Source organism: Mycetocola tolaasinivorans, from assembly GCF_003667565.1.
GTDB lineage: Bacteria > Actinomycetota > Actinomycetes > Actinomycetales > Microbacteriaceae > Mycetocola > Mycetocola tolaasinivorans.
Genome location: NZ_RCUX01000002.1, coordinates 56,415 through 169,756, shown reverse-complemented (window position 1 = coordinate 169,756; position 113,342 = coordinate 56,415). Strand labels below are relative to the sequence as shown.

At 65.8% G+C, this 113,342-nt stretch carries 107 protein-coding genes, 1 tRNA gene and 1 riboswitch (2 of these 109 cut by a window edge); of the genes, 32 read left to right on the top strand and 76 right to left on the bottom strand.

The features are described 5' to 3' along the window. Positions 1-51: the final stretch of a DUF7507 domain-containing protein gene (locus tag D9V32_RS02675; RefSeq protein WP_121647357.1), read on the top strand. It extends 1,182 nt beyond the left edge of the window; the window shows 51 of its 1,233 coding nt (coding positions 1,183-1,233); the start codon falls outside the window, past its left edge; it ends in the stop codon at positions 49-51. A 182-nt stretch (positions 52-233) separates the two neighbouring features. Further along, positions 234-638, top strand: coding sequence for an excalibur calcium-binding domain-containing protein (locus tag D9V32_RS02670; protein ID WP_121647356.1), 405 nt, complete (start codon positions 234-236; stop codon positions 636-638). 245 nt (positions 639-883) lie between these two features. On the opposite strand, the gene D9V32_RS02665 is transcribed toward D9V32_RS02670, so the two are convergent. Further along, a complete protein-coding gene (locus D9V32_RS02665) occupies positions 884-1,471 on the bottom strand; it encodes a DNA-directed RNA polymerase subunit beta (protein WP_121647355.1) in 588 nt (195 codons plus the stop codon). 215 nt (positions 1,472-1,686) lie between these two features. Here D9V32_RS02665 and D9V32_RS02660 point away from each other — a divergent pair. Beyond that, positions 1,687-1,759, top strand: a tRNA-Lys gene (locus D9V32_RS02660). 261 nt (positions 1,760-2,020) lie between these two features. Here the strand turns inward: D9V32_RS02660 and D9V32_RS02655 are convergent. The 4 genes from D9V32_RS02655 to D9V32_RS02640 form a co-directional block, all read right to left on the bottom strand. Beyond that, positions 2,021-2,875 (bottom strand): oxidoreductase, encoded by an 855-nt coding sequence (locus D9V32_RS02655; RefSeq protein ID WP_121647354.1) that lies wholly within the window; start codon positions 2,873-2,875, stop codon positions 2,021-2,023. A gap of 165 nt (positions 2,876-3,040) precedes the next feature. Next, positions 3,041-4,036, bottom strand: coding sequence for a type I glyceraldehyde-3-phosphate dehydrogenase (gene gap / locus D9V32_RS02650; protein WP_121647353.1), 996 nt, complete (start codon positions 4,034-4,036; stop codon positions 3,041-3,043). Positions 4,037-4,061: 25 nt separating this feature from the next. Continuing rightward, positions 4,062-4,637: a TetR/AcrR family transcriptional regulator gene (locus tag D9V32_RS02645; protein ID WP_121647352.1), complete on the bottom strand. Its 576-nt coding sequence runs from the start codon at positions 4,635-4,637 to the stop codon at positions 4,062-4,064. A gap of 47 nt (positions 4,638-4,684) precedes the next feature. After that, entirely contained in the window at positions 4,685-5,131 is a 447-nt protein-coding gene (locus D9V32_RS02640; RefSeq protein WP_245981964.1) for a DUF2000 domain-containing protein, read from the bottom strand. 133 nt (positions 5,132-5,264) lie between these two features. On the opposite strand from D9V32_RS02640, the gene D9V32_RS02635 reads away from it, so the two are divergent. The 3 genes from D9V32_RS02635 (at position 5,265) to D9V32_RS02625 (ending at position 6,504) form a co-directional block, all read left to right on the top strand. Continuing rightward, positions 5,265-5,738, top strand: a complete 474-nt coding sequence (locus D9V32_RS02635) for an Lrp/AsnC family transcriptional regulator (protein ID WP_183086143.1) — start codon at positions 5,265-5,267, stop codon at positions 5,736-5,738. 97 nt (positions 5,739-5,835) lie between these two features. Then, positions 5,836-6,069, top strand: coding sequence for a hypothetical protein (locus tag D9V32_RS02630; protein WP_121647351.1), 234 nt, complete (start codon positions 5,836-5,838; stop codon positions 6,067-6,069). Between the two features lie 48 nt (positions 6,070-6,117). Further along, positions 6,118-6,504 carry a DUF3054 domain-containing protein gene (locus D9V32_RS02625; protein WP_121647350.1) on the top strand — a complete coding sequence of 129 codons (387 nt, stop codon included), beginning with the start codon at positions 6,118-6,120 and terminating at the stop codon, positions 6,502-6,504. 66 nt (positions 6,505-6,570) lie between these two features. Here D9V32_RS02625 and D9V32_RS02620 read toward each other — a convergent pair whose 3' ends face one another. From D9V32_RS02620 to D9V32_RS02555, 15 genes are all read right to left on the bottom strand, one after another. Then, positions 6,571-6,765: a hypothetical protein gene (locus D9V32_RS02620; protein ID WP_121647349.1), complete on the bottom strand. Its 195-nt coding sequence runs from the start codon at positions 6,763-6,765 to the stop codon at positions 6,571-6,573. Between the two features lie 116 nt (positions 6,766-6,881). Then, complete coding sequence (locus D9V32_RS02615) at positions 6,882-7,133, bottom strand: hypothetical protein (RefSeq protein ID WP_121647348.1); 252 nt, start codon at positions 7,131-7,133, stop codon at positions 6,882-6,884. Positions 7,134-7,143: 10 nt separating this feature from the next. Then, the gene (locus D9V32_RS16175) at positions 7,144-7,302 is read right to left on the bottom strand and encodes a hypothetical protein (protein ID WP_183086142.1); all 159 of its coding nucleotides are present in this window, start codon (positions 7,300-7,302) and stop codon (positions 7,144-7,146) included. Between the two features lie 55 nt (positions 7,303-7,357). Continuing rightward, the gene (locus tag D9V32_RS02610; RefSeq protein WP_121647347.1) at positions 7,358-10,726 is read right to left on the bottom strand and encodes an error-prone DNA polymerase; all 3,369 of its coding nucleotides are present in this window, start codon (positions 10,724-10,726) and stop codon (positions 7,358-7,360) included. Between the two features lie 26 nt (positions 10,727-10,752). Then, positions 10,753-12,369: a Y-family DNA polymerase gene (locus D9V32_RS02605; RefSeq protein WP_121647346.1), complete on the bottom strand. Its 1,617-nt coding sequence runs from the start codon at positions 12,367-12,369 to the stop codon at positions 10,753-10,755. 30 nt (positions 12,370-12,399) lie between these two features. Then, a complete protein-coding gene (locus tag D9V32_RS02600; protein WP_121647345.1) occupies positions 12,400-13,143 on the bottom strand; it encodes a hypothetical protein in 744 nt (247 codons plus the stop codon). A gap of 155 nt (positions 13,144-13,298) precedes the next feature. Next, positions 13,299-14,549, bottom strand: a complete 1,251-nt coding sequence (locus D9V32_RS02595; RefSeq protein ID WP_121647344.1) for a four-carbon acid sugar kinase family protein — start codon at positions 14,547-14,549, stop codon at positions 13,299-13,301. A gap of 62 nt (positions 14,550-14,611) precedes the next feature. Then, positions 14,612-15,532 (bottom strand): amidohydrolase family protein, encoded by a 921-nt coding sequence (locus D9V32_RS02590; protein ID WP_121647343.1) that lies wholly within the window; start codon positions 15,530-15,532, stop codon positions 14,612-14,614. Position 15,533: 1 nt separating this feature from the next. Further along, positions 15,534-16,799, bottom strand: a complete 1,266-nt coding sequence (locus D9V32_RS02585) for an MFS transporter (protein WP_183086141.1) — start codon at positions 16,797-16,799, stop codon at positions 15,534-15,536. Between the two features lie 92 nt (positions 16,800-16,891). Continuing rightward, positions 16,892-17,881, bottom strand: coding sequence for a 4-hydroxythreonine-4-phosphate dehydrogenase PdxA (locus tag D9V32_RS02580; RefSeq protein WP_121647341.1), 990 nt, complete (start codon positions 17,879-17,881; stop codon positions 16,892-16,894). A gap of 182 nt (positions 17,882-18,063) precedes the next feature. Beyond that, positions 18,064-18,768, bottom strand: coding sequence for a GntR family transcriptional regulator (locus tag D9V32_RS02575; protein WP_121647340.1), 705 nt, complete (start codon positions 18,766-18,768; stop codon positions 18,064-18,066). A 37-nt stretch (positions 18,769-18,805) separates the two neighbouring features. Further along, complete coding sequence (locus D9V32_RS02570) at positions 18,806-19,732, bottom strand: aldose 1-epimerase family protein (RefSeq protein ID WP_121647339.1); 927 nt, start codon at positions 19,730-19,732, stop codon at positions 18,806-18,808. 110 nt (positions 19,733-19,842) lie between these two features. After that, positions 19,843-20,718 (bottom strand): bifunctional methylenetetrahydrofolate dehydrogenase/methenyltetrahydrofolate cyclohydrolase, encoded by an 876-nt coding sequence (locus D9V32_RS02565; RefSeq protein WP_121647338.1) that lies wholly within the window; start codon positions 20,716-20,718, stop codon positions 19,843-19,845. A 2-nt stretch (positions 20,719-20,720) separates the two neighbouring features. Further along, on the bottom strand, positions 20,721-21,986 hold the full coding sequence (glyA, locus tag D9V32_RS02560) for a serine hydroxymethyltransferase (protein WP_121647337.1): 1,266 nt from the start codon (positions 21,984-21,986) through the stop codon (positions 20,721-20,723). A 44-nt stretch (positions 21,987-22,030) separates the two neighbouring features. Next, positions 22,031-22,135, bottom strand: a riboswitch (ZMP/ZTP riboswitch). Between the two features lie 69 nt (positions 22,136-22,204). Further along, on the bottom strand, positions 22,205-22,891 hold the full coding sequence (locus D9V32_RS02555) for an Abi family protein (protein WP_121647336.1): 687 nt from the start codon (positions 22,889-22,891) through the stop codon (positions 22,205-22,207). Between the two features lie 276 nt (positions 22,892-23,167). Between D9V32_RS02555 and nagA the strand changes: the two genes are divergently transcribed. Next, a complete protein-coding gene (gene nagA, locus D9V32_RS02550; RefSeq protein ID WP_121647548.1) occupies positions 23,168-24,334 on the top strand; it encodes an N-acetylglucosamine-6-phosphate deacetylase in 1,167 nt (388 codons plus the stop codon). Positions 24,335-24,409: 75 nt separating this feature from the next. On the opposite strand, the gene D9V32_RS02545 is transcribed toward nagA, so the two are convergent. The 8 genes from D9V32_RS02545 to D9V32_RS02510 all read right to left on the bottom strand — a co-directional run bounded on the left by D9V32_RS02545 (position 24,410) and on the right by D9V32_RS02510 (position 33,254). Then, entirely contained in the window at positions 24,410-25,501 is a 1,092-nt protein-coding gene (locus tag D9V32_RS02545) for a DUF1266 domain-containing protein (RefSeq protein ID WP_183086139.1), read from the bottom strand. A gap of 40 nt (positions 25,502-25,541) precedes the next feature. Beyond that, positions 25,542-26,021, bottom strand: a complete 480-nt coding sequence (mnhG, locus tag D9V32_RS02540; RefSeq protein ID WP_121647334.1) for a monovalent cation/H(+) antiporter subunit G — start codon at positions 26,019-26,021, stop codon at positions 25,542-25,544. Beyond that, positions 26,018-26,281, bottom strand: a complete 264-nt coding sequence (locus D9V32_RS02535; RefSeq protein WP_121647333.1) for an MrpF/PhaF family protein — start codon at positions 26,279-26,281, stop codon at positions 26,018-26,020. Before D9V32_RS02535 ends, mnhG begins: the two co-directional genes overlap by 4 nt. Then, positions 26,278-26,859: a Na+/H+ antiporter subunit E gene (locus tag D9V32_RS02530; RefSeq protein WP_121647332.1), complete on the bottom strand. Its 582-nt coding sequence runs from the start codon at positions 26,857-26,859 to the stop codon at positions 26,278-26,280. Before D9V32_RS02530 ends, D9V32_RS02535 begins: the two co-directional genes overlap by 4 nt. Then, positions 26,859-28,418 carry a Na+/H+ antiporter subunit D gene (locus D9V32_RS02525; RefSeq protein ID WP_121647331.1) on the bottom strand — a complete coding sequence of 520 codons (1,560 nt, stop codon included), beginning with the start codon at positions 28,416-28,418 and terminating at the stop codon, positions 26,859-26,861. The genes D9V32_RS02530 and D9V32_RS02525 overlap by 1 nt, the downstream gene beginning before the upstream one ends. Next, positions 28,415-28,912: a sodium:proton antiporter gene (locus tag D9V32_RS02520; RefSeq protein WP_121647330.1), complete on the bottom strand. Its 498-nt coding sequence runs from the start codon at positions 28,910-28,912 to the stop codon at positions 28,415-28,417. Before D9V32_RS02520 ends, D9V32_RS02525 begins: the two co-directional genes overlap by 4 nt. Next, positions 28,909-31,905 (bottom strand): Na+/H+ antiporter subunit A, encoded by a 2,997-nt coding sequence (locus D9V32_RS02515; RefSeq protein ID WP_121647329.1) that lies wholly within the window; start codon positions 31,903-31,905, stop codon positions 28,909-28,911. Before D9V32_RS02515 ends, D9V32_RS02520 begins: the two co-directional genes overlap by 4 nt. 98 nt (positions 31,906-32,003) lie before the next feature. Further along, positions 32,004-33,254 (bottom strand): MFS transporter, encoded by a 1,251-nt coding sequence (locus tag D9V32_RS02510; protein ID WP_183086138.1) that lies wholly within the window; start codon positions 33,252-33,254, stop codon positions 32,004-32,006. A gap of 147 nt (positions 33,255-33,401) precedes the next feature. On the opposite strand from D9V32_RS02510, the gene purU reads away from it, so the two are divergent. The 5 genes from purU to D9V32_RS02485 all read left to right on the top strand — a co-directional run bounded on the left by purU (position 33,402) and on the right by D9V32_RS02485 (position 37,750). Further along, positions 33,402-34,301: a formyltetrahydrofolate deformylase gene (purU, locus tag D9V32_RS02505; RefSeq protein WP_121647327.1), complete on the top strand. Its 900-nt coding sequence runs from the start codon at positions 33,402-33,404 to the stop codon at positions 34,299-34,301. 172 nt (positions 34,302-34,473) lie between these two features. Next, positions 34,474-35,295 carry a polysaccharide lyase family 7 protein gene (locus D9V32_RS02500; RefSeq protein ID WP_121647326.1) on the top strand — a complete coding sequence of 274 codons (822 nt, stop codon included), beginning with the start codon at positions 34,474-34,476 and terminating at the stop codon, positions 35,293-35,295. Positions 35,296-35,342: 47 nt separating this feature from the next. Further along, on the top strand, positions 35,343-35,699 hold the full coding sequence (locus D9V32_RS02495; RefSeq protein ID WP_245981956.1) for a YrdB family protein: 357 nt from the start codon (positions 35,343-35,345) through the stop codon (positions 35,697-35,699). Positions 35,700-35,771: 72 nt separating this feature from the next. After that, positions 35,772-37,124, top strand: a complete 1,353-nt coding sequence (locus D9V32_RS02490) for an FAD-binding oxidoreductase (protein WP_121647324.1) — start codon at positions 35,772-35,774, stop codon at positions 37,122-37,124. Positions 37,125-37,216: 92 nt separating this feature from the next. After that, entirely contained in the window at positions 37,217-37,750 is a 534-nt protein-coding gene (locus D9V32_RS02485; protein WP_121647323.1) for a hypothetical protein, read from the top strand. Positions 37,751-37,822: 72 nt separating this feature from the next. Here D9V32_RS02485 and D9V32_RS02480 read toward each other — a convergent pair whose 3' ends face one another. Then, complete coding sequence (locus tag D9V32_RS02480; RefSeq protein WP_121647322.1) at positions 37,823-39,037, bottom strand: NADP-dependent isocitrate dehydrogenase; 1,215 nt, start codon at positions 39,035-39,037, stop codon at positions 37,823-37,825. A 194-nt stretch (positions 39,038-39,231) separates the two neighbouring features. Between D9V32_RS02480 and D9V32_RS02475 the strand changes: the two genes are divergently transcribed. The 3 genes from D9V32_RS02475 to D9V32_RS02465 all read left to right on the top strand — a co-directional run bounded on the left by D9V32_RS02475 (position 39,232) and on the right by D9V32_RS02465 (position 40,772). Then, entirely contained in the window at positions 39,232-39,684 is a 453-nt protein-coding gene (locus tag D9V32_RS02475; protein WP_121647321.1) for a GNAT family N-acetyltransferase, read from the top strand. 15 nt (positions 39,685-39,699) lie between these two features. After that, positions 39,700-40,179, top strand: a complete 480-nt coding sequence (locus tag D9V32_RS02470; protein WP_245981955.1) for an MGMT family protein — start codon at positions 39,700-39,702, stop codon at positions 40,177-40,179. 164 nt (positions 40,180-40,343) lie between these two features. Next, positions 40,344-40,772 (top strand): hypothetical protein, encoded by a 429-nt coding sequence (locus tag D9V32_RS02465; RefSeq protein WP_147440375.1) that lies wholly within the window; start codon positions 40,344-40,346, stop codon positions 40,770-40,772. Between the two features lie 73 nt (positions 40,773-40,845). Here the strand turns inward: D9V32_RS02465 and D9V32_RS02460 are convergent, their stop codons facing one another. Continuing rightward, positions 40,846-42,663: an ABC transporter ATP-binding protein gene (locus D9V32_RS02460; protein WP_121647319.1), complete on the bottom strand. Its 1,818-nt coding sequence runs from the start codon at positions 42,661-42,663 to the stop codon at positions 40,846-40,848. Then, complete coding sequence (locus D9V32_RS02455; protein ID WP_121647318.1) at positions 42,660-44,435, bottom strand: ABC transporter ATP-binding protein; 1,776 nt, start codon at positions 44,433-44,435, stop codon at positions 42,660-42,662. Before D9V32_RS02455 ends, D9V32_RS02460 begins: the two co-directional genes overlap by 4 nt. 237 nt (positions 44,436-44,672) lie before the next feature. Here D9V32_RS02455 and D9V32_RS02450 point away from each other — a divergent pair, with 237 nt between their 5' ends. Continuing rightward, positions 44,673-46,334 (top strand): beta-N-acetylhexosaminidase, encoded by a 1,662-nt coding sequence (locus D9V32_RS02450; RefSeq protein ID WP_220700638.1) that lies wholly within the window; start codon positions 44,673-44,675, stop codon positions 46,332-46,334. 432 nt (positions 46,335-46,766) lie between these two features. Here D9V32_RS02450 and purH read toward each other — a convergent pair whose 3' ends face one another. From purH to alr, 6 genes are all read right to left on the bottom strand, one after another. Continuing rightward, the gene (gene purH / locus D9V32_RS02445; protein ID WP_121647316.1) at positions 46,767-48,365 is read right to left on the bottom strand and encodes a bifunctional phosphoribosylaminoimidazolecarboxamide formyltransferase/IMP cyclohydrolase; all 1,599 of its coding nucleotides are present in this window, start codon (positions 48,363-48,365) and stop codon (positions 46,767-46,769) included. A 23-nt stretch (positions 48,366-48,388) separates the two neighbouring features. Beyond that, on the bottom strand, positions 48,389-48,970 hold the full coding sequence (gene purN / locus D9V32_RS02440; protein ID WP_121647315.1) for a phosphoribosylglycinamide formyltransferase: 582 nt from the start codon (positions 48,968-48,970) through the stop codon (positions 48,389-48,391). Positions 48,971-49,059: 89 nt separating this feature from the next. Beyond that, positions 49,060-50,304, bottom strand: a complete 1,245-nt coding sequence (locus D9V32_RS02435) for a cell division protein PerM (RefSeq protein WP_121647314.1) — start codon at positions 50,302-50,304, stop codon at positions 49,060-49,062. Between the two features lie 80 nt (positions 50,305-50,384). After that, positions 50,385-50,852 (bottom strand): hypothetical protein, encoded by a 468-nt coding sequence (locus D9V32_RS02430; protein ID WP_121647313.1) that lies wholly within the window; start codon positions 50,850-50,852, stop codon positions 50,385-50,387. Positions 50,853-51,030: 178 nt separating this feature from the next. Next, positions 51,031-52,050, bottom strand: coding sequence for a D-alanine--D-alanine ligase family protein (locus tag D9V32_RS02425; RefSeq protein WP_121647312.1), 1,020 nt, complete (start codon positions 52,048-52,050; stop codon positions 51,031-51,033). 14 nt (positions 52,051-52,064) lie between these two features. Continuing rightward, the gene (gene alr, locus D9V32_RS02420) at positions 52,065-53,252 is read right to left on the bottom strand and encodes an alanine racemase (RefSeq protein WP_121647311.1); all 1,188 of its coding nucleotides are present in this window, start codon (positions 53,250-53,252) and stop codon (positions 52,065-52,067) included. Positions 53,253-53,444: 192 nt separating this feature from the next. On the opposite strand from alr, the gene D9V32_RS02415 reads away from it, so the two are divergent. Beyond that, positions 53,445-53,792, top strand: a complete 348-nt coding sequence (locus D9V32_RS02415; RefSeq protein WP_121647310.1) for a hypothetical protein — start codon at positions 53,445-53,447, stop codon at positions 53,790-53,792. Between the two features lie 3 nt (positions 53,793-53,795). Here the strand turns inward: D9V32_RS02415 and D9V32_RS02410 are convergent, their stop codons facing one another. The 12 genes from D9V32_RS02410 to D9V32_RS02355 all read right to left on the bottom strand — a co-directional run bounded on the left by D9V32_RS02410 (position 53,796) and on the right by D9V32_RS02355 (position 65,852). Continuing rightward, positions 53,796-55,040, bottom strand: coding sequence for an ROK family transcriptional regulator (locus D9V32_RS02410; RefSeq protein WP_121647309.1), 1,245 nt, complete (start codon positions 55,038-55,040; stop codon positions 53,796-53,798). Between the two features lie 46 nt (positions 55,041-55,086). Further along, positions 55,087-56,292: a multiple monosaccharide ABC transporter permease gene (gene mmsB, locus D9V32_RS02405; protein WP_121647308.1), complete on the bottom strand. Its 1,206-nt coding sequence runs from the start codon at positions 56,290-56,292 to the stop codon at positions 55,087-55,089. A 70-nt stretch (positions 56,293-56,362) separates the two neighbouring features. Beyond that, the gene (gene mmsA / locus D9V32_RS02400; RefSeq protein WP_121647307.1) at positions 56,363-57,904 is read right to left on the bottom strand and encodes a multiple monosaccharide ABC transporter ATP-binding protein; all 1,542 of its coding nucleotides are present in this window, start codon (positions 57,902-57,904) and stop codon (positions 56,363-56,365) included. An 83-nt stretch (positions 57,905-57,987) separates the two neighbouring features. Then, positions 57,988-59,109, bottom strand: coding sequence for a multiple monosaccharide ABC transporter substrate-binding protein (gene chvE, locus D9V32_RS02395; RefSeq protein ID WP_121647306.1), 1,122 nt, complete (start codon positions 59,107-59,109; stop codon positions 57,988-57,990). Between the two features lie 546 nt (positions 59,110-59,655). After that, positions 59,656-60,543 carry a succinate--CoA ligase subunit alpha gene (gene sucD, locus D9V32_RS02390; protein ID WP_121647305.1) on the bottom strand — a complete coding sequence of 296 codons (888 nt, stop codon included), beginning with the start codon at positions 60,541-60,543 and terminating at the stop codon, positions 59,656-59,658. A 13-nt stretch (positions 60,544-60,556) separates the two neighbouring features. Continuing rightward, positions 60,557-61,720, bottom strand: coding sequence for an ADP-forming succinate--CoA ligase subunit beta (sucC, locus tag D9V32_RS02385; RefSeq protein ID WP_121647304.1), 1,164 nt, complete (start codon positions 61,718-61,720; stop codon positions 60,557-60,559). A 172-nt stretch (positions 61,721-61,892) separates the two neighbouring features. Further along, complete coding sequence (locus tag D9V32_RS02380) at positions 61,893-62,504, bottom strand: hypothetical protein (protein ID WP_147440374.1); 612 nt, start codon at positions 62,502-62,504, stop codon at positions 61,893-61,895. Next, the gene (locus D9V32_RS02375) at positions 62,407-62,946 is read right to left on the bottom strand and encodes a hypothetical protein (RefSeq protein ID WP_147440373.1); all 540 of its coding nucleotides are present in this window, start codon (positions 62,944-62,946) and stop codon (positions 62,407-62,409) included. Before D9V32_RS02375 ends, D9V32_RS02380 begins: the two co-directional genes overlap by 98 nt. A gap of 113 nt (positions 62,947-63,059) precedes the next feature. Beyond that, positions 63,060-63,662: an ATP-binding cassette domain-containing protein gene (locus D9V32_RS02370; protein ID WP_121647301.1), complete on the bottom strand. Its 603-nt coding sequence runs from the start codon at positions 63,660-63,662 to the stop codon at positions 63,060-63,062. Next, positions 63,653-64,729 carry a hypothetical protein gene (locus D9V32_RS02365; RefSeq protein WP_121647300.1) on the bottom strand — a complete coding sequence of 359 codons (1,077 nt, stop codon included), beginning with the start codon at positions 64,727-64,729 and terminating at the stop codon, positions 63,653-63,655. Before D9V32_RS02365 ends, D9V32_RS02370 begins: the two co-directional genes overlap by 10 nt. Continuing rightward, on the bottom strand, positions 64,729-65,340 hold the full coding sequence (locus D9V32_RS02360; RefSeq protein WP_121647299.1) for a hypothetical protein: 612 nt from the start codon (positions 65,338-65,340) through the stop codon (positions 64,729-64,731). Before D9V32_RS02360 ends, D9V32_RS02365 begins: the two co-directional genes overlap by 1 nt. Next, a complete protein-coding gene (locus tag D9V32_RS02355; protein ID WP_121647298.1) occupies positions 65,340-65,852 on the bottom strand; it encodes a hypothetical protein in 513 nt (170 codons plus the stop codon). The genes D9V32_RS02360 and D9V32_RS02355 overlap by 1 nt, the downstream gene beginning before the upstream one ends. A 1,038-nt stretch (positions 65,853-66,890) precedes the next feature. Here D9V32_RS02355 and D9V32_RS16425 point away from each other — a divergent pair. From D9V32_RS16425 to D9V32_RS02335, 4 genes are all read left to right on the top strand, one after another. After that, positions 66,891-67,379 (top strand): BNR-4 repeat-containing protein, encoded by a 489-nt coding sequence (locus D9V32_RS16425; protein ID WP_147440372.1) that lies wholly within the window; start codon positions 66,891-66,893, stop codon positions 67,377-67,379. Next, positions 67,270-67,803 (top strand): BNR-4 repeat-containing protein, encoded by a 534-nt coding sequence (locus D9V32_RS02345; protein ID WP_245982019.1) that lies wholly within the window; start codon positions 67,270-67,272, stop codon positions 67,801-67,803. The genes D9V32_RS16425 and D9V32_RS02345 overlap by 110 nt, the downstream gene beginning before the upstream one ends. Next, positions 67,755-68,306, top strand: coding sequence for a hypothetical protein (locus D9V32_RS02340; protein WP_121647295.1), 552 nt, complete (start codon positions 67,755-67,757; stop codon positions 68,304-68,306). The genes D9V32_RS02345 and D9V32_RS02340 overlap by 49 nt, the downstream gene beginning before the upstream one ends. A gap of 153 nt (positions 68,307-68,459) precedes the next feature. Then, positions 68,460-69,722, top strand: a complete 1,263-nt coding sequence (locus D9V32_RS02335) for a BNR-4 repeat-containing protein (protein ID WP_121647294.1) — start codon at positions 68,460-68,462, stop codon at positions 69,720-69,722. Positions 69,723-69,807: 85 nt separating this feature from the next. Here the strand turns inward: D9V32_RS02335 and D9V32_RS02330 are convergent, their stop codons facing one another. Both D9V32_RS02330 and D9V32_RS02325 read right to left on the bottom strand, forming a co-directional pair. Further along, a complete protein-coding gene (locus D9V32_RS02330) occupies positions 69,808-72,273 on the bottom strand; it encodes an ATP-dependent helicase (RefSeq protein ID WP_121647293.1) in 2,466 nt (821 codons plus the stop codon). A gap of 94 nt (positions 72,274-72,367) precedes the next feature. Beyond that, on the bottom strand, positions 72,368-73,378 hold the full coding sequence (locus D9V32_RS02325; protein ID WP_121647292.1) for a glycerophosphodiester phosphodiesterase family protein: 1,011 nt from the start codon (positions 73,376-73,378) through the stop codon (positions 72,368-72,370). A gap of 192 nt (positions 73,379-73,570) precedes the next feature. Between D9V32_RS02325 and D9V32_RS02320 the strand changes: the two genes are divergently transcribed. Next, entirely contained in the window at positions 73,571-74,380 is an 810-nt protein-coding gene (locus D9V32_RS02320; RefSeq protein WP_121647291.1) for a Bax inhibitor-1/YccA family protein, read from the top strand. Between the two features lie 84 nt (positions 74,381-74,464). On the opposite strand, the gene D9V32_RS02315 is transcribed toward D9V32_RS02320, so the two are convergent. From D9V32_RS02315 to D9V32_RS02250, 14 genes are all read right to left on the bottom strand, one after another. Further along, positions 74,465-74,881, bottom strand: coding sequence for a GNAT family acetyltransferase (locus D9V32_RS02315; protein ID WP_121647546.1), 417 nt, complete (start codon positions 74,879-74,881; stop codon positions 74,465-74,467). 359 nt (positions 74,882-75,240) lie between these two features. Beyond that, positions 75,241-77,349 (bottom strand): ParB-like protein, encoded by a 2,109-nt coding sequence (locus tag D9V32_RS16170; RefSeq protein WP_183086137.1) that lies wholly within the window; start codon positions 77,347-77,349, stop codon positions 75,241-75,243. A gap of 215 nt (positions 77,350-77,564) precedes the next feature. Then, complete coding sequence (guaA, locus tag D9V32_RS02305) at positions 77,565-79,145, bottom strand: glutamine-hydrolyzing GMP synthase (protein WP_121647545.1); 1,581 nt, start codon at positions 79,143-79,145, stop codon at positions 77,565-77,567. Further along, the gene (locus D9V32_RS02300) at positions 79,141-79,596 is read right to left on the bottom strand and encodes a DUF3817 domain-containing protein (RefSeq protein WP_121647290.1); all 456 of its coding nucleotides are present in this window, start codon (positions 79,594-79,596) and stop codon (positions 79,141-79,143) included. The genes guaA and D9V32_RS02300 overlap by 5 nt, the downstream gene beginning before the upstream one ends. Positions 79,597-79,655: 59 nt before the next feature. After that, the gene (locus D9V32_RS02295; protein ID WP_245981954.1) at positions 79,656-80,579 is read right to left on the bottom strand and encodes an SURF1 family protein; all 924 of its coding nucleotides are present in this window, start codon (positions 80,577-80,579) and stop codon (positions 79,656-79,658) included. Between the two features lie 178 nt (positions 80,580-80,757). Then, positions 80,758-81,243 (bottom strand): 2-oxo-4-hydroxy-4-carboxy-5-ureidoimidazoline decarboxylase, encoded by a 486-nt coding sequence (locus tag D9V32_RS02290; protein ID WP_121647289.1) that lies wholly within the window; start codon positions 81,241-81,243, stop codon positions 80,758-80,760. Further along, a complete protein-coding gene (locus D9V32_RS02285) occupies positions 81,240-81,989 on the bottom strand; it encodes an amino acid ABC transporter ATP-binding protein (protein WP_121647288.1) in 750 nt (249 codons plus the stop codon). Before D9V32_RS02285 ends, D9V32_RS02290 begins: the two co-directional genes overlap by 4 nt. 33 nt (positions 81,990-82,022) lie before the next feature. Then, the gene (locus D9V32_RS02280) at positions 82,023-82,694 is read right to left on the bottom strand and encodes an amino acid ABC transporter permease (protein ID WP_147440371.1); all 672 of its coding nucleotides are present in this window, start codon (positions 82,692-82,694) and stop codon (positions 82,023-82,025) included. An 81-nt stretch (positions 82,695-82,775) separates the two neighbouring features. Further along, positions 82,776-83,591: a transporter substrate-binding domain-containing protein gene (locus D9V32_RS02275; RefSeq protein ID WP_183086136.1), complete on the bottom strand. Its 816-nt coding sequence runs from the start codon at positions 83,589-83,591 to the stop codon at positions 82,776-82,778. Positions 83,592-83,843: 252 nt separating this feature from the next. After that, on the bottom strand, positions 83,844-84,500 hold the full coding sequence (locus D9V32_RS02270; protein ID WP_121647285.1) for a GntR family transcriptional regulator: 657 nt from the start codon (positions 84,498-84,500) through the stop codon (positions 83,844-83,846). 75 nt (positions 84,501-84,575) lie between these two features. After that, positions 84,576-85,619, bottom strand: a complete 1,044-nt coding sequence (locus tag D9V32_RS02265; protein WP_121647284.1) for a LacI family DNA-binding transcriptional regulator — start codon at positions 85,617-85,619, stop codon at positions 84,576-84,578. 59 nt (positions 85,620-85,678) lie between these two features. Further along, positions 85,679-86,593, bottom strand: a complete 915-nt coding sequence (locus D9V32_RS02260) for a sugar ABC transporter permease (RefSeq protein ID WP_121647283.1) — start codon at positions 86,591-86,593, stop codon at positions 85,679-85,681. Continuing rightward, positions 86,593-88,197 (bottom strand): maltose ABC transporter permease MalF, encoded by a 1,605-nt coding sequence (malF, locus tag D9V32_RS02255; protein ID WP_121647282.1) that lies wholly within the window; start codon positions 88,195-88,197, stop codon positions 86,593-86,595. Before malF ends, D9V32_RS02260 begins: the two co-directional genes overlap by 1 nt. Positions 88,198-88,232: 35 nt before the next feature. After that, positions 88,233-89,462: a sugar ABC transporter substrate-binding protein gene (locus tag D9V32_RS02250; protein WP_121647281.1), complete on the bottom strand. Its 1,230-nt coding sequence runs from the start codon at positions 89,460-89,462 to the stop codon at positions 88,233-88,235. A 192-nt stretch (positions 89,463-89,654) separates the two neighbouring features. Between D9V32_RS02250 and D9V32_RS02245 the strand changes: the two genes are divergently transcribed. Further along, positions 89,655-91,337, top strand: coding sequence for a glycoside hydrolase family 13 protein (locus tag D9V32_RS02245; RefSeq protein WP_121647280.1), 1,683 nt, complete (start codon positions 89,655-89,657; stop codon positions 91,335-91,337). A gap of 222 nt (positions 91,338-91,559) precedes the next feature. Here D9V32_RS02245 and D9V32_RS16000 read toward each other — a convergent pair whose 3' ends face one another. Next, positions 91,560-92,462, bottom strand: a complete 903-nt coding sequence (locus D9V32_RS16000) for an ApeA N-terminal domain 1-containing protein (protein ID WP_147440370.1) — start codon at positions 92,460-92,462, stop codon at positions 91,560-91,562. A gap of 1,373 nt (positions 92,463-93,835) precedes the next feature. On the opposite strand from D9V32_RS16000, the gene D9V32_RS15995 reads away from it, so the two are divergent. From D9V32_RS15995 to D9V32_RS02230, 4 genes are all read left to right on the top strand, one after another. Next, positions 93,836-94,942 (top strand): hypothetical protein, encoded by a 1,107-nt coding sequence (locus D9V32_RS15995; protein ID WP_147440369.1) that lies wholly within the window; start codon positions 93,836-93,838, stop codon positions 94,940-94,942. A 142-nt stretch (positions 94,943-95,084) separates the two neighbouring features. Then, on the top strand, positions 95,085-95,447 hold the full coding sequence (locus tag D9V32_RS02240; RefSeq protein ID WP_147440368.1) for a hypothetical protein: 363 nt from the start codon (positions 95,085-95,087) through the stop codon (positions 95,445-95,447). Positions 95,448-95,553: 106 nt separating this feature from the next. Next, entirely contained in the window at positions 95,554-95,958 is a 405-nt protein-coding gene (locus D9V32_RS02235; RefSeq protein WP_121647278.1) for a hypothetical protein, read from the top strand. Position 95,959: 1 nt separating this feature from the next. Next, positions 95,960-96,175, top strand: a complete 216-nt coding sequence (locus tag D9V32_RS02230; protein ID WP_425461994.1) for a helix-turn-helix transcriptional regulator — start codon at positions 95,960-95,962, stop codon at positions 96,173-96,175. 65 nt (positions 96,176-96,240) lie between these two features. Here D9V32_RS02230 and D9V32_RS02225 read toward each other — a convergent pair whose 3' ends face one another. The 3 genes from D9V32_RS02225 to ykgO all read right to left on the bottom strand — a co-directional run bounded on the left by D9V32_RS02225 (position 96,241) and on the right by ykgO (position 99,623). Next, positions 96,241-98,007, bottom strand: coding sequence for a glycerol-3-phosphate dehydrogenase/oxidase (locus tag D9V32_RS02225; protein ID WP_121647276.1), 1,767 nt, complete (start codon positions 98,005-98,007; stop codon positions 96,241-96,243). Positions 98,008-98,280: 273 nt separating this feature from the next. Further along, entirely contained in the window at positions 98,281-99,399 is a 1,119-nt protein-coding gene (locus D9V32_RS02220; protein ID WP_121647275.1) for a GuaB3 family IMP dehydrogenase-related protein, read from the bottom strand. Positions 99,400-99,500: 101 nt separating this feature from the next. After that, positions 99,501-99,623 carry a type B 50S ribosomal protein L36 gene (ykgO, locus tag D9V32_RS02215; protein WP_121647274.1) on the bottom strand — a complete coding sequence of 41 codons (123 nt, stop codon included), beginning with the start codon at positions 99,621-99,623 and terminating at the stop codon, positions 99,501-99,503. A gap of 81 nt (positions 99,624-99,704) precedes the next feature. Here ykgO and D9V32_RS02210 point away from each other — a divergent pair, with 81 nt between their 5' ends. Continuing rightward, positions 99,705-100,772 carry a GTP-binding protein gene (locus tag D9V32_RS02210; RefSeq protein WP_121647273.1) on the top strand — a complete coding sequence of 356 codons (1,068 nt, stop codon included), beginning with the start codon at positions 99,705-99,707 and terminating at the stop codon, positions 100,770-100,772. A 15-nt stretch (positions 100,773-100,787) separates the two neighbouring features. Here D9V32_RS02210 and D9V32_RS02205 read toward each other — a convergent pair whose 3' ends face one another. Next, the gene (locus D9V32_RS02205; protein ID WP_121647272.1) at positions 100,788-101,558 is read right to left on the bottom strand and encodes an IclR family transcriptional regulator; all 771 of its coding nucleotides are present in this window, start codon (positions 101,556-101,558) and stop codon (positions 100,788-100,790) included. Between the two features lie 78 nt (positions 101,559-101,636). Continuing rightward, positions 101,637-102,878: an adenosylhomocysteinase gene (locus D9V32_RS02200; protein ID WP_245981953.1), complete on the bottom strand. Its 1,242-nt coding sequence runs from the start codon at positions 102,876-102,878 to the stop codon at positions 101,637-101,639. Positions 102,879-103,028: 150 nt separating this feature from the next. On the opposite strand from D9V32_RS02200, the gene D9V32_RS02195 reads away from it, so the two are divergent. Both D9V32_RS02195 and D9V32_RS02190 read left to right on the top strand, forming a co-directional pair. Next, positions 103,029-103,274: a ribbon-helix-helix domain-containing protein gene (locus D9V32_RS02195; protein ID WP_121647271.1), complete on the top strand. Its 246-nt coding sequence runs from the start codon at positions 103,029-103,031 to the stop codon at positions 103,272-103,274. Then, positions 103,274-103,591, top strand: coding sequence for a type II toxin-antitoxin system RelE/ParE family toxin (locus D9V32_RS02190; protein WP_121647270.1), 318 nt, complete (start codon positions 103,274-103,276; stop codon positions 103,589-103,591). Before D9V32_RS02195 ends, D9V32_RS02190 begins: the two co-directional genes overlap by 1 nt. A 26-nt stretch (positions 103,592-103,617) precedes the next feature. Here D9V32_RS02190 and D9V32_RS02185 read toward each other — a convergent pair whose 3' ends face one another. Continuing rightward, positions 103,618-104,526, bottom strand: a complete 909-nt coding sequence (locus D9V32_RS02185) for a LysR family transcriptional regulator (protein WP_121647269.1) — start codon at positions 104,524-104,526, stop codon at positions 103,618-103,620. A 123-nt stretch (positions 104,527-104,649) separates the two neighbouring features. On the opposite strand from D9V32_RS02185, the gene D9V32_RS02180 reads away from it, so the two are divergent. After that, entirely contained in the window at positions 104,650-105,171 is a 522-nt protein-coding gene (locus D9V32_RS02180) for a CBU_0592 family membrane protein (protein WP_121647268.1), read from the top strand. A 31-nt stretch (positions 105,172-105,202) separates the two neighbouring features. On the opposite strand, the gene D9V32_RS02175 is transcribed toward D9V32_RS02180, so the two are convergent. After that, on the bottom strand, positions 105,203-105,634 hold the full coding sequence (locus D9V32_RS02175) for a hypothetical protein (protein ID WP_121647267.1): 432 nt from the start codon (positions 105,632-105,634) through the stop codon (positions 105,203-105,205). 54 nt (positions 105,635-105,688) lie between these two features. Then, the gene (locus D9V32_RS02170; RefSeq protein ID WP_121647266.1) at positions 105,689-108,112 is read right to left on the bottom strand and encodes a helix-turn-helix domain-containing protein; all 2,424 of its coding nucleotides are present in this window, start codon (positions 108,110-108,112) and stop codon (positions 105,689-105,691) included. A 187-nt stretch (positions 108,113-108,299) separates the two neighbouring features. Here D9V32_RS02170 and D9V32_RS02160 point away from each other — a divergent pair, with 187 nt between their 5' ends. Further along, positions 108,300-111,632: a beta strand repeat-containing protein gene (locus D9V32_RS02160; protein ID WP_147440367.1), complete on the top strand. Its 3,333-nt coding sequence runs from the start codon at positions 108,300-108,302 to the stop codon at positions 111,630-111,632. A gap of 100 nt (positions 111,633-111,732) precedes the next feature. Here D9V32_RS02160 and D9V32_RS02155 read toward each other — a convergent pair whose 3' ends face one another. After that, positions 111,733-112,614 (bottom strand): siderophore-interacting protein, encoded by an 882-nt coding sequence (locus D9V32_RS02155; RefSeq protein ID WP_121647263.1) that lies wholly within the window; start codon positions 112,612-112,614, stop codon positions 111,733-111,735. A 70-nt stretch (positions 112,615-112,684) separates the two neighbouring features. Then, positions 112,685-113,342, bottom strand: partial view of a FecCD family ABC transporter permease gene (locus tag D9V32_RS02150; RefSeq protein ID WP_245981952.1) — the 3' portion only. 368 nt of this gene lie beyond the right edge of the window; 658 of the gene's 1,026 nt are visible here — the last part of the coding sequence; its start codon lies beyond the right edge, outside the window; its stop codon occupies positions 112,685-112,687.

The window sequence follows — 113,342 nt, the reverse complement described above, 5'->3', positions numbered from 1 at the left end:
GTGGGCCTGCTCGGGCTGAAGCGCCGCCGCGCTTCGGTAGACGGGCTCTAGGCTCCGCCGAGAAACAGCGCATCGCACGCACATGCGCCGTCTCCTTCGGGAGGCGGCGCATATGCGTGTGTGAGGAGGCAATTTGTAGCGCGAACGTGGGGCTACTCGGCGGGCTCTCCGATCGGTAGTATCGGGAAGTCCCCCTCATTTTCTGCCGGGCCATCCGGTACAAGGAGTTTTGTATGTCCTCGACTCGTTCTTCCCGCCGGGTATCGCCGCTGCGCGCGCTCATCGTCGCCGCGCTGTTCGCACCGGCCGCGATCGGCGGTTCGGCGCTCCTGAGTGCGGCCCCCGCACAGGCCGCGACGCCGGCCTCGGTGTCGCACGTCGTCGCCGCGAAGAAGCCCGCGCCGAAGCCTGCGGTAAAGAAGCCCGCCGCGAAGAAGCCCGCGGCGAAGGCGAAGACCTACGCAAACTGTGCCGCGCTCAATAAGGTGTACCCGCACGGTGTGGGCCGCTCCGGTGCCGTGGACAGGGTTTCGGGCAAGTCGAAGCCGGTCACGAACTTTACCCGCAACACCGCCGTCTACAACGCCAACACCAAGCTCGACCGCGATAAGGACGGCGTTGCCTGCGAGAAGCGCTAACGCCGAGTAGGGCAACATCGAAAAGCGCCTTCCTTCGGCCTGTCTCACAGGTGGGGGAAGGCGCTTCTCGTTAAAAGTAGGTGCCAGGCCGCAGAAACGCCTCTCGGCGGAAGGCCGCTCGCAGCGGCAAAAACTGGAGCCCGGGGTTTTGCGGCCCGGCTAGATAAGTGTACCAAACTCGGTGCCGACGTGCGGCGACACGGACGAGTCGAGCGACTGGGCGCGCTACGGTTTGGCGCTACGGGCTAGTCGAGCGACTGGGCGCGCCACAGCTTGGCGCAGGAGGTGAGCTCCGCGCCCAGGGTGCTGTAGCGCAGACCGCGCCGAGTGAGTTCGGCGGCACGTTCGGGGTGGATCAGTTCCTCCTCGTTCGCAAACGAGACACAACCGGCGGCGTTAATACGGCAGTAGGCGGCGGCTCGGTCGAGCGCGATGCCGAAGTCTCCGGCAAAGATCCCGCGCAGGATCTCATCGGCCAGCGCGGTGATCTCCTCGACGTTGGTGGGCACGGCGGCACCGGCGATCACCGGGTCGATGGTGGGGATCACCTCGCTGCCGCGACGGAAAATCAGGCTCGCGGACTGCGGATCCTGCCGGATGAGCACCCGCAGCAGGTAGATGCGCCAGAGCGCACCGGGCAGGCTCCGCGCGGGCGCGGAGGACCACAGCTCGGCGATGGTTTCGATGCCGTGCTCGTCGGTGTAGGCGATCAGGCGGTCGAGGATATCGGCGTCGGGGTTTGCGCGCACCCGGGAGAGGAGCGCGTGCGCGGTCTCGTGCGAGATCCGGCTGGTCTCGGCGGGATCGCTGCCCCCGGCGAAGATGCTGAACATGTGCCCAGGAAACAGCGTGGGTTTACGGAAGTCGTTAACGGTCGTCTCCTTTCTGGCGTGACGGACACGCAGGACGGCTTCCAGAGTACTCGCCACCGCGCGCGAGTGGTGGCGGCGAACACTCGGTTTGATCCGATAGACTGATGTCGTTCGCCCCGCGTCTGCGCGGGCGATCTCCCCTCGTGAACACTCGCTCTGCGATGCCGCACGGGGTCGGGCCTGTAGCTCAGTTGGCAGAGCATCGGACTTTTAATCCGCGGGTCGTGGGTTCGAGCCCCACCGGGCCCACCCTTCAGTACCCGATCAGGACGCTTTTTTCGCGCGACGGGTTCACGTTGCACTGGTCTCATGGGACGTGCGTGGGGCACGTCAGGCCGGGCAAAATCGCTTGCTCTCTACTGTGCATCCAGAATACGCTGGATACATCGTCCGCTGGCGAACTCGGTCCTCTGTCCTGAAAAGGTTAGGCGACAAGCGGATTTTGAATTGGTTATGGCCCGTGAAAGCGGGCTATAACGCTTTAACGGGCCTGGGCTGGGGAGCGTGAATCTACGCCAGCCCCGTCATCCGCTCCGCCTCGGCCCAGATCCTGCGAGCGAGCTCGGGGTCGCGGCCGCGGCGGTTGACCTCGATGATCTTCGGGTAGCCGCGCACTCCGAAGGCGCCGTCGGGGCCGACGAAGGAGCCACCGGGGATGTCCTGGGTGGCCGCGTACAGGGTGGGGAGCGCACCGTGGGCGGCGTCATTGAGGAACCGGGGGAATCGGTAGATCACGCTCGAGCTGGTGCCCACCGCGAGGTTGGTGAGGGCGATACCGGGGTGCGCGAGCATCGAGCGCACCGGGCTTCCCTCGGCGTCGAGGCGTCGCTGCAGTTCCTTCCCCAGGTAGACGTCCGCAAGCTTTGAGTCGCTGTACGCGCCCATATCGCGGTAGGTGCGTCGCGTCCAGCCGAGGTCGGTGCCGTCCATCCGCGACATCCGGTGCATCACGGAGGACAGCGTAACGACGCGGTCGGTGATGCGCGGCAGGAGCAGGTTGGTCAGCAGGAACGGCCCCAGAAAGTTGGTGGCCAGCTGCAGCTCAAAACCATCCGCCGAAACCTGCTCAGGCACCTGCATAATGCCGGCGTTGTTGATCAGGGTGTCCACCGGGCCCTCCAGCGCCGCGACAAACGCACGTACGGAGGCGAGGCTACTCACATCAAGCTCGCGCACCTCGGTATCCCCGTCGATGTTTTCGGCCACCACCGCGCCCTTTTCCACGTTGCGCACCGCGAGAATGACGCGCGCCCCCACCCGGGCAAGCTCGCGGGCGGTCACCTCGCCGAGGCCACTACTCGCACCGGTCACGACGATCGTCTTACCGGTCAGGGAGGGGAGGTCTTCGGCGGTCCAGCGGGTCATATTTGGGTCCTTTGGGTGGTGGAGCGCACGGGAGGTTCTGCCCCGCAGTTTATCGCGACGCCACGACGGACTCGCTTGAAAACGGTAACCTCTCAGCCGGTGTTCCGCCCGCCAAACGCCTGCGGCCCGGCAGCCCCGAAGGGCTACCGGGCCGCGCGCGAGCAGCTACGCTCCGAGACGCTCGGAGAGCTCCACCAGGCGGTTGGTGAAGCCCCACTCGTTGTCGTACCAGCCGAAGACCTTTACCTGGTCGCCCACGACCTGGGTGAGCGGCGCGTCGAAGATCGTCGAGTGCGGGTTGCCCACGATATCGGCGGAGACGATCGGAGCCTCCGAGTACTCCAGGACGTGTGCCAGCGAGCCCGACGCGGCGGCCGCCGCAAACGCCGCGTTCACCTGTTCCACGGTGGCCGGACGGGTGAGCTTCACCGTGAGGTCGGTGATCGACCCCACCGGCACCGGCACGCGCAGCGCGAGGCCGGTGAGCTTACCGTCCAGCTCGGGAATGATCTTGCCGATCGTCTTGGCCGCGCCCGAGGAGGTCGGGATCGTCGACAGTGCGGCGGCGCGGGCACGACGCGGGTCGCTGTGCGGGGCATCCTGCAGGCGCTGATCGCTCGTGTAGGCGTGCACCGTGGTCATCAGGCCGTGCTCGATCCCAAACGCATCGTTCAGCACCTTCGCCAGCGGGGCGAGCGAGTTTGTGGTGCAGGAGCCGTTGGAGATCACCGTGGTCGACGCCTCGATCACCTCGTCATTCACGCCGAGCACCACCGAGGGTATGTCCCCCGAAGCCGGAGCCGAGATGATGACCTTTCGGGCACCACCCACGAGGTGGCGCCGTGCGCTCTCCTCGCTCGTGAAGAACCCGGTGGATTCCACCACCACGTCTACCCCGACCGACCCCCAGGGAATCCGGTCGGGCTCGCGCTCGGAGAACACCCGGATCCGGCGCTCCCCCACCACGATGAAGTCACCGTCAACCGAGACCCCGGCCAGACGGCCCGAGACGGAGTCCCATTCCAGCAGGTTGGCGAGGGTCTGTGCGCTCGTGATGTCGTTGATTGCGACCACCTCGACGTCGGCACCACTCGCGAGAGCGGCACGCAGGTAGCTGCGACCGATTCGGCCGAAACCGTTGATTCCAATGCGAACGGACATGGGGTTCTCCTTCTGTTATTACGGGCTAAATCTCGGGGCGCGGAGCGCCAGCTGCCTCCAGCAGCGCGAGGGCACCACGGATCGCGGCGTCCATTGACGCCTGATCATCGTGTGCCCGGGCAAGCACGTATCCGCCCTGGATAACGGCCACCAGCGTGTGCGCGAGGTCGGCGGGATCGATGCCCACGGGCAGCTCCCCAGCCTCGATTGCCGCAGAGAGCGCGCCTTGCCAACGCTCGATGATGAGGTCAAAACCGCCGGCCACAATCGCGATCATCTCGGCATCCTGCACCACCTGAGGGTCCTGGGTCATCCGCCCGATCCGGCAGCCGCGCGTACCCGGCCGCGGAAGCGTCAGGTACGCGCGGATGCGCTCCATCGGGCTGCCCTCGCCGGCGAGCAGCAGCGAACGCTCGGTGACACCGGGGACTGTTTCACGCAGCGTCTCGACCGCCAGCTCGTGCTTTCCGCTGAAGTGGTGGTACATGCTGCCCTGCCCAACCCCGGCACGCTCCAGAATGTCTCGCGGGCTCGTGGCCGCATATCCGCGCTCCCAGAGCAGATCGGACATGGCGGCGGTGAGCTTTTCGCGGGTCGTCATGCGTTAACTGTAACTACTAGTATGTACAAAAGCAACCCCGCCATCGCCTACCCCAACAGCGCTAGCCCACCCACCAGGCGGTCAATCCGCTTGCGCTCGCCCACCAGGCCGACCGCCGCATACGTCACCGCCGGGGGCTCCAGCCCCGAAAGCCCCTCGAGATACTCGGCGTACACCCGGGTCTCCTGCGCGAGCGTGGGCATATCCGCCACGTGAACGTCATCCCGAGCTGCCGCCCGGGCTCGGATCGATGCCAGCCTGTCCGCCGGGGCCACCACGATACTGCATCCAGCCCAGGGCAATCCCGCGTGCGGCGACCCCGAGGCATCCACAGCCGGCTCTCCAAGCATCCCGAAAACGTCGTCACCGGCGACCGCCGCTACGCAAGCCACGGCGTTTGCGATACGCCCCGCGGGGAGATCCGCGGAGACCACGATGACCCACTTCAGCCGCGCACTGCGCGTCGGCTCGCCCGGACGAATCTCCTCCGGCAAAAAACCAATGCGCGCTCCACTAACTCGGTTATCCCCAGGTTTGGTCGTATTTAACTCGTTCATATCGACGAAGTTTAGACACATGTGCATAAGTCTGTGGAAAACTCGTATTTTCTGCGGATAAGATGTGGATATGGCGCGTTTGGACGAATTAGATACGGCGATTCTGCGGGAATTGCAGCGCGATGCACGACGCACAAATCGTGACGTCGCCGCCGCGGTGGGCATCGCGCCCACCACCGCGCTCGATCGCACCCGCGCACTTCGCGACCGCGGGATCATTCGCGGCGCGCGCCTCGAACTCGACCTCGAGCAGATCGGCCGCCCCGTTCAGGCCATGGTGGCCGTGCGCGTGCGCCCGCCCACGCGCGCCAATATCGAGGGGTTTCGGGAGTGGGCCGCCGCCCTTCCCGAGGTCATCGGGGTGTTTGTCACCAGCGGCACCGAGGATTTTCTCCTCCACGTGGCCGTACCCGATAACGCACACCTGTACGCCTTTGTGATCGATCGTCTAACCGAAAAACCCGAGGTTGCGGACGTGCGCACCTCGATCGTTTACGAGCACCTGAGCAGCCCCGAGATAACACCCGTTATCGACGAGTACTAGCTCTCGCGCGGGGCTAACACCGCCTAAGCACTCGCTTTTCCACGGCGTGGACAAAACAGGTAGTTGCGTACGGCTCGGTGTCCCCTACGATGGTTACATGGCCACTCCCCGACGTCGCGCAACCCCCCTCGGTCTCATCGGTATGGGACTCATGGCAGCGGGTGTTATTGGGCTGATTCTTGGCCTCCTGCAGCCCTGGCGTACGTGCGCCGACGACACCGTCGCCGCGGCCTGCCCCGCCACGAGCCTCGAGCTCGGCCTCATGCTCGGCGCGATGGCGGTCGGCATCGCCGGCTTCGTAGTGATGTTCATCGCCCTGCGTCGCAGCTAGCGCCAGCTCCACCGCGATGGGCCCTCGGCGCGGCTCTAGACTGGGATCATGCGCTTTGGATCCTCCCCCGCCCGTTCGATTGTCTCGGCCGCGGCCCTCGATGCCCTGCTGATCATCGTCTTTGTAATGCTCGGCCGACGCAGCCACGCGGAGGGCAACGATCTGCTGGGGATCCTCGGCACCGCCTGGCCGTTCCTCGCGGGTGCCGCGATCGGCTGGCTGGTCACCCTGGCCTGGCGAAACCCCGTGGCCCTGCGCTGGACCGGCCCGCTGATTTGGCTCTCCACCGTGGTACTCGGCCTGCCGCTGCGGGTGCTCGCGGGCGGCGAGGCACCGCTATCATTTGTGCTCGTGACCGCCGGGGTGCTCGCCCTGTTCCTGATCGGCTGGCGTGCGCTCGCACTGCTCGTCATGATGCGCCGCGCACGCCGCTAGGCACCGTTAACGCACTCGTGGCGGGAGCACTCGGTGCCCCCGCCACGAAGAAATATCCGTGTGCGACTAGTCGCGCAGCTTTTCCTTGGCCTCGTTGCGGGCCCTGACCGACTCGGCCTCGGCTTCGGCCTTCTTGACCTCGGCATCGGCCTTGACCTCGTCGACCTTGTCCTTTGCCTGGTCTACCAGGTCGTGTGCGGCACGCGATACCTTTTCGGCACCGGCTTCGATGGTTTCCTTGGCGTCTTCGATGAATCCCATAATTCCTCCTCGAGCTAGTGAATAACCTGCGTTATCAGTCTTACCGATTCCACCTGAAAAACCAATGGATAAACAAAAATGACGACCGTTCCCGAGGGAATGATCGTCATTTGAGGTTATGCCCGGGCCGAACCCAGGGTGAATCCGTGTCGCAGCCTTAACACCACGCCCACCGCGTGCACCAGGATGGCCAGGGCAAGAACGCCCAGCCCCCAGAACGCACCACCGGCGTCGAGCCGATACGCGGCAAAAACGATGAGGGTGATCGCGGTCACAAACCCCAGGATCCCCGCCACCGAGCACACGCGTGACAGCACCGTGGCGTCCCCGGCAACCGCCTCGGAACGCCCGAACTTGAGAACGGTCACCGTTCTCCCGCTAGCGCCTCCGCAGCATGTGGAAGGGGATCGCGATGCTCAGCGAAATCGCGAGAATTCCGGAGAAGAAGACGAGCGCGTGGAAGTCCTCAACCTGGAAAGCCAGACCGAACAGGTAGATTCCACCAAGGAAAAGAACCAGTGCAATTACAAAGATCATGCTGACAGTCTACCGAGGGAGCGCCCAGAATCTCGATTCGAGGCCAATCACCCTGCTATTGGAAGTCTCTCGATCGGGTGCGAACCGCGAGATCCAGTGGCTCCGCGCCATCCGCAACCACGTTGATAATGCCCTCCGGGCTGCGCTCCAGAATGCCGCGAATCACCAGCGCGGGCGACTCCCGCAGCACCCGCCGGTAGCGATTCCACAGGCCCACGCTACAGATCACGTTGATCATGCCGTCCTCATCCTCGAGATTCACAAACGTGATGCCGGAGGCCGTGGCCGGCCGTTGGCGGTGCACCACGACCCCGGCCACGCGCACCCGGCGTCCAGACTCGGCATCACGCAGGGCCGCAGATCCGAGGATATCCCGCGCGCTCAGCGCACCGCGTAGCCCGGCGAGCGGGTGATCATCGGTCGAGATTCCGGTGGCCCAGAGGTCGGCGGCGAGGGTCTCCTGCGCATCCAGCATCGCAAACAGGGGCGGCTGTACCGTGACCGCGGATCCGGCCAGCTGATTCGGGCTCTCCCGCGAGGCCGGGCCCGCCTGCCAGAGCGCCTGCCGACGCGAGGTTCCCAGGCCATCGCAGGCCCCCGAGGTGGCGAGCGCTTCGAGCTGCGCGGAGGACAGCCCGGTGCGACGGCCGAGATCGTCCATGCCGGTGTACTCGCCCCCGCGCTCGCGCTCGGCCACGATCCGGGCGGCAGCCTCCGCCCCGATTCCGGTGATTCCGGCGAGGCCCAGCCGCACCGCGAATCCCGCATCGCGGCGATGCTCGTGGTCGAGGTTCGGCCCGGCCGGGTCGAATGGACCCGGGCTCTCGGCCGGGGTGTGCAGGCAGGCATCCATGCCGCTGTGCCGGGTATCCACGGTGGCGAGGGGTTCCAGACCGGCGTCCACCCCCGAGCGATGGAGATCCGGACGCAGGGTCTGCACGCCGTGCCGGGTCGCATCGGCCACGAGCGTGTGCGGGGCGTAAAACCCCATCGGCTGCGCGCGCAGCAGCGCGGCGAGGAACGCTCCCGGATAGTGCAGGCGCAGCCAGGCGCTCGCGTAGACGATCAGCGCGAAGCTGATCGAGTGGCTCTCGGCAAAACCGAAGTTTGAAAAGGCCTCGATGCGCTCGTAGATGTTGTCGGCCTCGGCCCCGACGATGCCGTTTTCCGCCATGCCCGCGTACAGCTTTTCGCGCAGGGTCGCGATCTTCTCCCGGCCGCGCTTGGAACCCATCGCGCGGCGCAGGAGGTCGGCGTCCTCGGCGTCGCAACCACCCACGGCCATCGCCATCTGCATGAGCTGCTCCTGAAACAGCGGGATGCCCAGGGTGCGTTCGAGCACCGGTTCGAGGCTCGGGTGCAGGTAGGTCACCGGTTCCTGCCCCATCCGGCGCCGAATATACGGGTGCACCGCGCCCCCCTGGATGGGCCCGGGACGCACCAGCGCCACCTCGATCACCAGGTCATAGAACGTGCGTGGACGCAGCCGCGGGAGCATCCCGAGCTGCGCGCGTGACTCCACCTGGAAGACCCCCACGGCGTCGGCCCGACACAGCTGGTCGTAGACCCCGGCCTCCTCCTTGGGGAGCGAGTGGAGATCCCAGTGCTCGCCGGTGTGCGCCTCCACCAGGTCGAAGCAGTGCTGGATGGCGGCGAGCATGCCGAGGCCCAGCAGGTCGAATTTGACCAGCCCCATCCAGGCGCAGTCGTCCTTGTCCCACTGCAGGACCGTGCGGCCGTCCATCCGGCCGTGTTCGATCGGGCAGACCTCCCCCACCGGGCGATCGGTCAGCACCATGCCACCCGAGTGGATGCCCAGGTGCCGGGGAAAGCCCAGCAGCTCGGTACTCAGCTCGCGGAGCGGTTCGGGGATCTCCGGATCCTCGGCGAGCGCGCTGCCGCGCTCGATCCGCTTGGACCAGGCATCCTGCTGCCCGGGCGTATACCCCAGTGCCTTGGCCATGTCTCGGATTGCCGCCTTGGGCCGGTAGGTGATGACGTTGGCCACCTGAGCCGCGTTGAATCGTCCGTAGCGCTCGTACACGTACTGGATGACCTCCTCTCGGCGGTCGGCGTCGAAGTCCACGTCGATGTCCGGCTCCTCGGCGCGCAGGCTGGAGAGGAAGCGCTCAAAGGGCAGGCCATAGGCGATGGAGTCGACCGCGGTGATCTCCAGCAGATAGCACACGGCCGAGTTGGCGGCCGATCCGCGCCCCTGACAGAGGATGCCGCGCGAGCGCGCAAACCGCACGATGTCGTGCACGATGAGGAAGTAGCCGGGGAAGTCCTTCTGTTCGATCACCGCGAGCTCGCGGGTGATGCGGTCGCGGTCGCTCTCGCTCATATTCGGGTACAGCTTCGCGGCTCCGCGCCAGGTGAGCTCGCGCAGCCAGCTCATCGGGGTGTGGCCCTCGGGCACCTCCTGCCGGGGCAGCCGGGGCCGGGCCGAGCGCAGCCGGAATCCGATCTCCTCGGCCACCGTCACGGTGTGTGCGGCGGCCCCCGGATACCGGGCGAAGCGCGCGTGCATCTCGGCCGGGGAGCGCAGGTACGCACCGCCCGCGGCGGGCAGCCAGCCGGCGTGGGCGTCAATGCTGGTGCGGGCGCGCACCGCGGCGAGTGCGCGGGCGAGGCGGCGGCGATCCGGCGCGGCCGCGTGGGCCGCGGTGGTGGCCACGATCGGCAGACCGCGCTCACGGGCGAGGCTCGCGAGGGCGTCATTGCGGGTGCTGTCGCGCGGATCGCCCAGGTCGGTGAGTTCCACCAGCACGTTCTCCGCTCCGAAGCGCTCCTCCAGCAGGATCAGCTCGGTCCGGGCGGCGTCCAGCCCCGCGGTCTCCAGGGCCGACCGCACCGGCCCCTTGCGGCAGCCGGTGAGCGCGATCACCCGGCCGCGCAGGCGGTCTGCGAGCACATCGGGATCGTAGCGGGGCGCGCCCTTTTCGGCCTCGGGAGCGAGCTGTCCACGGGTGATCGCCCCGGCGAGCGCGTGGTATCCCTCGATCCCCCGGGCGAGCAGCAGCAGGTGCTGGCCGGCCGGATCGGGCACCCCGTTCTGTGGGGCATCCAACCCCAGGGTCAGTTCGGCTCCAAACATCGTGCGCAGATCGGGGTGCTTCTCGGCGGCCTCGGCCAGCCGCACCGCACCGTAGAAGCCGTTGTGGTCGGTGAGCGCGAGACCGTGCAGGCCCAGCCGCACCGCCTCGGTGACGAGCTCGTCGGGGCCGGATGCGCCGTCCAGAAAGCTGAAGTTTGAGTGCGCGTGCAGCTCGGCGTATCCCGGGCCCTCCGCTTGCTCGGGGGTCTCCGCGTGCGTCTCGCGCGGTGCGTCCGGGCTCTCCGACGGCACGGTCTCGGCGGCACGACGGCCGCTGAGCCGACGCTCAAACTCCGACCACGGAATCGGCGGATTCGAGAATCCCATCTCGCGCTCCTTCCCTACTGTTTCGTCTAGTCATAGCGAGCCTCCGCCCACCACTCGCCCCGATCGCGACGCACCAGCCAGCCGTGGCCGCGTTCATCCAGCAGTTGGAAGCGATCCACCCGGTCGGCGGTGGTGCCGGTGATCACCGGCCAGGGGCCCGCCCATGCGCGCACCTCGGAGTCCACCCCGCCCGGGGCAATGCGCGGCAGCGGGGGGATCTGCAGGCGACGCGGCGGAGCGCTGAGCACGTCGCGGTCGCTAATGGCCACGCTCTCCCCCGCCGCATCGATCACCCGCGCCGGCATCGGTTCGGGCAGCACGGTCTGGGGTGGCGCTCCGGGCAGACTCCCGGGCCAGGGGCCGGCGGGGTCGGTGCGTGGATCGCGCTCTCCCCAGGGCACCAGGCTCTGGCGTTCGCGGGGTTCGCGACCCGCACCGATCCGCGCCGTCAGGACGCCATCGTGCCCCACCATGCCCTGTAACCGGGTAAGCCCGTTATACACGCGGGTGTCCGGGCCGCCGCCCCAGAGCCCGGGTTCCTGCGTACTCATCGCGGCGAGGGTTTCGGGAATCACCCGGATCAGCGCCACCGGTTCGGCCAGCGCCGCCTCGATGGCTCCGGCACCCTGCAGCTGCCAGCGCACGCGATCCACGACGTCGCCCGCATCGAGGTGTCGCGGGTGCAGCCAGCTGCGGGCGCTACGGCCCCCGCGATCACCGATAATCTCGATCCGCACCGCACTCACCACGAGTGCGTGCTCGGCGAGCCCCGCGAGGAAGCGATCGGCGGATGCACGGAACCCGAAGGCGGCCTGGTCGGCTCGCTCCAGCGGCGGATCGAACTCCCGCTCCACCGCGAGCTCGGCCGGCGGCACCCGGGGGCGCACCCGGCGTGGGTCCTCCCCGGAGGCGATCCGGTGCGCCTGCTCCCCGGCCGCGCCGAACCGATCGCGCACCGAGGCCGCGGGCAGCGCGGCCAGTTCGCCGAGCCGGTGCACGCCAAGGCGAGCCAGGACGCGGGAGAGTTCGGGCTCACCGAGCGTTGTCACGGGCATCGGGGCAAGGAAGCGGGCGGAGCACCCGGCCGGGATAAGGAGCAGGGCATCTGCTTCGGTGCCCGTCACAGAGGCGAGAAGCTCCGTAGATTCCGATTCCGGCATCTCCACGGGAACCGCCCGATACGCGGCCTGCTGCGCGGCAAAGACGCCGTCGGCCGCGCCGATCCGCACGGCGGAACCGGTCGGGATAACCTCCGCAGCGCGCAGTGCTCTCGTCAGTGCCTCGGCCGCCGCCGCCTCGCTCCCGTAGTACCGGGCGGGGCCGCGTCCGGGCACCAGGCAGAGCCCCGGCCGCACCTGCTGAATGCTCGGGACGATCCCCTCCAACACGCGAATCAGCGGCTCGAATCGGCGGTGATCCGCATCCTCCCGATACGGCACAAACACGGCGTTCGCCGCACGCTCCTGTGCCTCTCGAATCCTGAGCCCCCGCCGCACGCCCAGCGCCCGCGCTACCGCGTTCGCTGCGAACACCTCACCGCGCGCGGTGAGCACCACCGGCACGTCCGAGGCGATCCCCTCATCCTCGGCGGCGGTGAGCACGCCCCAGTCCGGCATCCACAGCGCCAACACCCGCTCACTCATCAGCGCACCCCTCACCCGTAAGTAGCACCATCAGCCAACTCCGGCCAGAGTGCGTTCGGGCCGGGGCACCGCGCGGATCCGCGGGGTCGGCGCCGTGAGGCCGCCGCTCTCGGCGAGGGTCAGTGATCCACGGCGCAGGCGTCCGGCACGATCGGTGGAGTCCACCCGCAGCTCGCGCGCCCCCAGATACCCAAATCCCGCCCCGATGCCGTCCCAGCTGCCCGCGGTACTGCGCAGCTCGGCGTCGCTCCCGGGCCAGGTTCCGAGCGTCACGAGCATCGCCGCGCGCTGATGCAGGCGGGCGGTGAGCCGGGCGCGATCCGAGGTACTCAGGTGCGGGGCAGGCCCGGTGATGATCACGGTCACCACATCGGCGAGCGCCGCCACCACCTCGAGCCAGTGCGCGCCGGGGGTCGGCACCACCACGAGCCGGTCGAGGTTGATCCCCACCCGTTCGGCGGCCTCAATTCCAAACGTGGGGAGGTCCACCACCGCGCTCCAGGAGCCGGCCCCGCTCGGTCCGGCGGCGAGCGCCATCGCCAGTACCGGCGCATCCGGCACCGCGTACACCCCGCCCGCGCGCAGCACTCCGCCGGGGAGCAGATCGACCAGAACGGGCAGCGTCGGTAGTGGCTGAGACTCTAGTTCGGTGCGCTGCATCCCCCGGATGCGCTCACGCAGCGCCGCCACGGTGCCAGCCCGTTCGGCGGCACCAGAATCGGCGCCGAGTCCCGAGGGCCCGGCGCCCACACGAGAGGAGAACGCGAGCGACATGCGTTAATATTCGAACATGTGTTCGATTAAGTCAATTACACTCGGCATGTCTTGTCAGACCATACATGCCCCGGTTTTTGACGCACAAAAACGCATGTGGGCCGCGAAAATCCAAAGATTTCCACGGCCCACACGAGCGGTTTGTAACTAGACGTCTAGTGCGCGGCGAGCGAATCCAAGACCCGCTTCAGGGTGTCCGCATCCCCCACGTTTCCCGGCACCACAACGTAGGGGCGCGAGCGGCCGTCCGCCCCCTCCAGCAGCCACACCGAAACCCCCGGCAGGATCTGCCCACTCACCAGCGCCGAGGTCGCACCAATACCGATCCGAGCGGTGTCGGCGGAGGTGATTCCACCCTTGGAGACGATCACATCGCTCTCCGGTAGCAGCGCTCGCACGGCCGTCGTCAGCGCGGCCATGACGCGTTCACCATGGTCGAGGGTGTTGTGTTCGGCGGAGCGCACGCGTTCGGTGGTCACCGCGGTAAACCCGCGATCCACGAGGCTTCCCCGGGCGGCATCCGCCGCAATCAGCCCGGCAGCACTCGGATCCTCCAGCGCGGTGGCGGTGGGAATCACCGTGGCCACACCGTATTCTCGCTCAACCTCGGCCAGCTGAGCCGTCGCGCCGATCGTGTGGGAGCCGCACACGAGCAGCACCCGTCCACGCTGCGCCAGCAGCGGGGTCGAGAGAAGGCCCGCGCTGTGCACCCCGGCCAGTTCGGCGGCCAGCGGCGCGGCCGAACGCACCACGACCCGGGCGGCACCCGCTCGGCGAGTAGCCTCCTCGATCGCCTCGGCGATGAGCACGATGTCCTCATTTGTCTCCACATCGGGCAGGATCACGCTGCGCGGCGCTGCGGTCAGGAGCACGTCGGCCAACTCCCCGGCACGGACCCGCTCGCTCGAAATACGGATCGCCGGCCGATCAGACTTCTCGGCCACGTACTCGGCAAGCACCGAGCTGCGAAACGGAAACACCGGATCGTTGGCAAACTCGGTCTCATGGGCCGGAACATCACGCCCGCCGATACGGACAAGATGCGTCCCCTCACGGGTTACCCGGCCACCGTCCGGGAACGCCGGGGCAAACAGCACCACCGAGTCCGGCTCACAAAACACCTCGGTTTCGGCGAACACGTGCCCGCGCAGGGTCGAATCGCCCCGCAGGACAAAGCGCACCTCCTCGCCCAGGCGAGCGGCCGCGGCCCGCGCTTCGGAACGAATCCGTTCGAGCAGCGCCACCGCGCTCTCCTCGTTAATCGCGCGGCTGTTTGTCAGCACGTAGACGCTGTTGGACTGACTCAGCGCCGCCTCCAACAGGTCCACACTCGTTTCCAGCAGCACCCGCACGTTGGTCGCGGACTGGGTGCCGGTCGGGTCGTCGTCGAGTACGACGGTCTTCATGATTCCTCCTGGAATAGCGGGGTTCCGGGATGCGTGCATCCCGGAACCCCGGACGTGTGGTGCTATGCGCCGAGATCGGCGGGCAGCCGATACGCACGGATCGCGTTGTCGATAAAGGCAGCGCGCTGTTCGTCCGCGGACCATCCGCGCGCGATCTCCGCAAAACCGGTGAATATCTCGTGATACCCGCCCACGAGCGAGTCGACCGGGAAATTACTGGCAAACATAATCCGGTCCGGCCCGAAGATATCGGCGGTGGTCTGCACCACCTCGCGATTATTTTCCGCGCTCCAGGGCACACCGGGGAGCCCGATTCCGGAGATCTTGATCAGTACGTTTTCGTGCCGAGCCATGAGTCGCAGTGCCTCAGCCCAGCCGCGCAGCCCCTCGGGGCTGCGATCAGAGGGAAGCCCGGTGTGATTGATCGTGATCTGGGTCTCCGGGAAGTCCGCGGCCAGCCGGGACGCCTCATGCATGTGCCACCAGGCCACCTGCAGCTCGAAGTCGAGGCCGTAGGTGTCGAGCAGGGCGAATCCTCGCCGCCACTGGGGGTCCTCCATCAGCGTCGGTTCGCTCGCCGCCAAGGCGGGGCTCGCCGCCTGGCCGGGCTTGTTCCGCACACCGCGCACAAACGGGCGACCACCGAGCTCTTCGAGGACCGCCTCGATTGCCGGATCCCGAAGCACGGCGTGTGCGATGGCGGCGGTGGGGAGCCCATATCGGCGGGCAATGTCCTCGGTGTAGTCCATCTCGCCGATCGGGTCATCCAGATCCCACTCGGTCTCCATGGTCACGGTGCCCACGAGGTTCAAGCCGGCAGCGTCCTCACGCAGTTGCGGCGGAAGATAGGTGCGCTTGATCGACTCATAGGAACCGTAGCGGAACGCAATGGCAGCCTCCGGAAGCAGCCAAGGCTGTCTGCCTAGCTCGGGCTCCCAGAAGTGGTGGTGGGCATCAACGATCGGCCCCTGATACAGCGCCATGCTAGGCCTCCACGGTCTGGCGCATCCGTGCCAGCGGACGGTTGAAGTTGATGGTCATCGATCCCAGCAGGTAGAGGGCCGCGGCCGCAGCGAGGAAGACAAACGCTCCGGTGTAGCTGCCACCACCGGCGAGAATCGCGTATCCCATGATGACCGGTGCCAGGCCACCGCCCGCGCTGGAGGCGATGTTCATCACGCTGCCCACCTTGCCCACCTGGGGCTTGGGAGCGAGCCAGGCCGGGAAGGCCCAGTAGACGCCACCGAACTGCACAAAGAAGACCGCGAGCCCGAGGGAGACCAGAGCCAGGTAGCCGTTGTCGATGAAGGGCAGGGTGAGGATCGAGGCCACGGTACCCAGACCGGAGATCGCGAGGATCGTCTTCATCACGCCGTTGTAGTTGGTGGTGCGGGCACGGAACTTATCGGTGGCCCAGCCGGCAATCAGCTGACCAAAGACTCCCATGCCATACACCGCGAAGGTGCCCCAGCCCAGGCCGGCGAGGTCGAAGCCCATCGCGCTGGAGAGGTAGGACGGGGTCCAGGAGATGATGCCCCACCACACGGTCGCCCAGCCCAGACGGCCAAGCCACAGACCCCAGAACGATGAGGAGCGGGCGTAATCGGCCAGGCGGGGCAGCACTCCACCCAGGGCCTTATCGGCCACGTCGACGTCACTGCGAATGTGTGCCAGCTCGGCTTCGTTGACCCCGGGGTGCTCCTCCGGGGTGTCGCGAAGATAGAAGTAGTAGGCCACGGCGACCAGGATCGTCAGGGCACCGGTGAGGATGAAGGCCATCCGCCAACCGCCGGTGAATCCGATCAGCGCGGTGACGATGATACCGCCGAGCGCGGAGCCGGCCGGGGTCGCCGCATCGATGAAGGTCGCGCCGCGGGCGCGCTCCTTGGAGGGTAGCCAACGGGAGTTCAGCTTGGCCGCGGCGGGGAATACCGGAGCCTCGGTGGCACCGAGTCCAAGGCGGGTTGCACCCAGGAAAATGCCGCTGGTGGCGAGACCGCCGAGGAGCTGGAATCCGCCCCAGACCGCGCCGGCCCAACCCACAACCTTGCGGGCACCGAAGCGGTCGAGCAGCCAGCCGCCGGGGATTTGGAACAGCAGGTAGGTCCAGAAGAACGACCCGAGCAGCCAGCCCTGCACGGCTGGAGTGAGCTCAAACTCCTCGCTGATCAGCGGCATCGCGATGGAGAGTGCCGCGCGGTCAATAAAGTTCAGCAGCACCAGGATCCAGAGGACCCCGAAGATCTTCAACCGAATTTTGGACTGTTTTGGGGGAATCGAATGGGACATCAAACCGACCTCATTGTCTTGGGTGTCTACGAAGGGGGAAGGGGGAGAAAAAACTAGTCGTTCAGGCGACGGGAGGCGACCGAAACCGCAATGTCGAAGGCGTGCTCGGTGGAGCGAGTGTTCGCGATTCCCTGGCCGACGATTTCGAAAGCGGTGCCGTGGGCCGGGGTGGTGATCGCGACCGGCAGTCCGCCGGAAATGGTGACGCCACCGTCAAAACCGATGAGCTTCATCGCGATCTGGCCCTGGTCGTGGTACATCGTGACCACGCCGTTGAAGTCGCCCCGCTTGGCGGCGAGGAAGATGGTGTCGGAGGGGAACGGTCCGCTGACGTTGATGCCGGTGGCGCGGGCGGCCTCGATTCCGGGGGCGATGTGGTCGATCTCCTCGCGGCCGAAATTGCCGTTTTCGCCGGCGTGCGGGTTGAGCGCGCACACGCCGATCTTCGGGGTGAGCCCGGCGTCTACAAGCACGGTGTTCAGCAGCTCGATCGCGGCCGTGACGTTCGGTGCGGTGATGCGTTCGGCAACCCCGCTCAGCGGAATGTGCGAGGTGACGCGGGCCGTCCACAGGCCGTCCAAGACGTTGAGCTCGGAGGTGGTGCCCTCGAATTCGAGGTGCTTTGCGAACCAGCGCAGCTCGTCGTCCTCGTGCATTCCGGCGAGGTGCAGGCTGGTCTTGTTGAGCGGGGTAAAGACGATGGCTCCCACGCGCCCCTCCTTAACCAGGGCGAGCGCGCGCTCCAGCTGGTGCATGGCGCGCGCACCGGCGGCGACGCTCACCTGGCCCACCGGGATCTCCTCGGCCGGAGCACTGTTGTCATCCAGCAGGATGGCGGCTCCGGGGGTGGGCTCATCGCTCAGCGGAACCAGTGGGAGGCGAGCGTCGGCGAAGGCGCGCTCAAGCTCGGCGCGATCGGCGAGAATGTACACCTCAACGGCGTCCAGGATGCCGGGGCGGGAGATAACCTTGGCGGCCAGCTCGGGGCCGATTCCGGCCGGGTCTCCGAGGGTGAGCGCGATGCGGGGGCGTGCGGTCGTCATGGGGCGAGACTCCTTTGTGTCTGAATCCCAGGGGTAAGCGGGTACGCGAGTACCCCGAGGATCCCTGGCCTATTTCCTATAGGATAGACGATAAAGAAGAATCGTGTCAAACCTCGTGTTTGGCCCTCACCCCGGGTTCCCGGGCCTCATTCCCGGCCCAGAGGAGGCCCGCACCGCACCCGCTAGTGGGTGTCGATCGCCTCACGGTCATGGTGGGCGCGAGACTTCACGCTCTCGATGTGCTCGGTCATGCGCTGCTGCGCGGCCTGAGCGTCGCCCCGCTGCAGCGCCTCCAGAATGTCTCGGTGCTCACGCGCGGCAAAGGCGGCATCCGTCGCCCCAAGCGCGCCAAAGAGACGGAATCGCTGCACGTGACCACCGAGGGACTCATAGGCCGTCTGCAGGAATCGGTTCTCCGACTGCTCCGCGATCAGGTTGTGGAAGTGCGCATCGGACTCCCAGTAGCGGTGCACCTCGGTATCGCGTCCGGACTCGGCGAAGGCTTCCAGCTCGGTAATCGTCGCGGCAAGCTCCGCCAGGAACTCCGGGGTTGTCCGACCGGCAGCAAAGCGGGCGGTGGCCGGTTCGACCACCGCGCGCGCATCCATCAGATCCGCGAGCTCCTGATCGGTAAAGAGCGGGGCCACCCGGTATCCGCGCAGCGCGGCCCGGGTCACGAGGCCGGTGGATTCCAGCCGGGCGAGGGCCTCCCGAATGGGCGTTTGCGAGACCGCGAGGTCCCGCGCCAACTCATCGATGTTGAGTGGGGCTCCGGCGGAGACCTCACCATCGATCAGTCGCGAGAGGATGATGTCGTAGACACCGTCCGCGAGGGACACCCGCACGGGCTTTGTACGTGCGGGAACGCGGCTGGATCGGGACGGCATTTAATTAGTATGGCACGCAGGCCCGGGCCCGCCGCCGCTACCGCGCGGTGAAGCCCTCCGCGCGAATGCCCCAGCTGACGCTCCAGGTGTCTCCCGGGGCGATCCATTCGAGGCCGATGCCGCTGTTCAGGGCGTTGGCGGGGGCGGTCATCGGCTCGATCGCCACGACGGCGTTTTCACCCGGGTAGCGGGTGGGGTTGAAGACCTGCCAGGTGCCGAAGCGCTCCTCGCCCCAGATGGAAACGGTGCGGCCGGCCGGGTCGGCGAGGGTGTGGGTACTCACGCCGTCCACGATGAGCGGGGCTGCGAAGCCGTGATCGAGCACCACCGAGTCCAGCGCGACGCCGTGGCGCAGATCGTTGCCCTCGCCCACGGGAACCTCGTTCTGCGGAATCTGGTGGTGATTGACCTCCCAGACCGTGTCGCAGGCCACGGTGAGGGTCAGGTCCGAGGCGGGCACGCCGCCGATGGTGAGGTACGGGTGCGACCCCACGCCGGCGGGTGCGGGAGTATCCGAGCGGTTGGTGAGGCGATGGGTGACGGTGAGGCCACGCTCGTCGAGCACGTAGTCCACCTCGGTATCGAGGTAGAACGGGTAGCCGTGCTGCGGGAAGACCGTCGCGGCCAGACGGATCGAGTTCGCGGTCTGTTCCAGCACCGTATACGGGGTGAAGCGCAGGAGACCGTGAATCGCGTTTGACTGCGCGGGCTCGGTCACATCCAGCTGCTGCACCTCGCCGTCGAGTACCCAGCGGGCGTCCTCGACACGGTTGGGCCAGGGGGCCAGCACGATACCCGAGGCCATCGGCCGGGGCTGGGTGACGTCGTAGGGGGCGAGCACGTCCACGCCGTTGGCGGTGAGCACCCGCAGGCCCGCGGCCACCTCGGTGATTTCGGCGTGCAGGGCGAGGCCATCCTGCTCATGGGCGAGCGTGAAGCTCTGACCGTTGGGGGCTGCGTGCATCGTGTTTCTAAACCTCCTCGACGGCGACCATATGCCGCCATTTCGACAATAGCGCCAAAGCAGACCGCCCCGCGATCCAAACGATCGCGGGGCGGTCAATGTGAGAGAAGTTACAGCCGCTCGGCCGCCTCCACCACGTTCTTCAGCAGCAGCGCACGGGTCATCGGGCCCACGCCGCCGGGGTTGGGCGACAGGAAACCGGCAACCTCGGCCACGGCCGGGTCGATGTCTCCGGAGAGCTTGGCCTTGCCAGACTCGGTGGTGCCCACGCGGGTCACACCCACGTCGAGCACCGCGGCACCGGGCTTGATCCACTCGGGCTTGACCAGGTGCGGCACACCCACTGCGGCCACCACGATGTCCGCCCGGGATACCTCGGACGCGAGGTCCGGGGTGCGCGAGTGGGTCAGGGTGACGGTTGCGTCGATGCCCTTGCGGGTCAGCAGGAGGCCCAGGGGACGACCCACGGTGATGCCGCGGCCGATCACGGCCACGTGCTTTCCGGGGATCGAGACACCGCTGCGCTCCAGCAGCTCGATGATGCCAGCCGGGGTGCAGGGCAGCGGCGAATCCAGTTCGCCGCCCACGCCGAGCACCAGCTTGCCGAGGTTGGTCGGGTGCAGGCCGTCGGCGTCCTTGGCGGGGTCGATCAGCTCGAGCATCTCGTTTTCGTTGATGCCCTTCGGCAGCGGCAGCTGCACGATGTACCCGGTGACGGCGGGGTTCTCGTTCAGGTCACGGATGGCCTGACGGATCTCCTCGGCGCTCGCGGTTTCGGGCAGATCCACACGGATCGACTCGATCCCAACCTCGGCGCAGTCGCGGTGCTTACCCGCCACATACGAGCGCGAGGCACCGTCTTCACCAACCAGCAGCGTGCCGAGCCCGGGAACGATGCCGCGCTCACGCAGGGCGTCGATCCGGGTACGCAGCTCATCCTTGATGGCACTCGCCGCGGCGAGACCATCAAGCTTCTGTGCGGTCATGCTTACAGGCCCGGGTAGAGGGGGAACGCCTCGGTGAGCTTGGCGACGCGTGCACGCAGGGCGGGCAGGTCGGCACCGGGGCGCAGGGCAAGGGCGATCACGTCGGCAACCTCGGTGAACTCGGCGTCGCCGAATCCGCGGGTTGCGAGCGCGGGGGTACCGATGCGCAGACCCGAGGTGACCATCGGCGGGCGCGGGTCGAACGGCACGGCGTTGCGGTTCACGGTGATGCCCACCGCGTGCAGCGCGTCCTCGGCCTGCTTGCCGTCGAGCTCGGAGTTGCGGAGGTCAACGAGCACCAGGTGCACGTCGGATCCACCGGTCAGGACGTCGATACCGGCGGCCTTGCTGTCCGGGGCGGTGAGGCGCTCGGCCACGATCTTCGCACCGGAGAGGGTGCGACGCTGACGGTCGGCGAACTCGGGGCTACCGGCGATCTTGAACGCGGTGGCCTTACCGGCGATCACGTGCATCAGGGGTCCACCCTGCTGGCCCGGGAACACGGCCGAGTTGATCTTCTTGGCGAGGTCAACATCGTTGGTGAGGATGAAGCCCGAGCGGGGTCCACCGATGGTCTTGTGCACGGTCGAGGAGACCACGTGCGCGTGGGGCACCGGCGAGGGGTGAACGCCCGCGGCAACCAGACCGGCGAAGTGAGCCATGTCGACCCAGAGCAGTGCGCCCACCTCGTCGGCGATGGCGCGGAACGCGGCGAAGTCCAGCTGACGCGGGTAGGCCGACCAGCCGGCGATGATGACCTGCGGCTTGTGCTCGAGGGCCTGGGCGCGCACGACGTCCATGTCCACGAGGAAGGTTTCGGGGTCAACACCGTAGGAGACGGCGTTGTAGAGCTTGCCGGAGAAGTTGAGCTTCATGCCGTGGGTCAGGTGACCACCGTGAGCCAGCTCGAGACCGAGGATGGTGTCTCCCGGCTTCGCGATAGCGGCCAGTACGGCGGCGTTTGCGGTGGCACCGGAGTGCGGCTGAACGTTCGCGTACTGGGCACCGAAGAGCTCCTTGACGCGGGAGATCGCGAGGTTCTCGGCGACGTCAACGGCCTCGCAGCCGCCGTAGTAACGGCGACCCGGGTAACCCTCGGCGTACTTGTTGGTGAGCACGCTACCCACGGATTCCAGCACCGACACGGGAACGAAGTTCTCGCTGGCGATCATCTCGAGGTAGTCACGCTGGCGAACCAGCTCCTGCTCCAGGACCGCGGCAATTTCCGGGTCAACCTCGGCAAGGGGGGCGTTAAATAGGTCGGTCAAAACTGGCTCCTCTGATGACAGCGGCGGACAAAACATCAATTTTCCGTATCGGCCCAGGCGTGCGGTCGAATCCGTGTCGGTCGCTCCCCGATGGTAACCATCTTGAGTGGTGCGATCCCGCTCCACCGACGCCAGTCGCGACGCGATTAGCCTAGCATCCCGGGGCGCGCTCGTGCGTGCTCGTTTCGCAATCCACGGACACACCGTGCCCCGTATTTTTAGCCACTGTCGTGGTCTATCCGCGCCATCGATTCCGTGCCCACGGGTCGCTGAGCCAGCAGATCCGGGATACGAGACTGAGCCTGGACCCAGTCCGCAAGATCAGGCGAAATCCATCGAAGCAGATCCATCGCCTGTGTGAAGTATTCGTCCAGAGGCCGATCAAATATTGGTTGATGATGCGCGATCCGGTTACGAAGGTTCTTCAAAACGAGCACGTTCTGCTTAACAACTGCACGCGTGAACCCTGCATTTCGGTAGGGAAAAGCATGAACGAGGTGTTTGCGGAAGAGCAGCTCATACGAACGCCCGAACATCGCGTCCCAGATTCCGAACGTCATCGAAGCCAGCATCCTGTCTCGTGAAGCAGGTTTCGTGCGGTCTACAAGGTGTCGTGAAGCAGTTCTGGAGAAAACAAGCTCAGATTCGCGGAGAAAGGTTGCACTCGCAAACCACCACCCACGGGCTTCCTCAACACGTGCCGAACTCGCCATCTCCAGCGGGGAGAGGATCCCATCCACGGCATTTCTTAACGCGACTTCAACGTGGCAGATGAGCTCGAAGAACGCACCTGAAACTGACACATTCCATTCATAAAGGACACGAGCATCTTCGGAATCATAGTGTGCCGCTGCAAGATACTCGTCAAATCTGCGCTGAGAAATCCAGTACGCCAATTCGACCATGATCCCCTAGCTTTGCTCATCCTCGAGCTTTATGATTGATAGAACGTTTCAGAACGGCCTCTGGTCCCTAGCAGATTACGCCGCTGAGACGTTTTTATTTGCCCCGATCCAGCTTTGCTGAGACGAAACGGGGTGGGGTGCTCGGCTACGCCCAAGCTATCATCGGCTCTCACCGCATTTGACACCTTTGAAGCACCGTCTTTGGCACCGTGTGAGTTCCGCCATCCTGCCGAAGAAGCATCCCGAAAAATTGCGCCCGGGACTATGCTCGTGCGTATGCGGAACCTCATTCACTCGGCCACCGTGGTTTCCGGTGGGCAGAGCATCAAGCACGCCTGGATCGAGTTCGACGCGGACGGCATCATCGCCCGCGGCACCGATGACACCTGGCGTGCCCGCGCGGCCGAGCATCCCGAGGCCACGGTGATCGACGGCACCGGCCGGGTCATCACCCCCGGGCTGATCGACCTGCACTGCCATGGCGGTGCCGCCGTCGCGTTCGAGCAGGGCCCCGAGGCGATTCGCACAGCGCTCGCGCTGCACCGCTCCCACGGCACCACCCGCGCGGTGGTTTCGTTCGTGAGTGGCGGTATCGATGACCTCGTCGAACGGCTCGGCGGCGTCGCCGACCTCGTCGAGACCGATCCGGGTGTGCTCGGCAGCCACCTGGAGGGCCCGTTCCTCGATCCCGGACACCGCGGTGCCCACGACCCCGAGGCCCTGCGCACCCCCGACATGCGCACGGTAGACCGCCTGATCGAAGCCGGTCAGGGAACGCTGCGTCAGATCACCATCGCGCCCGAGCTGGACGGCGCGGCCGAGGCGATCCGGGAGCTCACCGCCGCCGGCGTGATCGTCGCCGTGGGCCACACCGACGCCGACTACGCCGCTGCCCGCGCCGCCTTCGATGCCGGCGCAACCCTGCTGACCCACGCGTTCAACGCGATGCACCCGATCCATCACCGTGCCCCCGGCCCCGTCCTCGCCGCGGTCGACAGCCCCGGCGTGACCCTCGAGGTCATCAACGACGGCGTGCACGTGCATGAGAGCGTCGTGCGCCTGGCCTTTACCGAGGCACCCGGCCGCATCGCCCTCGTCACCGATGCGATGGCCGCCACCGGCGCGGCCGATGGCCTCTACAGCCTCGGCTCGCTCGAGGTCATGGTGACCGACGGAACCGCCCGCCTGGTCGAGGGCGGCGCGATCGCCGGCTCAACCCTCACCCTGGATGCCGCCCTGCACCGCGCGGTGCACGTGGTCGGCATCGCCCTGCCCGAGGCCGTGCGCGCCCTCACCGAAACCCCCGCCCGGGTGCTCGGCCGCGAGCGTGACCTCGGTTCCCTCGAACCCGGCTACCCCGCCGATGTCCTGCTCTGGAGCGACGACCTCACCCTGCAGCGGGTCTGGGCGGGCGGCACCGAATACCCCGCAGCCGGCGCATAAACCCACGCGCTTCGTACACTGAAACGGCTTCGCCCGGCGGGAAATCCCACCGGGCGACGCCGTTTCAGGTCTGCGCTAGTTTGCTTCCTCGCGCGGCAGCAGCACCTCGGGGGTGCGGATCTGGCCGGGCAGGGTGTCGAGCGAGGCGGTACCGAAGGTTGCCGTGGCCGCGGGCCAGCGGCTCGCACGTAGCTCACGCATCGTCTCGTCGAACGCCTGGACCGCCGCCACCTCGTCCGAGGCGAAGGCGGTCGCGATGCGCACGGCGCTCCAATAGTCGGCGGAGTCGGTGTACAGCGCGAAGGCGATGTTTCCCAGACGCTCGATCAGCGTCCACGCGGTCTGTTCGCTCACCTGACCGGCCACAAACGCGGTGCGGGTGATCGCGATCAACCGCTGCACGTCCCCGGCCCAGAGCAGCAGCGGCGGGCGTCCGGCCTGCGGCTCGGCCAACGCGCGCAGATCCCACTCCGACAGCCCGGTCAGGCCGGCGATGCGGGTGAGCATCCGCTCGGCGTCGGGGCCGTTTAGGATCGCCTGGAAGCGGGCGCTCATGCTGTGCTGCGCCAGGCCATCGGCCACATACAGTTCGAGGTCGCGTTCGGAGGCAATACGGGTGCGCTTATCGAGGTCGGCCTGCAGGTCACGCAGATCGTTCATCGGCAACGACACGATCGGGTAGCCCTTGGCCCCATCCGCATACTTCTTCCGCATCGACGCGGGCAGCTTCGACCACGCGGGCGAGTACTCGAGGCTCGAGTTCCACAGGCCCGAACGGAAGTCCGACTCGGCATCCAGCGCCAGCAGTGAGCGCTGCGCGGGGGTCGTCTCGGTGGCACCGCTCAGGCGGCGGTAACGGCGCTGGTCACGCCAGGGGCCGAAGCCATCCAGCGAAGACACCGCGAACGCCACCAGCGCAAACGCCAGCACCGCGGCCAGCACGGGAGCGAAGGTACCATCCGCGGTAAAGGGCAATACCTCGGCGATATCATGCCACTTGATCGAGACAAACGCGGCGACGGCAAAGGCAATCGCGAACGTCAACAGGGCCCGTCCCTGTGCGCGAACGGGCTTCTGCTCCCTCCTCAGCTGCTGATAGTTTCGCTGATGCCAGATGCGGGGTCGGACGGGATAAGCGCGTTCACCGAGATGGTTCTGAAGAGTCACCCAAACGAGTGTAATCCAGTTTGTATGCGCTTTCGCGCGCCTATCGTGCCGTGTCCCCCGGCGTCTGCTCGTGATTCGGCACCACCGGATCATGCTCGACCGAGGCCTCCTGCACAACCTGGGTTGCCGCGGTGTTGCCCGATACGTAGTCCTCGGGGTCCGGATAGTCGAGACCCAGCAGGTGGTTACGCCCGCGCAGTTCATCGCGAATCAGGACGTCGCTGCGGAACTTACCCGTGCGATACGCCGCCCGGCCCACCATGTGTGCCGAAATCGGCGCGGTCAGGGCCTGGAACAGGATGATCGAGAACCCGAGCGTGATCGTGCCGATCGTCGGCGTCGAGATAATGACGTCCGTCACCACCAGAATCACACCGAGCACCTGCGGCTTCGTGGCCGCGTGCAGGCGTGCCAGCACATCCGAGAATCGCAGCAGACCCACGCCCGCCGCCAGACACAGCAGCGCGGCGGCAAACACCAGCGCGATGGTCAGGGCGTCGCGCCACCACTCGCCGGTCACGCTTCGGCCTGATTCGACATGAAGCGAGCCACGCTCACCGAACCGACGATCGCAAACATCGCGAGCACCAGCATCACGGGCAGCGTATTGGTGTGGCGGTTGATCGCCATCTCGGCACCCATCGCGCACATCACGGTCGCGACCAGAACGTCGGAGGCAATCACTCGGTCAAGCAGCGAGGGGCCGCGCACGATCCGGTAGACGGCGCACAGCGCCGAGACACCAAACATGGCGATGATGATTCCCAGAATCACGGTCATCGGTCTTTCCTTCCGTGTGCGAGAGCGTGCTGTTCGTTGACGCGCACCACCTCGGCCTTCGAGCCGATCGCGAGCACCAGGCGACGCTCGGTGTCGAGCACCTCCTGAATGAAGCGCTGAATATCCTCCTCAGAGTGCACGTCGATCACGTGCACGTAGAGGATCGAACCACTGCGGTCGAGATCCACCACGATCGAACCCGGCACGATCGAGATTGCCGTGGAGGTCCACGACATGATGAGGTCGGATCGGGTGTTCAGCGGAATTCCCACGATGGCGTTCCCCGGCTTGAAGTTCGGGGCAAACGCGAGCCAGGAAATGTGAATCGAGGCGCGCAGGATGTCCCAGGCCAGCACGACGAAGAACACGATCACGCGCCAGGGATTGATCCGGCCGCTGAGCTCTACCCCGGGGAGGTAGAACGTGAACGAGACACCGATCGACACCAGGATGCCGGTGATGATGGTGAGCGGCGTGAAGCTGCCCCAGAGCAGGCACCAGAGCAGCAGCAGGCCGAGGGCCAGCAGGCCCTGGCTGAGGCCGGCGAGACGATGCTTATCGCGAGTCTGTTGTGGCATTAGGGCGATCCCTCCGGGAACACGGCGGAAATGTAGTTATCCGGGTTTTCCACCTGGGCGGCCGCACGCTCGGCGTAGCCGAAAATGGGGCCGGCGAACACGGTCAACAGCAGGGTCAGCGCAACCATGCCGGTGGTGGCACCCACCATCAGACCCGAGGTCTGCTTGGTTGCGACGGTACCCGAGTCCTCCGGGCTCTCGGCCAGGGATTCGAGCAGCGGAGACTGGTAGCCCTCGACCTCGCCGCGCGAGCGCCAGAACGCCATGTTCCAGACCCGAGCCAGCGCGTACAGGGTGAGCAGCGAGGTTGCGGCACCGGCGGCAATCAGCACGTAGGAGAGCCAGCTGCCCTCCTCCACACCGGCCTGGAACAGACCGATCTTGCCGAGGAAGCCGGAGAACGGCGGAATACCACCGAGGTTCAGCGCGCCGAGGAAGAACAGCACCGCCACAAACGGTGCGGCCTTGAGTAGCCCGCCGAGGCGCGAGATGGACGTACTGCCGCCCACCCGCTCGACCAGTCCGGTCGCGAGGAACAGCGTGGTTTGTACCACGATGTGGTGCACCACGTAGAAGATGGTCGCGGTGAGGGCGATATCGCCACCGATCGCAATACCAAAGATCATGTATCCGATGTGGCTGACCAGGGTGAACGAGAGCAGACGCTTGATATCGGCCTGCATCACCGCACCCATGATGCCCACGAGCAGCGTGAAGAACGCCACCACCATCAACGGTATTCGAAGCGGCACATCGACAAACAGGAGGGTATCGGTGCGGATGATCGCATACACGCCCACCTTGGTGAGCAGACCCGCGAACACCGCGGTGACCGGCGCGGGCGCCGTGGGGTAGGAGTCCGGCAGCCAGAACGACAGCGGGAACACGGCGGCCTTCACCGCGAAGCCCAGCAGCAGCGCCGCGCAGAGGATCGCCTGAACCCCCATCGGAAGCTCGCGCACTCGCTCGGAAATCAGCGCCATGGTCACGGTTCCGGTGGCACCATAGATCAGCGCAATCGCGCCCACGAACAGCAGCGAGCTCATCAGGCTGATCACGATGTACGTCACGCCCGCGCGGATGCGGGCACCGGTGCCGCCGAGGGTCAGCAGCACGTAGCTCGCGGCCAGCAGCATCTCGAAGCCGACGTACATGTTGAAGAGGTCACCAGCGACGAAGGCGTCAAACAGACCGGCCGACAGCACCAGGTAGGCGGGGTGGAAGATCGAGACCGGGGTCTCGTTATCGTCGTCCACGATGCCCTGCCCGATCGCGAAGATCAGCACGCCGAGCAGCATCAGGGCAGACACCAGCAGCATGATGGCCGACAGGCGATCCACCACCAGGACGATGCCCCAGGGCGGTGCCCAGCCACCGACGTTGACGGTCACGGTGCCGGTCTGGTCTACCGCCACCAGGAGCACCGCGGCAATCGCGGTGACCAGGGTGAGCGAGACCAGCGAGACGAAGATCTGCACGCGCGGGCGCTGACCGAAGATCAGCGCGATCGCGGCACCCAGCAGCGGGATCGTGACGACGAGGGGAACCAGGGCGTTCATCGTCCCACCTCCGTGTCTCGTGCTGTCTGAACCGGGTCGGGTTCGGGGTCGTCTTCGTGTTCGTTGGAGGCGTCGAGCACCCGTTGGATGGCCTCATCGTCCTCATCCACCTGGCGGAACACCTCCTCGGCGTCCTCCTCGGTGTCGTGGGCGTGGTCATCCGGCAGGGTGTCACCCTCATCGCCGAGCTGCGCGAGCCACCAGGTGCGGTAGATCAGGGCGAGCACAAAGGCGGTGATACCGAAGTTGATCACGATCGCGGTGAGGATCAGGATCTGCGGCAGCGGATCCACCATGTCGGCATCCTCCGGACCGCCGGTCCACAGCGGCGCGTTACCGTTGGGGCCGCTCATCAGGAAGATCAGAATATTGGTGGCGTTACCCACCAGCAGGAAGCCGATGAGGAAGCGGGTCAGGCTGCGCTCGAGCATGACGTAGATGCCGACCGCGTACATCAGCGACATCAGCAGGACAAGGGTGAGGGATGCGCTCATCGGCCGTCCTCCCGGGGATCGGTGGCGGGCGTCGGATCCGGCACAATGGGCACGCGCTGCGTGGCCCACAGGTCGGTGTTCGGCACCTGCTGGCGCGGGCTGAACTCGTCGGTGCTCTCCTCGGCGATGTCGGCCTCGTCCTGCTGGCGGTCGACCTCACCACCGAGCGAGCGCAGAATGTCGAGCACGAGGCCCACGACCACGAGGTAAACCCCGATATCGAAGATGGTGGTGGTGCCGATTGAGATGTATCCCAGTACGGGAATATCGGCGGAGAGGTAGGCGGAGGAGAGGATCTCGGCACCCACGAAGAGCGAACCGATCGCCGATCCGACGGAGAGTACGAGACCCGCGCCGAGGAGCTTTCCGGCATCGATCGGCACGGCCTCACGCAGCTCGTAACGGCCACCCGCGAGGTAGCGGAACACCAGGGCGAGACCCGCGAGGAGCCCACCGGCGAAGCCTCCACCGGGCGAATTGTGACCGACGAAGAGCAGGAAGATCGAGACCACGATGGCCGGGTGGAACATCAGTCGCACCAGCACCTCGAGCAGGATCGAACGGTTGGCGCTGGCGATCTTTCCGCCACTCACCAGCCAGGACTGACGTGCACCCGGGGTCGCGGGCTGGATATCCGGATCGGAGAGCACGGTGCGGCGCCCGAGCGCGGTGGCGGGGCGGCGCAGGCCGCGACGGCCCTTTTTATCCGCACGACCGGAGACAAACAGGAGGCTGGCGATACCGGTGGCGACCACGACGAGCACGGAGATCTCGCCCATGGTGTCCCAGGCACGAATATCGACCAGTGCCACGTTGACCACGTTCTTACCGTGGCCCTCGTAGTACGCCATTTCCGGCAGGCGGTTCGAAATCGGCTCGGTGATCCGGGAACCCAGCGCGATCAGCGCGATCGCGCCCATCACCGCGCCGGTACCGATCGCGATCACCGCACGGCGACCGCGGTGCACCCGCTTGGTGAGCTTCTGGCTGTTGCCCGGCAGGCGGCGCAGCACGAGCACAAACGCGACGATGGTGATGGTTTCGACCAGGGCCTGGGTGAGCGCGAGGTCGGGGGCACCGTGGAACGCGAACAGCGCGACCATACCAAAACCGGTGACACCCACGAGGAGTACCGCGGCCATGCGCTTGCTGGTCCAGGCGGCACCGAGCGTCGCGAGGGCCATGACCAGCGCGATCACGACCTGCTGCGGGTAGTCGTAGAGGCGGAAGGTGGTGGGCCAGACGTTGCCGATGGCGGCCAGGGTGCCGAGCACCAGCACAAAGACCACGAGGATCGTCGAGAGGTACTGCGGCAGACCGCCGCGCTGGCCGAAGATCGTCACCTTCGCGGAGATCTTGTCTACCGCGCGGGTGACGCTCCAGTAGCCACGGGAAGAGTCGACCAGCGGGGGCAGGGCCTCCTGCAGGCGCGCCACGTGGGTCTTCTTCCAGAACAGCCCGGCGCCGAGAATCAGGATCGCGGCCGAGATAAACAGGGCGGGCTCGAAGCCATGCCAGAGCGCCAGGTGGCCCTCGAGGTGACCGTCGAAGCTCTCCGGGTAGGGGTCAAGCCAGGTGTTGAGCGCGGGCGAGAAGATGCCGAGCAGCACCGAGGCCACCGCGAGAATGCCCGGGCCGATCAGGATCGTTGCCGGCGGCTTGTGCCACTCGGTCGAGACGCAGGCGGCGTTGCGGGTGGCGAACGCCCCCCAGAAGAAGCGGGCCGAGTAGGCCACGGTGAGGACCGAACCGATGGCGGTACCGATCAGGGCGATCCAGCCGTAGGGGTCGCCGGCCTCGGCAGCCTGCAGGAATGCCCCGAAGATCGACTCCTTGGCAACGAACCCCAAGAGCGGCGGAATACCCGCCATCGAGGCGATCGCGAGCCCGGTAATGACGGCAAGGACGGGCATCTTGCGGCCGAGCCCGGAGAGCTGACGCCAGTCTCGCGTGCCCGCCGCATGGTCGATGATGCCCACCACCAGGAACAGCGTGGACTTGTAGATGGCGTGGGCGAGCAGCAGGGCGGCACCGGCGAGGGCGGCATCCGGCGTACCGAAGCCCACGATGACCATGAGGAAACCGAGCTGGCTGACGGTGCCGTAGGCGAGGACCAGCTTGAGGTCGTACTGACGCAGCGAACGCCACGCACCCACCAGCATCGTCCAGACTCCGAGGCCGATCAGTACGAGCTTCCACCCGGGAAGGTCGGCGTAGCCGGGGGCCAGGCGTGCGATCAGGTAGATACCGGCCTTGACCATCGCGGCGGCGTGCAGATACGCGGAAACCGGGGTCGGTGCAGCCATGGCGGCCGGCAGCCAGAAGTGGAAGGGCACGATCGCGGACTTCGAAATGGCACCCACGATGATGAGCAGGATCGCCGTCACGGCCATCGGCCCGGTCACGCCGGCCGCCACGATCGCGCTGAGCGAGGTGCTGCCCACCTGCACCGAGATCATGATCACGCCCACGAGCATCACGAGGCCACCAAACGTGGTGACCAGCAGCGCCTGGAGCGCGGCACCGCGGCTCTCCTTCTTGCCGGTGTAGTGCCCGATCAGCAGGTAGGAGAGCACGCTGGTGATCTCCCAGAACATGAACATCAGGATGATGTCATCCGCGGTCACGAGCCCGAACATGGTGCCCGCAAAGGCGAACAGGAACGCGGCAAAGCGGCCGAGCCCGGGCTCACGCTTGGTGAAGTACTGGGTGCAGTAGAGGAGCACCACGGTGCCCACGCCGGTCACGACCAGCGCGAGGAGCCACGCGAGGGTGTCCATGCGGAAGGCGAGGGCGAGGTCGAGCTGGGGAACCCAGCGGATGGTCTCTGTTATCTCGCCGTGCGTGCGGATCTGTTCGCCCTGCAGCAACGTCCAAATAAATGCCCCAGCGGGCACGAGCGCCACAACGGTGAAAACATGGTTCTTGAGGAACCTGGCAAGAAATGGAGTCGCGACGGAGACAATCAGGAAGATGGTCAAAATCGTCGCCATGAGGTCTCCGTAAGGTAGGTGGCCTGTAGCTTCTAACCTATCAAAACCGGGAAGCTTCTTCGTAACCGAACGGGGTATTTGACCGGATAATTCCCCATTTACGCCGAAATTTTCTCCGATTCCACGCTCGGGGAGTGCCGCTCAACCGCCGCGGAGACGCGCCCTCGGGCGAACAGGAAGAGAACCAGACCTGCGCCGGTCAGCACGGCAGACAGGATCGGCAGCGCACCCAAACCATATGCCGAAAGCAGAATGCCTCCGATCAGCGCGCCCCCACCAATACCGATGTTGAACGCGGTGGTGTAGAAGGCACCCGCGGTATCGCGGTGCTCGGGCGCCGCCGCGCGCAGCATCAGGGTCTGGGCGAGGGGCGGGATCAGACCGAAGCAGAATCCCCATACCGCCATCGCGGCGGCCGCGAGAATGGGCGAACCCGCGGTCATCGCGATGAGACTCACCGCGGTGGCACAGCCCACCAGGCCGATCGTGAGGCCGGGCAACGGAAGGCGAGAGAAAATGCCGCCGGTGAAGAACAGGGAAATCGCACCGAACGCGCCAAAGCCCAGCAGCGCGACGCTCACGAGTTCGGGCGGCACCCCCACCCAGCCGGTGAAGAACGGGGTGATGTAGGTGAAGAACGCGTAGTAGCCGGTCATGGTGAGGGCCACCATGATGCAGATCAGCGCCACGGGCAGGGCAGAGCCCGGCTCCTTCACGCCGCCGTTCTGGCTGCGCTCACGCTTCGGGGTGATCGGGTCCTGCGCCACCTTCGGCAGGAAGAAGTAGACCGCGACGGCACCGAGCGCGAGGGCGATGGCCACCGCGCCAAACGCGGTGCGCCAGCCCACGGCGTGGCCGAGGGCGGTGCCCAGTGGAACGCCGAGGATCATGGCGAAGGTTCCGCCGGTCAGGGCGATGGTGATCGCGCGACCGATCAGGTGCGGTGCGACCAGGCGCGAGGCGTAGGCGGGGGTCATCGACCAGAACATGCCGTGGGCGACGCCACCCAGGATGCGGGCGAAGACGATCGCCTCGTAGCTGGGCAGCAGCGCGGTGAGCACGTTACAGAGCGCCAGGGTCAGCAGGATCGCGACCATCAGCGTGTGCCGCGGCAGGCGCATGGTCACCCGAATCATGCCCGTACTGGTGAGCACAACGGTGAACGCGAAGATGGTCACGAGCAGGCCTACCTGGGACTCGCTCACGCCGAGGTCGGCGCTCATCTCGGGCAGCAGCCCGGTGGGCATCATCTCGCTGGTAATGGACAGGAATACGGAGATCGACAGGGCGATCAGTCCGAGCATCGGCAGGGCGTTTGAGCGCACGGGTGCCGCGGTGGAGGAGGTCATCTGGAAAATTCCGGAATGGCGTTCACTCGGGCCGAGGAAGTGCCTCGAGGCATCGAGTTCGTCTGCGCGCTGATGTGCGCGCCCAGGGCTCTCGGGGACTGCCGGAACCATATACCAGGATACAGTGTGCGCCCGGAATACGCATCTATGGGTTTCAGGCAATACTCTAGAGCGGTGACCAACAACACCTCCCCCGCAGAACTGAACCACTGGGTAATCACCCTCGTGTGCGCCGACCAGCCCGGAATCGTGCACGACGTGAGTGGTGCCATCGTGGCCGCACGCGGCAACATCACCGAGAGCCAGCAGTTCTCGAGCGCCGACACCGGCCGCTTCTTTATGCGTCTCCAGGTCGAGGCCACCGCGAGCTACGACGAGTTCGCCGCGGCCCTCGCACCCATCGCCGAGCGCTTCGACGCCACCTGGACCCTCGATCGCGTCGGCCGCCCGCTGCGCACCCTGGTACTCGCCAGCAAGGCCGGCCACTGCGTCAACGACCTGCTGTTCCGCCAGCGCGCGGGCCAGCTTCCGGTGGAGATTCCGCTGGTGCTCGCGAACCACGACGTGCTGGGCGACCTCGCCGAGTTCTATGGCGTGCCCTTTGAATCGCACGCCGTCACCGGCCCCGAGAGCAAGGCCGCTTTTGAGGCGCGCGTGCTTGAGGCCGTGGAGGAGCACAACATTGAGCTCGTGGTGCTGGCGCGCTACATGCAGATCCTCTCCCCCGAGCTCTGCGCCGCCCTCGCGGGCAAGGCCATCAACATTCACCACTCGTTCCTGCCCGGCTTCAAGGGGGCAAACCCCTACCGTCAGGCACACGCTCGCGGCGTGAAGCTCATCGGTGCCACCGCGCACTTCGTGACCAGCGACCTCGACGAGGGCCCGATCATCGAGCAGAACGTGGTGCGCGTGGATCACTCCCGCACCCCCGAGCAGCTCATCTCGATCGGTCAGGACGAGGAGAGCCGCACCCTCACCCAGGCCGTGCGCTGGTTTGCCGAGGACCGCATCCTGCTCGACGGGGATCGCACGATCATCTTCCGCTAGGCTCCCGCCTCTCGCCGCAGCGCGCCGCCCCTCGGGGTGGCGCGCTGCGGCGTTTCAGGAGGGCGGGCATTTCCCATCAAAACATCAGCCAGTTTGAAGGCCGACTTCCTAGGTTTGCGAGTGGGCGCCGGGCACGCAGGTCTGGCCCGGGCTCGAGAAATGGGATGTTCAGATGAGAACGCGCACCGCGCTGTTGACCCTGGGTGGGGCGGCGGTGATTATCGCGGGGGCGGCCTGTGCCCTGCCGCAGATCGCGCCGCCGATCACGAAACACCACGCCCAGGCGCAGGAACGCGCCACGTCGACGTTGCCCGTTTCGAATGCCGCGGCACCGGGCGGCCGATTCGACCTCTCCGACTGGGAGCTGCAGCTGCCCACCGGGTCACCGGGCTCCCCCACCACGATTTCGCCCGCGCGTCTCGTGGGCACCGGCGGCTACGCGAATGCCCGGTACTTCTCGCTGGGCGACAACGGAGCGATGACCTTCTGGGCGCCAGAAAAGGGTGTGACCACCCCGCACTCGGACTATGCGCGCAGCGAGCTGCGGCAGATGAATCCGGACGGCTCCCTGGCCGAGTGGAGGATCACCGAGAACCACACGCTCTCCGCGACCGTCGCCATTCCGAACGTCACCAAGCGCGTGTGCGTGGGACAGGTGCACCTGGGCACCGGCGGCCCCTCCACGAAGGTGCTGACCGAGCTCTACTACGGTGCCGACGGGCAGATCATGCTGGGCGTCGCGAAGTCACCCGACGGCGGGCAGGTCGAGCACCCGCTCGGCCGGGTGCCGCTCGGGCAGCGCTGGACATACTCGATCACCGTGGACGACCAGGTCCTCCGGGTGAGCATCAACGGCCAGACCTCGACCTATCCGATCCCGCACTCCTTCGACCCCTACAGCGTGTACTTCAAGGCGGGCTCATACAACCAGTCGTCCTCGGAGAACAGTACGCGCGGGGCGCGGGTGGAGTTTTTTGCGCTCGGGCTGTCCTAGCGGGCACCGATGCCGGACCGGGTGCCCAGATCACGTAGACTATCGGGGTGTCAGACGTAACCCCTCGCCCCGTATTTGCTCCCAACGATATTCTTCGACTCTTCCTGGAGCTCGCAGCGGTGGTTATCGTCGCGATTTGGGGGTTCACCTCCTGGCCGTTCCCCTGGAACATCGGCATCGGTATCGCCGCCCCCGCGCTCGTCGTCCTGATCTGGGCACTGTTCCAGTCGCCGCGCGCCGTGGTCAACTTCGATGTCTTCGGCCGCGCCCTGATCGAGATCATCGTAATGTTCGGTGCATCGCTCGCGCTGTGGCACCTCGGAAGCTGGATCGGCGCCGTTATCCTCGCGGTCATCTCGACCGTCTCGGGTCTCGTGCACGGCCTCCGCTCGATGAACCGCTAGGTTCCCCTCCACACCGGTAACGCGGCGACGCTGAAACACGCCCGCGGGCGGGGTACTCGGTAGGATTCCGATATGCTCCCCGAACTGCAGGCCGTACTCGGCGACCGCCTCGATGTATCCCCCGCCACACTCGAATCCGTACGGAGCGACCGCTCGGGCTACGCGTCCGCGGGCACGCCGCTCGGCGTGGTGCACGCCGAGACGGTCGCGGACGTGCAGGCCACCCTGCGCTGGGCGAGCACCCACGGCGTGCCCGTGGTCACCCGCGGCGCGGGAACCGGGCTCGCTGGGGCCGCGACCGCCGGACCGGGCGAGATCGTGCTCTCCACGGCGCGGATGACGCGCGTGCTGGAGATCAACGACACCGACCTGCTCGCGGTGGTCGAACCGGGCATCATCAACGCCGACCTCAACGATATTCTCGCCGAGCACGGGCTCTGGTTTGCGCCGGACCCGGCCTCCCGCGCGATCTCCACCGTGGGCGGCAACATCGCGACCAACGCCGGCGGACTGCTGTGCGCGAAGTACGGTGTGACCCGCGAGGCCGTGCTGGCCCTCGACGTGGTGCTCGCCGATGGCTCGCTCATCTCCCTCGGGCATCGCAGCATCAAGGGCGTCACCGGCCTCGATCTCACCGCCCTGATGGTGGGTTCCGAGGGGCTACTCGGCGTAATCGTGGGGGCCACGGTGCGTCTGCGCCGCAGCGTTCCCGGTGAGCTGCACACCATCGCCGCCTACTTCCCGAGCGTGACCGCGGCCGCCGAGGCCTCGGTGGCGATCGGCCGCGCCGGACTCACCCCGGCGATCATGGAGCTGCTGGACGCAACCTGCCTCGCGACCGTGCACGCCCACCTCGGCCGCCCCACCCCGCCGCTCGGGCAGAGCCAGCTGGTGCTGCGCACCGACGGCCCCGATGCCCGCGAGGCCGCGGAGCGCGCCCTGGTCATCCTGCGCGAGCACGGCGGTATCGCCGAGCTCGCGGCCACCGCGCAGGAGGGCGAGGACCTCCTGGTGGTGCGCCGGGCGATGCACCCCTCGCTCGAAACCCTCGGCTATCCGCTGATCGAGGATGTGAGCGTGCCGCGCTCCCGCCTGGCGGAGATGTTTGTGGCGATCGAGGAGGTCTCAGCCCGCTTCGGCATCCCGATTCCGACCCTCGCGCACGCCGGAGACGGCAACCTGCACCCGAACCTCATCGTGGACGGTCCCGAGGTGCCCGAGCGCGTCTGGGAGGCCGCGCACGCGCTATTCCAGGCCTGCCTCGCCCTCGGCGGCACGCTCTCCGGGGAGCACGGCATCGGCGTGCTCAAGCAGCGCTGGCTGGCCGAGGAGCTGGGTGACACCCAGCACGAGCTGCAGCGGCGGATCAAGCTCGCGTTTGACCCGCAGAGCATCCTGAACCCGGGCAAGGTGTTCTCGCGCTAGGCGGTGTTCGCGGCCCGGCGCTGCCCGCGCACGCACGCGCGGGGCACAGCCCGGTCTGCTACGCTCGCCGAGCACCCGATCGGAAAGCTGTTATGTATTCTTTTGCCCCGCGCCGCCTCATCCTCGTTCCCGCCCTGCTCGCCGGGGTGATCGGGCTCGCCGGTTGCACGGCCGCGGAAACCCCGGCCGCCCCGTCCTCCTCGGCACCCGCGGTGGCGGCACCGTCGCCGTTCCCGTCCCCCACCACGTCGCCGACCGGTGCCCCGGTAGACCTGGAGACGGCCTGCGCGGCGGCGAATGAGGCCCTGAACGTGGCGTATCCGGCGAACTCCACCACGGATCCCACCACCGATCCGGCCGGTGCTTTCGCGACGCTGCGCGCCACAAACATCGAGCTTTCAAACGCCTTCAACGCGATCAACAACGATGAGGTGCGCACGGCCGGCCTCGCGCTCACCACCACCGCGGCCGCGATGGCCGATGTCCTCCAGACCGGGCAGAGCGACCCCAGCAAGGTCGACCTCGACAAGCTCGCCACCGCGGAAAAGGCGGCGAAGGACGCCGATGCCGCGTTCCTGAAGGTGTGCCCGAGCCCGGCCACCCCGACGCCCACCCCTACGAACTAGCGGGATACGAAAACGACCCCGCCGGATCGGATGATCCGGCGGGGTCGTTTTGTGTGGCTACTGCCCAGTCGACTAGCCCAGTCGAGCCTGGAGGTTCGCGGTGATCGACGCGAGGAATTCCTCGGTGGTCTGGTAGGCCTGGTCCGGGCCGACGAGGAGCGCGAGGTCCTTGGTCATCTTGCCGGACTCAACGGTCTTGATGACGACGTCCTCGAGGGTGTTCGCGAAGTCGATCAGCTCCTGGTTGTTATCCAGCTTGCCACGGTGGGCGAAGCCACGGGTCCAGGCGAAGATCGAGGCGATCGGGTTGGTCGAGGTGGGCTTGCCGGCCTGGTGCTGACGGTAGTGACGGGTCACGGTACCGTGGGCGGCCTCGGCCTCCACAACCTTGCCGTCCGGAGTCGACAGGACCGAGGTCATCAGGCCCAGCGAGCCGAAGCCCTGTGCCACGGTGTCGGACTGCACGTCACCGTCGTAGTTCTTGCAGGCCCAGACGTAACCGCCCTCCCACTTCATTGCCGAGGCCACCATGTCATCGATCAGGCGGTGCTCGTAGGTGAGGCCCGCGGCGTCGAAGTCGGCCTTGAACTCGGCCTCGAAGATCTCCTGGAAGATGTCCTTGAAGCGACCGTCGTAAGCCTTCAGGATGGTGTTCTTGGTCGAGAGGTAGACCGGGTAGTTGCGGCTCAGGCCGTAGTTCAGCGAGGCGCGAGCGAAGTCGCGGATCGAGGAGTCGAGGTTGTACTGAACCTGGGCAATACCGTCGCTGGGTGCCTGGTAAACCTCGAACTTCTGGGGCTCGCCACCGTCATTGGGGGTGAACTCAACGGTCAGGGTGCCCTCGCCCTTGAAGAGGAAGTCGGTGGCGCGGTACTGGTCGCCGAAGGCGTGACGGCCGATGATGATCGGCTTGTTCCAGCCCGGAACCAGACGGGGGATGTTGGAGATGATGATGGGCTCGCGGAAGATCACGCCGCCGAGGATGTTGCGGATGGTGCCATTGGGGCTCTTCCACATCTTCTTCAGGCCGAACTCCTCAACCCGGGCCTCGTCCGGGGTGATGGTGGCACACTTGACGCCGACGCCGTGCTTCTGAATCGCGTGAGCGGCATCGATGGTGATCTGGTCGTCGGTCGCGTCGCGCGACTCGATGCCCAGGTCGTAGTACTCCAGGTTCACGTCCACGTAGGGGTGAATCAGGGTGTCCTTGATGGACTGCCAGATGATGCGGGTCATCTCGTCGCCGTCGAGCTCGACAACGGTTCCCTCAACCTTGATTTTGCTCATAAGAGTGCTCCTCAGAAACGGGCCTGTTCCGGCCACCAGCAAGCTTACCGGAGCGCGCGAATTATCTCGACATCGAGAGAGATTCTCATCGGAGTGGATTTTGATCGGCGACGCTCGACGCGCCAAACCTGGGCAAACGTGTGTATTCGGGCACTGGGCTACCCATGCCGGGAGGGTGGGGCTACCCTAGGGATATGACCGACCTACGCCTTGAGGAACTTTCGGCCACGACCATCGTCGCGGTAAACGCCCTGACCCTGAAGCCCGGGCAGGAGCAGTTCATCGCGCCCGTGTCCTACTCCGTCGCCGCCGCCGTGACCGACCCCTCCACCACCTGGCAGCGCGTCGTGCTGCGCGATGACAAGGTGGTGGGTTTTGTACAGGCCAGCTTCGACGAGAACTCCCCCAGCGAGGAGTTCCGCAGCATCCTGTGGCGCATCAACGTCGACGCCGGCGCCCAGGGCGGCGGTGTAGGCACCTTCGCCGTGGACGCCCTGACCGAGGAGGCCCGCAAGCGCGGCTTCGACCACGTCACCGTGATCTACGAGCCCGGCGATCTCGGCCCCGATGTCTTCTTCCGCCAGGTCGGCTTCGTCGCCGTCGGCGAAACCGCCTACGGCGAGGTTCTCGCCCGCCGCACCATCTAGGTGCCCGAGGCCTAGGTGCCCGAGGCATCTCCCGAAACGACGGCGCGCAGGGCGCCTGCCGGTGCTGGTGACACCGGCGCGGCCGCGCACTTCGCCTCGCTCCCGATCCCGGAGATCACCGACGCCGAGGCGTTCCTGGAGGGCGTGTACGTGGTGGCACTCGCGATCCCCGCGGGCCGCGTCATGAGCTACGGCGGAATCGCCGCGGCCCTCGGCACGCGCGCCGCTCGGCAGGTTGGCAAGATACTTGCGAGCCAGGGCGACGACCTACCCTGGTGGCGGGTGGTGCGCGCGGATGGCACGCTCCCCGCCGAGCTGCAAGCCAGGGCCCGGTCGCACTGGCTCAGCGAGGGTACCCCGGTGCGCGGAACCGGTGCCGATACGCGACCCGCCGCGGCCGCGTTTCTGCGGCCTCAGAAAAATGCCCTCCGACCGGGCGACAGGCCTGTCGAATCCGGTCCCCCAAATGGGGAACATGGGAACCCCCTTCGGTAAATCATTACCGAATCGTTGCAATTGGATTGAGGGCACCCGCAACGCGCGAATCCCGCTTGTTCCCGCGGTTTTTGGTGATGTTCACCGCGATGTCATCCCCGAGGGTGACCGCTCTCACGCCACGGAGCGATGTTGCACACAGGAAACAGCGTTGTAATGGAATCATGCAACATGTTTGGTCTCCAGCACGTATTCTTCCCCTTGCCGCGCTCGTCGTGGCAGGGATCACCGGCCTGACCGGATGCGGCGCGATCGGAGGACTCGTCTCCTCACCAACCTCCGCGATCTACCCCACCTATAAGGACTTCGCCGCCGAGGCCGCGAAGCTCGCCGACACCAGCTGGATTCCCGACGATGCCACCGACATCCGGATTAAGTATCACCAGTCTCGGCCGGGAACGCTCCTGACGTTCCACACCGAGAAGGGCCTGGCCGAGGGCGCCTGCACCACCGGTCCGCGCCCCACGCCGCCGGATCTGAACGACACCTGGTGGCCCACCGAGGTTCCCAAGGATGTTTTCCTCTGCAAGGACTGGTCGGTTTTCCAGGCGTTCGGTAACTACTACGGCGAGACACAGATCGCTCCCCGGTAGTCAACAGCACACTTAGAGGGGGTGTTCCCCGCGGATTTCCGCGGGGAACACCCCCTCGTCATTTCGACCCGGGCTAGACCAGGGAGTCCCGCCAGGCCTCGTGCAGCTTGGCGAAGCGCCCGGTCCCACCAATGAGTTCATCGGGGGTGCCATCCTCCACGATCCGGCCCTGTTCCATCACGAGCACGCGGTCGGCGATCGCGACCGTCGACAGGCGGTGCGCGATGATCACGGCCGTCCGCGAGGCGAGCAGCGTCTGCAGGGCGTTCTGAACCGCACGCTCACCCGGGATGTCGAGCGAGGCCGTGGCCTCATCCAGCAGCAGTACCGCGGGATCGGCGAGGAACGCACGCGCGAACGACACCAGCTGGCGCTGCCCGGCCGACAGCCGGCCACCGCGCTTGTTGACGTCGGTATCGAAACCGGCGGGCATCGCCTCGATGAAGGCATCCGCACCCACCGCCCGTGCCGCCGCGATGATCTGTTCGCGGGTGGCATCGGGGTTTCCGAGCGCAATGTTGTCGGCAATGGTGCCCGAGAACAGGTACGCCTCCTGGGTGACCATCACCACCGCCCCGCGCAGGTGCACGTCGTCGAGGTCGCGCAGATCCACGCCGTCGAGGGTGACCTCGCCGGAGGTGGGGTCGTAGAACCGGGACATCAGCTTGGCCAGCGTGGTTTTGCCCGCACCGGTCGCTCCCACCAGGGCGATGGTCTGCCCGGCCGGGATGTCCAGGCTGAACTTCGGCAGGATCTCGACGCCGTTTCCGTAGCCGAACGTGGTTTCGCGGAACTCCAGGTGACCGCGCGCGGCGGTCAGGCTCACCGGTGTGGACGGAGCGGGAACACCGGGCTCCTCCTCCAGCACACCGGAGATCTTCTCGAGCGCGGCCGCGGCCGACTGGTACGAGTTGTAGAACATCGCCATGTCCTCGACCGGGTCGAAGAATCGCTTCGCGTAGAGCACCGCGGCGAGCAGCGTTCCGATCGCAATCGTGTCGCTGGCCACGCGCAGGCCGCCGACGAGCACGATGACCGCCACCGAGACGTTGGCGATCAGGATCAGGCCCGGATCGAAGATTCCGAACAGTCCGATAACCTTCGCGTTGATGCCGCGCAGCTTTTCGACCTTGCCGCCGAAGTCGGCCTCGTTACGGCGACGCGCACGGAACGCCTTCACCGCGCGAATGCCGGTCATGGTCTCGACGAACTTCACGATGGTCTGGGCCGAGGCCACCCGCTGCTGCCGGAACAGCACCTGCGAGCGCCGCTGGAACCAGCGACCGAGCAGGAACAGCGGGATCAGCGCGATGCCGATCACGAGCGCGCTGGTGGGGTCGAGCAGCACGAGCGCAACCGCGGTGAACGACATGTAGAGCACGCCGGACACCAGCTGGTTGATGCCGGAGTCCAGGAGCTCCCGGATGGCGTCGAGGTCACTGGTCTGGCGCGAGATGATGCGGCCCGAGGTGTAGCTCTCGTGGAAGTCGAGGCTGAGGTCCTGGGTGTGCGCGAACACGCGCAGGCGCAGATCCAGCAGGATCGCCTGGCTCACCCGGGCACTCAGAATCGTGTACCAGGAGATCAGCACCGCGCCGATGACACCGGACGCCAGGAGCGCACCCACCGCGAGGTAGGCGGGCATCCAGTCGGCCCGATCGAGCACCGCGGGGAGCGCGGTGTTTAGCCCGTAGGCGATCAGGGCGGGGCCGGCCACCTGGGCGGCGGTCGACAGGATCACGACCACCATGGTCAGGATGACCCGCGCCCGCACCGGGCGCACGAGCTCCCCCAGGAGCCTCAGGGATCGTTTGCGGATACGTGCGGATTCCTCGGCGGTCAGCGTCGAGCGTTCCTCGCCGCTGACCCCCTGCACGCTGTTGTCGCTCATCGGGTGTTCTCCTCGTCCAGGCTGGACAGTACAAATCGGTATTCGGCGCTGCGTTCCAGCAGCTCTCGGTGTGTTCCGGTGTCGTGGATGCGACCCTCGTGAAGCAGGACAACCCGGTCAGCGGTCTGCACGGTGGAGGGGCGGTGGGCCACGATCAGGGTCGAGGTTTGGCCGTAGTCGCGGCGCATCCCCTCCTCCACGCGGGCCTCGGTGTTGACGTCCAGCGCCGAGAGCGGGTCATCCAGCACCAGCAGTTTGGGGTCGGTCGCGAGGGCGCGGGCGAGGGCTACGCGCTGACGCTGGCCACCGGAGAGGCTCATGCCTTCCTCCCCGACCACGGTTTCGACACCCTCGGGCAGGCGGTGCACGAAGTCGGCCTGGGCCACGTTGAGGGCCCGGTCGAGCGCGCGCTGCGCGGCCTCCGGATCCGTTTCGGTATCGTCTCTACCGAGCAGGATGTTGTCGCGGATCGAGGCGCTGAAGAGCGTGGGCTCCTCAAACGCGACCGCCTGATACGTGTATACCTCGTCCCGGGTGAGGTCGCGGAGGTCCACCCCGTCGAGGCGGATGGATCCGCCGGTCACCTCGTAGAGGCGGGAGGCGAGCGCCGTCATGGTGGACTTGCCCGAACCGGTCAGGCCCACGACGGCCACGGTCTGGCCGGGTTCGACCACGAAGGACACCCCGTCCAGGAGATCCGCGGTGTCTGCGGGGGCGTCCGGGAATCGGAAGTGAACGTCGTCGAACTCCAGGCGTCCGCGCGGTACCTCGATCGACTTCGGCTCGGCCGGGTCGGCGAGCGCGATCGGTTCGTCCATGACCTCGAAGAAGCGGTCGGTTGCGGCGCGCGCGTCGAGGGTCATCGCCAGCAGGAATCCGATGGATTCCAGCGGGAAGCGCAGGATCGTCGCGGTGGCGAAGAACGCGAACAGCTCGCCCACGGTGATCTGGCCCTGGCTGGCGAGCCAGATTCCGCCGAGGAGGCACAGCGCGAAGCCGATGTCGGGCAGCAGCACGAGCCACAGCCAGATACCGGCGAGTGCCTTCGCCTTGTTGATCTCGGTGCCGCGCAGCGCCTCGGCCTGGCGGGTGAATCCGCGCAGGGCGTGGCGGCCGCGGCCGAAGGCCTTGAGCACGCGGATACCGTGTACGGACTCTTCGACGGCGGTCGCGAGGTCACCGGTCTGGTCCTGACTCAGGCGGGCAACCACGGCGTAGCGCTTTTCAAACGCAAAGCCGTAGATCCAGATCGGGACGGAGATCAGCAGGAAGATTCCGCCGAGCATCGGGTGCCAGGTGAACAGCACCGCGGTACCGGCGATGATCGTGACCACGTTCACGAAGAGCAGGATCAGGCCGAAGGCGAGCCAGCGGCGAATCAGGCCGAGGTCGGTGCCCTGGCGGGAGAGCAGCTGGCCGGACTGCCAGCGGTCGTGGAAGGACACCGGGAGGTCCTGCAGACGCTCGTACATGGCGTTGCGCATGGCGGCTTCGACGTGCGTTCCCGGGGTGAGCACGAGCCAGCGGCGCACGGCGATGGTGGCGGCCTCGGCCACACCGAGGCCGAGCACCACGCCGGCGGCACCGATGATGAGGGCGGTGTCGCGCGAGGCGAGCGGGCCGTCCACGAGCTCGCGCAGCACCAGCGGGATGGCGAGCGCGAGGAGCCCGGCGAATAGCCCGGCAACGCCGCCGAGCGCCAGGCGCGGTAGTGCGGGCCGTGCGTATTCACGCAGGCGCCACAGGGAGGAAATAACAGAACGTTCAGACATGCGTACCCGTAAAGGTCGAAAACGGCGTCGCCACGTGGAAGGGTCACGCGTGGTCGAAGGTGACGCCGGGGTCCCGGCGAGCAGCCTTACAGGATATCGTCAGGTTTCGTTTTATTTCAAGCCCCGAATGCGCGCTGTCCGGCGTGTCCGCAACTCGGGGGACGCTCTGGGGATCGTGTTCGGCCATTTTCACCCAAACACTCGAAGTCCACCGGTCCGATGTGGTTGGCTACCGTCATGACCGCTCTGCTCCCCCAGCCTCGTTCAATCAGCCAGCCGGACGCCGGGAGCTACACGCTCACCGATTCGACCCGCATTGCCGCGGATCCCGCGCTGAGGGATGCGGCGCGCTGGCTGCAGCAGGTGCTCCGCCCAGCGACCGGCCTGGATCTGGACTCGGCCGACGCGAACGGCAGCGCTGACTCTTCGGATCACGGAGTTGTGTTCCGTCACGACACCGCGCTGGGGGCCGAGGCGTATCGTCTGCGGGTGTCCGATTCGGGGGTGGCGATCGACGCGGGGGGCCCGGCCGGCGCGTTCTATGGCGCACAGGTGCTGCGTCAGCTGCTCCCGGTGGCCGCCTACCGTACCGCGGTCATTGCGCCGGACACCGAGTGGCTGCTGCCCGCGGTAAGCATCGAGGACGCCCCCACGTTCGGCTGGCGCGGGGTGATGCTGGATGTGGCCCGTCACTTTATGCCCAAGGCCGATGTGCTGCGGTTCATCGATCTGATGGCGCTGCACCGGCTCAACGTGCTGCACCTGCACCTCACCGAGGATCAGGGCTGGCGGATCGAGATTCGCCGCTACCCGAAGCTCACCGAGGTGGGGGCGTGGCGGCGCGAGTCGCAGCGGGGCCCGGTTCGGGATGCCCCGGGAGATGGCCGCCCGCACGGCGGCTTTTACACGCAGGATGATATCCGTGAGATTGTGGCCTACGCGGATGCCCGGCACATCAGCGTGGTTCCGGAAATCGACCTTCCCGGGCACTCCCAGGCGGCGATCGCCGCGTATCCGGAGCTCGGTATCGGGGTGGACGCCTCCGGCCGCGGCGGCCCGGACCTGGAGGTCTTCACCCGCTGGGGCATCAACCCCAATGTGCTCAACACCGAGGATTCCACCGTCGAGTTTTTCCGCAACGTGCTCGACGAGGTGATGGATCTCTTCCCCAGCAGCCACATCGGCATCGGTGGCGATGAGTGCCCCACCGAGCAGTGGGAGGCCGACGCACGCACCCATGAGCTCGTGCGTGAGCGTGGGCTGCCCGACGTGCACGCGCTTCACGGTTGGTTCTTGAACGCGCTCTCGACCCACATCGTTGCCCGCGGTCGGCGACCGTTCGGGTGGGATGAGCTGCTCGAGGGCGACCCGCATCCGGACTCGGTGATTGCCTCCTGGCGCGGAATGACCGGTGCCCGCACCGCGATCCGCCGCGGCTTCCCGGTGGTCTCCTGCCCGGATGAGCAGGTGTACCTGGACTACCGGCAGTCAGAGATGCCCGAGGAGCCCATCCAGGTGGGCGTGCCGCTGAGCGTCGCCGACGTCTACGCGTTCTCCCCCGTACCGCCGGAGGCCACCCCGGAGCAGGCCGCGCTGATCCTCGGCGGGCAGGCCAACATCTGGACCGAGCATCTGTCGTCCACCCGCGCGGTCGACTATGCGGCATTCCCCCGCCTGTGCGCCCTGGCCGAAACCCTCTGGGGTACCGGCGGCGACCTGACGGAGTTCGAGGGCCGCCTGCGCGAGCATCTCGCGCGCCTGGATGCCCTCGGCGTGGAGTACCGCCCCGAATCCGGCCCCCTGCCGTGGCAGCAGCGCCCGGACGTCCCAGGCCGGCCGAGCACCCGCGCCGAGCGTGCGGCCCACGTCGCCAGCCTGGTGGCAAACATCATGGAGTAGCGGCAGCGTTTATCGAGACCGTCTGAGTTGGCACCTCACGACGAGCTCAGCGAATCACGTCCGGTAAGAACGCTCTCGTTGGGAGTAACCCGAACCTATTTCTTGCTCTTGGTGAAAAAGCCAACGCTAATCAGCACAACCACACCGATAACTGCAATCCAAATGAACGTAGTGGAATCCAAATTTTCTCTCCCTTAGTGAGTGGTGGTGAGCAGATCATTTCTTCACCCGCAATTGACCGTATATAGACTCGTCCTCCAATCACCGCGCACAGCAGGATGGCCGACAGCGGCAAACGCTAAGCCAGTCACAATCGGAGCTGATTCGAGTATGCCGGCTGCAACCCGCATCTCACAACACGGAAAAGCGCACAAAACAGCGGCTGGCAACGATACTCACATCGTTGCCAGCCGCTCATTTCACGCCACGTGCTTAGTGGAAGAAGTGACGCTCTCCGGTGAAGTACATGGTGACGCCGGCGGCCTTCGCGGCGGCGATGACCTCCTCATCCCGGACCGAACCACCGGGCTGAACGACGGCGCGCACGCCGGCCTTCAGCAGCACCTCGAGGCCGTCGGCGAAGGGGAAGAAGGCGTCGGAGGCGGCGACGGATCCGACCGCACGCTCACCGGCACGGTCGACGGCGAGGTGGCAGGAGTCCACGCGGTTGACCTGACCCATGCCCACGCCCACCGAGGCACCGGCGTGAGCGAGCAGGATACCGTTGGACTTCACCGCGCGGCAGGCCTTCCAGGCGAAGCGGAGGTCGGCGAGGGTGTCCTCATCGGCGGGCTCGCCGGTGACGAGGGTCCAGGTGGCGTCCACATCATCGGCACCGAAGCGGTCGGCTTCCTGCACGAGCAGGCCGCCGGAGATCTGCTTGAACTCGCTGGTCTCCGGGGTGAAACCCTCGGGCAGGCGCAGCAGGCGCAGGTTCTTCTTCGTCTTCAGCACCTCGAGGGCCTCGGGCTCGAAGTCAGGAGCAACGAGAACCTCGGTGAAGATCTCCTTGACGGTCTCGGCCATCTTCAGGGTGACCGTGCGGTTGGCGGCGATCACACCACCGAAGGCGGACACCGGGTCGCACTCGTGGGCGCGCTGGTGGGCGCTGGCGATGGCGTCGGGAGCCTTGGGGTTAGCAACCGCGATACCGCAGGGGTTGGCGTGCTTGATGATCGCGACGGCCGGGTTGACGAAGTCGTAGGCGGCGCGCACGGCGGCGTCAGCGTCCACGAAGTTGTTGTAGCTCATCTCCTTGCCGTGCAGCTGCTCGGCCTGGGCGATGCCGTGCCCGCCGGCACGCGAGTAGAGGGCTGCAGCCTGGTGGCTGTTCTCGCCGTAGCGCAGCACACCCTGGCGCTCGGCCTGGATGGTCAGCGTCTCGGCAAACGCGGCCGCGTCATCCGCGTTCGCGGCGAACCAGCCGGCAACGGCGGTGTCATAGGCGGCGGTGTGGGCGAAGGCCTGGGCGGCCAGCTCGCGGCGCAGCGCGAGATCGGTGCCACCGGCGGTGACGGCTTCGATCACGCGGGCGTAGGAGTCCGGGGAGACCACGATTGCGACGTTGGCGTGGTTCTTCGCGGAGGCGCGCACCATCGCGGGTCCACCGATATCGATCTGCTCGACCACGTCATCGCCCACGGCACCGGAGGCCACGGTCTCAACGAACGGGTAGAGGTTGACCACGACGAGCTCAAACGGAGCAACGTTCATTTCGGCGAGCTGCGCCTCGTGGGATTCCAGGCGCAGGTCGGCGAGCAGGCCGGCGTGCACGGCGGGGTGCAGGGTCTTGACGCGGCCGTCGAGGGCTTCGGGGAATCCGGTGACGGCGGCAACGTCGGTCACGGTGTGGCCGGCATCACGGATGGTCTGAGCGGTGGAACCGGTCGAGACGATCTCCACGTTCTGGGCCGCGAGCGCCGCGGCGAGCTCCAGCAGGCCGGTCTTGTCACTGACCGAGATCAGTGCGCGGCGGACGGGGACGTGATCGCGGTTTCGGTACAGGTGTGCATCGTGACGGGGGCCGGCCATGGGTGCTCCTAGTGTTTGGTTGTCTATCGTGCGGATAAATCCAGACCGTCGGCGATGCGCCGAACGGTGTCCACGAGCAGCCGGCGTTCCACCGGTTTGATGCGCTCGTGCAGGCTTTCTTCGGTGTCATCGGCGAGGATCGCGACGCGCTCCTGCACGATGATCGATCCGGTGTCCACGCCGTTATCCACCACGATGATCGACGCCCCGGTCTGGTCGGCACCGGAGGCCAACGCATCGCGCACACCGTGCGCACCGGGGAACTCGGGCAGATAGGCGGGATGCGTGTTGATCAGGTTCGGGGACAGCGCGGAAACCACGTTGTCAGGCACCAGGCGCATCAGGCCGCTGAGGACCACGAGATCCGGGGTGTGCTCACAAATCGCGGCCAGCAGCGCGGTGCCCCACTCCTCGCGCGAGGCGTACTCGCGAAACGGCACCGTGAAGGTGGGGATATCAAACTCGCGGGCGTGCTCCAGACCACTGGCGTCGCGGTCGGCACCGACGGCGATCACGCGCGCCGGATATCCGGGTTCGCGAGTTGCCTCAAGCAGCGCCCGAAGGTTCGAGCCGGTCCCGGAAATCAGCACAACGAGTGAGAGCACCCGATGAGTCTACCGCCACGAAACGCGGGGCAAAAACCACCCGGGGTGCGGGTGCACGCCCGTGCAGCGTTGCGAAAACGCGGTGGCGGTTAGCGGGTGCCGATCCGGTCGGCAAAACCGCTGGTCTGCGCGTTTTCCACGGCGGTGACGGCGCGACCCGAGACGAGACCGGCCAACCCGCCGAGCAGAATCTCGCCCGCAAAAACCAGGCCGACGATCCAGGCGGTGGGCCCCATCTCCGCGAGGCGGCCCGGACCGAATGCCCCAGCCGCAAACCAGGCGAGCAGGCCGAGAATGATTCCGGAAACCACCGCGGATCCGGCCACGGTGATCGCGCCCTCGCCGAGCGAGAGCTCTCCGCTCTCGACCCGGCTACGACGGATCCACAGCCCCGCGAGGAAACCGCAGAGCAGCGGCACGATCAACAGGATCCAGGTGAGCGGGCTCGACGAGGAGGGCAGAATACCGAGCACCGGTACCGCGGGCAGCGGTCCGGCGATGGTGCCGAGCGGCGAAAACACGCTGCCGGCCCCCACAGCGAAGCCCGGGCCGATCAGCCAGGCCGCGGCCCACAGCACGAGCGTGGGCAGGTAGAGCAGCTGCGCGAGGGTGATCACGACACCGCCACCCACCCCGAGTTCGGTGCTCTCGTAGAGGCCGATGATCAGCGGGTAGTTGACGAGCAGCAGGATCGCGACCAGCACCCCGGCCGCGCCGATCAGTGCCCCCGAGGCCAGCGCCCCGGCGCGCAGGGCCGCAAACACCATGGTGTGGCGGGGTTCGCCGAGGCGCTCGGGCAGGGTGTCGAAGGGGATGCGCTCCCCCGCGCGGTAGCGGGCAACCACGAGGCCCAGCGCCATTGACGCGGCAAACACCAGCGGCGGGAAGATGAGCCCGGTCACGCGATCGGTGCTGATGAGTTCGCTGCCCGAGGTGAAGACCACGCCGCAGGAGAGCAGCGCGTAGGTCACGGTACCGGCGATCAGGGCGGTGATCGGATGCCCGGAATCCGCCGAGCGGGTGCCGCTGCGGAACGCCAGCCAGATCACCAGGGCGGTAATCGCGATGGGAGCCAGTGACAGCACAAACGGCGCGCTCGCCCCGGGCAGCCCGAAGGGTGCGACGGTCTCCGGGGAGAGCGTCACGTTCAGGTGAACGCCGTGCCCGAGCAGCCAGAAGTCCACCGAGGTGCGCCAGAACAGCGCCCAAAACTCGGAGAAACCGGTGCCGATGGCCCAGATCAGGGTGGCCGGAACCACGAGGACGCCCACGCTGATGGCGAGGGCGATGAGGGCTTCGAGAGCGGCGAGGAGTGCGACCGGGGTGCGTTTCATGACCCCCTCAGACTAACCCCCTCGCCCGCTCCCGCGCCGAAGGCGAGCCGCGGAAATGCGGAGTACTGCCCGTCTCGCGCCTACCCGATGTAGACGGTGAGGAGGTAGGCGACCCCGCGGGGCACATCCACGGTGATGTCGGCGGTATTCGCTCGGGAGGGCACGTAGACGCTCATGCCGTCTCCCGTGTCCTCGAGGGCGACGGTCTTATCGGCAACCAGGAGGGGGCTGCGGAACAGGGTATCGCCCGACGCGCAGTCCTTCCCTTCCGACCGTGCCGACGGAGATGACTCACCCGAATACCTGAGGGTGATCGAGTATGCGGCGCTGCGCATACACTCGATCTTCCAGGACACGTGCTCATAGTTGAGAGACCCAAACGAGAAGTTCTGCTTTCCCGTCTGCTGCACCTGGAGCAGTACCTCGCCGCCCACCGGGGGAACATAGCCATCGTCCTCGTCGGTGTTCTCGGTGTTGATACCGAGCTCGGATTCAGCGACGGAGGGGAAACGAGCGTTGTGCGCCTCGATCCGGGCCGCCTCACTCATCGCGCATCCGCCGAGGCCAAGCGTAAGAAAACCCAGTGTGAGCGCGCTCAGCGCCCGAAATATCGGTGTTGCACGTTGCTGGTGAATCGACATTGATTACTGCCCCCGAGTCTGGGCACTCTGCCCGCGCTCAGCATAACGTTAGTTATGTACTCGCCGAGGAATGCCCCTCTCGCGGCTAGCCCTCCGCGAGTGCGCGCTCGACGAGGACGCGAACGATCTCCGGGTAGCTGCGGCCGGTCGCCGCCCACATCCGCGGGTACTGCGACTGCGCGGTGAGCCCGGGCAGGGTGTTGATCTCGTTGAAGATCGGACCGTTTTCGTCGAGGAAGAAGTCGATGCGGGCGAGGCCGCGACCACCGAGCACGCGGAAGATGCGGCGGGCCTGATCGGCGAGATCGGCGGCCACCTCCTCGGGCAGGTGCGCGGGCACCGTGAAGTTGGTGCCGCCGCTGGTGTACTTCGCGGCGTAGTCGAAGAAGGGCTGGTTGGGGTCGGCGTCGATCTCCAGCGCCGGCGCTACCTCGAGGGTGCCGTCGGCGTGCTCGAGCAGGCCGAGGTCGATCTCGCGACCCACGATCTCGGTTTCGATCAGCACGGCGTCGCCGCCCTCGGTCGCGAGGGCCAGGGCCTCCGGCAGCTGGGCGGCATCGGTAACCCGGGTGCCCCCGATCGAGGAGCCGCCACGGTTGGGCTTGACGAAGACCGGCAGGGCGATGCCGCGCTCGGCCAGGCGGGCGAGCAGGGCGTCGGTGTCGTCGATCGCCGCGGGCACGTCGGTGGGGTCGAGGCGCAGGCCCGGGGCGATACGAATACCCGCATCGGCCACGACGGTCTTCGCCCACCACTTGTCCATCGCGATGGCGCTCGCGCCCACACCGGCACCCACGTAGCGGATGCCCGCGGTTTCGAGCAGGCCCTGGACGGTGCCGTCCTCACCGCCGACGCCGTGGAAGGCGGGGATCACAACGTCAACATCGCGCAGCAGCGCGAGCACGTCGATCAGGCCGTACACCTCACCGGCGACCCACTCGCCCTCGCGGGTGACGAGCACACTCAGCACCTCGGCACCGAGTTCTTCGAGTGCCGCCACGAGACCGCCGCCGCTCTTCAGCGACACCTCGTGTTCGCCGCTAATGCCGCCCATCAGGACCGCTACGCGGTGGGGGAACGCGGGGTTTTCTGCGGGGGTACTCATGCTGGTGGTGCTCCTCAGTTGATGTAGCGGCGTTTGATGCGGGCGCCAATCCCGCAGTAAATCTCGTGTTCCAGGGTACCCGCCCAGGCGGCCCACTCGGATACCGTGGGTTCGCCCTGGCTACCCGGCCCGAACAGGATCGCGGTGTCGCCCTCAACGACCGCGTCGTCTCCGAGATCCACCATAATCTGGTCCATCGAGATACGCCCGGCCACGCGCCGACGTTTTCCTCCGAGCCACACCTCGGCCTTGCCCGCGGCCGCCCAGGGCAGGCCATCGGCGTAGCCCACGGCGATGAGCGCGAGCGTGGTGTCGCGCTCCAGCGTGTAGGTGTGGGAGTAGGAGACTCCCTCACCCGCGAACGCACGCTTGACCTGCATGACGCGGGCGGTGAGGGTCATCGCGTGGCGCAGGCCAATGCCGGCCTCGTCGATGCCGTAGACCCCGGCGCCGAGGCGCACCATGTTGTAGAGGGCGGGATCGATCAGGCTCACGCCGCTGGAGTTTGCAAGGTGGGTGAACTCGGGGTTGAGCCCCGCGGCCCGCGCGATCGCGATGGCCTCCTGGAGACGATCGGACTGCGCCCGCGTGCGCTCGGCGTCGAGATCGCCGGCGTGCGAGAGGTGCGACCAGATGCCGCGAATCTGCAGGGCACCCTCGGCTTCGAAGCGCGCGGCCTCGGCCACCAGAACGGCCCACTCGGCGGCGACGGTTCCGCCGCGGTTGAGGCCGGTTTCGACCTCGAGGTGTACGTTGACGCCGGTGTCTTCGGCGGCCACCGCGCGCAGGTTTTCCAGGCCCGAAACGCTGATGTCAATGTCGTGGGCGCGGGCGTGCCGGGCGAAGTCCGGCACGTCGTTCAGCCAGGCAAACATCGGGGCTTCCTCGCCGGTGGCGCGCAGCTGCAGTGCCTCGCTCAGCCGGGCAAACCCGAGCAGATCGGCACCGCCCTCGAGCGCGGCCTTCGCCGAGGCCGGGGCACCGTGTCCAAAGGCGTCCGCTTTGACCGCGGCCATGATCTTGCCCTGCGGATAGTGCGCGCGGAACGTCCGGATGTTGTGCCGGATGGCCTCGAGATCCACGATGGCCTCGGCCGCGTACACGGTCGGGATCGCGCGCGCGAAGGCGAGGGTGGGGTCCGCGCCGCCGCCATCCGCATGGGGATGGGTTTCGGCTGCCGCGGGGGAATCGTACGCACTCACCCCCTAAGCGTACGGGGCGTCCATCAGAATCCCCGCATCAACGGCCCGGGACCCCGATTTATCGTCCCCGGGGATGAGGGCGTCGCGGCGTCGGCTCAGATCGGCACCACCCTAGAATCCGTTCGGAGGCGAAGCTAAACTGACGTGAATTGAGGGGTCGGTTTGGTTGCGGGCCCGGAAGGTGAGTCGCAGATGAGTATCTCGCTGTACTACAGCATCACACGGGCGCATCCGATCACCGCGGTGGAGAACGCCGCGATTGAGGAGATCGTGACCCGGCAAAACCTCGAGTTCCCGTTTGACCACGAACTCATCGACTTTGAACCAGACACCCCGCCCACGATCTTCTCCGGCTCCACCGCTCTGCCACTCGACGCCCCAGAGTCCACCACCGCGGCGCTCGCCCACTGGCTGCACGCCTTTACCGAACTCCGCCGTGCCCTCCCGGATGCCGACTGGCAGCTCGAAATGGACGACCTCGACATCCCCTGGAATGACGTTGAGGGCTACTCGCTGCCCGGCCTGTTCGACGGGGAGTAGCGCCTAGCGCGGTGCCGCGTGGCCCGCGGGGTCGGCGAGGATCGGTGCGAACGCGACCTCGGCCGCACCCACCATTGGGAGGCGCGAGCGCAGCTCGGCCCGTTCGATCCGTACCTGGCGGGCGCGGCTGCTCATCGAGCGCACCCGGATCGACTCGGTCAGGCGCTCACGGCCCACGGTGAGGAGCGAGCCGAGGAACCCCGAGAGCACCACCATCTCCGGGTTGAAGAGGTTTACAAAGTTGGAGATGGCCTCGGAGAGGCTGTCGATCTGGCGACGCACCTCGGCGTGCACCGCGGGGTCGCGCGAAATACCCAGCGCCACGTCCAGCTCGTCCTGATCGGCTCGGCGAAGGCCCAGCACCTTCAGCAGACGCGGCAGGTTCACCTCGGTTTCGAGGCAGCCGATCCGCCCACAGTGGCACTGAATACCCGCGCTATTGACCAGCGTATGCCCGAGCTCCCCCGCGTAGCCATCCGTGCCGCGCACCGCGGTGCCGTCGATGATGAGGCCCCCGCCGATTCCCCGCGCACTTCCGTTGAGATACACGAGGTTCTGCACACCGCGGGCGGCACCAAAGTGGGTTTCGGCGAGCGCGCCGAGGCTCGCATCGTTGCCCGCATACACGGGATAGCCGAGCGCGCGCTGCAGCGGCTCGGTGAGGTTTTGGTCGTGCCAGTTCAGCTGCGGGGCGAGGAGCACCCGACCGCTCGCCGAGGCAACGAGGCCGGGAACGGCGATCCCCACCCCCACCACGCGATAGCGGCCGCTGATCTCATGCTGCATGCCCGCGATCACCGACTGCGTGATCTTCACCGTATCGGCCACGCTCGGCACCCGCATCGTGTCATAGCGCACCCGACGGATCACCTCACCGCCGAGCCCCACGAGACCCACCGTGATCGCATCGGAATCCGGGGCCACCGCGATCGCGACGAGGTGCTCATCCGGCATCACCTGCAGGCTCGGGCGGCCCACCCGACCGGTTTCATCCGCGGGTGCCATCTCGACAACGAGCCCCAGCTCGGTGAGTTCGGCGACGAGACCGCCGATGGCGGAACGGGTGAGGCCGGTGAGCCGGGTGAGTTCGGCCCGGCTCACCCCGCCAAGACGGTGCACGAGGGTCATCACCGCGGAGAGGTTGTATCGGCGCAGCTGATCGTTACTCGTGCCACCGCGCAACACCGGCGTCGAGCCGTCTCCCGCGGGCAGTGCACGGCGAGAGAAGGGGGACCCGGAATCGGCCATCGTGCCGGATCCCCCTTCTGCCGTATGGTGCGTCGGGCGGTCGCGGCTAGCGGCCCCCGGCACGTCGTTTGTTAAAGATATCGAATGCCACGGCCAACAGGAGCACCAGACCCTTGATGGTCATCTGCCAGGCGGCATCCACCGAGAGGATGGAGAGACCCATGTTGAGCACACCCATCACCAGGCCACCGATCACCGCACCCACGACGGTACCCACGCCGCCCTGCACCGCGGCACCACCGATGAACACCGCGGCGATCGCATCGAGCTCATAGTTCTGACCGGCCGAGGCCACCGCTCCCCCGGCACGCGCGGTACTCACCACGCCGGCGAGGCCCGCGAGCACACCCATGTTCACGAAGATGAAGAAGTTCACCCAGCGGGTTTTCACACCGCTCATCATGGCCGCGAACAGGTTGCCACCCATCGCGTAAATATGGCGACCAAACACGGTGCGGTTGAGCAGGAACGTGTAGATCAGGATGATCAGCGCGAGGAGGATCAGGATGATCGGCGTGCCGTTGTAGTCGGACAGCAACCAGGTAAACGCGAGGATCGCGAGCGCCGAGATACCGATCTTCAACCAGAACGAGGTCAGCGGTTCGCGCGGCAGATCCAGCTTGCGCAGCGTCGCCCGGCTGCGCACCTGCTGCAGCACCAGCATCGCGGCGGCCAGCGCGCCCAGCACCAGGGTGAGCACATCACGCCCGCCGAGCTCCCCAAACCAGCCGGGCAGCCAGCCCGCACCGATGGCGGTGAACTGCTCGGGCAGGCCGTTAATCGTGCCACCGGTGAGCAGCACGAGGGTGAGCCCACGGAAGATCAGCATGCCCGCGAGGGTCACAATGAACGCGGGTATTCCCACAAACGCCACCCAGAACCCCTGCCAGGCACCCACCAGGGCACCCACCAGGATGGCGAGAATCACGGCGGCCCACCAGGGCAAACCCCACTGGTTCGTGGAGATCGCCGCGATCGCCCCCACCATGGCCACCACCGAACCCACTGAGAGGTCGATATGGCCGGCGATAATCACCATCACCATCCCCACCGCCAGAATGAGCACGTAGGCGTTCTGCTGGATGAGGTTGTTGACGTTTCCGGGGAGCAGCAGCCTGCCCTCGGTCAGGATCTGGAACAGCAGAACGATGATGGCCAGAGCGGCCAGGATGCCGTACTGGCGCAGGTTCACCCGGAACCTGGGCAGTCGGCGGCGGGCCGGTTGCTGGCCGGCCGGTGTCGTTGTACTCACAGTGCGGAGTCCTTTCCTGCGGTCATGACGTACATGACTCTCTGCCGGGCAGCGTCGTCGGTCGTTGTACTCACAGTGCGGAGTCCTTTCCTGCGGTCATGAAGTGCATGAGTCGCTCCTGAGTCGCATCCGCACGGGCCACTTCGCCGGTGAGAACGCCCTCGGAGATGGCGTAGATTCGGTCGGAAAGACCGATGAGTTCGGGGAGTTCGGAGGAGATCACGATGACCGCCTTACCCTGCGCGGCCAGCTCGTTGATAATGCCGTAGATCTCGTACTTGGCACCCACGTCGATACCGCGGGTGGGTTCGTCCAGGATCAGCACGTCGGGGCCCGAGAAGATCCACTTCGACAGCACAACCTTTTGCTGGTTTCCGCCCGAGAGCTTCCCGGTGATTGCGCTCACGCTGGGGGCCTTGATGTTCATCTTCGCGCGGTACGAATCGGCCACCTTGTACTCACGGTGCCGATCGATCACGCCGAAGCGCACGAGCTTGGCGAGCGCCGCCGCCGAGACGTTGACCGCGATGTCCCCGATCAGGTTGAGGCCATACTTTTTGCGGTCCTCGGTGGCGTAGGCGAGGCCGTTCCGGATGGCCTCATCCACCGTGCGGGTCTGGATCTCGACGCCGTCCTTGAGCACCGTACCGGAGATGTTGGTGCCGTATGAGCGCCCAAAAATGCTCATCGCCAGCTCCGTCCGCCCGGCACCCATCAGCCCGGCAAAGCCCACAATCTCGCCCGCGCGCACGGTGAAGTTTGCGCCGTCCACCACCAGGCGGGTGGTGTCTACCGGGTGGTACACGCTCCAGTCGCGCACCTCAAAAATAACCTCGCCGATGTTTGCCTCGCGCGGAGGAAACAGGCTACTGAGGTCCCGCCCCACCATCGAACGGATGATGCGGGCCTCGGTGGCGTCGGGCTCCGACATCGAGAACGACTCGATCGTCTCGCCATCCCGAATGATCGTGACGGTATCCGCGATCTGGCGGATCTCCTTGAGCTTGTGGGAAATGATGATCGAGGTGATGCCCTGCTCGCGCAGGTGGTTGATCAGGGTCAACAGGTGCGCCGAGTCCTCATCGTTGAGCGCGGCGGTGGGCTCATCCAGAATGAGGAGCTTCACCTGCTTCGACAGCGCCTTGGCGATCTCCACCAGCTGCTGCTTTCCGACCCCGAGCTCCAGCACGCGGGTCGCCGGGTTCTCATCGAGGCCGACCCGTGCCAGGAGCAGCGCGGCCTCGCGGTTGGTCCTGTTCCAGTCGATCACGCCGCGGGTGGAGATCTCGTTGCCCAGAAAGATATTTTCGGCGATCGAGAGGTAGGGGCTGAGCGCCAGCTCCTGATGGATGATGACGATGCCATCCGCCTCGCTCTCGTTGATCGAGCGATAGCCAACCTGCTCGCCCTCAAAAACGATGTTTCCACCGTAGGTTCCGGCCGGATAGACGCCGCTGAGCACCTTCATCAGCGTCGACTTACCCGCGCCGTTTTCGCCGCAGATCGCGTGCACCTCACCGCGGGTCACCTCGAGGCTCACATTTTTCAGTGCCGTGACACCGTTGAAGTTCTTGACGATATTGTCCATTCGAAGAATGGGGGTGTTGTTCATGTTGTGCCTTCGTGTTCGGGCTGAATCACGGGGTCCGTGCCCGGCCTACTGCACGGCCGGGCACGGACCACCAGGGGTGCGGCCTAGAGGCCGACGTCAGATGCCTTCACGAAGCCCGAGTCCACGAGCTTGGTCTTGACGTCGTCCTTGACCACGATTTCGGGATCCAGCAGGTACGAGGGCACAACCTTCTTGCCGTTGTCGTAGGTCTTGGTGTCGTTGACCTCGACGGTCTTGCCCGCGACGATCTCCTGGATCATGGTGAACACGCGCTTACCGAGGGTGCGGGTGTCCTTCCACACGGTCATGGCCTGCTCACCGGCAAGGATCGCCTTGACGTTTGCCTTATCGGCATCCTGCCCGGTGATCAGCGGGTAGTCCGCACCCGGGGTGTAACCCGCCGACTTGAGCGATGCCTGGATACCGATCGCGAGGCTGTCGTTGGGTGACAGCACCACGTTTACCTTCTTGCCACCGGTGTAGAACGACGACAGGCGGTTGTCCATCTCGGACTGTGCCTTGTCACTCGCCCAGCCCTGGATACCGATCGAGGCCCAGTCGTCATCGCTCTTCGGCGACTTGCCGCTGGGAACCACGAGCTTGCCCTCGTCCACGTAGGGCTTCAGAACGTCCCAGGCACCCGAGAAGAAGAACTTCGCGTTGTTGTCATCGGGGCTTCCGGCGAAGGGCTCGAGGTTGAACGGGCCCGCGGCGTTCTTCAGGTCCAGCTGCTCCTCGATGAAGGTGCCCTGCAGGGTACCGACCTTGTAGTTGTCGAAGGTTGCGTAGTAGTCGACGTTCTCGGTGCCGTTGATGAGGCGGTCGTAGGCGATGACCGTGGCCTTCTGCTTCTTTGCCTCCTCGAGTGCGGGGGCGAGGACCTTACCGTCGATCGCGGCGATCACCAGGATCTTCGATCCGCCGGCGATCTGGTTCTGGATCTGGCTGATCTGCTGGTCGGTCTTGTTGTCCGCGTACTGCAGGTCAACCTTGCAGCCAGCGTCCTTGAGTTCCTTCTGCAGCTGCTCACCGTCGTTGATCCAGCGCTCGAGGCTTCGGGTGGGCATCGAGATACCCACGTTGCAGTCGCCGCTGGCATTGCCGCCACCGGCACCGCCACCGTTGTCGCTGCTCGAACAGGCGGCGAGGCTGAGTGCCAGTACACCGGCCGCGGAAACCGCGAGCATCTTTCGGGTCTTGGTCATTGTGATTGCTTTCCTCTCTGAATGCGATTGCCCCACCGGCGGCCGTGGGCACCAGGGCCCGAGGGTACGGAGCGTGAGCAGGAAGGGTGTCGAGGGGATCCGCGGTGATCCTCTTCGCCTGCCCGCCACCCGAAACCCGGGATGACGATGGGATGACGTCCACCCAGCGCAGGTGCACTTTGTAGACGCAAACAACATATAGCGGCGATTTTGCCGCTGCAATACCCCCGGACGGGGGACTCAGGAGGTTTTGTGTGTCGAGTTAGTTGCGATGCACCCCAAATTGGGGATAGGTGATTCTAATATTAAATCCCTGGTCAAAGACCTAAATGCGCACGCTTGTCGGTTCTCGCACACCCGAAAAACTTTCGGCAATTTGTAGTTTCCGTGGCACTAATATTTTCTCAAAAAACAGCACCCCGTCTCCTTTCGGTGACGGGGTGCTGTCCTATCGTGTCCGCGCGCGGACCTGCCGGTTACAGACCGGCGATGATCTCGCGCATCAGGTTCGCGGCCTCGGCATGCGAGGCCGTGTCTTGCCCGTCCTTACAGACCGGCGATGATCTCGCGCATCAGGTTCGCGGCCTCGGACGGAGTCTTTCCGACCTTGACTCCGGCGGCCTCGAGGGCCTCCTTCTTTGCCTGGGCGGTTCCGGCCGAGCCGGAGACGATGGCGCCGGCGTGGCCCATGGTCTTACCCTCGGGGGCGGTGAAGCCCGCGACGTAGCCGACGACGGGCTTGGTGACGTGTGCCTTGATGTAGTCGGCTGCACGCTCCTCGGCGTCTCCACCGATCTCGCCGATCATGACGATCGCCTTGGTGTCGGGGTCGGCCTCGAATGCGGCGAGGGCGTCGATGTGGGTGGTGCCGATGATGGGGTCTCCACCGATACCGATGGCGGTCGAGAAGCCGATTTCGCGCAGCTCGTACATCATCTGGTAGGTGAGGGTTCCGGACTTGGAAACCAGTCCGATCGGGCCGGTGCCGGCGATCGAGGCCGGGGTGATGCCGACGAGGGCCTCTCCCGGGGTGATGATGCCGGGGCAGTTCGGGCCGATGATGCGGGTCTTGTTGCCCTTTTCCTGGGCGTAGGCCCAGACCTCGGCGGAGTCGCCGACGGGGATTCCCTCGGTGATGATGACGAGCAGCGGGATCTCGGCGTCGATGGCCTCGATTGCGGCGTCCTTCGCGAATGCCGGCGGCACGAACGCGATGGAGACGTCTGCTCCGGTGGTTTCGATGGCCTCGACCACGCTGCCGAACACCGGGAGGGTGATGTCACCGTGGGTGACGGTGGTGCCGGCCTTGCGGGCGTTGACGCCACCGACGATGTTGGTGCCTGCGGCGAGCATCAGGGCGGTGTGCTTGGAGGCTTCGCCGCCGGTGATGCCCTGGACGATGACCTTGGAGTCCTTGTTTACAAAGATCGACATGTTCCGGTCCCTACTACTTCGATGCCAGCTCGGCGGCCTTGGCGGCGCCCTCGTCCATGGAGCCCGCGATGGTGATCAGCGGGTGGTTTGCGGCGGCGAGGATCGCGCGACCCTCGTCCACCTTGTTGCCGTCCAGGCGCACAACGAGCGGCTTGGAGGCGGTGTCGCCGAGGATTTCGAGGGCCTTGACGATGCCGTTTGCGACGGCGTCACAGGCGGTGATTCCACCGAAGACGTTGACGAAAACCGACTTCACCTGGCTGTCGCCGAGGATGACGTCGAGGCCGTTGGCCATGACCTCGGCGGAGGCTCCACCACCGATGTCGAGGAAGTTGGCGGGCTTGACGCCGCCGAAGTTCTCTCCGGCGTAGGCGACGACGTCGAGGGTCGACATCACGAGGCCGGCACCGTTACCGATGATTCCGACCTCACCGTCGAGCTTGACGTAGTTGAGGTCCGACTCCTTGGCCTTGAGCTCGAGCGGGTCGGTGGTGGCGCTGTCGGCGAGTGCCGCGTGCTCGGGGTGACGGAACTCAGCGTTCTCGTCGATCGAGACCTTACCGTCGAGGGCGACGATGTCGCCGGCCTCGGTGAGGACGAGCGGGTTGACCTCCACCAGGGTGGCATCCTCGCCCGCGTACACCTCGTACAGCTTGACGAAGACGTCGGCAACCTTGTCGACGAGGTCGCCGGTGAATCCGCCGGCGATCGCGATCTCGCGCGCCTTTGCGGCGTCGATGCCGGTGCGCGGGTTGACCTCGATACGGGCCAGGGCTTCGGGCTTCTCGACGGCGAGCTGCTCGATTTCCATGCCGCCCTCGACACTGGCGAGCGACAGGTAGGAGCGGTTAGCGCGGTCCAGCAGCACGGAGAAGTAGAACTCGCGGGCGATCTGTGCGCCCTGCGCGACCATGACGCGCTTGACCTCGTGGCCCTTGATGTCGAGGCCCAGGATGGCCTGTGCGGCCTCGAATGCCTCGTCGGGGGTCTTGGCGACCTTTACGCCGCCCGCCTTTCCGCGCCCGCCGACCTTAACCTGTGCCTTGACAACAACAACGCCACCGATTTTCTCGGCGGCGGCGCGTACGTCTTCGGGGGTGTCCGCGATGATACCGGCAAGGACCGGTACCCCGTATTTCTCGAACAGGTCTCGGGCCTGATACTCGTAAAGATCCACGTGTGGTTCCAATCCGCAATGAGGTTTTGGGAGAAAAGTACGTACCCGACGCCTCGCTTGTAACTCGACGTCAAGATACCCACCTAAGACTCTACCCCCTGCCCCCGCTGCAGGTCACCCGTGTACCCCGCAGACACTCAGGTTCTGGGTGAACAGACGGTATTGCACGCGGTTAGGTGCGGGCTTTGAAGTAGCGGAAGAGGTGTTTTTCTCGGGTGGTGAGCGCCCCGGTGATCACACCCAGCAGGAGGGCGGGCACAAGGGTGAGGCAGACGCGGGCCGAGAGTCCGCGCAGCGCGGCGGGATCGAGGGTGCCGGGGAGCCCGGTCACCAGCATGACCGTGGCTGCTGTGACCAGGACCGAAACCAGCGCCGGCACCAGGGCCTCCCCCAGCAGGATCAGAGTTTGCGTGGCGGGGGTGACCCCGCTGTGGCGGGCGGAGGCGAGCTCGAGGCGGCGCATGCGCACCATGGCGAAGCCGATCACGACTCCGGCAAGACCCGCGATTGGGGCGGCAAACTCGGTGATCCGCTCGACGAAGAGACGCTCACCGGGGAAACTCTGCCCGAGCCGGGAGTTGAGCTGGCTGAGCTGTGGACGCGTCTGCGCATCGCCATCGCTGATGAGGGTGGAGCGCAGGTGTGCGGCCACCGGCTCAGCCTGCGGCCACACCTCGATCCAGCACTCATCGAACGGCGTTCCGCGGTCCGAGACCGGCGCGAGTACCGTGTAGCCGAGCCCGGGCTTGCGTCCGTCGTCGGGGAAGGGGAATACCGCGCGCACCGGAATGGAATCTGCGGCCGTGTGAATCGTGCCCCCCGGCGTCGCGGCCGAGGGCGTTGGCCACCTGATCCGAGAGGACTATGCCCGGCCCCGGCGCGGCTCCGGTATCGCTCCCCGCCGCGGTCAGGAGCTGAATGAACCCCTCGGTGACATCGCGCTGCGGGATTGAGTGCCCCGGAAGCGCCGCCGGGCGCATCCCCGCCGGGTTTTCCCGCAGGGCACCCGCGTGGTTGACGTTGGGCAGGGTCTTCAGCGCCTCGCAGCGTGCGGCGTCGATCTGCCCGGGTGCCTGAAACGTGAGGATCGAGGCACCGGAGCGGCGATAGGTATCGGCATCACCCAGCACGCGTGAGACCGCTCCCAGCTCGGCGAGGCACAACCCGATCAGGATCACGCTACACAGCAGGGTAAACAGGAGCGCGCGGGAGGTTCCGGTGTACACATCCCGTGAAATCTCACCCAGGAGTGCGCCGGGCCGCATCCCGGTGCCGCGCGTTCGCTCGCGTGGGGTTGGCTCAGGCGGGGGCTTCGATCCGGAGCCGTTCTCATCGGCCCTCATGTGGTCACGCTCAGATCGATGTGGTCGGTGCAGGCGTCGCGCGTGGCGGAATCATGGGTGGCCACCACCACGATGCTGCCCGCCCGCGAGAGTACGCCGAGGGTCGCGTTGACGGTGTCCGCGGTGCGCCGATCCAGCTGGGCGGTGGGTTCGTCAACGAGGAAGAGGTCTGGTCCGGTTGCCATTCCGCGGGCGAGCATGAGTCGCTGGGCTTCGCCACCGGAGAGCGCGCTGAAGGGGCGGTCGGCCACGTGTGCGAGGCCGAATAGCTCGAGGTGATCGTGTGCCGTGCGCTCGGCGTCTCGTCTCCCGAGCCCGTGTGCGATCAGGGGCAGCACGACGTGGTCCAGGGCGTTTCGTCTCGCGACCCCGTGCGGGTTTTGAAACACCCAGCCGGTGCGGGTGATGCCCTCGCGCACCACGCATCCGGCGCTCGGTTCCTCCCATCCGGCGAGGATGCTCAGAAGCGTGCTCTTTCCCGAACCCGAGGGGCCCGAGAGCGCGTAGACGTGGTGTGGCAGCAGCTCGCGGTTGAGGGCGGTGAAGAGTGGCGCGCCTCCGGGAAATGCGTGCCCGACGTTCTCGAGCACTACCCGCATGCGGCTGCCGGATCGGGGGTGAGGTCGAGCGCCCGCGGAGGGGTAACACCGTCAGCGAATCGCAAGAATGATTGCCCGAGCTGTGATCCGAGAAGGCTCACCCGGTAGAGCTCGCCCTCGGAGCTCACGCAGGCGGTGGAACTCTCGACGGCGTAGAGCGCGGAGGGTGCGGTCACCCAGGCGGTGACCGGGTCGGCCAGCACAAAGCGGGCACCGACCGTGCGGATGGAGCCGGCACCGGCACTCTGATCTGCGGGGATGCGCTCTCCCGCAATAATGGCGGCGAGCGCGTCGGGATCGGTCACGGCGCCCGTGGCGGCGTCGATGGGATACCGCTGCCCGTTAACCTCGACCAGCCGGGTACCCTCCACCGGGTTTTCCGGCAGGGCACTCAGGCTCACGGCGGCGAGGGTATCGGGCAGCGCGATGATCGTTCGGCCCTCCTCTGCCTGCTCTCCCACGCCCAGCGGGCAGCCGGTCGCTCCGGCCGGGCCGGGCGAGAGCCAGGCGATGTTCGCCTGCGCGATGGTGGCGGGATCCGCGGGGGTCACGCCGGCCTTTTTGAGGAGCGCGCCCGTAGCGCTCAGGAGGGCCGAATCGACGCCACCCCGATCGGAGACGGAGTGCCCGAGTTCGCGCAGCTCCGCGCGCAACGCGAGCACATCGGCACCGGTATCGCCCTGGACGAGGTCTCGCCAGGGCGGCTGAGCGCCACCGAGGGCAACCGCGGAGACACCATCGATCGCAAACGGTACGCTTCCGCGAGTAACATCCGTTCCCGGTGTGCAGGTGAGCGCGGTGATGCGCCCGGAGACCGGGGCGCGCAGCGCCCGCTGAGCGCCGCCGGTGATACTGAGTTCGGCAGCACGGGAGTCATCGAAACTGCGCTCGCTCAGTACCGACTGGGTGAGAGCGTCCGCCGGACGAAGCGCCTCGGGAACCTCGCCCTCGGTCAGCAGCACGCCGGCAATCACACCGCCGCTCGCGAGGGCAACGGCACCGAGTATCCCGAGGGTGGGACGAAACCACCCACGCTTCGCACCCGTACGGTCACCGGAGGATCGCACTAGTACTCCATCCCGAGGGGGTTGGACAGACACTCACCGGCCACCATGTCCGTGTCGGAGAACGGGAACTCGCCGTAAAAAAAGTCCCGCTCATAGTCCTTCGCGCTGTATCCGGGCTCCACGATGCCCCTGTCTACGAGACACTGCGCCACTATCGTAAACTCATCCAGGTTGTCCGGGTTGCGCTTCCCCTGCCAGTAGAGGAAGTCCACGTAAATGCCCAACTCGCGCTCACACTCTTCCAAAACCTTGCCCTGAGTCTCCGGGGCCACACCGCGTTCGTCGGAGCGGGTCTCTCCCCCTCCCCGCTCATCAAACGTAATTGTTACCCCTCCGGCAGCCAGACATCCGATAAGTGGTTCTCTCGAAGCGATAAGCTCCTGCTCCGTCACGACACCATCCGCAAGAATCTGACGCTCAAGATCCGTCACCGCCTCGTTCCACCCGGCCCGGAACGCTTCAGCGCACGGCCCAGAAAAATCCGTACCTCGATCGGCGATCTTCAGGGTCTTATCCGGGGCCATTGCGGCACATCCCGCGAGTACAAACACAATCAGGACTACGGCAGCAGCCCACAGCGGTTTCCTCCGGCTCTCGATTCTGGCGCGCACTAGTACTCCACCCCGAGCGGGTTGGACAGGCACTCGCCAGCCACCATGTCGGTCGCAGGGAACGGGAATTCGCCCTCAAAGTCCCGCTCATAGTCCTGAGCGCTATAACCGGGCGCCACGATGCCCTTGTCTACGAGACACTTGGCAACGATTGTGGGCTCGTCCAGGTTTTCCGGGTTGCGCTTCACCTGCCAGTAGAGAAGGTCTACCTCGACGCCCACTTCTTCATCGCAGCTGCCGAAAATCTCGGCTTGCTCCTCCGGCTTCACGCCGCGCTCGTCAGAACGCGTCGTCGATCCTCCCCGCTCGTTAAACGTGATACTCACCCCGCGGGCGGCCAGGCACTCGATAAGAGGCTCTCGTGAGGCAATCAGTTCCTGGTCCGTAACGACCCCGTCCGCAAGAATTTGGCGTTGGAGGTCCGTCACCGCCTCGTTCCACCCGGCCCGGAACTCCTCACCCCACGTACCAGTGAAGTCCGTGCCAGAGGCATCAGCCTTGCTAACCGACATTCGACCATTTGCGCCCGAACCGCACCCGCTCAGGGTTATGGCAAGAACCATCGCTCCCACAACACCGGGGGCTTTCCGCACTCTCACGTTTGCTCCAAACTCTGGGCTGGGAAGACGGGCGGGCTCGACATTATTGCCGAGCCAGCCCGCGGTACCACCTAAGCCCACACCCGTGCTCCGTAGCCCGTGGCGTTCGCCCAGCACACAAGTTGGCGGGAAATGTATCCTCTTCCAGCCCGGGGAGCATGTTCGACCCCGTGGTAGTGATCGACCGATGCATGACCGTCCTGCACGTGTCGTTTTTTACGCTCCACCACCCCAGGTTGGAGATACGGCAGCTGGCGGCCTCGGCCGGTGCTGGTTGACTAATCTGGATTCCCACCAGGGTGGTCGCGCTCAGGGCGGCCCCCACAAGAATCGTCGCGAGCTTTCTCATTTTTCCTCCATTGGAAATGGACGGCAATCGTTGCCGTCAGTTTCCAGTCAAAAGAAAAAACCAACGAAATCTCGAAAATCTGTCGCGAATTGCACGTCGCGTTGGCATGCGTTTAAACGTGCTTTCACGAGCCTCCCGGGGCCATTGTCACCTAAGGATCACGAGCGAGGCCGATTCTGTGTTCCAGTTTGGCACATGGCGATGCCCTTTTTGTGAGGTGTGGTTTCGCGTCAAAACGACGGCACCGACGACACAAAATGACACCTGATATTCAGCCCAGCTACCGGTTTTTCGGCGATTATGCCCGAAGCTCAGACCGACCCGCGTCGCATTGGGTCTGTGACTCCTAGCGCGATCAAAATTGCCACATTCAATTCACCATGGTGCCCACACAACGCGCTTTCTAGTCTTAAAGAACGATACGCAACGTATCAAAACGTCCGCGAGACGGCATCGTCTCGCGACGTCACACCTCCAGGGGGAATCGTGAAAAACTCAAGTTACTCACCGTCGGATTGACGCTGGCTGGGCTCGTGCCCATCGGAGCGGGTATCCCCGCCTCCGCACACGCCGCACCGGCCCAAACATCCGTCCGAGCCGCCGTGGGCGCCACCTCGCTTTCATGCCAGGTTCCCGGCGAAAAGCCCGTCGCCCAGACGGAGCTCGCGCTCAGCACCGAGCCCGAGAAAATGCTCGATGCACACGGCGTTGCCGCGAAGGCCTACGCCGGGTTCTATACCGATCAAGCGATCGCGACCGACGGCACCAGCACCTATGTGGCCTTCTACGCCGCCGATAAGAAACTCACCGTGGGCTCGCGCACCGGTGACACCGGCCCCTGGGCCTTCGTCACCCTGCAGAACGGGGCGGACGAAACGGAAACGCTGAAGGGTGATACCCACAACAACATCGCCATGTCGATGGCACCGGATGGCACCGGATGGCACCCTGCACATCATCGCGAACGTCCACTCCTCGGAGATGCGGTACTGGTACTCGGTGTCCGCATCGGATCCGCTGAACTTCGCGTTTGCAAAGAGCATGGTCGTTCCGCCGCAGTACAACGACAAGGGGGCGCGTTCCGACATTGAGGGATACGTCACCTATCCCGACTTCTTCACCGGCAACGATGGCGTATTCCGCCTGAAGTGGCGCCAGGGCTGGTCAAACGTCGGCCAGATATACGTCTACGAATACGACTCCGCAACCACGAGCTGGTCTAACCCGCTCGGCCGTCAGCCCGTCCGGAATGGTTGGGTGACGGATGAATACCGTTCGCCGTATCCCGACCGCATCGAGTACAACCCGGCCGACGACTTCTACTACATGTCGTACACCTGGAGGACTCGAAGCAGCGTCGCGGCGCTCACCACGATCAACCTCATCCGCACCAAGGACTTCAAGAGCTGGACCTCCGCGGCGGGTACGCCCCTCCCTCCCCCGTACAGTTCAACAACCCCGACGCCATGGTCGAGGACATTCCAGAAAACTCGGGCCTGCACAACTCGAACGTAAAGACCGGGTTCGACAGTGCCGGAAAGCCTACCGTTACCTACACGCGCGATATCGAATCCGGCACGGCTCTGAGCGTGGCCCGGTTAAATCCCGGAGGTAATGACTGGACCCTCAGCACGCTCAACCCATGGACCGGCAACACCAACTATGACGAGCCGACCAAGCTCACCGAGCTTCTCCTCAATTCGGGCACGACCGCTTCCGGTTCAAAACTCAACATCGGCCACTACTGCAAGGGCCAGATCCGCGAGCTCGCCATTGATGATGGCGATGCTGCGGGGTCTTTCGACCTGGTTTCGAACGCGCTAAAGGCCACCGACAGGCTGCCCGCATCGCTGACAAAAACGGAGTTCCCCGGAAGCAGCTACAACATCATCTACCGTACGGCAACCACGAAGTGGGCCCGAGGAACGGCCATGATGAAGTGGGAGGCCGGCGCCATGATCGCGAACAATGCCGAGCCGCAGCCCGGCAGCTATCCGGCCGAAGGCTCCACCCTCTAGTTCGCCACTACCGGCGAAAAACCCGGCGGGAAAAAGGAACTCGAGCTCAACGGACAGCCCGAGAAGTTACTCGACGCCAATGGTGTCGAGGCGAAGAGCTTCGCCGGTTTCTTCACCGATCAGGCAGTAGCCACTCGGGGAGACTCCACCTACGTGGCCTTCTATGCCGCCGACCGGACCCTGACCGTTGCACAGCGCACGGGAAACAGCGGCCCCTGGACCTTTAACACCCCGCGCGATGGCGCGGGTAATCAGGTGAAGCTGTCCGGTGATACTCGGAACAACATCGCGATGTCCATTGACTCAATCGGTCAACTGCACATCATCGCGAACGTCAATATTTCCGCGATGAACTACTGGCGCTCCGCCTCTCCCACCGACCCGACAAACCTGAAGTTTGCGAACAGCCTCGTCATCCCGGTTCAGGTGAACAAGAACGGGGAACGCACCGATGGTGAGGGCTTCGTTTCCTTCCCGCGTTTCCTGACCGATCAAAACGGTGTGCTTCGTTTGAACTTCCGCTCGGGTTGGACCAACGCCAGCATGATGTTCTCTTATGAGTTCAACGCCGACACGGGCCGCTGGCACAACCCCGTGGGTGTGGGTACCCCCGTGCTGAACGGTTGGGGCTCGGGAGGAAACCCGAACCACGGCGTCTTTACTGACGAGTTCCGCTACAACCCCGCTGACGGCCACTACTACCTGTCCTACACGTGGCAGCGAAACGGTACCGTGGCTTCGGCGCACACGGTGAACATGATCCGCACACAGGACTTCACGACGTGGTCCACCGCGCTCGGCGAGCCGATCACCATGCCCGCGCTGCACAGCACCGATGCCGCGATCGTCGCTCCGGTTCCGACAAACTCCGGGCTCCTGAACTCGAACATCAAGACGGGATTCGATAACACTGGCAAGCCCACCGTTATTTATACCCACGATTTCGAAAAAAAGACGGCCATCAGTGTCGCCCGAATCGATGAGAAGAACACGGGTTGGAACATCAGCACGCTGACCCCGTGGAACGAACGAATCGATCTCACCAACCCGAACAACTTCACCAAGCTCCTGCTGGGTTCGGGTACCACCCACAAGATGCCGAATCTCACCGTATCCTATGCCTACCAGAACGAGGTTCGCGAGCTCACCATCGGTGACGGCACCGAGATCGGAAGCTCGATGCTCATCTCCGACCGGGCAAAGCTCGTTGGGGTCATGCCCGAGTCCCTCATGAAAACTGAGTTCCCGAACGCCGCGTATCGAATCACCTCGCGCACGGCGACTTCGGACTCGGATACCGGAACCATCATCCTCAGGTGGGAAGCCGGGGCGATGATCGCCGACGGTTCCGAGCCTAATCCGAAGAACTATCCGCAGGAAGGCTCGACCCTGTTGTTCTCGGTGGCGAAGAAATAGCGGCCGCCTCAGCCTAGGCAGAACGAACAACCACGCGGGGTGTGGTGCCCAAGAACCGGGCACCATACCCCGCGTGCGTGTACCCCTAGATCTTCTCGATCGGCGCGATCTTGATCAGGAGCTTCTTGGGGCCCGCGGCGTCAAAGATAACGTGGGCGATGCGCTTGGCACCCTCGCCGGTGACCTGCTGCACGCGGCCCTCGCCGAAATCGACGTGGGTGATGCGGTCGCCCGGTACAAGCTCAAGCGTCGAGTTGTCGCGCACCTGGTTTGTGACCTGGTTGGGCCAGGCCTTCTTCTCCGGGCGGGGCAGCGCCGGAGGCTGATCCGAGCCGCCGCCATAACCGCCGCGGCCGTTCGAGAAGCCACGCCGACCGGTGGAGTTGAGCGCACGCGACTGCTGCCCGCCCCGGGAGTTGACCATGCCGGGCGACTGCCGCCACTCGATCAGCTCGGCCGGAATCTCCTGCAGGTAGCGCGACGGCATCGCGACGGCCGTCTCGCCGAACTGCGCGCGGGTCATCGCGAGCGAGAGGAACAGGCGCTTACGCGCACGGGTGATGCCCACATAGAACAGGCGACGCTCCTCGGCTGGGCCGCCGGGCTCGTTCGCCGACATCTTGTGCGGCAGCAAATCCTCCTCGATACCGGTGAGGAACACGGCCTCATACTCGAGGCCCTTCGCGGTGTGCAGGGTCATCAGAGAGACGGTACCGGAGGTGTCGTCCAGGTCGTCGGCCGCGGCCACGAGCGACACCTCGGTGAGGAAGTCGATCAGGGTGCCGTCGGGGTTGTTCTTCTCGAACTCCTTGGTCACGGCCTGGAGCTCCTCGATGTTCTCCGCGCGCGCCTCATCCTGAGGATCGCGCGAGTTACGCAGGGTTTCGAGCAGACCGCTGCGGGTGACCAGCAGCGTGAGGACGTCGGCCACAACGCCGGTGTCCGCGAGTTCCGCGGCTTCGTCGAGGAGATCGGAGAGAGCGCGGATCGATCCGGTGACCTTGGGGCCGAGCCCCAGGCCCTCAACGTTGCGCATCGCATCACGGAAGGTGAGGCCGTTGGTCTCGGCGAAGGTCGCGAGCTGGGTTTCGGTGGCCGGGCCGATACCGCGCTTCGGGGTGTTCAGGATGCGGCGCAGCGCGAGCTGGTCATCCGGGTTCACCACCGACACCAGGTAGCCGAAGGAGTCACGGATCTCGGCGCGATCGTAGAACTTCGTGCCACCCATGACCCGATACGGCAGGGCCGAGCGGATGAAGATCTCCTCGAGCGCACGGGTCTGCGCGTTGGTGCGGTAGAAGACCGCCATGTCCGAATAGGACATGCCCTCGGAGTGCAGCTTCTCGATCTCATCGGCAACAAACTGCGCCTCATCGTGGCCCGAGTAGCCGGTGAACCCGATGATCTTTTCCCCGGCGCCATCGGCCGACCACAGCTTCTTATCCTTGCGGTCGAAGTTGTTGGAGATCACGGCGTTGGCCGCCGAGAGAATGTTCTGGGTTGAGCGATAGTTCTGCTCGAGCAGCACCACCTTCGCGCCGGGGAAGTCGCGCTCAAACTCGGTGATGTTGCGGATGTCCGCGCCGCGGAAGGCATAGATCGACTGGTCGGAGTCACCTACGACGGTGAGTGAGGCGGCCTCGATGCCGGTCGGGCCCGCGCCCAGCAGGTAGTCGTCCGGTTCGGGCTGCGGTGCACGGGTGAGCTCGCGAATCAGCGAGTACTGCGCGTGGTTGGTGTCCTGATACTCGTCTACCAGAATGTGCCGGAAGCGCTTCTGGTAGGCGGCGGCCACGTGCGGGAACGCGCGGAACAGGTAGACCGTCTGGCCGATGAGGTCGTCAAAGTCGAAGGAATTGGCCCGGGCCAGCTCGCGGGTGTACCGACGGAACAGCTCGACGAACATGCGCTCGGTGGGGTCGCTCATGTTGGCATCGCGCGCATAGGCGTCGACGTCGGTCAGCTCGTTCTTGAGCTTGCTGATCTTGCTCGCAACGTTGCCCGGGGTGAGCCCCAGAACGTCTGCCTGTAGCTCCTTGATCAGGCGCTTAATCAGCACCTTGGTGTCGGAGGAGTCGTAGATGGTGAAGTTCTTCTTGAACCCGAAGTGCTCGGCCTCGCGGCGCAGAATGCGCACGCAGGCGGAGTGGAACGTGGAGATCCACATGCCCTCGGCCGCGCCACCCAGCTGCTCCTCAACGCGCTCGCGCATCTCGGCGGCGGCCTTATTGGTGAAGGTGATCGCGAGGATCTGGCTGGGCCAGGCCTCGCGACCTCGGATGAGCCCGGCGATGCGCTGCGTCAGGACGCGGGTCTTTCCCGAACCGGCACCGGCCACGATGAGCAGTGCCGGACCGCGATAGGTCACGGCCTCGAGCTGCTGCGGGTTCAGGCCGTGCGTGGTGGGGTCCTCCCCCGCGGGCAGGTCGTGCCCGAACTGCACCGAGCGCTGCGAAGAGCCGCTCTCGAACCCCGGCCCTGTTCCGGGCGGGGCGATACGCACGACCGCGGGCTCGTTGGCGGATGGGGAGGATTCGGAAGGCTGCACCATGGTGCTTCCAGTCTAGGCCGCGCCACCGACACCGCGGGGCGAGACACCCGCGATCATGCAGGTGCGTCGGGTGCCTCGCTCGGAGGCGGCGAAATCAGTGCTCGGCACCGCCGTGGTGCGCCCAGAACTCGGCGCGCGCCTCATAGGCGAGATCGGGCTGATCGGCAAAAACACCGTCGACCCCGGTCTCCAGGATCTGGCGGAACTCACGACGCCAGTCACCGTGGTGCTCCGGTCCGCCATGTCCGCGATTTTCCGGAATCAGGAAGTAGTTTTCGGGTCGCAGGGTCCACGTGTAGACCAGCAGGCCGGCCGCATGGGCAGCCGCTACCCGGGCCGCACCGAGGTCATCCAGCAGGAACGACTTTGCGAGGCTCACGCCGTGAATGCCGGGGGCGAAGGCCGCCAGGGCCTCCGGGGTCGCATAGGAGGCGTACGTGCGAGCATCCTCCCCAAGGGCCGCGATCTCGTCGGCCGGCGATCCCTCCTCATCGATCAGGTAGACGTACTGCGCATTCAGCCCGCGCTCGTGCAGGTCGGTCAATGCGGACAGCTCGAAGCTCTCAACCACCAGCGTTCGCTCGCCCCAGCCGGTGAGCTGCTGCAGGAACAGGTCGTTCATGTTGAAACCGAGGCTGCCAAAATAGGCCGAGTGCTTGATCTCGGCAACCATACCGAGGGGGCGACCGTGGTTTTGCTCCTCCTCACCGACCAGGGCGATGAGGTCCGCGAGGCACAGCACGCGCGAGCGATCATTGAACAGCACGCTGTCGTGACGCAGCTCGGGCAGACGCTCGCGGCAGGTGAGGGTGGCGATCTGCGCCCAGGTAAGGTCCTCGGTGAACCAGCCCTCGTGACGAATACCGTCCACCGTCTTGACCGTGCGGTACTCGGCGAACTCGGGGCGATCCGCGATATCCGTGGTATCGGTGATGTTGTTCTCGTGGCGCAGGACGAGCACGCCATCCCGGCTCACAACGAGATCCGGCTCGACCAGATCAGCACCCAGCTCAAACGCCAGGCGATACGCCTCATCGCTGTGCTCGGGGCGGTATCCGCTGGCACCGCGATGGCCAATAACGACGGGGGTCGGCAGCTCAGTCATGCCCCCAGGCTAACCCCCGCGAGTACGCCGGTGGTGAACACACGCCCGCGTTTACCGTGACTTCACTATTCGGCGGGCACTTCCCAGCGAATTCCGATAGATTATAGGGGTAACGGGCGCACTTACGCCGCACGAAACAGCCACGACACAGACCACCGCGCCCGATTGAGAAACCGAGAGCAGGACCCCAGCATGGCGAGCAACAACCCCGCATTCAGAAACCCCGCGTTCAACAACGGCGGTGCTCAGGCTCAGGCCGGCACCCAGGCCCAGATGAGCGCCGAGCAGCTGCAGCACCTCTACAACCAGCCCGTGGGCGCGGTTGATACCAGCGACCGCATGACGGTGGAAGACACCGTCGTCAAGACCGGTATCTCGTTCGCCATCCTGCTGGTGGGTGCCGTGGTCGGATGGGCCGTTCCCGTTCTGCTCGTCCCCGCCATGATCGTCGGATTCGTTCTGGCCATGGTCAACATCTTCAAGAAGATGCCCTCGGCTCCGCTGGTTCTGGCCTACGCCGCCGCACAGGGAATCTTCCTCGGTGCCCTCTCACTGACCTTCGAGCGCATGCTGCCCGGCATCGTGATGCAGGCCCTCATCGCCACCCTCTCGGTAATCGGTGTGACCCTCGCCCTGTTCGCCAGCGGCAAGGTCCGCGCCTCGAAGAAGGCCACCAAGATCTTCATGGTCGCCATGGTTGGTTACCTGGTGTACTCGCTCGTCAACATGATCCTCATGATGACCGGCGTCGTCACCACCGGCTTCGGCCTGAACAGCATGCCGATCGGTAACACCGGAATCCCGATTGGCGCGATCCTCGGTGTCCTGGTTGTCATCATGGCCGCCTACTCGCTCGTGCTCGACTTCGACTCGATCCAGCGCGGCGTGCAGAACCGTGCCCCGAAGATCTACGCCTGGGCCGGTGCCTTCGGCATCATGGTCACCGTGATCTGGCTGTACACCGAGATCCTGCGCCTCATCGCGATCTTCCGCAGCAACTAGGTCGCACTGCCGCCAGGCTGACACACAAAACGGCCGTCTCCCTCGGGAGGCGGCCGTTTTGTGTCGTTCAGGGTGAGCTACACGCTACACCGTGACCAGCCACTTTCCGAGCACGGCGACCTCGGCGTCCTCGTAGCCCAGGCGCTCGTAGAAGTCGATCACGGCGGTGTTGGTATCGCGCACCATGAGCTGAACCTTGACCGCGCCCGCCTCGGCGAGCCAGCGCTCGGCAGCCTCGATGATGACACGACCGAGACCGCGCCCACGGTCTGCCTCGCGCACGGCCACATAGTAGATCCAGCCACGATGGCCGTCCTCCCCCACCATCGCCGTGGCACGCAGGATTCCGTCCTCTACCAGTCCGAGTACCGAGGATGTTGCTCCGGCAAGCGCGCGTTCGGCGTCGGCCATCGGGTCATTCCAGGGGCGTGTCAGGCCGGCTTCGTGCCAGAGCGCGGCGGCCGCGGGGATCAGATCGGGGGTAATCGGGGCAACGTTCATGAATCCAGCGTAGGGGGCACCGACGGACGGCACCACGCCGGAGCAATTCAGTGCTCGCGCGACTTCGGGACCGGAGGGCACTGGTTCGTGAAACTCACCCCGGAGAGTTTCAGCGCCGCCCAGCTTCCCGACCCCTGCGAGGGCTATGCGAAGCCTATTGGCTGGTAGGGGTTGTGGGGGTGAGAGGGCGGGTTAGGTTGTGGTTTTAATTCACCCGGCCCGCAGAGGGCCGGGTTTTATTTAACCGGGGGTTTCCCCCTCACGAGTCGCCGATGCTGGGGCCCACACCACACGCGAAATCCGCCGGTCCCGTTCGGGGCCGGCGGATTTCGCGTTGCCGCATCGCGCGCTAACTCAACCTACGAGCGGGCGCTCCGCCGCCGGATCATGGCACCGGCGCCGAGCACGAGCAGGGTGAGTGCCAGCGCGGTACCGGCGAGCACATCGCTACTTCCGGTCTGGGCCAGGGGCGAGGTTGCGGGTGTCGCCGACGCACTCGCGTCCGCGGTTCCCGAGGGTGCGGAGGTTCCCGACGGGGTCGAGCTTCCCGAGGGTGCGGCGGTTTCCGACGGCGCAGCCGTCGACGACGGGTCTGCCGAGGGGTCCACCGGGGTCGAGCTGGTCGACGGGCTCGGGCTGCTTGACGGGCTCGAACTGGTCGAGGGAGACGAGCTGGTCGACGGGCTCGGGCTGCTTGACGGGCTCGAACTGGTCGAGGGCGACGAGCTGGTCGACGGAGACGGACTCACGGATGGCTCGGTCTCGGCCGCCAGCACGGTCACCGGGTTACCCGCGACCTCGGCACCGTCCCAGAGCAGCACGAGGCGCTGATCCTCGGCACCCGCGGTTTCCGGGATGGTCACGGTCTCGTCGAACGCGCCGGTGTCATCGGTGTTGATCGTCGCGAGACGGACCACGCCGGCGGGCTGGGGCGGTGCCGCGTCGAAGAGGCGGGCCAGGGCGAAGCGGGCGGCGTTCGGGTGCAGCTCCAGCGCAAAACCGGAGACGTTCGGGGCGAAGCCCGAACCCGCGATCTTTACGGTGCCGCCCTGGCGCAGTTCGCCGGTGATGCTCAGTTTGCCGTGCACGTCGCCCGGGTTGGCGGGCTGGGTCGGCTGGGTGGGCTGCACGACGGTCACGGCCGCAGAGGAGGCGGAGGCTACCGAGCTGCCGATCGCGTTGGTCGCGGTGACCGTGGCGGTGTAGGTGCCGGGGATCAGGTCCGATACCGTCGTGCTGGTGGTGCCCGCTGCCACCGTGAGGGGAGCGCGAGCGGGCTGGTCGTCACCGGAGAGTTGCACGCTGTAGCCGGTGATCGGGCTGCCGCCATCGGCCGGTGCCTGCCAGGAAACCTCGACCGAGGTGCCCGAGACGGTGAGGGTCGGCGCGGCCGGTGCCTCGGGGGCGGTCAGTACCGGGAGGGTTGCCTTATACGCCATGGCGTAGGCGATCTTGCCCGGCTTGTCATCCGAGAACGGCTTGGAGAGCTTGGCGAACTCGCCCTTGTCCACAGCCTTGCCGTCATTCCACTTCTTCAGGGTGCCGAGTTCCGCGCCCGTGAAGGTCCCAGAAATTATGGCCTTCTGCCCGGCGGCAACCTGGGCCTCGCTGATGGTCTTCACAATGGCGAGGGTGCTGTCGGCGCTGGTCGGATCCCACACCGAAAGATCGATGTTGGAGCGCTCGCGCAGCCAGTCACCCCAGAGGAACTCCTGGAACGGAATGGTGCCGGCTGTGTATCCGATGTCGCGGGCGAAGTAGAGCAGGCTGCGGTTCGGGTCGTCCTGGAAGTTCTTCAGGCCAACGCTGGCGGGCAGCTGCTGCGGGGTGATCGGGTTTCCGGCGACGTCCTTCAGCCAGGTCCATCCCTTGGCCTTCATGGTCTCCCAGAAGTCGGTCTCGGTTTCGTCGCTGAGGTTAGCCACCACGCGCAGACGCAGCGCGGTACCGAGGCCCGCACCCGGGGTCTCGGCGAACGAGGTGAGGGTGTGGTGCCCATCGGTGAGGTAGGCAACGCCGCCGGGGCCGATCACCACGGTCTTCATCGCCGCGAGGCTTTCCGGGGTTTCGCTGTTCAGCGGGATGGTGCAGGTGAATGAGGAGGGGTCACCGATGGTGGCACCGACACTCTGGGCGGCGACATCGCCCTGCCCGTTGGCCTCGCACCAGTCGCCGAGGCCCTTGTTCAGGGCGTCCTTGCCCATCGTGTAGCGCCCGACCTTGTAGTAGACCTCGTCGAAACCGACCGAGGGCTGGGTGGGGTGCACATCACCGATGCGCAGGTCGACGAGGTCTCCCGTGGAGGCCTTCAGCAGCTCGGCGGGCGTGGTGATCTGCGACGCGGGTTCGGCGTTGGCGATCACGGGCAGGGCGAGCGGTGCGGCAAGCAGGGCCGCGGCGGCGCTCGTGGCCAGCAGGTGTTTCATGCGGATGCGCGGGAGTGCTCGGGCGCGAGAGTGAGTCTGCACGTGGCTCTTTCGGTTCGGGGAGGAACGGCATCCGATGGACGCCCTCGTTGATCCTTCCCCGCCGGGGTAACCACCCGGAAACGCGTGGGTGAACACGGGGCAAACGCCCCCGAGCGAGGGACGTTCCCTGAACCGCAAACACCCCCGATTCATCAACTCGCCACAAACGACAGTGGCCGCGCTCCCGAGGGAGCGCGGCCATCATCAGTTGGGGATTACTCCCACTCGATGGTCCCCGGCGGCTTGCTGGTGACGTCGAGAACAACGCGGTTAACACCCTCAACCTCGTTGGTAATGCGGTTGGAGATCTTCGCCAGAACGTCGTAGGGCAGGCGGGTCCAGTCGGCCGTCATGGCGTCCTCGGAGCTCACCGGACGCAGCACGATCGGGTGACCGTAGGTGCGGCCATCGCCCTGAACGCCCACGGAGCGAACGTCGGCGAGCAGCACAACCGGGCACTGCCAGATTTCCTGGTCCAGGCCGGCCTCGGTCAGCTCGGCGCGCACGATGGCGTCGGCCTTACGCAGCAGGTCGAGGCGCTCGCGGGTAACCTCACCGACGATGCGGATTCCCAGGCCGGGGCCGGGGAAGGGCTGGCGGCCCACGATAACCTCGGGCAGACCCAGCTCGCGACCAATGGCTCGCACCTCGTCCTTGAACAGGGCGCGCAGCGGCTCGACCAGCTCGAAGGTGAGGTCCTCGGGCAGACCACCCACGTTGTGGTGGCTCTTGATGTTGGCGGTACCGGTACCGCCACCGGACTCCACGACGTCCGGGTACAGGGTGCCCTGAACCAGGAAGCGGATGGGGTCGCCATCCTGCTCGCGAGACTCGGCGATGAGGTCGGCCTGGGCCTTCTCGAAGGTGCGGATGAACTCGCGGCCGATGATCTTGCGCTTGGTCTCGGGGTCGGTCACACCGGCGAGGGCGGTCTCGAACTGCTCAACGGCGTCGATCGTGACCAGGCGCACACCGGTGGCCTTCACGTAGTCTTCCTCAACCTGGCGACGCTCGTCCTGACGCAGCAGACCGTGGTCCACAAACACGCAAACGAGCTGGTCACCGACGGCCTTGTGCACGATCGCGGCGGCAACGGCCGAGTCGACACCACCGGAGAGGCCACAGATGACCTTGCCGGTACCGACCTGAGCCTGGATCTTTGCAACCTGCTCGGCAATGACGTTGCCGGAGTTCCAGTCGCCGGGGATGCCGGCGGCCTTGTGCAGGAAGTTGACCAGGAGGTCCTGACCGTACTCGGAGTGCTTGACCTCGGGGTGCCACTGCACGCCGTAGAGCTTGCGCTCATCATTAGCGAAGGCGGCAACCGGGGTGCCCTCGGTCGAGGCCAGAACCTCGAAACCCTCGGGGGCGCGGGAGACGGAGTCTCCGTGGCTCATCCACACGGTCTGGGCGGCGGGCTGGTCGCCCAGCAGCACGCCCTCGTCCTCGATTGCGACGGCGGTCGAGCCGTACTCGCGGGCACCGGTCTTGGCTACCTCGCCGCCGAGGGCGGTGGCCATGACCTGGAAGCCGTAGCAAATGCCGAAGGTCGGCACGCCGAGCTCGAAGATGGCCGGGTCAAACCCGGGCGCACCCTCCTCGTACACGCTGGACGGGCCACCGGACAGCACGAGGCCGGCCGGGTTCTTGGCGGCCACCTCTGCGGCGGTGATCGAGTGCGGGACCAGCTCGGAGTAAACCCCGGCCTCCCGAACACGACGGGCGATCAGCTGCGCGTACTGCGCACCAAAATCAACAACGAGAACCGGTCGGTTCTCCAGGGACTGCTCGCTAATGGGAAGGCTCCACTTCTGCTTGGTGAGCGTTGGGGGTATTCGCGCCGTTGCGCGAGGAAATCTGTGTGCGGGCCTTGCGGACGATCTGCACTTCAAGGAAGAAGGAGAGGAACGGGATCACGCCGCCGAGGGCCATCAGTACCAGCCAAACGATGCCCCAGCGCATGAGCGACCAGACGCGGAAGATGGACACCAGGTAGACCACGTAGAACCAGCCGTGCACGATCAACAGGCCGAGCGAGATGTTGATCGCTTCGACGGTGCCGTCCGGCACAAGTGCCAGGAACCCGAATGCTCCGCCCATCTCGATCTCCATGCGGAACCACCACTTGAGTAGCACCTCGCCGCAGAGCAGCAGGAGCAGCACACCGGTGATCACCGAGGTGATCTGGTAAAAGCGGAGGGCTCCGGGAATCTTGGGCAGGTCGCGTTCGCGCGGCTGGAGAGGCATACCCCTAGTCTACGCCACACAAACCGGATGCAATCCGGGCCTGCACGCGCGTTTGCGGGCTACTCGAAGGGTGAGGGATCGCCGCGCTTTTCGGCCGCCTCATCCACTTCCTTCTCCCAGGCGTCGCGGGTCAGGCGGTACCAGAGGAACACGGCGAATCCGGCGAAGACCGCCCACTCGATCGCGTAGAAGATGTTGAGCCAGTTGAGTTCAAGCTCCATGACCGGCTTCGGGGCGTCGATCTTGGTGAGGCCATCCGGTGCCTCAAACGAGATGAGGTACGGCAGGTAGACCTCGCCCGCGGGGCCGTCCCAGACGTTGATCAGCGCAGCGACGGACATCTCGTTCAGGAGGAAGGGATCGGGCGTCTTCGCATCGAGGGCCAGCGGGCCCTGCGGCGGCACCAGGCGGCCGGTGAGATCCATCGGGGTGGCCGCGGTGGCGCTGAGGCGATCGACGATGCCCTGCGCATCGGCGCGGGTGGGGGCCCAGCCGAGAGCCACGGCCATCGAGGCTGGCTGCGCGCCATCGACGCGGAAGTGACCGGTGACCCAGAAGCCCTTCACGTCGCCGTTCAGGCGGGTGCCGAGAATCACATAGTCGCCGGGTACGAACTCGCCCGAGAGCGATACCTGCTGCCCCACGATCACATCGTGCAGCGGCTCTCCGGGCTTGATCACGGTCTGCAGCGGCACCATCACCTCGGTGGGGCCGGCCAGGTTCGGGTCCACGGCCACGGCACGGGCGAGCTGCCACTGACCGAGCGCGGCAAACGCACCGGCGATGACCAGTGCGAGCACGAGTACGCCGATCCAGCGCGGCCGCCGCATAACCTGAGCCAGACGGGGATCCCCCGGTGCCAGCACCACATCGCGCAGCTTCTTGCGCTTCGCGGGCTTCTCATCCTCGTGAACCGGCGGCACCCCCGACGGGTTCGGTGCCGGATCGGCGCCGTGGCTGGGGTCCTGGATTCGGGAGGTCATCGAGATCGCGATCTTTCTTCCGGATTGCACGGATGGGATGTGCGCACGGGTTCCGTTCCGCGAAACGCGATTCGAAACGCACGAGGCGCACCCTTCAATGATCGGTTACCCGAAGCGAATCCCGAAATCGAGGCCGGGGAGTGGCCGCCCGTCGGGTCGCGCGCGAGGCCGCCCCACGCTACCACTCGGCGAGCAGCACCCGAAGCCGGCGCGTCCCGATATCCGCGAGCGCGTGCAGAACCTCCCGGTGTTCAGCAGCGTCGTCCAAGAGCAGTCGACGGTTGAGCTCCGCCAGGATTTCCGCGGGGGTTCGCTCGGCTGCCCGAACGAGAAAAATGCGCCCAAAAACGCGCTCATACTCGATGTTGCCTGCACGAATCAGTGCGCGCTCCGCCGAGGCGTGTACCCCGAACTGCTCGGACCGAGACAGATTCGAGCGAGAATCGGATCCCGTCACGCTCGCCCCGATACGCGGATGGTGCGACAGTGCCTCCGCCAGTTCCGCTTCTCCCACCGTATGCATGGTGGCCCAGACCGCCCCACACACGGCATCGGCATCGGCGTATGGCCCCGCGGCCACGATGCGTTCCGTCCAGGCCGGAACCCCCAGAGCAGTGTTGAGGGAATTCCCCAGATCGGGAAATCCCGCGTTATCGGCGGTCATCGGCTGAGCGCCGAGGCGAACGCCCGCACCCGCTCGTGGGCAAAGACCTCCTCGGGGGTTCCGGAAACTCGAATCTCCCCGGCCTCCATGAACACCACCCGGTCGGATACCTCACGGGCAAAACTCATCTCGTGGGTCACAACCACCATGGTGGTTCCGGTCGCGGCCAGTGTGGTCATGATGTCGAGCACCTCTCCCACCAGCTCGGGATCGAGCGCCGAGGTGGGCTCATCAAAGAGCAGCACCGCGGGTTCCATCGCGAGCGCCCGGCAGATCGCCACCCGCTGCTGCTGCCCACCCGAGAGGGAACCGGGATACACGTCGGCCTTATCCGCCAGCCCCACGGTGGCGAGAAGCTCACGCCCACGACGATCCGCTTCGGCCCGCGAGACCCGCTGCACCACCCGCGGCCCCTCGGTAATGTTTTCCAACACCGTGTGGTGGGGCCACAGGTTGAACTGCTGGAACACCATCCCCAGCCTCGACCGATACCCGGTGAGGCCGAATCGGTTGCGCAGGGTCAGCGCCCCGTGACGGTTACGTCGATAGTCGACGCGGGTGCCCTCCAGCATGATCTCGCCGGAGCTCGGCACCTCCAGCAGGTTGAGGCAGCGCAGGAGCGAGCTCTTGCCCGCACCGCTTGGTCCGATGACGGTCACAACCTCACCGCGGGCGATGTGGAGGGAAACATCACGCAGGACGTGGGTGGTGCCGTAGTGCTTCTGGAGGTTCGCGATGGTCAGCATTGTTGTCCTTAGATCCCGGTCGGGTGGGTGGGGCTAGGCGGCGTGGGTGCGCAGTCGGCGTTCCACGAGCAGCTGGGCGAGCATCAGCAGGCTCGTGACGGCGAGATACAGTACGCCGGCGACGCCGAGGGTTTCGAGCGGGCTAAAGCTCGCGTTGTAGGCCTTCTGCGCCTGAAACATCAGATCCGGCACGGTGATGACGGCCACCTGAGCGGACTCCTTCATCATGATGACGCAGTTGCTGATGTAGGGCGGGAGCATGAGCCGCACCGTCTGCGGCAGGGTAATACGGGTGGCGATCTGCAGCGGGTTCATCCCCACCGCGGTGGCGGCCTCGAGGTGCCCGCGCGGGACGGCGTTCAGCCCCGACCGGATGATCTCCGACATAAACGAGGTCGAGTTCACGGTCATGGCGATGATGCCCGCGGTGAGGGCGTCAAGGCGCACACCAAACTGGGGCAGCGCGTAGTAGAAGAAAAAGAGGCTCAGGATCAGGGGGATTCCGCGGAATACCCACACGTAGGTGGCCGAGATCCAGCGCAGTGGGGCGATCTTTGATCCGCGCATGAGCGCGACCAGATAGCCAAAAACAGTGGAGAGCACGATGGCGGTCAGGACCACCTGCAGGGTTACCCCGAGCCCCTGAATAAACATCGGAAAGTAGCGGGCAACGAGGTCAAAATTGAAGCCGTTCACGGCGGTCACGCTCCTAGGACGGGGTGGGAGGGAGGGTCGCGGCGATGTGCCGCGGCGGCCCTGCCGTGGAGGCGGGGCTGCCGCGGAGGTCTAGTCGGTGAAGCCGGGGATACCGAAACCGAACCACTTATCGGCGAGCTTGCCCGCGGTGCCGTCCGCCCGCAGCGCGGCGATCGCCTCGTTGACCTGCGAAATCAGCTCGGTGTTCCCCTTGGCAATACCGACAGCGGCCGGGAGCAGCGCGTAGGGTTCGCCGGCGATATCGAGGGGGACCCCACCGGTGGTGTCGGCCTTCACAAACGTGGTGGCGGGAATCTTGCCCGAGGCGAAGATATCGATACGGCCGTTCTTGACGTCCTGGAATCCGCTCGGGGCATCCGGGTACTCAACGAGGTCAGCATATCCGCCGATCTTCTCGATGGTCTTCTGATACCCGGATCCACCGATCACGCCGACGCGCAGTCCGTCGAGGTGGGAGATGTCGCTGACCTTCGAGTTCTCGGTGTCCGCAACGGCGACGACGCCGTCGGCCAGGTACGGGTCGGAGAAGGCGATGGCCTCCTCACGCTCGGGAGTGATCGTGAGCGACGACATCACGGCGTCATACTGCCCGCCCTGCAAGCCGGTGAGGAGCCCGGCCAGCTGTCCCTCAACAAACTTCACCGGGCGGCCCAGTTTTTCCGCGATCGCGGTGCCCATGTCGATATCAAAACCGGTCAGGGTGCCACCATCGGTGAAGGTGATCGGGTTGTAGGTGCCACTGGTTCCGATGATGAACGGTTTCTCCGTCTCGGAGGCGGGACCGGATGAGGCCGGGGCAGCCTCACTGGTGGAACTACACCCGGCGGTCACCAGCCCGAGGCTGAGAACGGAGGCGACGGCAAGAATCAGGGTGCTCTTTTTCACGGTGGTCCTTTTCGGGTGAGCATCCACCGGGCAGGTGCTGCTCGCGCCGGGTGGGTGCAACGGACGGGTGAGGGAAACCAACACCCATTTGGTATACCCATTAACGTAGGGGTGCTTTGTTACCGCGAGAGACCCTCAATGTGTCCGCCGTGTAAATTGGCGCAATTACAGGCCATGCGCATCCAGGCTCACCGAATTACAGGACAGCAGTACCGCACGTAGAAGTGGTTTGGTATACCAAATCGTGATAATTCACGAGGGTGTGCCGAGACGTCCCTCAAGCGCGGCGATCGAACGCCCCCGAGCGAGTTCGACGTGCGCGAGCGCGAGCGCCTCGGCGGCAGCCGCAGAGCCGGAGAGTACGGCCTCCACCAGGCGGCGGTGTTCGCCACGCGCCGGTGCCGGATCGACCTCGGTGGGAACACGGGCGAGCCGCCGGTCGCGGTCCTCCAGTGCGCGCAGCATCCGCTCCAGCAGCGCATGATCGGCGAGGGCGTTGATCTCCGCGTGAATGCGCGCGGCCGCCTCTCCCGCATGTAGGGAGTCCTCAGCACCGTGCTCGTCTGCGAGAGCCGCGCGCAGCGCGGTGGCATCAGCTCCGGCGGCCACCGCCTCGGCCGCGCGTCGAGCCGCAAGCGGCTCCAGCCGCGCCCGCACGTCAAACAGCTCCTGCGCGTCGGTGATGGACACCGTGCTGATTACCGCCCCGCGGCGAGCCGCGATGGTCACGAGCCCCGCCTCGGCCAGCCGGGGAAGTGCGTCGCGCACGGGCACGCGCGAGACGTTGAGTTCGGCCGCGATTTCACGTTCGAGGAGACGCTCGCCCGGCAGCAACCTGCCGTCGATTATGCGTTCACGCAGCTGCTCAAAGACGTAGTCTCCGCGCGTGCGAATATCCTCGGATCCCATATGCACACCCTAGCAATACGGGCCGCACATTCTCCGGCCTGCCGGGCGGCCGGGGAGACCGCGTGCGGTGCGGGTCTAGGCGCGCGGCCGCGCGGTCGAGTCGCGCACGATCAGCGTGGTGGGCAGCAGCATCTCCACCGCCGGGGGTGCCTCGACCGGGTCGGCGGTCGCGGTGTCGGCGAGCGGCGCATTCAGGCGTTCGATCAGCAGCTTGGCTGCCGTCCGGCCCTGTTCTGCCGGGTACTGCGCCACGGTGGTGAGGCCAAAGAACTCGCCATCCGGCACGCCGTCGAGCCCCACAACGGAGAGATCGGCGGGCACGGTGAGGCCGAGCTCGCGGGCAGCGAGAATCGCGCCGATGGCCATCACGTCTGAGGCCGCGACGATCGCGGTGGGGCGATCCCTCGGTACCCCGAGGATCTGCTTGGCCGCGTCGTTTCCGCCGCGCAGGGTGAAGTCCGCGCCGCGTTCGAGTGCCGGTTCGATCTCGATGCCCGCGTCGATCAGCGCATCGCGGTACCCGAGCTGACGCATCGTGGGCAGGTGGAAGTCGAGGTCGAAGTCCGCCGAACCACCGATGTAGGCGATGCGGGTGTGGCCGAGCGCGATCAGGTGCTCGGTCGCGAGCCGCACCGAGGCGCGGTCATCGATCGCGAGGGCCGTGACCCCGGGCAGCGGACCGCCGAGGCCCACCACGGGCTTGCGCAGCGAGACCAGTCGCCCGGCCTCCTCGGGGGTGAGTTCCAGACCGATCGCGAGCACCGCATCGACCCGCTGCCGCAGCAGGAGATCGTCAAACACGCGGGCGCGCGCATCGTCGCCCCCGGAGAGGTTGTACAGCGTGAGGTCATACCCCTGCTCCTGCAGGGCCGACTGCGCGCCCTCCACCACGGCCGCGAAGAACCAGTGACTGAGGAACGGCACCACGACCCCGACGTTGCGGGTGCGGCCGGACGCCAGCCCGGATGCGCTCGACGAGACCACGTAGCCCAGCTCGCGCGCGGCCTCGTGGACCCGCGCGCGGGTGCCCTCGGCCACGTAGCCGCGACCGCTCAGGGCGCGCGATACCGTGGCCGTGGAAACCCGGGCTCGCTCGGCGACCTCGTCGATACCAACCATCCCGGTCCTTTCTGGGCGCGGAGGGGTCCGCGGGTGAAGTGGTTCCAGTGTAGCGATGCCTACTTGACCGCGCCCGCGGTCAGACCGCCGACGATGTACTTCTGGAGGAAGAGGAACAGTGCCATGACCGGGAGAGCCGCGAGCACGGCACCGGCGGCGAACACGCTCCAGTTGGAGGAGAACTCCTGCGACACGAACTGGTACAGGCCCACGGCGAGGGTCTGCTTCTCCGGGGAGACCAGCACGACGCTCGCGATCACGAAGTCATTGGTCGTCGCGATGAACGCGAGCAGGCCGACCACGGCGAGAATCGGGGCGACCAGGCGCAGGATGATCGTGAAGAAGATCCGGGCGTGGCTCGCGCCATCCAGTTTGGCGGCCTCATCGATCGCGGCCGGCACGGTGTTGAAGAACCCGTACATCAGGTAGGTGTTGACGCCGAGCGCGCCACCGAGGTAGACCATGATCAGCGCGACCTGGTTGTCGAGACCGAGCGCCGGGAAGATATCGCCGATACCGGTGAGCAGCAGGAAGATCGCGACCACGGCGAGCAGCTGCGGGAAGATCTGCACCACGAGCAGGGTCAGCAGGCCCACGCGGCGGCCGGCAAAGCGCATCCGGCTGAAGCAGTAGGCGGCCAGGGCACCGAGGAACACGGTGCCGGCGGCGGTGATCAACCCGATGGTGAGGGTGTTTCCAAACCACGCGGCATAGGGCTGCTGCGGGGAGTTGAACAGCTTCGTGTAGCTGTCAAAACCGATGGTCGAGAACAGACCGTTCGAGCTCAGCAGCGTACCGCCGGGGTTCAGCGAGGCCGAGAGCACGTACAGCAGGGGGAAGACCGAGAACACGATCATGACCCAGCCGACAAGGTGACGCCAGCCGGTGGCCAGGAACCAGCGACGCGCCTTGAAGCCGCGGCGATCGCGCGCCCGGGTGGAGGGCGTGGACGGGGTGAGGGTGGGTGCGCTCATTAGTTCAGCTCCTCCAGGGCCTTGGTTTGACGGAAGCTCACGATCGCGATGATCGCGACCACGATGAAGATCAGGATCGAGAAGGCGCTCGCGAGACCGTAGTCTCGGTCGGCCCCCACAAACGCCACCTTGTAGACCATCGAGATGAGGATGTCGGTGCCACCCACGTTGATCGAGGCGGAGGCATCACGCGGGCCTCCCCCGGTGAGCATGTACACCAGGTTGAAGTTGTTGAAGTTGAACGCAAACGAGGAGATCAGCAGCGGGGCCACCGAGACCAGCAGCAGCGGAAGCTTGATCTTCTTGAATATCTGGAACGGGTTGGCGCCGTCCATCTTCGCGGCCTCCTGCACGTCGTCCGGGATGGACTGCAGCGCACCCATACACACGAGGAACATGTAGGGGAAGCCGAGCCAGAGGTTTACGAACAGGATGCTGACCTTCCCGAGGAAGGCGTCGGTCAGCCAGGGGATGTGGGCACCGCCGAACAGCTCGAGGTTGATGAACCCGAAGTCGCGGTTGAGCAGGCCCGCCCACACCAGCGCCCCGAGGAACGAGGGGAACGCGTACGGCAGGATGATGAGCACGCGGTAGAACGCGCGGCCCCGCATGCGCATGTCGTTGAAGACGATCGCGAGGAACAGGCCGAGGGCGAAGGTGGTGAGCACCGAGAGCAGCGCGAAGACGAACGTCCAGATGGTGACGCCGATCAGCGGGCCGCGGATGCCGTCATCGGTGATGGCCTTGACGTAGTTGTCGAAGCCCACGCCGATCGACCAGCCGGGCTTGAGCTGCTTTCCGTCCGGGGCGGCGAAGGCGCCCACGCCGGTGTCGGAGTACACGGTGCCGGTCTTGGTGTCCGTCATGGTGTCGGCCCTGGCATCGTAGTGCAGGCTCGAGAGGTAGAGGAAGGCGCTCGAGCCATCCGGGGTGCGCAGCGATCCGTCGTTGGGGTCATCGGAGATGGGCACCTGAAGGTCCACGATGGCCTTCTGGTTGTCCACGATGTCCGTGAAGTTGAGGGATTCCTTGCCGGGCAGGGCGGTCGCCTTGTCACCGGTCATGGTGGCGTCGGTGACGCGCTCGAGCGGGTGCTCGGCGGTGCCGTAGGACACCTCGCCCTTCGGGTCGGTCACCAGGAAGCCGAAGTCGCCGCCGTCCCGCACAACGGTGAGCGCGTATGTGGAGGAATCCGGCACGCGCTCCTGAGCCGACTGCATCAGCGCGGTGATCGCATCCTCCTTGGTGGAGTTGTGACCCGAACCGTAGTTGGTGAAGGAGATGTATCCGGTGTAGCCGATCACAAACACCTGGAACACCAGGAGGAAGATCAGACCGGGGGTGAGGTACTTCATCGCGAGCGTGCGCTTGGAGAAGTACACGTAGTTGATGGCCACCAGCGCGGCGGCGAGGATCGCGAAGACGATCCAGTTGTGCTGGGCGGCCAGCATGAACATCGCGTAGATGCCGAGGGCATCCACCAGGCCGAGGAGGACGATCTTGATGAGGATCGCCCAGAGGGAACCACCAGCCATCTCGGCCAGCCGCGCGGCACCGCGCGAGCGGCGCGCTCGGGTCTGGGGTGAGGGGGTGCGTGAACTCATGTTTTTCCTGTTTCTCGGCCCGGTGGGATGCCGGACTAACCCTTGATTGCGGCGGCGATGTCCGCGGTCATCTTGGTCCACAGCGCGGTGGGGTCACCCTCGCCGGAGATGATGGCGGCCTGGGTGACGCCCCAGAACTGCCACACCTTACCCATGGCGGGCACCGAGGGCATCGGCACACCGTTGCGGCCCACGTCACCGAACGCCTTGACGATCGGGTTGGATGCTGCGGCGTTGAAGGAGGCGGTCAGTGCCGGGGCACGGCCACCCTTTTCGAACAGCGCGGTCTGGACCTTTTCGGTGGCCAGGTAGTTGGTGAGGAACTCGTTGGCGGCCAGCGGGTTGGCGGTCTTCGAGGAGATGAAGAAGCCCTGCACACCCACGAACGGCTGCGCGGGGGCGCCGCCGGCGGAGGGGATCGGGTCCACGGCCAGCTTGATGCCGGCCTTCTCTGCGTCCGGCACGTTCCACGGTCCGGTGATCAGGAACGGCGACTCACCGGAGTTGAACTTCTCCTTGGCGATGTCGGCGGTGATCGAAATGTTGAGGTTGCCCTCCTTGCCCTGCTGGGCGAGCCAGTTGGCGAAGCGGGTGCCACCCTCGTTACCGATGGTCAGGTCGTCGGCGTTGTAGGAGCCATCGGCGTTACGGCCAAAGACCGGGTTGTCGAACGAGCTCTGGAACGGGTACAGGTGGTACGGGTCGGCCTGCGGGCCGAGCTGGATCAGGAACGGGTTGGCGCTGCCGGCGGCCTTGCCCGTGGCGATCATGTCGTCGTAGGAGGTGGGCGCGGTGGGGGCGAGCGCGGTGTTGCGCAGCAGTGCGATGTTCTCGATCGAGTACGGCACGGCATAGGTCTTGCCCTGGTAGGTCACGGCGTCGGTGGCGATCTTTTCGAAGCCGGCGGCCTTGTCGCCGAGCTCGACGGGCTGGATCACGCCGTTCTGGACGAAGTTACCGATCCAGTCGTGCGCGCCGATCGTGATGTCGGGGCCCTTGCCGCTCGGGACCTGGGCAATGAACTGGTCGAGGATCGAACCGAAATCCTTCTGCACGAGCTTGACGTGCACGCCCGAGCTCTTCTCGAACTCCGCGGCGGCCTCCTTGAGGACGGGCGCACGGTCGGCGTCCACCCAGACGGTCAGCGTGTTCTTCGCGGAACCCGCGTCGGGGGTTTCCGAGGATGCCGAGCATCCACTCAGGCCGAGGGCCAGGGCGGTCAGTGCGGCCCCGGTCAGGAGGACGCGCTTCTTAGTCACCTTCATTGGTGTACCTTTCGTTCGTTGCGTGGAGCTACCGCGCTTCACCGCAAATAGTGCAAGCGTTTACATGTATATCCCAGATCGCCGCGCCACGCAAAGGGCAGTATTTGCGGCTATACGTTATGTCAACGACACACCTCGATTGAGATTGAGCAAGCGTTTCCATATTTTGAGGAAGTGTCCTAGAGTAACGGCATGACTCAGCCCACCGCCTTCTCCGCCGCAGGCGACACCACCGCTCCCGAGTGGTGGCGCAGCGCCGTTATTTACCAGATCTACCCGCGCTCCTTCGCCGATGCCAACGGCGACGGCGTGGGCGACCTCGCCGGCATTGCCGGCCGGATGGACGCCCTCGAGACCCTCGGCGTTGATGCCGTCTGGCTCTCGCCGTTCATGCGCAGCCCGCAGAAGGATGCCGGCTATGACGTGACCGACTACATGTCCGTCGACCCGCTGTTTGGCACCCTCGACGACTTCGACGCGATGCTCGCGAGCGCGCACCGCCGCGGCATCAAGGTCATTGTGGACCTCGTTCCGAACCACTCCTCGGACACCCACGAGTGGTTCATCGAGGCCCTGGCCGCGGCCCCCGGCTCCGCCGAGCGCGGCCGCTACCTCTTCCGTGACGGCAAGGGTGAAAACGGCGAGCTGCCCCCGAACAACTGGGAGTCCGTCTTCGGTGGCCCCGCCTGGACCCGCACCACGAACCCCGACGGCACCCCCGGCGAGTGGTTCCTGCACCTGTTCGACTCGACCCAGCCGGACTTCGACTGGACGAACCCCGAGGTGCGCGAGATGTTCCGCGGCGTGCTGCGGTTCTGGCTCAACCGCGGTGTCGACGGCTTCCGCGTGGACGTGGCCCACGGCATGATCAAGGCCGAGGGCCTGCCCGACTACACCCCGAACCCCGGTGGCGGTTCGATGGGTGGAGACGACTTCGAGGTTCCCTACTGGGGCCAGGAGGGCGTCCACGAGATCTACCGCGACTGGCATAAGGTTCTCGCCGAGTACGAGGGCGACCGCGTACTGGCCGCCGAGGCCTGGATCAACCCGCTGAGCAAGATGGCCAAGTGGGTGCGTCCGGACGAAATGCACCAGGCGTTCAACTTCCCGTACCTCGAGACCGCCTGGGATGCGAAGGCCCTGCGCCCCGTGATCGACGAGTCGCTCGAGGCCTTCGGCGCAGTGGGCGCCCCGAGCACCTGGGTGCTCTCGAACCACGACGTGGTGCGCCACGCCTCGCGTCTGGCTCTGACCGCCGAGAACCCGCAGGGTCACGGCATCGGGCCGAAGAGCCCCGGCCAGCCCATGCGCGAGGTGGGCCTGCAGCGTGCCCGCGCCGCGAGCGCGTTCATGCTCGCCCTGCCCGGCGGTGCCTACATGTACCAGGGCGAGGAGCTCGGCCTGCCCGAGGTTATCAACCTGCCCGACGAGGCCCGCCAGGACCCCACCTGGTTCCGCACCAATGGCGAGCGTTACGGCCGTGATGGCTGCCGCGTGCCGCTGCCCTGGGAGCCCGGCACCACCGCCTACGGCTTCAACACCACCGGTGAGGCCTGGCTGCCCCAGCCCGACGACTGGGACGACTACTCCCGTGCCGCCCAGCAGGGCGTGGCGGGCTCGACCCTGACCATGTACACCACCGCCCTGGAGCTGCGTAAGCGCCTGGCCCTGGGCCTTGGTTCGGTCACCTGGATCGAAAACCTGCCGGAAACCGTCATCGGCTTCCGCAACGGCGACGTCATCGTGCTCGGCAACACGGCCACCACCGACTGGGAAATCCCGGCCGAGCTGGCCGCCCTGCCCCAGCTGCTGAGCAGCACCGCGGTTACCGGGAGCATCCTGCCCGGCGACGCGACCGTCTGGCTGCAGGCGTAGCACTCGCGCGCGAAGCGGCGGCCCCGGATCTTCGGGTCCGGGGCCGCCGTTTTGTCAGTCCAAAGGCGTCACGGGTTCCAAGGGAATCCAGGTGACCTGGTCATTGGTGATTCCGTCAAACTCGCATGGTGGCATCCGGCTCCGCTCGCAATACAGTGGATGAGGAATCACCTCGTTGAGAGAGTTTGGCCCGAATCGATTAAGGAACATATGCACCAAAAATCATGATGAAGTCCGGTCAGCTTCCGCGATAAGATCTTTGATCGCCCGTTCAACATGATCCCGCGAAAAACCTGACGAGTTCATGATGAGCAGCATCAGCAGGATTCGACTCCTTGCAACTCCGCGCTCTAAATCAACACGTGCATTCGAACCTGGACGGGTAACATGCGATGCGGTATGAGAAACATTATTTCTCTGCTCACGTACTCCTTCGATCCAATCCTCGCTGGTGAAACGAAGAGTCTCGAAAACGGATGGTGGTAGCAGGCTACTGAGTTCCCGCAGCTTTTCGGCAAAACGTACAGCCTGCTTTCGGCCCCGTAGCGCATTCATCGCTGAACTTTTTGCGTCGCTGGCTTGAGCATCATTGATTAGCGTGCGAATTGCATCCGCGCCATCAGGCTGATCATGTTTTATTTCGAGCGGGTAACCGAGCTGTTTATACATGTTCTCAATTGCCGAAACGGACGCAGAGAGGTCATGCTCCAAAAAGCCTGGTTGGTAGTACCGATAAACAATCACTTGCGGTGCTGGATATAGGTTGTCAAGCGCAAAATACCAAGCCCTCATCGCGGTGTCGAAGTCAACACGGTCCAACGAAAAAAGCAGGTTAGTTAGACGTGAGCCGTTTGTGTGATCACGACCGGCACGCCACTTTCCGAAATATTTAAGCGTCCGCCCGTCTTCGGTAGTGAGTTCAACATGCTCGACGATAGCGGCCCGCCCGATACCGAATGACACGAAGTCTTGAATGGAGAGCAGCTGCTCCTTCATTTCGACAAATGATACGGGCGAATCGGTTCGAACGATAACCCGTGGGTGTTCTGGATTATTACGAACAACAGGAATCAGATCTCCGCTGTAATGCTGCAACATCAGTCGATCGGCATCATCAATCTCCACGGTTAAAGCGACGTGAGGATCGCTGAAACGTCCGCAAGTTGTGTACGTCGGATGCTTGGGCCATGACGTCGAGTCAGATTCGGGATCAACGGGTTCCCCAATCAGCGCAAACCTGCGGAATTGGCTCCCATTCGGCATACGTTGATAAGTCACGCTTGCCTCAACAATTCCTCACTCTGAAACAGAATCGATGTGCGCACCGAAAAACAAGTCAGTCCAGGTGCCCTGCAGTGTGTCTGAGACGAGTCGGGTCAACGTTACTTCTGTTCCGTCAAGCAGTGTGCCGAATGCCACTCTGCTGTGTACCCAGCTACCCGCGACAGTTCTCAAGCAGCCACTGCCATGCTCATCAATAGTAAGCGACGAAAAATACCCTGATTTTGATTCTTGGGGCATCCACCAACGGCCGTTGAAAACAATTTCTGTCGAAGATAAATTCATCAAGCGTCGCTTTCGTAGTGTCTATCAATCATCGTGGAAATTGTCTTAGAGGTCTTCGTAGGTCCTGACGCCAAGCTTCAAATCTTGGCAAGTGCAATACGTCTGCACTTATAGGAGACGGTTGATCAAGCAGTGAGGACCAACCCCGTTGGTTAATGATGGCTTCGTTTCAGACCGGAACCAAACAGTCGCTATGCGCGATCTATCGTATGGATTCTGAATATATGCAGCGACAACACCCGGCAGAATCTACCTCTTTGCCCAGATACTGCAAATCTGCACCTTGCCCTGAAGTAGTCCTAAGGATGAATACAGCGCCACGTGGCCCCAGTAGCTCCGCTTGGTCATGTCGAGCCCGCCATACCGTGACGGACTTGCGCTTTCTGATACTTCATGTTCGCAGAGCTATCTAATTCACCAAAGTCAACAATGAATTTCAACCCAGACCACTCAATGCTAGGCATGGTTGATGGATTCCAAGCATTCTTCGGCAGTTAGCTAGATTTCAGCCCTATTCCCCGTCCTGGGACTGCGCAGTGGCATGTGCTAACACGTCCTAGTTGTCCTAAAGCGCAAGAACCAAGCACTAGATTTTTCCCGAGATTAGCCACATTTCGCAGTAAGAACCTGACGGCAAGAACACGGTTGAATCAGTATTGCTCAGGAGTTGTCGCCTCGGTGCTAACCTCGCCACAATACAACGATCGATTGTAACTAGAACCGACGTCCTCCAGTGGAAAGCCGAGAGCCTTTTTATGTACGCCAATAGAAAACCAGTAAGGTCTGCGATCTCCGTGTTCGTCGGAGCTTCGTTAGTTATGTTGGGTTTGTCCCCGCCAGCTTTGGCTGCTGTACTACCCGAGCCCTTATCGGTAGAGAAAAGTGGTGAGCGAGTCCTGGTGAAATCGCCTTCGCTTGGAATCATAGAATCAGTGACTTCGGATGCCAACGTGGGTGAGACGTCGCAGATAGTTACACAGGCTGAAACCAAGGCAGAAGCGATAGTAACCATCCAGTACTCTCCAACCTTGGACGAAATCGAGGGTTCTGACCCCGTTGCGCTTCCTGAACCAACGTTTGTTGTGCGGGATGAGTATTCGTACTCATCTGGTGATTTCGGCGATGCAGTTGATCGAGACTCCTCACTACAACAGACACCTGAGTTCGCGTCGGTTGTGACCGAGAACTCTGTGGCATTTGAATGGCCGATACACAAAAGTGAAAACTATAAAGTTTTCCGTGATGGCGAATATATCGGCGAATCGTCAGGCAGCAGATTTCTTGATTCGAGCCTCGCAGGCGGGACTAGTCACGAGTACGCCCTTGAATCGGTCGGTTCAAGCGCTTCTCGAACCATCCCGGTTACGACACCTAAGAAATCGTTGGGTCTTTCAGCGATTGAAATTTTGGCTGCCGATTACTCGAGAGAATCTACTGCATTTGTCTACAAGACGTTCATCCCCTCTCAGTTCGCATCCACATCGCTGTACAAAGCTTGCAGTGTTGGACCTGGTGAAAAGATAGGTGGCGATAGTCGAGGGTTTGCAGATCCGGGATCCGGTGCGCCGTGGACCACTCCCTCTTACAGAACTCAGATGTTCTTAAACGTCTCTTGGAACAACCCCGCACCATACGACATCACCTATGTGAAAAGCGTCGGAGAAACTAAGAAGTTTTCATCGTCCAATCGGCTCTTGGAATCAAAGACAGCCGCCGACGGGGGCATGGTGTTCCAAAACCCAAGGCGTGCAGGAAGACTCGTCACATTCGGCATCTCACACGAGGCCACGAACCCATTTTGCCCGCCAGGCGGCGCGATTCGCTATTCCCTCTCCTGGGTCAAGCTCTACCAGAGCGGGACGGTATCGATTCAGGGATCTCGACAGCCTGTTCCTGCTCATGAAGCGTATGCACGTTTTGAGACCCGAAGTGGAAACCTGTATTGGAAGCAACTCTTGAGAGCCAATGGGGACAATTTCATCTGTCTTATGCCTGGGGTTTGTGCAGCGCAGAACATAAATTCGTCAGTATCGCGTTAGCTGAATGACCCACATGGAGATAGGTCAGATTAGACGATCAGACACTACCTCCATCTGGATCGTTTACTGCCTCCTGGCAGGTGCGGCTGGGAGCGCACCGCTCTTCATCGCCATCGTTCTGTCCTGGCCGCTCGGGGCTCCGATGCTGGCGTTGACGCTGCTCATCATTGTGGGTCCCGCCGCGCTCCTTACCGGGATTGGCCTCGCGCTGCTCCCCCGCTCTCGCGAGGTCTTTACCGCTGGGCAGAGCCCCAGAACCGGGGCTCTCAAGCGCCGCGTTTTCCTCGCGGCATTGGTGTGCGCCGCCCTCACGGCCCTCTGGGGCACGTTCGCGGGACCGATATTTGCTCCGGCCCCCTGGCTTCCTGGTTTTCAGTTCTGGGTGAGCGGCGCGATCTTCCTGTTCAGCCCGTTCGTCGCGAATCACACGATCGTCCGCAGGTGGAGCGCCTACGCGATGATCGCGGGGTTCGTGGCGCTCGCGGTCCTGAGCGTGCTGCGGTAGTCAGGCACATATCCACTGGCCGGTGGCACTTGCGGTGAGCGCAAAAGCATGTGAAGCTTACTTCACATACGGGTGAAGTAAGCTTCACATCCTTGAGGTGGGTGCAATGAAAACAAGCATCAAGGTAGCGACCACGGTGGTCGCAATCGCACTGTATTCTGCCGCACTTGCCGCGGCTTTCTCCTACTGGGGGCCCGAGGGACACTCTCCGGTTACGACGTTTGTCGTGGCGGCCATCGTCGGCTCTGGTGCGGCGGTGGGATTTGGCATCAAGCGGGTTCGCGAGCGCAGGCACGGCACCGGGGCGCAGGACGGTGTGGAGCGAGATGACTCTCTCAGGGCCCAGGCGGCAGCCTTCATCGATGTGCTCGTTGCCGCCATCGCCCTGGTGGCAGTTCTCGTGATCTTCCCGCAGTGGATCTCGGGCACCACGGCGCTCGTCATTCTGGTTGTATTCGCGTTGGCAGATTTCTGGATGCGCTACGCAATCCGGGTAAAAAGTGCTGAATAATGTGCGCTTGAGGCGGGAGCGACGCGGGCTCTCTCAGGCGCAATTGGCCGAGGCTCTCGAGGTGTCCCGCCGCACCATCATCTCCATCGAAAAGGGTGTCTTCTCCCCCTCGCTGCCCCTCGCTTTTCGCATCGCCGAGTTCTTCTCGGTCACAATCGAAGAGGTGTTTGCAGCGTCGGACGCGACGGGAATACCGCCGGCAGTGCGAGACAGCTAACGCGGGTAATACACACGGCGGCGGCCCCGGATCATCGATCCGGGGCCGCCGCCGTATGCGAGGGGCTAAGCCTCGCCCACCTCGGGGGCTTCGAGACGCACGCGGTCGGCCGAGACGTCGTCCGGCTGTTCCTGCGAGGCCCGCTCGGCCTTGACTCGTTCGAGATAGAGATCGGTTTCCTTCTTGACCCGGGCGGCGTTCCAGCCCAGGGCCTCGCCGAGGAGCTTCGCGGCCACCGGAGCGGCCGACACCCCGCGGTCCCACGCCTCAATCGAGATGCGGGTGCGGCGGGCGAGCACGTCGTCGAGGTGCAGCGCACCCTCGTGGGTGGCCGCATACACGACCTCCGCGCCGATGTAGTCATCGGCACCGGGCAGCGGCTCGGCGAGCTCCGGCCGCTCACGAATGAGGTCGAGAACCTCATTGGCAAGCGTGCCGTAACGGTTCAGCAGGTGCTCGATGCGGGCCGGATGCACGTCGAACGCGCGGGCAATCTTCGCGCGCTTATTCCACGCGGCCTGATAGCCCTCCGCCCCCACGAGCGCGATGTTCTCGGTCGCGGACTTCGGGATCTTGCCGTCCAGGGCATCCACCGCGGCGTCCACGGCATCCTTCGCCATGACGCGGTAGGTGGTCCACTTACCGCCGGCCACCACCACGAGGCCCGGAACCGAGTGGGTCACGATGTGCTCGCGAGAAAGCTTCGAGGTCTGGTCACTCTCACCGGCCAGCAGCGGACGCAGACCCGCGTACACACCCTCCACGTCATCCCGGGTGAGCGGCACCGCGAGGATCTTATTGACGTGCTCCAGCAGGTAATCGATATCGGCCGCGGTGGCCGCAGGGTGAGCCTTGTCGAGGTCCCAGTCGGTGTCGGTGGTGCCGATCAGCCAGTGCCGGCCCCAGGGAATCACAAACAGCACGCTCTTCTCGGTGCGCAGCAGCAGACCCATGTTCGACTGGAAGCGATCGCGCGGCACCACCAGGTGAATACCCTTCGACGCACGCACCTTGAACTGCCCGCGCTCGCCCACGAGCGCCTGGGTGTCATCCGTCCACACACCGGTGGCGTTCACAACCTGCTTGGCACGCACCTCGAAGTGCTCGCCGGTCTCGAGGTCGTGGGCCTTCACGCCGACAACACGCTGACCCACCTTGAGGAAACCCTCAACCCGCACCCGGCTCGCGGCGTGTGCCCCGTAGCTCGCGGCGGTGCGCACCAGGGAGGCCACGTAACGGGCGTCATCCACCTGGGCGTCGTAGTAGGTAAGGCCGCCGACAAACGCATTATTGCGCAGCGACGGGATCGCCCGCTGCACCTGCCTTTTGCTCAGGTGCCGGTGGTGCGGCACCCCCGGCGGACGGCCGCCGGTGTAGGAGAAGATGTCGTACAACATCATGCCGGCACCGATGTAGAAGCGCTCAAACACCGGCCGGTTCAGGGGATACAGGAAGCGCACCGGCTTGACCAGGTGCGGGGCGAGGCGCTGCAGCAGCAGACCGCGCTCGATCAGTGCCTCCCGCACCAGGCGGAAGTCGAGCTGCTCCAGGTAGCGGATGCCGCCGTGCACGAGCTTCGAGGAACGGCTCGAGGTGCCGCTCGCCCAGTCACGCGCCTCGAGAATGCCGGTGCTCAGGCCACGGGTCACGGCATCGAGGGCCGAACCGGCCCCCACGATTCCACCACCGACCACGAGAACGTCGAGTTCGCGCTCCTTGAGCGCCTCAATTGCGGCCGAACGCTGCTCCGGGCCGAGTCCCACGCGCCGAGGCTCATCGGCACGGGATCCCTGCCCCGCCGCCGGCTTCGTGGTCTTTTTTTCCGCTGCCATGTGCCCTCCCTCGATGGTGGGAACCGGCAAGCCGATTCCGGCCAAGCTGTCTGCGGACGACCAGGACCGGTCGAACCGCCTGCCACCGAGCCTACTCAGGCACGCGCCCGGCCGAAAGGTCTGATCCTGAAATTCTGAGCTTTTGCCGAGTGGGCGGGATGCAAACGCCCAGCATTACATGAACGAGCCGCGGATCCCCGCGGAAACGACGAATGCGCCGTCCCGAAGTGGGGACGACGCATTCATACGCGGTGTTACGGAATCGCTGCCGTGTTACATCGAGCGGCGGGTGACCAGCGGTGCGCGCTGGAACTCCTTGAGGTCCGAGTAGCCGGTGGTAGCCATCGCGCGGCGCAGGGCACCGGTGAGGTTGGCGCTGCCATCGGAGGTGCTGGCGGGGCCGTGGAAGATTTCCTCGAGCGAACCGACGGTACCCACCTCGACGCGGCGGCCGCGCGGGACCTGCGGGTGGTAGGCCTCGGCACCCCAGTGGAAGCCGTGGCCGGGAGCATCGGTGGCGCGCGCCAGGGTGGTGCCGAGCATCACGGCGTCGGCACCGCAGGCGATGGCCTTGACGATGTCGCCCGAGGAGCCCAGACCGCCATCGGCGATAACCTGCACGTAGCGTCCACCGGACTCCACCATGTAGTCACGGCGTGCGCCGGCCACATCGGCCACGGCGGTGGCCATCGGGGCGTGGATTCCGAGAGTGGCGCGAGTGTTCGAGGCGGCACCGCCGCCGAAGCCCACGAGCACACCGGCGGCACCGGTACGCATCAGGTGCAGGGCGGTGGTGTAGGTGGCCGCGCCACCCACGATGACGGGAACGTCGAGCTCGTAGATGAACTTCTTGAGGTTCAGCGGCTCGGTCTCCTTGGAGACGTGCTCGGCGGACACCGTGGTGCCGCGGATCACGAAGATGTCAACACCCGCGGCAACCACGGTGTCGGAGAGCTCCTGGGTGCGCTGCGGCGAGAGCGCGGCGGCAACCGGCACGCCGGCGGCACGGATCTCGGCGATGCGCGCGGTCACGAGCTCGGGAATGATCGGGGCGGAGTAGATCTCCTGCATGCGCTTGGTGGCGCGCTCCGCGGGCAGCTCGGCGATTTCGGCGAGCAGCGCCTCGGGGTTTTCGTAGCGGGTCCAGAGGCCCTCGAGGTCGAGGACGCCGAGGCCACCGAGCTTGCCGATGGTGATCGCGGTGGTCGGCGAGACAACCGAGTCCATCGGGGCGGCGATGAAGGGGGTCTCAAAGGTGAAGGCGTCGATCTGCCAGTTCACCGAGACGTCGCGGTGATCGCGAGTACGCCGGTCCGGGACGATGGCGACATCGTCGAATCCAAATACGCCACGGGCGCTCTTACCGACACCGATCTCAATTTCATTACTCACCCGTATAGCCTACCGTGCCCACGGACATAGCCTCCATCAGCCGAGGGAAATCCCCGATTCGCCGCCGCGGGCGGGGTCCGGATTCGGGCCCCGCCCACCGGTCAGCCCTGGCGGCCCTTGAACCGCGGGTTGAGCTTGTTGATCACGAACGTGCGTCCGCGGCGGCGCACCACCTGGGATCCGGGCTGATTCTTCAGAGACTTGAGCGAGGCGCGAACCTTCATACGATTTCCTTACTATTGAGAACTGTTATCATTAACATACAGTGTCGGCACCGTGCCGCGAAACGGCAGAAGGAGTAGCGAGTGAACCAGGTAGACGTGGTGGCGGTTGTGGGAGCGTGCGCGCCGGAGCGCCGGCTCCATGCAAAAACCCTGGCGAATCAGAGCGGACGCGCGCTGATTCCCGCCACGCACCTCGCCGCGGGTTCCGCCGCAATCCGGGCGGCCGCGGACAACATGGCCTGGATCGATCCCTCCGCCGGAGTGGTAGTTGAGTGCCCGGCCACGGCCTCCGCCACCGAGCTCATCGGGGCGCTCGCCGACCCCGCATCCGGCACCCGCCTGACCGCTTTGATCTGCGTGGTGGATGCCGCGCACCTGCTGGACGACCTCGCCGCCGAGGACTTCATCGTCACCGCGCGCACCCCCGCGGGCAACCCCACCGAGTACACGGCGCGCGCCCTGCTGACCGTAACCCAGCTGGAGTACGCCTCCACGGTAATCCTCGTGAACTGGGATGTGCTGAGCACCCCGGATCTCTCCACGGTGATGGCCCTGGTCAGCGCGCTCGCCCCGCGAGCCCGGCTCCGCCTGCAGCACGCGGGAATCGACGACGCCGCAATCGCACGGACCCACCCCGGCGAGCCCGACTACACCGTCGGGCAGGATCGCGCGGGCTGGGTGAGCATTCTCAACGACGATGCCGACCCACACATGACGGATCCCCGGGTCTCCACCCTGCACTACCAACAGCTGCGCCCGCTTCACCCGGGCAGGCTCCGCCAGCTGCTGGATGACCGGGTGGAACCGGGCGAGTTTGGCCTGGTGGCGCGCTCCGCCGGGTTCTGCCGCTTCGCGACCCGGCCGGGCGAGACCATGCGCTGGGAGCACGTGGGGTGCACCATCGCGTTCCAGATCCTTCAGGCCAACGATCACCTCGTGGGCGTCGACGACCACCCGGCGGCCGCGGACGTGATCTCGGTGGGCCAGGACCTCGCATTCATCGGACTAGACCTGGATCTCGACGCACTCACCCGCGCTCTCGACGAGGCCGCCCTCACCGACGCCGAGCTCGAAGCGGGGCCGGCTACCTGGGCGCTATTTCCCGACCCGTTCCCCACCTACTCCCCCGCGGAGGACACCGCGGACTAGCGTCGGCGAGACGGGCTAGGCGTCCGCCCCCGCGAGGAGCTCGGTGATCGCGGCGGCCGCGGCGAGGAGTTCATCACGCACGAAACCGGCCGGATGGGTGCTCAGCGAGGTGGCCACATAGGGCACGGTGAGACAGGCGAGGGCCACGCCCTCACGGGAGAGGATCGGGGCGCTGAGGTCGGTCACCCCGGGGTAGAGGCCATCCGGCTGCTCGGCAATACCGGCCGCGCGAATGACCGCGAGGGTGTCGGCGAGCTCGACGTCGACAAGCTCGGCATCGCCGGCCGCGGCCTCCGCTCCGGCAAACGCGAGCAGCACCCGACCCGCGTTGGTACCGCGCAGGTCAAACTCCGCACCCACGCGCACGCGGAATCCGAAGTCCCCGGGTCCGGCCGATTCGGCCAGGATCACCAGGTGGTCGCCCGCGCGATAGCCGAGGTTGCAGGACTGCCCAACCGCGGCCGCGAGGCGACGCATGATCGGCTGCGCGAGCCACACCAGCGAACGAATCGGATCGTGGCGATGCGCGAGCTCAAACAGGCGCAGGCTCAGCGAGTACAACCCGGAGCCCTCATCGCGGGCAATGTATCCGCGGCGCTCCAGCACGCTGAGCACCCGGAAGATCTGGGCGGCCGAACGGCCCGTGCGCTGCGCGATGGCCTGCTGGCTCACCGGCCCCGGGGTCTCGGCGAGAAACTCCAGAATGTCGAGCGCCTTCTCCACCGCCGGTGCGGCATAGGCGGGGGCGGAGTCGGCCGGGGACGCCGCGGCGGGATCAATGCTCATAGTGTTCGAGTGTACCGATCCCGCCGCGGTTTCCCGCCCCCGTTGAGCGCTCAATGAGCGCTCAAGAATCGCGCGGTGCTAGGCGAGGGCGCTGCCGAGCAGGGTCAGCGTCTGACGGGCGATGTGCCGGTTAATGTCATCCGGCACGGGCTGCGGGCCGGTGGGCAGGTTCGCCGCCTGCAGCGCGATGCGTTCGAGCGAGAGGGCCTGCATCATGAAGCCCACGTCCATCGACTCGATCGAGTTGCCGCGCGGGGCGGTGCCAGCCAGGTTGTACATGCGCCCGCCGGTCAGCAGGTACACCGTGCGGTCGCCGGGAAGCGTGATGGCGTCGATCTCCTCGGTCACGGCGCTGACGGTGCCCGCGGCGGTGAGCGCCGGCACGTCGATCTCCCAGGGGAAGTGCCCGATGTTGCCCAGGATCGCGCCGTCCTGCAGGAGGTCCAGGTGCTCGGCGGTGAGGATTCCGGCTCGACCGGTAGCGGTGATGATGACGTCGGCCGAGCCCGCAAGCTCCGCCAGCGGCGCCACCCGGAAGCCGTCGAACGCGGCCTCATAGGCGGCGATCTCATCAATCTCGGCCACCGAAACCCGGCCACCGAGGGCGCGCAGATACTGGGCGATACCGCGGCCACACCAGCCGTAGCCCGCCACCACAAAACGACGCCCGGGCACCTGCACGTTGGTCAGTCGCATGAACGATTCGACCGCGCTCTGCCCCACCGCGTGGCGGTTCTCACCGATGGCCTTGAGCGGGCTGTCGTTGATCACGATCACCGGGAACGGAACCTCGCCGTCCATCTCCTCGCGCAGCCGGAATGCGCCGGAGGTGGTCTCCTCGGTGCCGCCGATCAGTGATTCCGCGAGACCTTCGCGCACCGCGAGAGCCGCCAGATCGGCCCCGTTATCGAGCAGAATCTGCGGACGCTCGGCGATGGTGCGTGCCAGGTTGCGGTGGTGCTCCTCGATGGAGTCGTCTCGACGCCCGAAGATCGTCATGCCGCGCTCCTGCAGGGCGGCCACCACGTCATCCTGGGTCGAGCCGTGGTTTCCGGTCCCGACGATGCGCGCGCCACCGGCGGCCAGGGTCTCCACCAGCACCGCGGTCTTCGGCTCCACGTGCAGCGAGAGCCCGATCGTCACGCCCTCAAACGGCCGCTCCGCCGCGAAGCGCTCACGCAGGTTGGCGAGCATTCCCATGCGGGTGCGGATCCAGGCAATGCGCTGCTCGCCCGCCGCGGCCAGCTCGGCACGACTCGGCTCGGCAGCCTGCCCAGCAACAGTCTCGGGGGTGACTTCTTCGTCGACGGTGTGACTCACGGGTACTCCTTGGTTCCGTCCGGGCCTCTCCCGGACGCTTCGAGTCTGACACCCGAACCTCACATACGCAACTTAATTTCCTATACGCAATCACTTCGTGGAACTGATGGAACTAATGACAATCTTTGCCATCGTTGGTAAAATCGGCCCATGGCATCCATGAACATCTCCCTCACCGAATCGCTCAAGGACTTCGTCGAATCCCAGGTCGGCGACAACGCGCGATACGGCAACGCCAGCGAGTTCATGCGAGACCTCATCCGTCGAGAACAGGCACGTACCGAATTCCGAACACTTATCCTCGAGGGCGCAGCCTCTGGCACGGGGTCAGAGCTGAATGACGCATACTTCGATCGACTGCACGCCCGCATCACCGACGCCCGCGACGCCTCCTGATGGCCCGCCGCGTCGTCACCACCCTGAGCGCGGACCACGATATCGAAGCGGCCGTCGATTACTACATCGAGCAGGATGCATTTGATGCGGCGACGCGCCTTGTCAGCACCCTCGATACCGCGACGGGTATGCTCGCCGCCCATCCGAATCTCGGCTCACCAAAGTTTGCTGAGGACGCCGGAGTCCCGGGCCTTCTGAGCCTCGCTCTCCAGCATTTCCCGTACATTATTTTCTACACCGAGGATCCCGAGATCGTGCGCATCCACCGGGTCCTCAACAGCCAGCGGGACATCTTCGCCCAGCTCGCCCACACATAACCGCGGCAGGCCAACGGCGTCGCGATTCAGGCCCGCGATGCCTGCCAGTCGCGCGCGAGCCGCACCAGGGCATCCACCACGATCGAGGTTGCGGCCGAGGGTTCGCGCCGGGTCGCCCGATGCCGCAGCGTGAGTGAGCGGGTGCCGAGCCCCGGCATCTCGCGTACGGACACCCCCGCGGGCAGGGCCTCCTGCAGCGCCAGATCGGGCAGCAGCGTCACCCCCTGGCCGGCGGCCACCAGCGAGAGCGCGGCCGGGAAATCCTCATAGCCATGCACGGGCGTCGAGGTCACGCCGAGGCGAATCCGGGTGCGCTCCACCGCCCGCGCCGATGCACCCTCGGCCGCCACTCCCAGCCAGGGCAGCGCGATGAGTTCGTCCACCCCGAGATCGGCCGGGGTTGCCTGCGGCACCACGAGCCGCCAGGGGTCATCCAGCAGCGGCACGTCACGCGTGTGGGCGGGTGAGCCCTCATCGAGTTCGCGATCAAAGATGATCAGATCGGCATCGCCGCTGCGCAGCATTCGCGGCAGGCGCAGCGTGGACGCATCGTGCAGGCGCAGTTCGATTCCCGGCAGGGCCTCACGTAGCTGCGCCAGATGCGGCACAATCAACCCGGACAGCACGGTCTGGAACGCCCCGATCGACACCGGACCGGTCACCTCCTGCTGCGCCTGCACCAGCCGACCGCGCGCCTCCAACAGTTCCCGCTCAATACTCTCGGCCGTCTCCACCAGGATGCGCCCGGACGGCGTGAGCGTCACCCCGCGCGGCCCACGATCCAGCAGCGCCACACCCTGTTCCAGCTCCAAACGCGAAATCTGCTGCGATACAGCAGATGCCGTGACATGCAACGCGTCTGACGCAGAAAGTATGCTGCCGTGTCGCGCTACGGCGAGCAGAAACGCGAGTCTTTTCGGGTCAATATCGGACATAAGCAAATCTTACGTTATCCATCAGAAAATGTAACTTGCACTTACCTCCGGGATAACCGAAACTAAATTCTCGGTGCACCGTGCATCGCCGGGCCTCGCCCACACCAGATATGAAAGAACACCGTGGATTTCTCGCTTCTCATCGTTGCCGCCGGATGGATCGGCGCCGTCTTCACCGTTGCCGCATACGGACTGCTCAGCGCGGGCAAACTCGCCGCTGATTCGCCGTGGTTCCAGGCCGGCAACATCGTGGGCGCGGCCCTGCTGCTGATCAGCGCGGCATCAAACGGAGCGTGGCCCTCCGCGGTGGTCAACGGTATCTGGATCGTCATCGGCCTGCAGGCCTCGATCATGCTCGTGCGCCGCACCCGTCGTGCCGCACGCACCGCCGCCATCGCCGACCCGATGACCGACGCGCTCACCACCGTCACCTCCACCGGAACCGGCACCGTGCCGGTGATGGGCGACGCCCAGCCCGCCGAGTCGGCCGTCGAGATCCTGCCCGCCACCGTCGTGATCCCGGTCATCACCGCCGCGATGCTCGCCGAGGAACACGCCCGCCGCGAGGCCGCAACAATCGCGGCGGCCGCGGCGGCCTCCGCGCACGAGCGCACCGACACCGGCCGAATCAGCGTCCCCGCGTAACGCCGAGCATCTAGCGCCTAGCGCCTAGCGCCTAGCGCGCATAGCCAACCGCGAGCAGCTCGTTGTCTGCGACACCCCGCAGCAGCGCCTCGGTCACGGCGGTTACCGTCACGGAGTGCTCCGCGACCGGCGTGAGCGCCGCATCCTCCGGGCTCCATGCCCGCAGCGCGATCAGGGTACTGAGGTGGGGTGCGTGCTCGGGCAGCTCGCGCAGCCAGGACAGCAGCGCCTCCGCCGAGGGCTTTCCCCGCTCGGGCTGATCCGACTCCCCCAGGCCGATGAGGCTGCGGCACTCGCAGGCATCCTCCCCGAGCACAAACTGCCGGGCGGTCGGGCGCACCAGGTCGCTCACAATACGGTGTGCGGTGGGCAGCGGGGACACACCCAACCGCTCCCGCGTGAACGCCTCAAACTCCGTCGTGTACCCGGCGGCATTGACCGCCCAGATGATTCGCGCGCACATTCGGCACCGCTCCCCTCACTGATGACTCCGAGGATAGCAGGCACCCCACACCGCCTACGCGGCCGACAGCGCCTGCGCCAGCTCCGTGCGTCGCGAGACCCCGAGCCGGGTAAAAATGTGGGCGATGTGGGTGTCTACGGTTCGTACCGACAGCGTGAGGCGCTGCGCGATCTGCGCGTTGGTTTCGCCGGCCGCCGCGAGCCCGGCAATCTCACGCTGACGGCGAGTCAGCGCGAGGCGCATCGAGGGCGCGGGCAGCCACACCCCGGCACCGTTCAGCTCGGTCAGGGCGTCGGCCGCTCGGCCCGCATCCCCGGCGACGAGCGCCTCCGCGTGATGCAGCAGGAGCGCGGCAAGCGGCCCCTCCATCCGTGCGGCCGCGGCACGCAGCAGCGGGAGCAGCTGCGCGCGAGACGCACGCCCGGATGCCAGGATCTGCAGGTGCAATCCGCGCACGTGGTCCACCACGAATCCGTGCCCCTGCGCGTAATCCACAAAGTCCTCGATGTTGCGCAGCAGATCGGGATCACCGAGGCCATAACCCACGAGCAGCAGCTTATAGGCGATCTCGCCCTCCACCTCGCGGCTCGATCGAGCGGCGCTCTCGCGTGCCCGCACCCGCGCCTCGCGCGCCCCCGCGTGATCGCCGGAGAGCAGCAGCGCAAGCGCATACCCGCTCCAGGTCATGGCCAGGGAGCCCCGTGGATCGGCTACCTCTAAATAGGAGAGCCCGCCCTGATAGCTGCGCAGCGCGTTGGTCCAGCTCCCGAAGGCGGCACTGATGTGGGCCATCCCGACCTGCTCGAGGCCCGGGTCCACGTGGTGCCCCTCATGGGTCGAGGCCGAGAAGACCTCCATCGCGCGCTTCGGTTCGCCGAGCCACATGCACGCCCAGAACCGGGCAAACACTAGGTCGGTGCGCAGCCAGTGATAACTGGAAGGGGTGTGATCCACGGTCTCCAGCGTCGCATCCGCGAGCTCCAGCGCCTCGGCGAGGGCACCGCGGTGGGCGAGGCCTAGCACCAGCGACGGGACCAGGATCACGCTGCCCGGATGCCGACCATTCGGCCCGGCCAGCAACCCGCGAATCGGATCAACCGTGAGGTCGTGCCGCCCACCAACGCCGAGCCGACGAAGCCGCCCCACTACGAGCATAATCTCCGTTGTTCGGGTCGCGTTTTCACCGATCCGGGTGCGCGCAGCCGCGAATCGTTCGAGAGCGGTGGCGAGGGGCGCCCCACCGTGATGATCAAGATCGGCATACTGCCAGGCCATGCGCACGAGGGAAATCGAGACGCTCTCGCGCTCATCCTCCACGGCCCGCGCGGATACGGACTCCGCCGGAAGCTCCGCCAGGATCCCCTCGGCAGCCTCCAGCTCGGCAAGGGCCTCGGTGTTACGACCAAGCTCCGCATACATCTCGGCGCGCAGCACCCGCGCGGCGACCCGCCGCGGGCCCTGGGCATCCGGATGTTCGAGCGCGGCACGTGCCAGACGAACCGCGGCCTCGGGCCGCTGGCGGGCCCGTGCCGCGCGTGCCCCGTCCATCAGGATCGCCGAGTCGGGGTTTTCTCCGGAATCACGCTGCCACTCCACCCAGCGCGAATACGCCTCGGGATCGTCGGTACGAGGTGCCGCGAGAGGCAGTCGGGTGAGCAGGGCGTGGCGTCGCCCCGGAAGGAGCAGATCGCGCAGGATCTCGGCGTGCAGCGGATGCGCCAGCCGCGCGCCGGCCGGGCCAGAATCCGGTGCGAGCTCCTGCACCACGAGCCCGTCGATGCGCAGGCTTTCCAGCGCGGTATCCGGGGTCACCGTGGCCAGTGCTGCGAGCGGAACCGAACCGGCAAGCGCCAGCAGGTCGAGAATATCGCGCTCCGCTTCCGTGCGCAGGGCCAGATCCGCGCGCATCAGGTCGTGCAGTCGCGGCCCGATTTCCAGCGGAACCGCCCAGACCCACACGCCGTTATCGCGCACCAGGCCACCCTGTTCCAGCAGGCTCTGGGTGAGCTCACGCAGGTACAGCGGGTTGCCGAGGGTGAGGCGGTGCATGCGCAGCACGGCCTGTTGAGAGACGGTTCCGCCGAGGTGCCGGGAAAGCAGATCGTGGACGGAGTCGGGGGTGAGCCCGGTCACCTCGTGTCGGGAAAGAGTACCCTCGCGCCACAGCCGCACGAGGGGTTCGGGCATCCGCATCGGCTGGTGGCTCTCCACCAGGAGTCTCGCGTTGCCGGACCGGACGCGCTCGGCCAGCGCCTCGGCGGCCTCGGCATCGAGGCGATCCGGTGCGGGCACATGGATGAGTTCGGGCCGGCCGAGTTCACGGGCATCGTCGAGGACGGCATGGGCGGCGAGCGTGCTCAGGCCGATGCCGGGGCCGCCGTGGAGGACGATCCCGGATGCGGCGAGCGCGCGCGTTACGGTGGCCTGGGTGTGCGCGTCGGGTACGCGCGGCCACGATCCTAAGGGTGTGGGAGTCATGGGTTTTTCGGGGTTCGGGGTGGGGTGTTTTTTAGGGTAGCCGATGACTCGACACCCAAAACGCAATCTTACGTAGCGATTACGGATGTTGACAATATCGCATTCTTCTACCGTCGAATCTGGACCCTGCCGCCCTCATCGTGGCCGCCTCGTGCGAGCGTCCATTCATCCTCCCGAAAGGACTTTCATGCAACCCCCACGTCATGCGCAACCGAGGCGTCGTTCGCGCCAGGTCACCGCGCTCATCACCGCCCTGGCACTCGGTGCCTCGGGCGTCCTGATCGCGGGCGGGCCGGTAGCGGCCGCCCCGACTCCGGCCGAGCCCACCCCCGTGAGCACCACGTTCACGGCAAACAGCACCTGGACGGTACCCGCAAACGTCACGTCGGCGACGTTCACTGTCAACGGTGCCTCCGGTGGAAACACCCCGGGAGCGCGCGGCGGACAGGGCGCAAGTATCACGGGTACTCGAGCGGTTTCCCCCGGACAAAGATACGAAATTGCAGTTGGTGGGCGTGGCCAGGACGGCCCCGCCGGCGGGCAGGACGGCAGGGACACGACGGATCTTTATGGCCCCGGACGCGGTGCGGCTGGTGCGGGAAAAAATCGCGAGACCAATAACGAGTACGCAAACTATCGGGGAGCTGGCGGCGGCGGCGGCACTCAGCTTTACCTGGCGTCAAACATCCTGGTACTTGCCGCAGGAGGCGGCGGCGCGGGCGGGCAGGGTCTCACGGCTCAGGGGCTCGAGGACTGCGCAATTGGCGGTGCCGGCGGTAATGCCGAAACCGCTGGTTCGGCCGGCGGAGCAACCGGTTGTTCCGGACGGGCATCTGGCGGCACGGGCTCCTCAGGAAACTGGTGGCAGAGCCCGAACGGTGTAGCCGCGACCGCTGTGACCGACCAAAGCTTCCGCTCCGGCGGAGGCGGCGGAGGCGGCGGAGGCTCCGAATTTGGTTTGGGCGGAAACGGAGGAACGGCCAAGCTCGGTGCAGCCGGTGGCGGCGGCGCGGGCGGAAAATCCCTGTCCCGGCTATCCGGGTCAACCACGGAGCTCGCTCCTGCCGGTGCCAGCGGATCGGTGACGGTGACCTACGTGGTCACCGATCCCACCACCCTGACGGCAACCAGCACCTCGCCCAGCACGATCACCGCGGGTACCCCGCTGATCGTGAACGCTCTGGTTTCCAACCGGGTGAGTGGCGGCAAGACCCCGGTGGGTGCCGTGGCCCTCACCGTCGGCAACACCGTCGTGGAGACCGTCAATGTCGACGATGCGGGAACCGCGACCCTCCGCTACGGCGGCACCGTCGTGGGTGCCCTCAAGTACTCGCTCAGGTTTGTGCCGGCCCACGCCGGATTCGGTGCCTCGACCATCGCCGAGCGTACGGTAACCGTCCAGGCTTCGCCCACCACCACCACGCTGAGCGTGGACCGCGCATCTGCCCCCATCCGTACCCCGCGCACGCTGAGCGCCACCGTCGCTGCGGAAGCCCCCTCGGAGGGTGTGCCCACGGGTCAGGTGCGGTTTGCCGATGGTAGCGGCGTGATCGGGACGGCCGATCTGGTCGATGGCGTTGCGACGCTCGATCAGACCCTGAACGAGGTCGAACTGCGCGCCTACACCGCGACCTATCTTCCCCCCAGCTCCCCGAACTACGTCGGTTCGGTCTCGGGTCCGATCGCCGTGCGGGCATACCGCCCGACCAGCGCGGTCACCGTCACCTTCCCCGCCACCTCGACGGTTGTGGGCCAGCCGGTAGACGCCACCATCGCGGTGACCTCTCCGGATGGCACCCCCAGTGGTTCGGTGGTCCTGACCGTTGACGGCACGGCTCTCCCCGCGGCGACGCTCAATGACGATGGCATCGCCACCGTCGCGCTGCCCGCCTCCGCCCTGACCTCGGCCCGCACCATTTCGGTCAGTGCCGCGTACAACGGAACCCCGGTGATTCAGGAGTCCGGTTCGGGTCGCGTGACCCACACCATCACCGCTGCTCAGGTTGCCCTGAACGTTGAGGTCCTGACCTCGCAGCCCTCGCACGGGGACACCGTCTCCCTCCAGGCTACCGCGCAGGTTGTCACCCCCGGTCAGGCAACCCCGACCGGCATCGTCACCTTCTATGCCGACGGCAACCGCATCGGTTCGGGCCCCCTCGCACTCGAGGGTGGCGTCCCCACCGTCCGCATCCAGTCCACGCCCCTGAACGGCGGCGACCGCGAGATCACCGCGAGCTTCGCCGGATCGGACACCGTTGCTGCCGGAGGCACCGCGGAGGCCGTGGAACTGCACGTGTCCGCGCTCGCCTCGGTGACCACGCTGACCGCTCAGCAGACCGGCGCCGAGTGGGGCACCCCGCTCGCCTTCACCGCCACCGTGCGGGCCGCGGCACCGCCCGTGGTTCCCACCCTGGCTGCGGCTCGCACGCTGTTCAGCGTTCTCGGCCCGGAGGTGATCGGCGGTAGCGTCCAGCTGTACGTGGATGGCCAGCCCGATGGCGACCCGGTTGCGCTGCGCTACGGATCCAGCACTCTCGAATCCTCCCTGCTCGCCCTGGGCGACCACGAGGTCTCGGCCCGGTACATCGGCACCGATGCGTTTGCCACCTCGGACAGCCTCGAGCACACTCAGAGCGTGACCGCAGCCACGAGCACGCTGGTCTTGGGCATCTCCAATGCACGACCGTACCTCGGCGGCTCGAGCACCATCACCGCCACGGTGACCGGTGCCGGCAGCGATGTGGAGCCGCTCGGCGGCGCGGTGACGTTCAGCCTCGGCGGACCCCTGGTTTCGATTCCCCTGGATGCGGACGGAGTCGCACGCATCGCGGTGCCCACCCAGACGCTCGGTCAGGGGTCGATTTCCGCAACCTACGCCGGCGATGCGTTCCGCACCGGCGCTGGCCCGACCTCGGTGAACTTTGAGGTGATCGAGGTGCCCTCCACCGCGATGCCCACCTCAACCGCCACCCCGACCGACGAAACCTCCGAGGTACCGACCTCGCAGCCCACCGACGAAAGCTCCGAGGTACCGACCTCGCAGCCCACCGACGAAAGCTCCGAAGTCCCGACCTCGCAGCCCACCGACGAAAGCTCCGAAGTACCCACCGTGACGCCGACCGACGAAAGCTCCGAGGTCCCGACCTCGCAGCCCACCGACGAAGGCTCCGAAGTACCCACCGTGACGCCGACCGATGGTTCGAGCGAGGTGCCGACCAAGGTGCCGAGTGACGAACCGTCCGTTGAGCCCACGGGCACCCCGGTCTCGCCGTCCCCCGAGGCCAGCACCACGGCCCCGGGCACCACGACCGCCGAGGCTTCGGCCAGCGGTGCGCCGGTGAGCGAGGCTCCGGGCACCGGAACCCCGACTACCTCGGCCACGCCGGTCGCGGGTGGGGATCTGCCCCACACCGGATCCTCGGGAATCGCCGCACTGACCGTCGGCGGAATCCTGATGCTCCTCCTCGGCGGGCTCGCAATGCGCGCCCGCGGACGTCGCGACGTGAGCGAAATCGGCTAACCGACCGTCTCACCCGCGCACGACGCGCAAGAGAAGGGCACGTTCCCGGGAAACCGGGGGCGTGCCCTTCCGTGTGGGGTGCCGTGGGCAGAGACCAGGCCTAGAGCCCGAACGGTGCCAGGAGGGAATCCGCCCGGTCACGAGCCAGCTCGGGATCGATCTCCTCATTGGCGTAGATCTCATCCAGCTGGGCGGTAACCCCGGGGTCCAGCGCCGCCAGACGACGCTGCCAACGCTCGTGATCGCGACGCCAGTACCCCATGGTGTCCCAGCGCTCGGTGGGCCAACGAAGCGTGTGTCGCAGGTGGGCGCGCGCCGTGCGCATCTCGCTTGCCTCACCGGAGAACCAGACGTATCCGTGGCCCGGCCGGTCGGTGAGATCCCGCACGGCCTCGGGTAGTGGCCCGGTATCCCCAGCATCAACCACCCAGCGCACGGTGTCGGCGAGACGGTGGGCCAGGGGCTGGACCTCCGCGGCATTCGCCACCTGAATGACCGCGATAACCGGCGGCGCGGCGGCGTCGCCAAGGTGGCTTTCGAGAATCCGAGCGATGGCCGGAAGCGCGGTGGCATCCCCCACCAGGGCGATCCACTCGCAGCCCGCGGGCGGTGCATACCCGCCGCGCGGTTCACCCAGCAGAATCAACTCACCCATCTCCGCATGGGTGGCCCAGGTGGCCCCCGGTCCCGCGCCATGAAGCACAAAGTCGAGATCGAGATATTCGCGCCCGCGCGCGCGAACCGTGTAGTACCGGCGGCTGAGGTCTGCCGTCGCCAGATCCTTCACCGTGCGAATCTTGGTGTGCGCGGCGGGAAGCCCGAGCGTCACAAACTCATCCGCAAACCCGGTGTCCCGATACTCGGAGATTCCGGGCACGTGCGCTCCCGAAACGTTCTCCACCCGGATCCGGCGCATCTGCGGGCTCAGCGTGGTGATCGCCGCCACGCGTGCCGCATAGATCGGCCCCTCGGCTCGGCTCATGATCGGTTCCTTTCACGTTGGTTTCTGTCGGCGTGGTTTCGCTGAGGGTGGTTTCGCTGAGCGTGGTTTTTCATCGTCGCCGCCGTCCCTCTACGCCCAGCAGCCACGCCAGGTAGGCCCCACCCACACAGATGGTGACCACCCCGGTGGGCAGCTGTGTGGGGGCGAGGGCGCGGGTGGCGATCAGGTCGCTGGCCAGCAGGATCAGCGCACCGGTCAGTGCGGTGGCCACATACGGGATGCCGGGGCTCGCGCACAGCCGGCGGGCGATCTGCGGGGCGGCAAGGGCGACAAACGCGATGGGTCCGGTGATCGCCGTGGCCACGGCCACCAGCACCACCCCGAGGACGATCGCGGCCAGGCGCACCCGCTCGGGTGCCGTTCCGAGCGCCGCGGCCAGATCGTCGCCGAGCTCCAGCACGCGCAGCGGCCCGGCGAGCAGCGCGAGGGCGGGCACCGCACCCATCAGGGTGATGAGCAGCACCGGAACCTGCTCCCACCCCACGCCGTTCAGTGAACCGGCACCCCAGATGGCTGCGCTCAGTGCCTCCTTCTGATCCACCGTGGTGACGATCCAGATGTTGAACGAGTTGAGCATCGCGGTAATCGCGATACCCACCACGATCAGCCGAAAACCGCTCGCCCCGCGTCGCATCACGAGGAGCCAGATCACGGCCGCGGTCAGGAGCCCGCCGACAACCGATGCCGCGGACACCGACAGCAGCGCG

What these genes read in the sequence shown, in the direction of transcription:
- D9V32_RS02225 (WP_121647276.1), bottom strand. Translation starts at nt 98,007, where the DNA reads ATGGCAGCGGAAAAAAAGACCACGAAGCCGGCGGCGGGGCAGGGATCC.
- D9V32_RS02490 (WP_121647324.1), top strand. Translation starts at nt 35,772, where the DNA reads ATGCTCCCCGAACTGCAGGCCGTACTCGGCGACCGCCTCGATGTATCC.
- D9V32_RS02330 (WP_121647293.1), bottom strand. Translation starts at nt 72,273, where the DNA reads ATGGTGCAGCCTTCCGAATCCTCCCCATCCGCCAACGAGCCCGCGGTC.
- D9V32_RS02160 (WP_147440367.1), top strand. Translation starts at nt 108,300, where the DNA reads ATGCAACCCCCACGTCATGCGCAACCGAGGCGTCGTTCGCGCCAGGTC.
- D9V32_RS02155 (WP_121647263.1), bottom strand. Translation starts at nt 112,614, where the DNA reads ATGAGCCGAGCCGAGGGGCCGATCTATGCGGCACGCGTGGCGGCGATC.
- D9V32_RS02575 (WP_121647340.1), bottom strand. Translation starts at nt 18,768, where the DNA reads ATGCCGTCCCGATCCAGCCGCGTTCCCGCACGTACAAAGCCCGTGCGG.
- D9V32_RS02415 (WP_121647310.1), top strand. Translation starts at nt 53,445, where the DNA reads ATGAGTATCTCGCTGTACTACAGCATCACACGGGCGCATCCGATCACC.
- D9V32_RS02525 (WP_121647331.1), bottom strand. Translation starts at nt 28,418, where the DNA reads ATGAACGCCCTGGTTCCCCTCGTCGTCACGATCCCGCTGCTGGGTGCC.
- D9V32_RS02430 (WP_121647313.1), bottom strand. Translation starts at nt 50,852, where the DNA reads ATGAGTGAGGCGGCCCGGATCGAGGCGCACAACGCTCGTTTCCCCTCC.
- D9V32_RS02175 (WP_121647267.1), bottom strand. Translation starts at nt 105,634, where the DNA reads ATGTGCGCGCGAATCATCTGGGCGGTCAATGCCGCCGGGTACACGACG.
- D9V32_RS02260 (WP_121647283.1), bottom strand. Translation starts at nt 86,593, where the DNA reads ATGAGCGCACCCACCCTCACCCCGTCCACGCCCTCCACCCGGGCGCGC.
- D9V32_RS16175 (WP_183086142.1), bottom strand. Translation starts at nt 7,302, where the DNA reads ATGATCTTTGTAATTGCACTGGTTCTTTTCCTTGGTGGAATCTACCTG.
- D9V32_RS02370 (WP_121647301.1), bottom strand. Translation starts at nt 63,662, where the DNA reads ATGCGGGTAGTGCTCGAGAACGTCGGGCACGCATTTCCCGGAGGCGCG.
- D9V32_RS02250 (WP_121647281.1), bottom strand. Translation starts at nt 89,462, where the DNA reads ATGAAGGTGACTAAGAAGCGCGTCCTCCTGACCGGGGCCGCACTGACC.
- ykgO (WP_121647274.1), bottom strand. Translation starts at nt 99,623, where the DNA reads ATGAAGGTTCGCGCCTCGCTCAAGTCTCTGAAGAATCAGCCCGGATCC.
- D9V32_RS02195 (WP_121647271.1), top strand. Translation starts at nt 103,029, where the DNA reads ATGGCATCCATGAACATCTCCCTCACCGAATCGCTCAAGGACTTCGTC.
- D9V32_RS02635 (WP_183086143.1), top strand. Translation starts at nt 5,265, where the DNA reads ATGGCGCGTTTGGACGAATTAGATACGGCGATTCTGCGGGAATTGCAG.
- nagA (WP_121647548.1), top strand. Translation starts at nt 23,168, where the DNA reads ATGCGGAACCTCATTCACTCGGCCACCGTGGTTTCCGGTGGGCAGAGC.
- D9V32_RS02345 (WP_245982019.1), top strand. Translation starts at nt 67,270, where the DNA reads ATGCGGTACTGGTACTCGGTGTCCGCATCGGATCCGCTGAACTTCGCG.
- D9V32_RS02265 (WP_121647284.1), bottom strand. Translation starts at nt 85,619, where the DNA reads ATGGTTGGTATCGACGAGGTCGCCGAGCGAGCCCGGGTTTCCACGGCC.
- D9V32_RS02630 (WP_121647351.1), top strand. Translation starts at nt 5,836, where the DNA reads ATGGCCACTCCCCGACGTCGCGCAACCCCCCTCGGTCTCATCGGTATG.
- D9V32_RS02670 (WP_121647356.1), top strand. Translation starts at nt 234, where the DNA reads ATGTCCTCGACTCGTTCTTCCCGCCGGGTATCGCCGCTGCGCGCGCTC.
- D9V32_RS02500 (WP_121647326.1), top strand. Translation starts at nt 34,474, where the DNA reads ATGAGAACGCGCACCGCGCTGTTGACCCTGGGTGGGGCGGCGGTGATT.
- D9V32_RS02410 (WP_121647309.1), bottom strand. Translation starts at nt 55,040, where the DNA reads ATGGCCGATTCCGGGTCCCCCTTCTCTCGCCGTGCACTGCCCGCGGGA.
- sucD (WP_121647305.1), bottom strand. Translation starts at nt 60,543, where the DNA reads ATGTCGATCTTTGTAAACAAGGACTCCAAGGTCATCGTCCAGGGCATC.
- D9V32_RS02455 (WP_121647318.1), bottom strand. Translation starts at nt 44,435, where the DNA reads ATGTCTGAACGTTCTGTTATTTCCTCCCTGTGGCGCCTGCGTGAATAC.
- D9V32_RS02355 (WP_121647298.1), bottom strand. Translation starts at nt 65,852, where the DNA reads ATGTCGGTTAGCAAGGCTGATGCCTCTGGCACGGACTTCACTGGTACG.
- D9V32_RS02190 (WP_121647270.1), top strand. Translation starts at nt 103,274, where the DNA reads ATGGCCCGCCGCGTCGTCACCACCCTGAGCGCGGACCACGATATCGAA.
- D9V32_RS02655 (WP_121647354.1), bottom strand. Translation starts at nt 2,875, where the DNA reads ATGACCCGCTGGACCGCCGAAGACCTCCCCTCCCTGACCGGTAAGACG.
- D9V32_RS02325 (WP_121647292.1), bottom strand. Translation starts at nt 73,378, where the DNA reads ATGACTGAGCTGCCGACCCCCGTCGTTATTGGCCATCGCGGTGCCAGC.
- D9V32_RS02620 (WP_121647349.1), bottom strand. Translation starts at nt 6,765, where the DNA reads ATGGGATTCATCGAAGACGCCAAGGAAACCATCGAAGCCGGTGCCGAA.
- D9V32_RS02475 (WP_121647321.1), top strand. Translation starts at nt 39,232, where the DNA reads ATGACCGACCTACGCCTTGAGGAACTTTCGGCCACGACCATCGTCGCG.
- D9V32_RS02515 (WP_121647329.1), bottom strand. Translation starts at nt 31,905, where the DNA reads ATGGCGACGATTTTGACCATCTTCCTGATTGTCTCCGTCGCGACTCCA.
- D9V32_RS02605 (WP_121647346.1), bottom strand. Translation starts at nt 12,369, where the DNA reads ATGAGTGAGCGGGTGTTGGCGCTGTGGATGCCGGACTGGGGCGTGCTC.
- D9V32_RS02315 (WP_121647546.1), bottom strand. Translation starts at nt 74,881, where the DNA reads ATGAACGTTGCCCCGATTACCCCCGATCTGATCCCCGCGGCCGCCGCG.
- D9V32_RS02340 (WP_121647295.1), top strand. Translation starts at nt 67,755, where the DNA reads ATGGTCGAGGACATTCCAGAAAACTCGGGCCTGCACAACTCGAACGTA.
- D9V32_RS02170 (WP_121647266.1), bottom strand. Translation starts at nt 108,112, where the DNA reads ATGACTCCCACACCCTTAGGATCGTGGCCGCGCGTACCCGACGCGCAC.
- D9V32_RS02185 (WP_121647269.1), bottom strand. Translation starts at nt 104,526, where the DNA reads ATGTCCGATATTGACCCGAAAAGACTCGCGTTTCTGCTCGCCGTAGCG.
- D9V32_RS02235 (WP_121647278.1), top strand. Translation starts at nt 95,554, where the DNA reads ATGAAAACAAGCATCAAGGTAGCGACCACGGTGGTCGCAATCGCACTG.
- D9V32_RS02565 (WP_121647338.1), bottom strand. Translation starts at nt 20,718, where the DNA reads ATGACCGCACAGAAGCTTGATGGTCTCGCCGCGGCGAGTGCCATCAAG.
- purU (WP_121647327.1), top strand. Translation starts at nt 33,402, where the DNA reads ATGGGTTTCAGGCAATACTCTAGAGCGGTGACCAACAACACCTCCCCC.
- D9V32_RS02600 (WP_121647345.1), bottom strand. Translation starts at nt 13,143, where the DNA reads ATGTCGCTCGCGTTCTCCTCTCGTGTGGGCGCCGGGCCCTCGGGACTC.
- D9V32_RS02665 (WP_121647355.1), bottom strand. Translation starts at nt 1,471, where the DNA reads ATGTTCAGCATCTTCGCCGGGGGCAGCGATCCCGCCGAGACCAGCCGG.
- D9V32_RS02285 (WP_121647288.1), bottom strand. Translation starts at nt 81,989, where the DNA reads ATGCTGACCATCGCGAACCTCCAGAAGCACTACGGCACCACCCACGTC.
- D9V32_RS02580 (WP_121647341.1), bottom strand. Translation starts at nt 17,881, where the DNA reads ATGACGACCGCACGCCCCCGCATCGCGCTCACCCTCGGAGACCCGGCC.
- D9V32_RS02480 (WP_121647322.1), bottom strand. Translation starts at nt 39,037, where the DNA reads ATGAGCAAAATCAAGGTTGAGGGAACCGTTGTCGAGCTCGACGGCGAC.
- mmsA (WP_121647307.1), bottom strand. Translation starts at nt 57,904, where the DNA reads ATGAACAACACCCCCATTCTTCGAATGGACAATATCGTCAAGAACTTC.
- D9V32_RS02295 (WP_245981954.1), bottom strand. Translation starts at nt 80,579, where the DNA reads ATGACCTCCCGAATCCAGGACCCCAGCCACGGCGCCGATCCGGCACCG.
- D9V32_RS02290 (WP_121647289.1), bottom strand. Translation starts at nt 81,243, where the DNA reads ATGACCGCCGATAACGCGGGATTTCCCGATCTGGGGAATTCCCTCAAC.
- D9V32_RS02240 (WP_147440368.1), top strand. Translation starts at nt 95,085, where the DNA reads ATGCTGGCGTTGACGCTGCTCATCATTGTGGGTCCCGCCGCGCTCCTT.
- D9V32_RS02555 (WP_121647336.1), bottom strand. Translation starts at nt 22,891, where the DNA reads ATGGTCGAATTGGCGTACTGGATTTCTCAGCGCAGATTTGACGAGTAT.
- D9V32_RS02435 (WP_121647314.1), bottom strand. Translation starts at nt 50,304, where the DNA reads ATGAAACGCACCCCGGTCGCACTCCTCGCCGCTCTCGAAGCCCTCATC.
- D9V32_RS02245 (WP_121647280.1), top strand. Translation starts at nt 89,655, where the DNA reads ATGACTCAGCCCACCGCCTTCTCCGCCGCAGGCGACACCACCGCTCCC.
- D9V32_RS02460 (WP_121647319.1), bottom strand. Translation starts at nt 42,663, where the DNA reads ATGAGCGACAACAGCGTGCAGGGGGTCAGCGGCGAGGAACGCTCGACG.
- D9V32_RS02595 (WP_121647344.1), bottom strand. Translation starts at nt 14,549, where the DNA reads ATGAAGACCGTCGTACTCGACGACGACCCGACCGGCACCCAGTCCGCG.
- D9V32_RS02625 (WP_121647350.1), top strand. Translation starts at nt 6,118, where the DNA reads ATGCGCTTTGGATCCTCCCCCGCCCGTTCGATTGTCTCGGCCGCGGCC.
- D9V32_RS02610 (WP_121647347.1), bottom strand. Translation starts at nt 10,726, where the DNA reads ATGGGATTCTCGAATCCGCCGATTCCGTGGTCGGAGTTTGAGCGTCGG.
- D9V32_RS02465 (WP_147440375.1), top strand. Translation starts at nt 40,344, where the DNA reads ATGCAACATGTTTGGTCTCCAGCACGTATTCTTCCCCTTGCCGCGCTC.
- D9V32_RS02590 (WP_121647343.1), bottom strand. Translation starts at nt 15,532, where the DNA reads ATGGCGCTGTATCAGGGGCCGATCGTTGATGCCCACCACCACTTCTGG.
- D9V32_RS02520 (WP_121647330.1), bottom strand. Translation starts at nt 28,912, where the DNA reads ATGAGCGCATCCCTCACCCTTGTCCTGCTGATGTCGCTGATGTACGCG.
- D9V32_RS02570 (WP_121647339.1), bottom strand. Translation starts at nt 19,732, where the DNA reads ATGCACGCAGCCCCCAACGGTCAGAGCTTCACGCTCGCCCATGAGCAG.
- D9V32_RS02270 (WP_121647285.1), bottom strand. Translation starts at nt 84,500, where the DNA reads ATGGGATCCGAGGATATTCGCACGCGCGGAGACTACGTCTTTGAGCAG.
- D9V32_RS02300 (WP_121647290.1), bottom strand. Translation starts at nt 79,596, where the DNA reads ATGCCTCTCCAGCCGCGCGAACGCGACCTGCCCAAGATTCCCGGAGCC.
- D9V32_RS02320 (WP_121647291.1), top strand. Translation starts at nt 73,571, where the DNA reads ATGGCGAGCAACAACCCCGCATTCAGAAACCCCGCGTTCAACAACGGC.
- purH (WP_121647316.1), bottom strand. Translation starts at nt 48,365, where the DNA reads ATGGCCGGCCCCCGTCACGATGCACACCTGTACCGAAACCGCGATCAC.
- D9V32_RS02535 (WP_121647333.1), bottom strand. Translation starts at nt 26,281, where the DNA reads ATGACCGTGATTCTGGGAATCATCATCGCCATGTTTGGTGTCTCGGCG.
- gap (WP_121647353.1), bottom strand. Translation starts at nt 4,036, where the DNA reads ATGTCCGTTCGCATTGGAATCAACGGTTTCGGCCGAATCGGTCGCAGC.
- D9V32_RS02530 (WP_121647332.1), bottom strand. Translation starts at nt 26,859, where the DNA reads ATGCCACAACAGACTCGCGATAAGCATCGTCTCGCCGGCCTCAGCCAG.
- D9V32_RS02510 (WP_183086138.1), bottom strand. Translation starts at nt 33,254, where the DNA reads ATGACCTCCTCCACCGCGGCACCCGTGCGCTCAAACGCCCTGCCGATG.
- D9V32_RS02205 (WP_121647272.1), bottom strand. Translation starts at nt 101,558, where the DNA reads ATGAGCATTGATCCCGCCGCGGCGTCCCCGGCCGACTCCGCCCCCGCC.
- malF (WP_121647282.1), bottom strand. Translation starts at nt 88,197, where the DNA reads ATGAGTTCACGCACCCCCTCACCCCAGACCCGAGCGCGCCGCTCGCGC.
- D9V32_RS02425 (WP_121647312.1), bottom strand. Translation starts at nt 52,050, where the DNA reads ATGAGTACCCCCGCAGAAAACCCCGCGTTCCCCCACCGCGTAGCGGTC.
- chvE (WP_121647306.1), bottom strand. Translation starts at nt 59,109, where the DNA reads ATGACCAAGACCCGAAAGATGCTCGCGGTTTCCGCGGCCGGTGTACTG.
- D9V32_RS02485 (WP_121647323.1), top strand. Translation starts at nt 37,217, where the DNA reads ATGTATTCTTTTGCCCCGCGCCGCCTCATCCTCGTTCCCGCCCTGCTC.
- D9V32_RS02450 (WP_220700638.1), top strand. Translation starts at nt 44,673, where the DNA reads ATGACCGCTCTGCTCCCCCAGCCTCGTTCAATCAGCCAGCCGGACGCC.
- D9V32_RS02645 (WP_121647352.1), bottom strand. Translation starts at nt 4,637, where the DNA reads ATGACGACCCGCGAAAAGCTCACCGCCGCCATGTCCGATCTGCTCTGG.